Annotated in this window: 105 protein-coding genes and 3 pseudogenes (1 of these 108 only partly in view); 62 read left to right on the forward strand and 46 right to left on the reverse strand. The window is 66.2% G+C overall.

Annotated features, from left to right (window positions below; translation table 11 throughout):
• Nucleotides 1–673, forward strand: partial view of a mycofactocin system transcriptional regulator gene (gene mftR, locus OG874_RS11550; protein WP_330255115.1) — the 3' portion only. Its footprint begins 26 nt before the window's first position; only the last 673 of its 699 coding nucleotides appear in the window; its start codon lies off the left edge, out of view; it ends in the stop codon at nt 671–673.
• On the opposite strand, the gene OG874_RS11555 is transcribed toward mftR, so the two are convergent.
• From OG874_RS11555 to OG874_RS11565, 3 genes are read right to left on the reverse strand one after another with little or no spacing between them, the layout of a single operon-like run.
• Nucleotides 670–1,653, reverse strand: coding sequence for an LLM class flavin-dependent oxidoreductase (locus OG874_RS11555; RefSeq protein WP_330255116.1), 984 nt, complete (start codon nt 1,651–1,653; stop codon nt 670–672). The two genes, mftR and OG874_RS11555, sit on opposite strands and share 4 nt — an antisense overlap.
• A 17-nt stretch (nt 1,654–1,670) precedes the next feature.
• Entirely contained in the window at nt 1,671–3,230 is a 1,560-nt protein-coding gene (locus OG874_RS11560; RefSeq protein ID WP_330255117.1) for an AMP-binding protein, read from the reverse strand.
• 39 nt (nt 3,231–3,269) lie between these two features.
• Nucleotides 3,270–4,118: an alpha/beta hydrolase gene (locus OG874_RS11565; protein WP_330255118.1), complete on the reverse strand. Its 849-nt coding sequence runs from the start codon at nt 4,116–4,118 to the stop codon at nt 3,270–3,272.
• Between the two features lie 624 nt (nt 4,119–4,742).
• Here OG874_RS11565 and OG874_RS11570 point away from each other — a divergent pair.
• The 3 genes from OG874_RS11570 to OG874_RS11580 all read left to right on the forward strand — a co-directional run bounded on the left by OG874_RS11570 (nt 4,743) and on the right by OG874_RS11580 (nt 7,607).
• On the forward strand, nt 4,743–5,600 hold the full coding sequence (locus OG874_RS11570) for an SDR family oxidoreductase (RefSeq protein ID WP_330255119.1): 858 nt from the start codon (nt 4,743–4,745) through the stop codon (nt 5,598–5,600).
• 38 nt (nt 5,601–5,638) lie between these two features.
• Nucleotides 5,639–6,781 (forward strand): thiolase family protein, encoded by a 1,143-nt coding sequence (locus tag OG874_RS11575; protein ID WP_330255120.1) that lies wholly within the window; start codon nt 5,639–5,641, stop codon nt 6,779–6,781.
• 199 nt (nt 6,782–6,980) lie between these two features.
• Entirely contained in the window at nt 6,981–7,607 is a 627-nt protein-coding gene (locus OG874_RS11580) for a TetR/AcrR family transcriptional regulator (RefSeq protein WP_330255121.1), read from the forward strand.
• Here the strand turns inward: OG874_RS11580 and tnpB are convergent.
• A complete protein-coding gene (gene tnpB / locus OG874_RS11585; protein ID WP_330255122.1) occupies nt 7,593–9,008 on the reverse strand; it encodes an IS607 family element RNA-guided endonuclease TnpB in 1,416 nt (471 codons plus the stop codon). The two genes, OG874_RS11580 and tnpB, sit on opposite strands and share 15 nt — an antisense overlap.
• A gap of 371 nt (nt 9,009–9,379) precedes the next feature.
• On the opposite strand from tnpB, the gene OG874_RS11590 reads away from it, so the two are divergent.
• From OG874_RS11590 to OG874_RS11600, 3 genes are read left to right on the forward strand one after another with little or no spacing between them, the layout of a single operon-like run.
• Nucleotides 9,380–10,405: a phosphotransferase family protein gene (locus OG874_RS11590; RefSeq protein WP_330255123.1), complete on the forward strand. Its 1,026-nt coding sequence runs from the start codon at nt 9,380–9,382 to the stop codon at nt 10,403–10,405.
• 1 nt (nt 10,406) lies between these two features.
• Nucleotides 10,407–11,168, forward strand: coding sequence for an SDR family NAD(P)-dependent oxidoreductase (locus OG874_RS11595; protein WP_330255124.1), 762 nt, complete (start codon nt 10,407–10,409; stop codon nt 11,166–11,168).
• Nucleotides 11,169–11,181: 13 nt separating this feature from the next.
• A complete protein-coding gene (locus tag OG874_RS11600; protein ID WP_330255125.1) occupies nt 11,182–12,495 on the forward strand; it encodes an acyl-CoA dehydrogenase family protein in 1,314 nt (437 codons plus the stop codon).
• A gap of 145 nt (nt 12,496–12,640) precedes the next feature.
• On the opposite strand, the gene OG874_RS11605 is transcribed toward OG874_RS11600, so the two are convergent.
• A complete protein-coding gene (locus OG874_RS11605) occupies nt 12,641–13,873 on the reverse strand; it encodes an FAD-dependent oxidoreductase (RefSeq protein WP_330255126.1) in 1,233 nt (410 codons plus the stop codon).
• A gap of 77 nt (nt 13,874–13,950) precedes the next feature.
• On the opposite strand from OG874_RS11605, the gene OG874_RS11610 reads away from it, so the two are divergent.
• The 3 genes from OG874_RS11610 (at nt 13,951) to OG874_RS11620 (ending at nt 16,150) form a co-directional block, all read left to right on the forward strand.
• Nucleotides 13,951–14,598: a TetR/AcrR family transcriptional regulator gene (locus tag OG874_RS11610; RefSeq protein ID WP_330255127.1), complete on the forward strand. Its 648-nt coding sequence runs from the start codon at nt 13,951–13,953 to the stop codon at nt 14,596–14,598.
• Nucleotides 14,595–14,936: a nuclear transport factor 2 family protein gene (locus OG874_RS11615; RefSeq protein ID WP_330255128.1), complete on the forward strand. Its 342-nt coding sequence runs from the start codon at nt 14,595–14,597 to the stop codon at nt 14,934–14,936. Before OG874_RS11610 ends, OG874_RS11615 begins: the two co-directional genes overlap by 4 nt.
• 299 nt (nt 14,937–15,235) lie before the next feature.
• Complete coding sequence (locus tag OG874_RS11620) at nt 15,236–16,150, forward strand: SDR family NAD(P)-dependent oxidoreductase (protein ID WP_330255129.1); 915 nt, start codon at nt 15,236–15,238, stop codon at nt 16,148–16,150.
• 191 nt (nt 16,151–16,341) lie between these two features.
• Here OG874_RS11620 and OG874_RS11625 read toward each other — a convergent pair whose 3' ends face one another.
• The 4 genes from OG874_RS11625 to OG874_RS11640 are packed head-to-tail and all read right to left on the reverse strand — an operon-like array spanning nt 16,342 to nt 20,215.
• Nucleotides 16,342–16,923: a GTP-binding protein gene (locus OG874_RS11625; RefSeq protein WP_330255130.1), complete on the reverse strand. Its 582-nt coding sequence runs from the start codon at nt 16,921–16,923 to the stop codon at nt 16,342–16,344.
• Between the two features lie 7 nt (nt 16,924–16,930).
• Entirely contained in the window at nt 16,931–17,308 is a 378-nt protein-coding gene (locus OG874_RS11630; RefSeq protein WP_330255131.1) for a DUF742 domain-containing protein, read from the reverse strand.
• Nucleotides 17,305–17,730 carry a roadblock/LC7 domain-containing protein gene (locus OG874_RS11635; protein WP_330255132.1) on the reverse strand — a complete coding sequence of 142 codons (426 nt, stop codon included), beginning with the start codon at nt 17,728–17,730 and terminating at the stop codon, nt 17,305–17,307. The genes OG874_RS11630 and OG874_RS11635 overlap by 4 nt, the downstream gene beginning before the upstream one ends.
• Before the next feature lie 10 nt (nt 17,731–17,740).
• Nucleotides 17,741–20,215: a sensor histidine kinase gene (locus OG874_RS11640; RefSeq protein ID WP_330255133.1), complete on the reverse strand. Its 2,475-nt coding sequence runs from the start codon at nt 20,213–20,215 to the stop codon at nt 17,741–17,743.
• A 279-nt stretch (nt 20,216–20,494) separates the two neighbouring features.
• On the opposite strand from OG874_RS11640, the gene OG874_RS11645 reads away from it, so the two are divergent.
• The 4 genes from OG874_RS11645 to OG874_RS11660 are packed head-to-tail and all read left to right on the forward strand — an operon-like array spanning nt 20,495 to nt 25,109.
• Nucleotides 20,495–21,604, forward strand: a complete 1,110-nt coding sequence (locus OG874_RS11645; protein ID WP_330255134.1) for an acyl-CoA dehydrogenase family protein — start codon at nt 20,495–20,497, stop codon at nt 21,602–21,604.
• 56 nt (nt 21,605–21,660) lie between these two features.
• Entirely contained in the window at nt 21,661–22,803 is a 1,143-nt protein-coding gene (locus tag OG874_RS11650; RefSeq protein WP_330255135.1) for an acyl-CoA dehydrogenase family protein, read from the forward strand.
• A gap of 3 nt (nt 22,804–22,806) precedes the next feature.
• On the forward strand, nt 22,807–23,931 hold the full coding sequence (locus tag OG874_RS11655) for an acyl-CoA dehydrogenase family protein (protein WP_330255136.1): 1,125 nt from the start codon (nt 22,807–22,809) through the stop codon (nt 23,929–23,931).
• Between the two features lie 29 nt (nt 23,932–23,960).
• Nucleotides 23,961–25,109 (forward strand): acetyl-CoA hydrolase/transferase C-terminal domain-containing protein, encoded by a 1,149-nt coding sequence (locus OG874_RS11660; RefSeq protein ID WP_330257264.1) that lies wholly within the window; start codon nt 23,961–23,963, stop codon nt 25,107–25,109.
• A gap of 11 nt (nt 25,110–25,120) precedes the next feature.
• On the opposite strand, the gene OG874_RS11665 is transcribed toward OG874_RS11660, so the two are convergent.
• Nucleotides 25,121–26,560: an MFS transporter gene (locus OG874_RS11665; protein ID WP_330255137.1), complete on the reverse strand. Its 1,440-nt coding sequence runs from the start codon at nt 26,558–26,560 to the stop codon at nt 25,121–25,123.
• A 5-nt stretch (nt 26,561–26,565) separates the two neighbouring features.
• Nucleotides 26,566–27,738: an acyl-CoA dehydrogenase family protein gene (locus OG874_RS11670; RefSeq protein WP_330255138.1), complete on the reverse strand. Its 1,173-nt coding sequence runs from the start codon at nt 27,736–27,738 to the stop codon at nt 26,566–26,568.
• 159 nt (nt 27,739–27,897) lie between these two features.
• On the opposite strand from OG874_RS11670, the gene OG874_RS11675 reads away from it, so the two are divergent.
• The 6 genes from OG874_RS11675 to OG874_RS11700 all read left to right on the forward strand — a co-directional run bounded on the left by OG874_RS11675 (nt 27,898) and on the right by OG874_RS11700 (nt 32,245).
• Nucleotides 27,898–28,668 (forward strand): SDR family oxidoreductase, encoded by a 771-nt coding sequence (locus OG874_RS11675; RefSeq protein WP_330255139.1) that lies wholly within the window; start codon nt 27,898–27,900, stop codon nt 28,666–28,668.
• 76 nt (nt 28,669–28,744) lie between these two features.
• Nucleotides 28,745–29,170 (forward strand): Zn-ribbon domain-containing OB-fold protein, encoded by a 426-nt coding sequence (locus OG874_RS11680; protein WP_330255140.1) that lies wholly within the window; start codon nt 28,745–28,747, stop codon nt 29,168–29,170.
• Nucleotides 29,171–29,182: 12 nt separating this feature from the next.
• Complete coding sequence (locus OG874_RS11685; protein WP_330255141.1) at nt 29,183–30,325, forward strand: thiolase family protein; 1,143 nt, start codon at nt 29,183–29,185, stop codon at nt 30,323–30,325.
• A 26-nt stretch (nt 30,326–30,351) separates the two neighbouring features.
• Complete coding sequence (locus OG874_RS11690; protein ID WP_330255142.1) at nt 30,352–30,711, forward strand: hypothetical protein; 360 nt, start codon at nt 30,352–30,354, stop codon at nt 30,709–30,711.
• Entirely contained in the window at nt 30,708–31,844 is a 1,137-nt protein-coding gene (locus OG874_RS11695; protein WP_330255143.1) for a thiolase C-terminal domain-containing protein, read from the forward strand. The genes OG874_RS11690 and OG874_RS11695 overlap by 4 nt, the downstream gene beginning before the upstream one ends.
• A 74-nt stretch (nt 31,845–31,918) precedes the next feature.
• Nucleotides 31,919–32,245 (forward strand): Zn-ribbon domain-containing OB-fold protein, encoded by a 327-nt coding sequence (locus OG874_RS11700; protein ID WP_442943394.1) that lies wholly within the window; start codon nt 31,919–31,921, stop codon nt 32,243–32,245.
• A gap of 175 nt (nt 32,246–32,420) precedes the next feature.
• Here OG874_RS11700 and OG874_RS11705 read toward each other — a convergent pair whose 3' ends face one another.
• Both OG874_RS11705 and OG874_RS11710 read right to left on the reverse strand, forming a co-directional pair.
• The gene (locus tag OG874_RS11705) at nt 32,421–32,714 is read right to left on the reverse strand and encodes a hypothetical protein (protein ID WP_330255145.1); all 294 of its coding nucleotides are present in this window, start codon (nt 32,712–32,714) and stop codon (nt 32,421–32,423) included.
• Nucleotides 32,715–32,898: 184 nt separating this feature from the next.
• A complete protein-coding gene (locus tag OG874_RS11710; RefSeq protein WP_330255146.1) occupies nt 32,899–33,081 on the reverse strand; it encodes a hypothetical protein in 183 nt (60 codons plus the stop codon).
• 337 nt (nt 33,082–33,418) lie between these two features.
• On the opposite strand from OG874_RS11710, the gene OG874_RS11715 reads away from it, so the two are divergent.
• A complete protein-coding gene (locus OG874_RS11715; protein ID WP_330255147.1) occupies nt 33,419–34,306 on the forward strand; it encodes a helix-turn-helix domain-containing protein in 888 nt (295 codons plus the stop codon).
• A gap of 11 nt (nt 34,307–34,317) precedes the next feature.
• Nucleotides 34,318–34,524 carry a DUF397 domain-containing protein gene (locus OG874_RS11720; protein WP_330255148.1) on the forward strand — a complete coding sequence of 69 codons (207 nt, stop codon included), beginning with the start codon at nt 34,318–34,320 and terminating at the stop codon, nt 34,522–34,524.
• 437 nt (nt 34,525–34,961) lie between these two features.
• Here the strand turns inward: OG874_RS11720 and OG874_RS11725 are convergent, their stop codons facing one another.
• Nucleotides 34,962–36,467 carry an HNH endonuclease signature motif containing protein gene (locus OG874_RS11725; protein WP_330255149.1) on the reverse strand — a complete coding sequence of 502 codons (1,506 nt, stop codon included), beginning with the start codon at nt 36,465–36,467 and terminating at the stop codon, nt 34,962–34,964.
• A 199-nt stretch (nt 36,468–36,666) separates the two neighbouring features.
• On the opposite strand from OG874_RS11725, the gene OG874_RS11730 reads away from it, so the two are divergent.
• Nucleotides 36,667–36,885, forward strand: coding sequence for a hypothetical protein (locus tag OG874_RS11730; protein ID WP_330255150.1), 219 nt, complete (start codon nt 36,667–36,669; stop codon nt 36,883–36,885).
• A gap of 84 nt (nt 36,886–36,969) precedes the next feature.
• Here the strand turns inward: OG874_RS11730 and OG874_RS11735 are convergent, their stop codons facing one another.
• Nucleotides 36,970–38,121, reverse strand: a complete 1,152-nt coding sequence (locus OG874_RS11735; RefSeq protein ID WP_330255151.1) for an ABC transporter substrate-binding protein — start codon at nt 38,119–38,121, stop codon at nt 36,970–36,972.
• A gap of 524 nt (nt 38,122–38,645) precedes the next feature.
• On the opposite strand from OG874_RS11735, the gene OG874_RS11740 reads away from it, so the two are divergent.
• From OG874_RS11740 to OG874_RS11785, 10 genes are all read left to right on the forward strand, one after another.
• Nucleotides 38,646–41,402, forward strand: a complete 2,757-nt coding sequence (locus OG874_RS11740; RefSeq protein ID WP_330255152.1) for a branched-chain amino acid ABC transporter permease/ATP-binding protein — start codon at nt 38,646–38,648, stop codon at nt 41,400–41,402.
• Nucleotides 41,402–42,148: an ABC transporter ATP-binding protein gene (locus OG874_RS11745; RefSeq protein WP_330255153.1), complete on the forward strand. Its 747-nt coding sequence runs from the start codon at nt 41,402–41,404 to the stop codon at nt 42,146–42,148. The genes OG874_RS11740 and OG874_RS11745 overlap by 1 nt, the downstream gene beginning before the upstream one ends.
• A 127-nt stretch (nt 42,149–42,275) precedes the next feature.
• Entirely contained in the window at nt 42,276–42,497 is a 222-nt protein-coding gene (locus OG874_RS11750; protein WP_330255154.1) for a hypothetical protein, read from the forward strand.
• Entirely contained in the window at nt 42,476–43,654 is a 1,179-nt protein-coding gene (locus OG874_RS11755) for an amidohydrolase family protein (RefSeq protein WP_330255155.1), read from the forward strand. Before OG874_RS11750 ends, OG874_RS11755 begins: the two co-directional genes overlap by 22 nt.
• Nucleotides 43,655–43,663: 9 nt before the next feature.
• Nucleotides 43,664–43,876, forward strand: coding sequence for a hypothetical protein (locus OG874_RS11760; protein ID WP_330255156.1), 213 nt, complete (start codon nt 43,664–43,666; stop codon nt 43,874–43,876).
• 225 nt (nt 43,877–44,101) lie between these two features.
• Nucleotides 44,102–44,839, forward strand: a complete 738-nt coding sequence (locus OG874_RS11765; protein WP_330257265.1) for a FadR/GntR family transcriptional regulator — start codon at nt 44,102–44,104, stop codon at nt 44,837–44,839.
• Nucleotides 44,840–45,016: 177 nt separating this feature from the next.
• The gene (locus OG874_RS11770; RefSeq protein WP_330255157.1) at nt 45,017–45,514 is read left to right on the forward strand and encodes a MaoC family dehydratase; all 498 of its coding nucleotides are present in this window, start codon (nt 45,017–45,019) and stop codon (nt 45,512–45,514) included.
• Between the two features lie 157 nt (nt 45,515–45,671).
• Nucleotides 45,672–46,889 (forward strand): amidohydrolase family protein, encoded by a 1,218-nt coding sequence (locus tag OG874_RS11775; protein WP_330255158.1) that lies wholly within the window; start codon nt 45,672–45,674, stop codon nt 46,887–46,889.
• A gap of 105 nt (nt 46,890–46,994) precedes the next feature.
• Nucleotides 46,995–47,816, forward strand: coding sequence for an acyl-CoA thioesterase (locus tag OG874_RS11780; RefSeq protein WP_330255159.1), 822 nt, complete (start codon nt 46,995–46,997; stop codon nt 47,814–47,816).
• Nucleotides 47,817–47,844: 28 nt separating this feature from the next.
• Nucleotides 47,845–48,363, forward strand: coding sequence for a DoxX family protein (locus OG874_RS11785; protein WP_330257266.1), 519 nt, complete (start codon nt 47,845–47,847; stop codon nt 48,361–48,363).
• A gap of 100 nt (nt 48,364–48,463) precedes the next feature.
• Here the strand turns inward: OG874_RS11785 and OG874_RS11790 are convergent, their stop codons facing one another.
• Together OG874_RS11790 and OG874_RS11795 are read right to left on the reverse strand one after the other, a co-directional pair.
• The gene (locus OG874_RS11790) at nt 48,464–49,357 is read right to left on the reverse strand and encodes an enoyl-CoA hydratase (protein ID WP_330255160.1); all 894 of its coding nucleotides are present in this window, start codon (nt 49,355–49,357) and stop codon (nt 48,464–48,466) included.
• Entirely contained in the window at nt 49,354–50,904 is a 1,551-nt protein-coding gene (locus tag OG874_RS11795; RefSeq protein WP_330255161.1) for a class I adenylate-forming enzyme family protein, read from the reverse strand. Before OG874_RS11795 ends, OG874_RS11790 begins: the two co-directional genes overlap by 4 nt.
• Before the next feature lie 160 nt (nt 50,905–51,064).
• Here OG874_RS11795 and OG874_RS11800 point away from each other — a divergent pair, with 160 nt between their 5' ends.
• Nucleotides 51,065–51,718: a cysteine hydrolase gene (locus OG874_RS11800; protein WP_330255162.1), complete on the forward strand. Its 654-nt coding sequence runs from the start codon at nt 51,065–51,067 to the stop codon at nt 51,716–51,718.
• On the forward strand, nt 51,715–52,710 hold the full coding sequence (locus OG874_RS11805; protein ID WP_330255163.1) for a VOC family protein: 996 nt from the start codon (nt 51,715–51,717) through the stop codon (nt 52,708–52,710). Before OG874_RS11800 ends, OG874_RS11805 begins: the two co-directional genes overlap by 4 nt.
• A gap of 4 nt (nt 52,711–52,714) precedes the next feature.
• Here OG874_RS11805 and OG874_RS11810 read toward each other — a convergent pair whose 3' ends face one another.
• From OG874_RS11810 to OG874_RS11825, 4 genes are all read right to left on the reverse strand, one after another.
• Nucleotides 52,715–53,647: an acyl-CoA dehydrogenase family protein gene (locus OG874_RS11810; RefSeq protein WP_330255164.1), complete on the reverse strand. Its 933-nt coding sequence runs from the start codon at nt 53,645–53,647 to the stop codon at nt 52,715–52,717.
• Nucleotides 53,644–54,819 carry an acyl-CoA dehydrogenase family protein gene (locus OG874_RS11815; protein ID WP_330255165.1) on the reverse strand — a complete coding sequence of 392 codons (1,176 nt, stop codon included), beginning with the start codon at nt 54,817–54,819 and terminating at the stop codon, nt 53,644–53,646. The genes OG874_RS11810 and OG874_RS11815 overlap by 4 nt, the downstream gene beginning before the upstream one ends.
• Nucleotides 54,816–55,613, reverse strand: coding sequence for an enoyl-CoA hydratase/isomerase family protein (locus OG874_RS11820; RefSeq protein ID WP_330255166.1), 798 nt, complete (start codon nt 55,611–55,613; stop codon nt 54,816–54,818). Before OG874_RS11820 ends, OG874_RS11815 begins: the two co-directional genes overlap by 4 nt.
• 117 nt (nt 55,614–55,730) lie before the next feature.
• Nucleotides 55,731–56,375 (reverse strand): TetR/AcrR family transcriptional regulator, encoded by a 645-nt coding sequence (locus OG874_RS11825; protein ID WP_330255167.1) that lies wholly within the window; start codon nt 56,373–56,375, stop codon nt 55,731–55,733.
• Between the two features lie 467 nt (nt 56,376–56,842).
• Here OG874_RS11825 and OG874_RS11830 point away from each other — a divergent pair, with 467 nt between their 5' ends.
• Nucleotides 56,843–57,607 carry a FadR/GntR family transcriptional regulator gene (locus OG874_RS11830; RefSeq protein ID WP_330255168.1) on the forward strand — a complete coding sequence of 255 codons (765 nt, stop codon included), beginning with the start codon at nt 56,843–56,845 and terminating at the stop codon, nt 57,605–57,607.
• A 124-nt stretch (nt 57,608–57,731) separates the two neighbouring features.
• Here the strand turns inward: OG874_RS11830 and OG874_RS11835 are convergent, their stop codons facing one another.
• The 3 genes from OG874_RS11835 to OG874_RS11845 all read right to left on the reverse strand — a co-directional run bounded on the left by OG874_RS11835 (nt 57,732) and on the right by OG874_RS11845 (nt 61,482).
• Nucleotides 57,732–58,892, reverse strand: a complete 1,161-nt coding sequence (locus OG874_RS11835) for a thiolase C-terminal domain-containing protein (protein WP_330255169.1) — start codon at nt 58,890–58,892, stop codon at nt 57,732–57,734.
• Nucleotides 58,889–60,082: an OB-fold domain-containing protein gene (locus OG874_RS11840; protein WP_330255170.1), complete on the reverse strand. Its 1,194-nt coding sequence runs from the start codon at nt 60,080–60,082 to the stop codon at nt 58,889–58,891. Before OG874_RS11840 ends, OG874_RS11835 begins: the two co-directional genes overlap by 4 nt.
• A 791-nt stretch (nt 60,083–60,873) precedes the next feature.
• Nucleotides 60,874–61,482: a TetR family transcriptional regulator gene (locus OG874_RS11845; RefSeq protein WP_330255171.1), complete on the reverse strand. Its 609-nt coding sequence runs from the start codon at nt 61,480–61,482 to the stop codon at nt 60,874–60,876.
• Between the two features lie 196 nt (nt 61,483–61,678).
• Here OG874_RS11845 and OG874_RS11850 point away from each other — a divergent pair, with 196 nt between their 5' ends.
• Nucleotides 61,679–62,947 carry an amidohydrolase family protein gene (locus OG874_RS11850; protein WP_330255172.1) on the forward strand — a complete coding sequence of 423 codons (1,269 nt, stop codon included), beginning with the start codon at nt 61,679–61,681 and terminating at the stop codon, nt 62,945–62,947.
• A 43-nt stretch (nt 62,948–62,990) separates the two neighbouring features.
• On the opposite strand, the pseudogene OG874_RS44670 reads toward OG874_RS11850, so the two are convergent.
• The 5 genes and pseudogenes from OG874_RS44670 to OG874_RS11870 form a co-directional block, all read right to left on the reverse strand.
• Nucleotides 62,991–63,227: pseudogene (locus OG874_RS44670) on the reverse strand (NAD(P)(+) transhydrogenase (Re/Si-specific) subunit beta); the annotation flags it as partial.
• A 36-nt stretch (nt 63,228–63,263) separates the two neighbouring features.
• Nucleotides 63,264–63,407, reverse strand: a pseudogene (locus OG874_RS44675) (NAD(P)(+) transhydrogenase (Re/Si-specific) subunit beta); the annotation flags it as partial.
• Between the two features lie 7 nt (nt 63,408–63,414).
• Nucleotides 63,415–64,947: a Re/Si-specific NAD(P)(+) transhydrogenase subunit alpha gene (locus tag OG874_RS11860; RefSeq protein WP_330255173.1), complete on the reverse strand. Its 1,533-nt coding sequence runs from the start codon at nt 64,945–64,947 to the stop codon at nt 63,415–63,417.
• 116 nt (nt 64,948–65,063) lie between these two features.
• The gene (locus tag OG874_RS11865) at nt 65,064–65,801 is read right to left on the reverse strand and encodes an SDR family NAD(P)-dependent oxidoreductase (RefSeq protein WP_330255174.1); all 738 of its coding nucleotides are present in this window, start codon (nt 65,799–65,801) and stop codon (nt 65,064–65,066) included.
• A gap of 49 nt (nt 65,802–65,850) precedes the next feature.
• Nucleotides 65,851–66,255, reverse strand: a complete 405-nt coding sequence (locus OG874_RS11870) for a carboxymuconolactone decarboxylase family protein (RefSeq protein ID WP_330255175.1) — start codon at nt 66,253–66,255, stop codon at nt 65,851–65,853.
• Nucleotides 66,256–66,501: 246 nt separating this feature from the next.
• Between OG874_RS11870 and OG874_RS11875 the strand changes: the two genes are divergently transcribed.
• A complete protein-coding gene (locus OG874_RS11875) occupies nt 66,502–68,124 on the forward strand; it encodes a flavin-containing monooxygenase (RefSeq protein ID WP_330255176.1) in 1,623 nt (540 codons plus the stop codon).
• A gap of 97 nt (nt 68,125–68,221) precedes the next feature.
• On the opposite strand, the gene OG874_RS11880 is transcribed toward OG874_RS11875, so the two are convergent.
• On the reverse strand, nt 68,222–68,611 hold the full coding sequence (locus OG874_RS11880; RefSeq protein WP_330255177.1) for a nuclear transport factor 2 family protein: 390 nt from the start codon (nt 68,609–68,611) through the stop codon (nt 68,222–68,224).
• 25 nt (nt 68,612–68,636) lie between these two features.
• A complete protein-coding gene (locus tag OG874_RS11885) occupies nt 68,637–69,035 on the reverse strand; it encodes a nuclear transport factor 2 family protein (protein ID WP_330255178.1) in 399 nt (132 codons plus the stop codon).
• A gap of 189 nt (nt 69,036–69,224) precedes the next feature.
• On the opposite strand from OG874_RS11885, the gene OG874_RS11890 reads away from it, so the two are divergent.
• Nucleotides 69,225–70,262: a cyclase family protein gene (locus OG874_RS11890; RefSeq protein WP_330255179.1), complete on the forward strand. Its 1,038-nt coding sequence runs from the start codon at nt 69,225–69,227 to the stop codon at nt 70,260–70,262.
• Nucleotides 70,263–70,454: 192 nt separating this feature from the next.
• Nucleotides 70,455–71,171, forward strand: coding sequence for a TetR/AcrR family transcriptional regulator (locus tag OG874_RS11895; protein ID WP_330255180.1), 717 nt, complete (start codon nt 70,455–70,457; stop codon nt 71,169–71,171).
• A 74-nt stretch (nt 71,172–71,245) separates the two neighbouring features.
• Here OG874_RS11895 and OG874_RS11900 read toward each other — a convergent pair whose 3' ends face one another.
• Both OG874_RS11900 and OG874_RS11905 read right to left on the reverse strand, forming a co-directional pair.
• Nucleotides 71,246–72,178, reverse strand: a complete 933-nt coding sequence (locus tag OG874_RS11900; protein WP_330255181.1) for an SDR family NAD(P)-dependent oxidoreductase — start codon at nt 72,176–72,178, stop codon at nt 71,246–71,248.
• 114 nt (nt 72,179–72,292) lie between these two features.
• Nucleotides 72,293–73,093 carry an enoyl-CoA hydratase/isomerase family protein gene (locus tag OG874_RS11905; RefSeq protein ID WP_330255182.1) on the reverse strand — a complete coding sequence of 267 codons (801 nt, stop codon included), beginning with the start codon at nt 73,091–73,093 and terminating at the stop codon, nt 72,293–72,295.
• A 70-nt stretch (nt 73,094–73,163) separates the two neighbouring features.
• On the opposite strand from OG874_RS11905, the gene OG874_RS11910 reads away from it, so the two are divergent.
• Nucleotides 73,164–73,946 carry an SDR family NAD(P)-dependent oxidoreductase gene (locus tag OG874_RS11910; RefSeq protein WP_330255183.1) on the forward strand — a complete coding sequence of 261 codons (783 nt, stop codon included), beginning with the start codon at nt 73,164–73,166 and terminating at the stop codon, nt 73,944–73,946.
• Nucleotides 73,947–74,080: 134 nt separating this feature from the next.
• Here the strand turns inward: OG874_RS11910 and OG874_RS11915 are convergent, their stop codons facing one another.
• Together OG874_RS11915 and OG874_RS11920 are read right to left on the reverse strand one after the other, a co-directional pair.
• Complete coding sequence (locus OG874_RS11915) at nt 74,081–74,851, reverse strand: SDR family NAD(P)-dependent oxidoreductase (protein WP_330255184.1); 771 nt, start codon at nt 74,849–74,851, stop codon at nt 74,081–74,083.
• Between the two features lie 14 nt (nt 74,852–74,865).
• Nucleotides 74,866–75,990 carry an acyl-CoA dehydrogenase family protein gene (locus OG874_RS11920; RefSeq protein WP_330255185.1) on the reverse strand — a complete coding sequence of 375 codons (1,125 nt, stop codon included), beginning with the start codon at nt 75,988–75,990 and terminating at the stop codon, nt 74,866–74,868.
• A gap of 221 nt (nt 75,991–76,211) precedes the next feature.
• Between OG874_RS11920 and OG874_RS11925 the strand changes: the two genes are divergently transcribed.
• The 3 genes from OG874_RS11925 to OG874_RS11935 all read left to right on the forward strand — a co-directional run bounded on the left by OG874_RS11925 (nt 76,212) and on the right by OG874_RS11935 (nt 80,393).
• Entirely contained in the window at nt 76,212–77,384 is a 1,173-nt protein-coding gene (locus OG874_RS11925) for a thiolase family protein (protein ID WP_330255186.1), read from the forward strand.
• On the forward strand, nt 77,385–78,497 hold the full coding sequence (locus tag OG874_RS11930) for an ABC transporter substrate-binding protein (RefSeq protein WP_330255187.1): 1,113 nt from the start codon (nt 77,385–77,387) through the stop codon (nt 78,495–78,497).
• A 384-nt stretch (nt 78,498–78,881) separates the two neighbouring features.
• Nucleotides 78,882–80,393 carry an MFS transporter gene (locus OG874_RS11935; protein ID WP_330255188.1) on the forward strand — a complete coding sequence of 504 codons (1,512 nt, stop codon included), beginning with the start codon at nt 78,882–78,884 and terminating at the stop codon, nt 80,391–80,393.
• Between the two features lie 52 nt (nt 80,394–80,445).
• Here the strand turns inward: OG874_RS11935 and OG874_RS11940 are convergent, their stop codons facing one another.
• A complete protein-coding gene (locus OG874_RS11940; protein ID WP_330257268.1) occupies nt 80,446–80,916 on the reverse strand; it encodes a pyridoxamine 5'-phosphate oxidase family protein in 471 nt (156 codons plus the stop codon).
• 110 nt (nt 80,917–81,026) lie between these two features.
• Here OG874_RS11940 and OG874_RS11945 point away from each other — a divergent pair, with 110 nt between their 5' ends.
• Complete coding sequence (locus OG874_RS11945) at nt 81,027–82,694, forward strand: thiolase C-terminal domain-containing protein (RefSeq protein WP_330255189.1); 1,668 nt, start codon at nt 81,027–81,029, stop codon at nt 82,692–82,694.
• A gap of 32 nt (nt 82,695–82,726) precedes the next feature.
• On the opposite strand, the gene OG874_RS11950 is transcribed toward OG874_RS11945, so the two are convergent.
• The 3 genes from OG874_RS11950 to OG874_RS11960 form a co-directional block, all read right to left on the reverse strand.
• The gene (locus OG874_RS11950; protein WP_330255190.1) at nt 82,727–84,205 is read right to left on the reverse strand and encodes an aldehyde dehydrogenase family protein; all 1,479 of its coding nucleotides are present in this window, start codon (nt 84,203–84,205) and stop codon (nt 82,727–82,729) included.
• Between the two features lie 144 nt (nt 84,206–84,349).
• Entirely contained in the window at nt 84,350–85,351 is a 1,002-nt protein-coding gene (locus OG874_RS11955) for an LLM class flavin-dependent oxidoreductase (RefSeq protein ID WP_330255191.1), read from the reverse strand.
• A 49-nt stretch (nt 85,352–85,400) separates the two neighbouring features.
• Nucleotides 85,401–86,174: an enoyl-CoA hydratase/isomerase family protein gene (locus OG874_RS11960; protein WP_330255192.1), complete on the reverse strand. Its 774-nt coding sequence runs from the start codon at nt 86,172–86,174 to the stop codon at nt 85,401–85,403.
• Nucleotides 86,175–86,476: 302 nt separating this feature from the next.
• On the opposite strand from OG874_RS11960, the gene OG874_RS11965 reads away from it, so the two are divergent.
• Genes OG874_RS11965 through OG874_RS11980 form a run of 4 tightly spaced genes read left to right on the forward strand, consistent with a single transcriptional unit; the run spans nt 86,477 to nt 89,729 of the window.
• Nucleotides 86,477–86,788: a hypothetical protein gene (locus OG874_RS11965; protein ID WP_330255193.1), complete on the forward strand. Its 312-nt coding sequence runs from the start codon at nt 86,477–86,479 to the stop codon at nt 86,786–86,788.
• A gap of 17 nt (nt 86,789–86,805) precedes the next feature.
• Nucleotides 86,806–88,314: a class I adenylate-forming enzyme family protein gene (locus OG874_RS11970; RefSeq protein WP_330255194.1), complete on the forward strand. Its 1,509-nt coding sequence runs from the start codon at nt 86,806–86,808 to the stop codon at nt 88,312–88,314.
• A gap of 30 nt (nt 88,315–88,344) precedes the next feature.
• Nucleotides 88,345–88,920 (forward strand): AMP-binding protein, encoded by a 576-nt coding sequence (locus OG874_RS11975; RefSeq protein WP_330255195.1) that lies wholly within the window; start codon nt 88,345–88,347, stop codon nt 88,918–88,920.
• A 50-nt stretch (nt 88,921–88,970) separates the two neighbouring features.
• Nucleotides 88,971–89,729 (forward strand): SDR family NAD(P)-dependent oxidoreductase, encoded by a 759-nt coding sequence (locus OG874_RS11980; RefSeq protein ID WP_330257269.1) that lies wholly within the window; start codon nt 88,971–88,973, stop codon nt 89,727–89,729.
• A 47-nt stretch (nt 89,730–89,776) separates the two neighbouring features.
• Here OG874_RS11980 and OG874_RS11985 read toward each other — a convergent pair whose 3' ends face one another.
• Nucleotides 89,777–90,640, reverse strand: a complete 864-nt coding sequence (locus tag OG874_RS11985) for a mycofactocin-coupled SDR family oxidoreductase (RefSeq protein ID WP_330255196.1) — start codon at nt 90,638–90,640, stop codon at nt 89,777–89,779.
• A 330-nt stretch (nt 90,641–90,970) separates the two neighbouring features.
• Here OG874_RS11985 and OG874_RS11990 point away from each other — a divergent pair, with 330 nt between their 5' ends.
• Together OG874_RS11990 and OG874_RS11995 are read left to right on the forward strand one after the other, a co-directional pair.
• Nucleotides 90,971–91,612, forward strand: a complete 642-nt coding sequence (locus OG874_RS11990) for an AMP-binding protein (protein ID WP_330255197.1) — start codon at nt 90,971–90,973, stop codon at nt 91,610–91,612.
• A 6-nt stretch (nt 91,613–91,618) separates the two neighbouring features.
• Nucleotides 91,619–92,644: a phosphotransferase family protein gene (locus OG874_RS11995; protein WP_330255198.1), complete on the forward strand. Its 1,026-nt coding sequence runs from the start codon at nt 91,619–91,621 to the stop codon at nt 92,642–92,644.
• Here OG874_RS11995 and OG874_RS12000 read toward each other — a convergent pair.
• The 4 genes from OG874_RS12000 to OG874_RS12015 form a co-directional block, all read right to left on the reverse strand.
• Nucleotides 92,641–93,396 (reverse strand): SDR family NAD(P)-dependent oxidoreductase, encoded by a 756-nt coding sequence (locus OG874_RS12000; protein WP_330255199.1) that lies wholly within the window; start codon nt 93,394–93,396, stop codon nt 92,641–92,643. The two genes, OG874_RS11995 and OG874_RS12000, sit on opposite strands and share 4 nt — an antisense overlap.
• 286 nt (nt 93,397–93,682) lie before the next feature.
• Complete coding sequence (locus OG874_RS12005) at nt 93,683–94,405, reverse strand: ABC transporter ATP-binding protein (RefSeq protein WP_330255200.1); 723 nt, start codon at nt 94,403–94,405, stop codon at nt 93,683–93,685.
• The gene (locus OG874_RS12010; RefSeq protein WP_330255201.1) at nt 94,402–95,217 is read right to left on the reverse strand and encodes an ABC transporter ATP-binding protein; all 816 of its coding nucleotides are present in this window, start codon (nt 95,215–95,217) and stop codon (nt 94,402–94,404) included. The genes OG874_RS12005 and OG874_RS12010 overlap by 4 nt, the downstream gene beginning before the upstream one ends.
• The gene (locus OG874_RS12015; RefSeq protein WP_330255202.1) at nt 95,214–97,292 is read right to left on the reverse strand and encodes a branched-chain amino acid ABC transporter permease; all 2,079 of its coding nucleotides are present in this window, start codon (nt 97,290–97,292) and stop codon (nt 95,214–95,216) included. Before OG874_RS12015 ends, OG874_RS12010 begins: the two co-directional genes overlap by 4 nt.
• 293 nt (nt 97,293–97,585) lie before the next feature.
• Between OG874_RS12015 and OG874_RS12020 the strand changes: the two genes are divergently transcribed.
• Both OG874_RS12020 and OG874_RS12025 read left to right on the forward strand, forming a co-directional pair.
• Nucleotides 97,586–98,830 carry an ABC transporter substrate-binding protein gene (locus OG874_RS12020; RefSeq protein WP_330255203.1) on the forward strand — a complete coding sequence of 415 codons (1,245 nt, stop codon included), beginning with the start codon at nt 97,586–97,588 and terminating at the stop codon, nt 98,828–98,830.
• 121 nt (nt 98,831–98,951) lie between these two features.
• On the forward strand, nt 98,952–99,650 hold the full coding sequence (locus tag OG874_RS12025; RefSeq protein WP_330255204.1) for a hypothetical protein: 699 nt from the start codon (nt 98,952–98,954) through the stop codon (nt 99,648–99,650).
• A gap of 263 nt (nt 99,651–99,913) precedes the next feature.
• Here OG874_RS12025 and OG874_RS44680 read toward each other — a convergent pair.
• Nucleotides 99,914–100,618, reverse strand: a pseudogene (locus OG874_RS44680) (phosphotransferase); the annotation flags it as partial.
• Between the two features lie 120 nt (nt 100,619–100,738).
• On the opposite strand from OG874_RS44680, the gene OG874_RS12035 reads away from it, so the two are divergent.
• From OG874_RS12035 to OG874_RS12070, 8 genes are all read left to right on the forward strand, one after another.
• The gene (locus tag OG874_RS12035) at nt 100,739–101,398 is read left to right on the forward strand and encodes a TetR/AcrR family transcriptional regulator (protein ID WP_330255206.1); all 660 of its coding nucleotides are present in this window, start codon (nt 100,739–100,741) and stop codon (nt 101,396–101,398) included.
• A 69-nt stretch (nt 101,399–101,467) separates the two neighbouring features.
• Nucleotides 101,468–102,232, forward strand: coding sequence for a crotonase/enoyl-CoA hydratase family protein (locus OG874_RS12040; protein WP_330255207.1), 765 nt, complete (start codon nt 101,468–101,470; stop codon nt 102,230–102,232).
• 79 nt (nt 102,233–102,311) lie between these two features.
• The gene (locus tag OG874_RS12045; RefSeq protein ID WP_330255208.1) at nt 102,312–103,544 is read left to right on the forward strand and encodes a CaiB/BaiF CoA transferase family protein; all 1,233 of its coding nucleotides are present in this window, start codon (nt 102,312–102,314) and stop codon (nt 103,542–103,544) included.
• 404 nt (nt 103,545–103,948) lie between these two features.
• The gene (locus OG874_RS12050; RefSeq protein ID WP_330255209.1) at nt 103,949–105,148 is read left to right on the forward strand and encodes a cytochrome P450; all 1,200 of its coding nucleotides are present in this window, start codon (nt 103,949–103,951) and stop codon (nt 105,146–105,148) included.
• 4 nt (nt 105,149–105,152) lie between these two features.
• The gene (locus OG874_RS12055) at nt 105,153–105,620 is read left to right on the forward strand and encodes a VOC family protein (protein WP_330255210.1); all 468 of its coding nucleotides are present in this window, start codon (nt 105,153–105,155) and stop codon (nt 105,618–105,620) included.
• Nucleotides 105,621–105,663: 43 nt separating this feature from the next.
• Nucleotides 105,664–106,779, forward strand: a complete 1,116-nt coding sequence (locus OG874_RS12060) for an acyl-CoA dehydrogenase family protein (RefSeq protein WP_330255211.1) — start codon at nt 105,664–105,666, stop codon at nt 106,777–106,779.
• A gap of 349 nt (nt 106,780–107,128) precedes the next feature.
• Nucleotides 107,129–108,625 carry a class I adenylate-forming enzyme family protein gene (locus OG874_RS12065; RefSeq protein WP_330255212.1) on the forward strand — a complete coding sequence of 499 codons (1,497 nt, stop codon included), beginning with the start codon at nt 107,129–107,131 and terminating at the stop codon, nt 108,623–108,625.
• 67 nt (nt 108,626–108,692) lie between these two features.
• Entirely contained in the window at nt 108,693–109,970 is a 1,278-nt protein-coding gene (locus tag OG874_RS12070; protein WP_330255213.1) for an FAS1-like dehydratase domain-containing protein, read from the forward strand.
• 60 nt (nt 109,971–110,030) lie between these two features.
• Here OG874_RS12070 and OG874_RS12075 read toward each other — a convergent pair whose 3' ends face one another.
• Nucleotides 110,031–111,530: a FadR/GntR family transcriptional regulator gene (locus tag OG874_RS12075; protein WP_330255214.1), complete on the reverse strand. Its 1,500-nt coding sequence runs from the start codon at nt 111,528–111,530 to the stop codon at nt 110,031–110,033.
• 311 nt (nt 111,531–111,841) lie between these two features.
• On the opposite strand from OG874_RS12075, the gene OG874_RS12080 reads away from it, so the two are divergent.
• The gene (locus OG874_RS12080; protein ID WP_330255215.1) at nt 111,842–113,041 is read left to right on the forward strand and encodes an acyl-CoA dehydrogenase family protein; all 1,200 of its coding nucleotides are present in this window, start codon (nt 111,842–111,844) and stop codon (nt 113,039–113,041) included.
• Nucleotides 113,042–113,242 lie beyond the last annotated feature (201 nt).

A 113,242-nucleotide genomic window follows, 5' to 3' on the forward strand; every position in this document is an offset into this window, starting at 1 on the left:
TGGACGTCCTCATGGAACGAGCGTTCGCAAGCTCGAGCTCGTCGCCTTGCGCCTCTTCGCCGAACAGGGCTTCCATGAGACGACCGTCGAGCAGATCGCGGCGGCCGCCGGGGTGAGTCGCCGCACCTTCTTTCGCTATTTCGACGCGAAGTCCGCGGTGCTCTGGAACGAATTCGATAGCGAGGTCGAGGCGATCCGGGCCACACTGGCCGCGGCCGAAGCCGATCTGCCGGTGATGCAAGCCATCCGGCTGGCGGTGCTGGCGACCAACGACTACAGCGCCGAAGACGTTCCCGAGCTGCGCATGCGGATGCGCTTGATCGCCACGGTGCCCGAGCTGGCCGCCAGCGCGGCTGTCCGCTACGACGCCTGGGAGCGAACCATCGGCGACTTCGTCGCCGAACGAACGGGGTGGCCGCCCGGCTCCCTGTACCCGCTGGCCGTGGGTCGCGCGACCCTCGCGGTTTCGCGCGCCGCCTATGACCGATGGGCCGCGCGTGCCACCGAGGGGCGTGCCGACGCCGACCTGACTGTCTATCTGGATGTTGCCCTGGCCGCCCTGGCCGTGGGTTTCCCGGACGATATTCTGTTTGCCGACGATGCGCGGCTTGCGAAGGTTCGGCGGACGAGCCGAGTCGGGCGAAGCACACGCCTCAAATCCGATGGCGGCTAAGGGTTCTGATTCTCCGGCCGTGGCTGAGGTTCAGCACTTGCTGCTTCACCTCCCGTGGTGCTCGACGGGTCGGCGATGGTGCGCAGCGGTGCGGCGATTTTGGCGCCGAACAGTTCCAGCGTGCGTGGTGGGGCGTGGTCGTGAAAACGAATGATGAAAAGTTCTACGCCCCTGGACCATTCGACGAGGAGCTGTTCGACGAGTTGGTCGGGCGTGCCGATCAGCGGTGTGCCCCAGGAAGATTCGGGCATTCGGCGCAGTAGCTTTGTCCGCACCTCGGCCGGGTCCTCGCCCGGATGCACGAGGCCGACGGGATATTGTGCGGAGATTCGCGCGGTGCCGCGCAGGGGTGCCAATTCAGGCATCCGCCCGCGGGCCGCCGCGACACAGTTCCACCAATCGGCATGCTCGGCGACCAAGGGCATTGTCAGCATTCGCCCGCCGCCACCGATGTGGATCGGAATCCTGCCTTGCGGTGGCACGGGAAGGCCCCACGCGCCCCGCAGTCGAAAATGCTTGCCCGCGTAGTCGAACCGCCGACCGGTGAACATCAATTCGAGAATCTCGATCGTCTCCGCGAGGCGTTCCGAACGCTCGCGTCGAGTACCCGCCTCGATACCGAACATCGCGAATTCGTCCTCGACCGATCCCCAGCCGAGGCCGAGGTCGAGGCGACCACCGCTGATCTGGTCCAGGGTGGCCGCCATCTTCGCCAGCACCGACGGGTGCCGGAACGGGTTGGCGCCGACGAGGTGGCCGAGCCGGATCGTGGACGTCGCGGCGGCAATCGCGGTCAGCAGTATCCAGCTCTCCGGTACGTCGAGCGGTGGGGCGCCGGGTGCGTAGAGATGGTCCATCACCCAGAAGGAGTCGAAACCGGACTGCTCCGCCGCCTGGGCGGTGGCGATCACCGCCGCCGCGGTGGTGTTGATCTGCGGTACGAAGACGCCGAACTGTGGGACAGCTGGGATTTCAGGCATGGATCGTCGCTCGATGCTTACGAGGTCCGGTTCGCGGTGGATGCCGGTGACCAGTACGGATCGCGGAGCAGCTTCTTGTACAGCTTTCCGTTGTCCTGCCGCGGCAGTTCGCGAGTGAAATCGATCGATCGCGGCCACTTGTAGGGGGCCATGGCAGTCTTACAGTAGGCGAGCAGTCTTTGCGCCAGTTCCGGGCCGGCATCGGCCCAGTGCGCGGGCTGGACAACCGCTTTCACCTGCTCGCCGAGGTCGGGATCCGGCACCCCGAACACGGCCACATCGGTCACTTCCTCGTGCAGGATCAGCACGTCCTCGATCTCGCGCGGGTAGATGTTGACCCCGCCCGCGATGATCGTGAAGTCACGCCGGTCGCTCAGATATAGATAGCCATCGGCGTCCAACTCGCCTACGTCGCCCAGTGTGCGCCAGCCGGGATGTGCCGGATGTGCCACGGCCGCAGTGCGTTCCGGGTCGTTGTGATAACTGAAGTCCGCGCCGGCCGCCTCGAAATATACGGTCCCGATCTCCTCGGCGGGCAGTTCCGCGCCGGCCTCGTCGCAGATGTGGACGACACACCCCTGCGGTCGTCCGACCGAGCCGGGGTGGTCCAGCCATTCCGCGCTCGATAGTGCCGTCGTGCCGAAATTCTCTGTACCGCTGTAATACTCGATGATGATCGGGCCCCACCAGTCGATCATTCGAGACTTGATGTCGGTCGGGCACGGCGCGGCGGCGTGTACGGCTACCCGCATGCTGGACAGGTCGTAATGAGACCTGCTGGCCGCGGGCAGCTTCAGCATGCGCACGAACATGGTGGGCACCCACTGACTTGTCGTCACGGCGAACTGTTCGATCGCGTGCAACGCCGCTTCGGCTTCGAACTTCGCCATCATCACCACCGTACCGCCGGTGCATTGGACCAGGCACGAAACGCGCAGTGGGGCAGCGTGGTAGAGCGGTGCGGGGGAGAGGAACACCGTTGTGTCGTCGAAGCCGAACAGGGCGCGGCTCATCGGCAGCAGCGCGGCATCGCCTTCGGCGGCCGGGTGTTCCGGGAGCGGGTAGCGAATGCCCTTCGGCCGTCCGGTGGTGCCGGAACTGTAGAGCATGAAGGTGCCGCGAACCTCGTCTTCGAGTGGTCCGCCGGAGTACTGCGCGACGGCTTCGTCGAGTGATTCGTAGGAAGCGCTGCTGCCGTCCAACATGAGACGTCGGCCGACGCCGGGTGTGAGCGCGACGATCTCTTCGGCGACCTCGGCCAGCGCGCTGGTGGCGATGACCACTTTCGTGTCACTGTCGTTGACCAGATAGGCGACCTCGGGGGCCGTCAGATGCGAGTTGACGGGCGTGACGTATAGGCCCGTGTTCAACCCCGCCCACACCAGTTCGAAGTAACGGAGATGGTTCTCGGCGAGGATGGCGTAGTGGTCGCCGGGCCGCAAACCGATGTCACGGAGCAACCGGGCCAGGCGATTGGCTCCCGCGACGAGCTCGCGGTAGGTCTGCCGTTGTCCGGTGCCCGCGTTGATCACCGCGGGTTTGTCCGGTGCCGATTCGGCGAAATGAGCTGGGTACACAGAAACCTCCGCAGTGGTTCGACGAGAAGCTGAACGGCATCAGGATCCGGCCATGCTGTGCACCCAACTCGCGGCATATCCGAAGAATTCGCTGCCATTGAGGGCAAGGTTCATCGAATGGCCTGCTCCGGGTAGGACATAGGTCGCCAGTGCCGCCTTGGGGAAGAACGGGCGTTCGGAGCCGTACAGGGCATCCGCGCTGGAGCAGTCGGTCAGTGAACCGCCCCCGCCTTGTCCACAGAAGACCTTGTCCGCGGTGCCGTTCGCGATGAGCACCGGTACGGCGATATCGAAGGTAGTCGGAATAAACACCGGGATTGTCGCGAGTATGCCGATCGTCCCCGCGACGCGCGTCGCCTCATCGGCGGCGACGACCTGCGGATCGGAGTCGCCCGGGGCGTGGAAGGCACGTTCGCGGGCGCCGGGAACGCTGAGATAGCTGATGTCGCCCGTCGGCACCGAATCAGCGGTCGTGGGATCATCCAAGGCCGGTCGCGCCGCGCCGACGATCACCGCGATACCGCCGGGGCCAGGGGCGTGCGAAGCGCCGCTGATCAACAGTCCGTCCACGTCGTGATACGTGCCTGCCTCCAGCATGGCGGTCAATGACCCGAACGAGTGACCCACCAGCGCCACCTTCGACCACGTGCGGCCGAGGCCGCCGTTGCGGACGGCTTGGATGGCCTCGTGCACGGCCTGTGCCGCGGAGGGCGCGGAGACCTGCCAGCCGACCGGCATCGAGCTCTTGCCGACTCCGATGGGATCGATCGCGAGCGTCGCCTGGCCGGCCCGTGCCGCGTGCGCCGTATACGAATAGCGGCCGTCGAATCCAGGGAAGTCCCAGTACGAGCGGTCGTAGGTCGCACCGGGGACCAGGATCTGCAACACCGATTCAGGATTGGCTGGCAGACAATATGTTCCGGCGATGGATGAGGATTTCTCACCGCCCGGTGTCAACGCCACCGGAATCGAGACTTCCGTGCATTGCGGGCCCGCGGGCGGGGCTCCAGTCGCTGGCACGGGAATCCCAGCGAAAGCCATCGCGGTGATGATGGCCGACCAGTACCCCATTCGGCGAGGAAACATCGTTGTCCGTCCTCTCAGTAATCTACTCAGTCGGGGAGGCTAGCAGGGAAGAGATAAATGAGATGCCTAATTGGCCTATTTAAATCCCGCCGCACCCGTGGGTCCTCGCTGTACTGCGATCGGTCGAGTACGCAGCGCCCGTCATCCGGTGCGGTGGCAACGGCACGGCGGGTAGTAGGGGAGTTCACCGGCGGCGCGGCTCGTGGGCGTCCGCGCGAATCATGCGGCTGTTGGGAGGGCTCGCTCAGTTCATCGCGGACAGCGGTGCCGGTGCACCGGCACCGCGCGGCGGGCAAGCGTCGTTCGCGATGGCGCCTGGATAGCCGCGGTGATCGAACGGATCGGCCGGTTTCGGATCGGCGGCAGCTAGATCATACAATAATATAGCTAATTATCCTGTTGTGACCTGAGTGGAAGGAGTCGTCGGTGGCGACTTTGGCGGGTAAGACATTGATCATGTCGGGGGGCAGCCGGGGAATCGGTGAAGCCATCGCGCTGCGGGCCGCGCGCGACGGGGCGAACATCGCCCTGCTGGCCAAGACCACGCAACCGCATCCGAAGTTGCCCGGGACCATCTACACCGCGGCGGCGGCGATCGAGGCCGCCGGCGGCAAGGCCCTGCCGATCGTCTGTGACGTCCGTGACGACGACACTGTCGCCGCGGCCGTGGCCGCGACGGTGGAACAGTTCGGCGGGATCGACATCGTGGTGAACAACGCCAGCGCGATTGATCTGACGCCGACCGACGCGGTCGAGATGAAGCGCTACGACCTGATGCAGGACATCAACGCGCGTGGCTCGTTCCTGCTGTCCAAGTTGGCGATTCCGGCGCTGCGGAAAGCGGCCAACCCGCACATTCTCACCCTGTCCCCGCCGATCCGGCTCGAGCCGAAATGGTTCGAGTCCGGGCATCTGGCCTACAGCATCGCCAAGTACTCGATGAGCCTGGTGACGGTGGGGCTGGCCGCGGAACTGAAGAAGGACGGTATCGCGGCGAATTCGCTGTGGCCGCGCACCGCCGTGGCGACCGCCGCGATCCGCAACATCCTGGGTGGGGATGTGGAGCAGCGCAGCCGCAAGCCGGCGATCATGGCCGACGCGGCCCACACGATCCTGGTCAAGCCGAGCCGCGAGGTCACCGGCAACTTCTTCATCGACGACGAAGTCCTTGTCGCCGAGGGCATTACCGATCTGTCGGACTATCGACTGGCCGCGCGTGAGGAGGACCTCGAGCTGGACTTTTGGATCGATGGCCTGCTGCCCGCGCCGACCGGCACCGTATAGATCCAGATAACTCGATCAATTGACTAAAAGGAGTAGTCGTGCGAGACGCGGTCATTGTGGAGGCGGTACGCAGCCCCATCGGCAAGCGCAACGGTGGACTGTCGGGGATTCATCCGGTGGATCTGTCCGCCTCCGTGCTCAATTCTTTGGTGGAGCGGGCAGGTGTCGATCCGGTGCTGGTCGATGACGTGATCTGGGGCTGTGTCGGCCAGGTCGGCGAGCAGTCGCTGGACATCGCGCGCAACGTCGTGCTCGGCGCGGGCTGGCCGGAGAGCGTGCCCGGCACGGCGGTGGACCGTCAGTGCGGATCCTCGCAGCAGGCAGTGCATTTCGCTGCCGCCGGGGTGATCAGCGGTCAGTACGATCTCGTGGTCGCCGGTGGTGTCGAGTCGATGAGTCGGGTGCCGATGGGCTCGTCGTCGGGGGACGCCTGGCCGTTCGGTGAAGGCTTCCGGGAGCGCTACCAGGGGGTCGTCCCGAACCAGGGTGTCGGCGCCGAGATGATCGCGCAACGGTGGGGTTTGTCGCGCGCTCAATTGGACGAGTTCAGCCTGGCCTCGCACGAGAAGGCCGCGCAGGCGCAGGACGCGGGCCACTTCGAAGGACAGATCGTGCCGATCGAGGTCGACGGGACCACGATCTCCGCCGACGAGGGCATCCGCCGTGGTGGCACGCCGGAATCGATGGCCGCCATCAGGTCCGCGTTCCAGGCCGACGGCGTGATCACGGCGGGCAACAGCTCGCAGATCAGCGACGGCTCCGCGGCACTGCTGATCACCACCAGTGCGAAGGCCGCCGAACTCGGCCTGCGCCCGATCGCGCGGGTGCACACCGCAGTTGTGGCCGGCGACGACCCGGTGATCATGCTGACCGCGCCGATCCCTGCGACAGCGAAAGCGTTGGCCAAGAGCGGGCTGCGGATCGAGGAGATCGGCGCGTTCGAGGTCAATGAGGCCTTCGCGTCGGTGCCGCTGGCGTGGTTGTCCGAGACCGGTGCGGACGCCAAGACCCTCAACGTCAATGGCGGCGCGATCGCGCTCGGTCATCCGCTCGGCGGTAGCGGTGCCCGGCTGATGACGACGCTGGTACATCACATGCGCGACAACGGCATTCGCTATGGACTGCAAACCATGTGTGAGGGCGGCGGTCAGGCCAACGCGACGATTTTGGAACTGTTGTAGACGTCGCTGACTTTAAGAATGCTGAGCCGTTCGACTCCTCGCTACGCCGAGGTGACGTCGAATCGTGCCCGAACAGAGCCCTGCACGATTGCCTTCTTCATCGTGCCGGGCTCTGTCGTGTCTGTCGGGTGGAGCCGACCGAATGGGGTCCGAGACTATGATTCTCCCGACAGAGACTTCGATACTCCCAGGGAGAAGCATGAATTCGCGGACAGATGCGGCCGTCGGGCGGGCGTTGGCCGCGCGTCGTCAAGAGGCCGTCGACGAGGTCGAGGCGATCCTCGCGGCGGCGGTCGAGGTGATGGAGCGGGACGCGCCCGCGCCCCCTCGGGTGAGCGACATCATCGCCGCGGCAGGTTCGTCCAATAAGGCGTTCTATCGCTACTTCTCGGGCAAAGACGACCTGATCCTCGCGGTCATGGAGCGCGGCGTCGGTCTGGTGGCCACCTACCTGGACCATCGGATGTCGCAGGTAGACGAACCGGCCCGCCGGGTGGCGGTCTGGATCGAAGGGATGTTGGCTCAGGTGGCCGATCCCGATCTCATCCGCGCGAGCAGAGCCGTCACGGTGCAGCTGGCCGCGATCACCGACCGTGGGATCGCCGACGCGGAAATCGCCCGTCCGCTGCGCGACAGGCTGTCGGGATCGGTTGCCGCGCTCGGCTGCGCCGATCCCGAGCGGGATACCGATGCCGTCTTCATCGCCGTACTCGGCCTCATGCGGCGATGTCTGGCGCGGAACGTCAAGCCGGACGTCGCCGACATCAATCATTTTGTGTCGTTCTGTCTGCGCGGTCTGGATGTGGCCCGTTCACGAAACGTGTAGTTCTGTTCCGTGACCTGCCGGATTACTCCGGCAGGGTTGGCCCGCACCGTGGGGTGCGGGTCGTCCCGTGGCGGTACCCGTCGCCCGGCGAGGCCGGGTCTTATGCGGATTTCCAGCGGGCGTGTTTACCGTCCCGACGCAACTCGCCGTGGACGCCACCAAACCCGCGAGATTGCGGGCAGCGTTCAAGTCACGATCCAGCACGAGACCGCACTGGTCGCAGTAGTAGGTGCGTTCGGACAGGCGCAATTTGGTTTTCGTCGCACCACAGTCTGAACACGTTTTCGAGCTCGGATACCAGCGGTCGGCCACAACCAGCCGCCCACCGCCCCAGTCGGTCTTGTACTCCAGTTGCCGCCGCAGCTCCCCGAACCCGGCGTCAGCGATTCCCCGGGCGAGGCGTCGGTTCTTCATCATCCCCGCGATGTTCAGGTCCTCAGCCACGACGGTCCCGTATTCGGTGGTGAGGCGGGTGGTGAGCTTGTGGAGGCCGTCGGCGCGGGCATTGGCTACCCGCGCGTGCAGCCGGGTAATACGGGTCTGGCTGTCACGCCACCGCTTCGAGGACTTCACCCCGGTCCGCCGGTCCGGTCCGCGACGGCGTGCGGCTCGCCGCTGAAGTCGCCGCAACTCCCGCTGCGCCCGGTCCAGGTGCTTCGGGTTGGCGATGACCTCACCGGTGGACAGGACAGCGAGGGCTTTCACCCCGACATCGACACCGACCACATCATTGGGCCGACTCGGTGTCGGTTGCGTGCGTTCAACCTCTACCGAGAACGAAACGAACCAACGCCCACCCGCGTAAGAGACCGTGGCGGATCGGATCCGGGCGGTGCCGCGCTCGGTGTGCCGGGCCAGCTTCCGGGTTGATTCGTGGGTGCGGACGGCCCCGATACGTGGCAGGCGTACATGTCGCCTGTCGTGGGTGAGCCCGAACGCGCCGGTCGTGAAGCGGACCGTGAGGCGGGACCGTTTCGTCTTACAGCGCGGAAAGCCGACCTTCGGCCCGGCACGTTTCCCTGTGCGGGAGTCGGCCCAATTCTTCAGCGCGGTAGTGAGATTCGAAATACCGGACGAGTACGTTTCCTTCGAGTTCTCGAACCACCACGGCGCGACAGTGTCTTTCGCGGCGTTCCAGTCTTTGCGGAGGCTGAACGCCGACCAGGACACGGGCGGGGTGAGTTCGTCACCGGTCAGCCCGTAAGAGGCTTCCGCGGATCGCTGGCCGATGTTCGCCCGCACGCGATCCAGCGCCCAGTTGTAGGCGAAACGTTGCGCCCCGCAAGAGGATCGGAATTGATGTTCCTGTGCTGGTGTCGGGTCGAGCGCGAACTTGTACGCCTGGATCACCCGCGCCGCCTCGACAGCGGGAACCTCACCCAACCCCATCGGTTCGCTCATCTGTTCGAGGTTAAACATCCGGAAGCGACACCACAACACCACACAACCGACACGCCCCACACTTCACCGCAAAGGGGTCACACCACCGGCGTGAGATGACACCCACACCACACAACCACACAAAATGCCACAAACCACCCGGCAGTTGAACACCCTGTCGGAAGTGTTGAAATTCGGCGGTGACGCGCGAGGTGGCCCCATCGCCGTGCTGCGGCCCAGCTTGCGGGGGGAGTCGGTAGTCCCCTGGATTCTCTGCGTAGAGAAACTTGACCTCTACCCAGAGAATGCTATTCTCCCAGCATGTTGTTCAGATCTGTCCTATCCCGAGGAGTCCGGGCGCGACTGGCCCACTGTTGTTGGGCGGGTCGGCCATGATCGCCGCGCTCGATATCGCTCGGCTCGGCCGCTGGCTCGACGGCATCGGTGTGCCGGGAGATGGTGCAGCTCCGGTAGTCGAGCGGCTGACCGGTGGGTCGCAGAACGAGTTGTATACGGTCTCGCGTGCGGGCGAGCGTGCCGTGCTGCGAATGCCGCCGCGCGGCGCCGACGCCGCCAGGGTGTCCGGGCTGCACCGCGAGCTGCGGCTGCTCGGCGCCCTGAAGGGAACCGACGTCCCGCACGCGGAACTGATTGCCGGTGACGCCGCGGGCGAGGTACTCGGCATGCCGTTCTACCTCATGCGGGAGATCGACGGGTGGAGCCCGGCGGCGACGTGGCCGACACCGTTCGACCGCGATCCGCAGCGGCGCCGGGAGCTCGCCTTCGCGCTGGTAGACGGTATCGCGCGACTGGCCCGGGTCGATTGGCGAGCTCGCGGTCTGGACGGTTTCGGGCGCCCGGAGCAGTTCCACGACCGGCAGGTGGACCGGTGGCTCGCGTTCCTGAGTCCGTACCGGTTCCGCGAGCTGCCGGGGCTGGACGCGGCCGCCGACTGGTTGCGCCGCCATTGGCCCGCCGGCTACGAGCCCGGGATCATGCACGGTGACTACCAATTCGCCAACGTGATGTACCACCACGGAACCCCGGCGCGGCTGGCCGCGATCATCGACTGGGAGATGACCACCGTCGGCGATCCGCTGCTGGACCTCGCGTGGGCGTTACTCGGCTGGGATGGCGAGCAACCGCGGCAAGACGGGTTCTATATCGATGTCTCGGGAATGCCGGGACGCAGCGAGCTGCTGGCGCACTACGAGCAGGTGAGCGGCCGGTCCACCGCGGACATCGACTACTACCTCGTGCTGGCGAACTGGAAGCTCGCGGTCGTGCTGGAGAAGAGTTACGCGGCGCTGGTGCGCGGTGAGGCGGTGGATCCGAAGGTCGAGATGTTCGGGCCGCTGGTGCTCCAACTGCTGGCCACGGCTGCGGACCTGGCTCGATCACTTCCTGGAGGTTCCTGAAATGGGTTATGCCGATACGCTTTTCGATCTCACCGACCGGGTAGTCCTGGTCACCGGAGGCAGCCGCGGCCTCGGGCGCGAGATGGCCTTCGCCGCGGCGGCCTGCGGGGCGGACGTGGTGATCGCCAGCCGCGACTACGAGTCGTGCGTGGCCGTCGCGGCGGAGATCACGGCGGCCACCGGCCGGGCCGCGCTGCCCTATGGCGTGCACATCGGGCGCTGGGACGAGCTGGACGGACTGGTCGATGCCGCATATGAGCGATTCGGCAAGGTGGACGCGCTGATCAACAACGCGGGCATGTCGCCGTTGTACGACTCGCTGGGCGCGGTCACCGAGAAACTGTTCGACGCCGTGCTCGGTCTGAATCTGAAAGGGCCGTTCCGCCTCTCGGCGCTGATCGGTGAGCGCATGGTGGCCACGGGCCGCGGCTCGATCGTGAACGTCAGCTCGACGGGGTCGATCCGTCCGGACGCCGCGATCATTCCCTATGCCGCGGCCAAGGCGGGCCTCAACGCGTTGACCGAAGGACTCGCGCAGGCCCTCGGCCCGCACGTGCGCGTCAACACCCTGATGGCAGGCCCGTTCTACACCGATGTCAGTAAGCACTGGCACGCCGAGTCGACGACAGCGGCGGTGCGCAGGCATGCGCTGCAGCGGGTCGGCCAACCGGCCGAGGTCATCGGGGCCGCGCTCTACCTGATCTCGGACGCATCCAGTTACACCAGCGCCGCGACCCTGCGGGTCGACGGCGGAATCCCCTGAGGAGCAACACATCATGGCGTGGGATTTCTCCACTGACGAAGAATTCGACAAGAAGCTCGACTGGGTCCGCGCGTTCGTGCGGGACGAGATCGAACCGCTCGACGTGCTGTTTCCCGGGTGCGAATACCTGCCACTGGACGACGAACGGCGCCGGATTGTCGACCCGCTCAAACAGCGCGTTCGCGACGAAGGGCTGTGGGCCGCACACCTGGGTCCCGACCTCGGCGGGCAGGGCTACGGAGCGGTGAAACTGACTCTGCTCAACGAGATTCTCGGTCGCACCGACTGGGGGCCGATCGTCTTCGGCACCCAGGCGCCCGACACCGGCAACGCCGAGATCCTGGCGCGGTTCGGCACCCCGGCCCAGAAAGATCGCTACCTGGCACCGCTGCTATCCGGTGAAATCTTCTCGTGCTTTTCGATGACCGAGCCACAGGGGGGCGCCGATCCCCGGGTGTTCACCACCAAGGGGGTGCGCGAGGGTGACGACTGGGTGATCAACGGCCGCAAGTACTGGTCGTCGAATGCGTCCGTCGCGTCGTTTCTCATCGTTGTGGCCGTCACCGATCCGGACGTGCCGGTGCACAGGGGCGCGTCGACCTTCCTGGTGCCGAGGGAGACTCCAGGTGTCGTCATCGAGGAGAGCCACCACCTGTTCGGCGCCCACCGCCACGAACCGGGCCACTCGCTGGTGCGGTACGAGAATGTCCGGGTACCCGCCGACGCGATGCTCGGCGAACCGGGGCACGGATTCGAGGTCGCGCAGTCACGCCTGGCCGGCGGCAGGCTGCATCACGCGATGCGCTCGATCGGAGTCGCCCAGCGGGCGATCGATATGATGGCCGAGCGCGCGAAAAGCCGATTCACGCAAGGTAGTTCGCTGGCGGACAAACAGTTCGTGCAGGGCTTCATCGCCGATTCCTACATCGAGCTGATGCCCTTCCGGTTGGCGGTACTGCACGCGGCCTGGCTGATCGACACCCAGGGCGAAGCGGCGGCCCGCACCGAGATCGCCGCATTGAAAGTGCTCACACCCAAGGTGATTCAATCCATCGTGTTGCGGGCGATCCAGGTGCACGGCGGTCTCGGAGCCACCGACCAGCTCCCGTTGGTGGACATGCTCATGACGGGGGTGGCGCTCGGCCTGGCCGACGGCCCGACCGAGGCGCACAAGGTGAATCTGGCTCGCAGGCTGCTGGCGGACTACCCGGCGGACGACCCGATGTGGCCGACCGAGTTCCTCGGCCGTCGGCTGGCGGCCGCCCGCGCGAAGTACGGTGACCTGGTCGCGTCTGTCCCTTCGACGCCGGATGGTCCGCCATGGTGATCGACTGGATCGGGGCGTAGTCCCTGCCGTCAGGTCCGCACCGTCGAATCCGCCTGCCAGGCAGGCGGATTCGTCTTTGGTTTCCGGGTGTTCCAGAGGCGGCCGGGGCGTACGTGAAACGATCCGTCGCGGATCGGCCGACTCGCTACGCCAGGGCGAGGGTGGTCAGGATGTCGGGGGAGAAGGCGTCGTTCGGTGGCGTCCACGGTCCCGAATGGATACCTGCGAGTGCGGCGCCCAATTCCGGACGTTCGGCCATCAACGCGAGCATTCGCCGGCGCTTGGCCGCGCGATCGGGCAGCCCGAAGGCGGCCAGTAGGTCGGTGAGTGCGGTGGCGAAACGCAGCCGGGACATGCGGGTGTTGCGTTCCTCGGTGTAGCCGCGCAACGTATCCGGAGTCCAGGTGTGTGCGTCGAGAAGGGCCTCGCCGAGCAGCCGGGCATCACGTAGGGCGATGCTGAGCCCTTGGGCGCCAATCGGATTGCTCCATCCGGCCGCGTCACCGATCAGGGCGATACCGGGGACGACCGGCGTGTCGGTCCAGGCATCGGTCAGCGGGAAGGTTGCGCACGGTCCGGCAGGGGTGGCATTCGCGAGTGCGTCGCCGCAAGGCAGTGCTTGCGTGCGGTAGGCCTCCAGAAACTGGGAAACGCGCTGTGGGCCGTTGATCCGTTCGGTGTCGGTGGTGCGTCGGCCGACGTAGAGCCGGATATACCCGTTGGCACGGGGGATCACGATGTACTGGTTGCGCCCGCTGACCCCGATCGTCGTCTCTTCGCGATCCCAAGCGCCACCGTCGTCGACCAGCATGCCCGACAGCAGCACCCGGGGGCTGGTGACCCAGAACGGAATCTGCGCCGCGGTCCGGGTCGCGGAGTTCTTACCGTCCGCGCCGACCACCAGTCGGCAAGTGAGGCTGTGCTTTTCGTTGTCGACTTCGTAGCTGACCGATGGAGTCGCGCCAGGTTCGATGGCCGAGCGGCCGACGCCGCGGAGAACCAAGGCTCCGGCCTTGGTCGCGGCCGTGGCCAGTGCCTCCCGGAGCTCGGGGTGCCCGACGCCGACGACGCCGGGCGCGCCGGGGACCGCGTCGGTCAGGTCCAGCGCCGCGCGGCGCGCCCGAGTTATCTCGAGCGTCTCGTCGTAGGGCGTCATGCGGGTGATCACCGAGGCGCCGTCCGCGCCGAGTACGACGTCGGCGAGGCCCAATTCGGCGGCCTCCTGGAACCCCCACGGCACCAGTGCCTCACCGCGGACCTGGTCTCGATAGGCGGATTCGCGTTCCAGCACGATCACGTCCAGACCGGCAGTGGCCAGCCGCGTCGCGAGGGCGCATCCACCCACTCCGCCACCGACTATTGCTACATCGCAACGCATTCTGTCCTCCTCGAATCTCATTTACTATGACATAATGGGATCGCGGGTGCAGCGAATCCATTGAAGGGAGGTGACCGATGGCGCGTCAGCGCGGTGGCACACAGCCGACGCCGTTGTCTGCCGAAGACGTGCTCGACGCCGCGTTGTGTCTGGTGGAGCGGTCCGGTTTGGATCGGCTGACCGTGCGCGCGGTCGCCGATGAACTCGGCGTGACGCCACCGGCGGTGCACTATCACCTGCGCGGCGGGGAGGACCTGGCAGACCGCGTGATCGAGGCCGTCGCCGCCAGGATCGAGATCCGTATCGACCCCGACGCGCATTGGGCGGATCAGTATGTCGCTCTGGTGCGGAGCATGGACCGGACGTTCCTGCGGTATCCCGGAACCGGGATGCGGGTGCTCACCGCTTCGCGTGATTCCGCGGCCGCCGCCCGGCTGACGCGCACGGCCCTGTCGATTCTCGGCAGCGCCGGACTGGACGAACCGGTGGCCGTCGAAATGTTCACGGCCACCTACCTACTCTTCACCGGCTGGCTGGCCACTCGCGGGCTCGGCGAGGCGGGTACGACCCACCCGGCGTTGGCCGCCGCGGGCGTGGACGCGTCGGGCATGGCGGACGGCTCGGTGCTCGAGCGGGCCGTGCGGCGGTTGCTCGAAACGCCGTCGGAAGCCGGACCGGTATCGGCCCGACTTCCGAAACATTCGATGATTAGGAGAAATGAATGACTGGTGCAACCGATATCTCGGGTTACTTCGCGGCGTGGAACAAGGGGGACCTCGACGCGGTCCTGGAGTGGTTGAGCGAGGATGTCGTGCTCGAGGACGTGCCGAGCGGTCATATCGCGCGCGGGGCGGCCGAGGCGCGGGCCTTCGTCGAGGGCGCGTTGCGCAAGGCGCCCGGTGCCGAGTACGAGATCGTGACGAGCCAGATCGACGAGGACTCGTTCGCCGTCGAGTGGATCATGCGGCCGGCCGGGTTGCGTGGGGTCTCCGTCGGATCATTGCGTGACGGTCGCATCTGCGCCAACCGCGACTACTGGAACGCTGGCTCTATTCCTGCCTGAGCCAGCGTCGGCCGTCGACCTGGATAACCGATTGTCGAATCTCTGTGCGCCCCACCGGTCCAGGTGGGGCGCACAGTGCTTTCCGGCCCTGCCAGAAGCCGGTGTCGGCACCTCCCGGCGGGCTCGGCTCCGGCGGGCTGCGGGTTGCCTTATTAGCTTACTTATTGCACTCTATTAACTGATCTAGAACGAGGTGCGGCTGGGTCGGCCGTGCCGGACGGCGAGCTGGAACCGGCGGCGCCGGTTGGGTGTCCGCGTGGCGGCATTTCCCGTACCAGCCATCTCATAGGAGTAGGACTTTGCTGAAGGGAAAGGTCGCGCTGGTCACCGGCGCGGGCCACGGTATCGGTCGTGCGCATGCCCTCGAGCTCGCCGGTCACGGTGCGACGGTGGTCGTCAATGACCTGGGTTCCTCGGTGTCGGGAGAAGGCAACGGCCGCGATGCCGATCGCGTCGTCGACATCATCCGGGAACGTGGTGCGACGGCGATCGCCGACTACGGCGACGTCGGTGACGAGGCGCAGGCCGAGGCCATGGTGGCGCGGGCCTTCGACGAGTTCGGGCGGCTCGACATCGTGGTCAACAACGCCGGCATCGTGCGTGACCGGGCGATCTGGAATATGAGCGTCGAGGACTTCGATCTGGTGGTGCGCGTGCACCTGCGGGGTAGCTGGCTGGTCAGCCGCGCCGCGGCCACCAGGTGGCGAGCCGATGCGAAGGCAAGTGGTGCGCCGGTGTACGGACGGATCATCAACACCACCTCCGGCGCGGGCCTACAGGGCAACTTCGGGCAGTCGAACTACAGTCCCGCCAAGGCGGCGATCGCCGCGCTGACACAGACGTTGAGCCTGGAGTTGGCGAGCATCGGGGTCACGGTCAACGCCATCAGCCCGGTCGCGGCGACTCGTTTGGCCAGCGGGGTGGTCGGCCAGGGCGCGGTCGTCGAGTCCGACGAGCGCGCCGATGGTGCTTTCGATCCGCTCGATCCCGCACTGGCCGCGCCGGTGGTTGCCTGGCTGGCGGCTCCGCAGTCCGGGCATATCAGCGGCCAGGTGTTGCGGGTGACCGGCGAGTACCTGGCGCTGATGCAGGGGTGGGAGCCGTTGGTCAAGACATTCAACGGACGTAAGTACTGGGACGCGACGACCCTGGGCGCGGTCACCGCGACCGAGTTCTTCCGCACTCGGGCGCCCGGAGTGCGCGCCGGTAGTTGAACGCGGGCGCGGTCGTCAGGAGTGCGGCAACTGCCAACGGCCCATTTGCCCGATGAGAAGTTCGTCCGATGAAAGCCGCACCGCGTCAACAGGTTCCGTTGACGCGGTGCGGTCGGCCGATCGACATCGGTCGGGGCTGACATGGCGTCTTCCGGCAACGAAACCCGGCGGACCGAGATGCATCGCGGGTGTTAGGTTCGGGTGCCGCGGCCCGCGGATTCCGCTTGTGCGAGAACGTGTTCGGCCAGGGTGAGAAGTACGTCTTTGGTGGAGTCGCGGTCGCGGGCATCGCAGAGAAGTACCGGCACCCGGCTGTCGATTTCGAGGGCGACCCGGATCTCTTCGATGTCGTAGATCGGGGCGTTGTCGAAACAGTTGACCGCGACGATGAACGGGATTGCGCGTCGTTCGAAGTAGTCGACGGCGGCGAAGGAGGCATCGAGGCGCCGGGTGTCGGCGAGGACGACAGCGCCGAGGGCGCCGCGGGCCAGCTCATCCCAGAGGAACCAGAATCGTTCCTGCCCCGGGGTGCCGAACAGATAGAGGACCAGGTCGTCGCTGATGGTGATGCGACCGAAATCCAAGGCGACGGTGGTGGTCGTCTTGGCTTCGACGCCGGCCAGATCGTCGACTCCGTTACTCAATTCGCTCAGCAACTCTTCGGTGCGCAGCGGCGCGACCTCGCTGATCGCGGATATCATGGTGGTCTTGCCGACGCCGAATCCGCCCGCGACGAGCAGCTTGACCGCGGTGATGGCCAGCGGTGAATTCATCGTCGAGTCAAAGGTTCCGGATGCCATGCAGTACCGTCCGAAGTAGGTTGATGTCGTCGAAATCGGAGCGTTGCGCCTGCGACGGTGACCGGAAGCTGAGGTGGCCGTCATCGATCAAATCGCTGATCAAGACCTTTGTCAGTGCGATGGGCAGGTAAATCTGCGCGGCCACCTCCGCGACGGACTGCGGGAATTCGCACAGGCGCGTGATCTGTGCGTATTCGGGTTCGGTCCGCAGGAGTCCGGCATCAGGCTGCAGCGCGACGACAAGGGTGATCATGTCGAGTTCGTACCGGGTGTCGCGGGTGCGTCCACGAGCCACCGCGAACGGCCGGACCAATGGTCCGGCGTCGTCTTCGAACCAGAGTTCGCCGGAGTCGGTCATGGCACCCGCTGATCGGCATGCGCGGCGGATTCGGGGCGTGCGGCGGCGGCCAGGAATGTTCCGACGCGCTGGACGGTTTGGTTCATCTCGTAGGCGACCATGCCCATGTTGGCGGTCTCCGCTGTCAGCAACGCCAGGCAGGCGTTGTCGCCGGCGGCGGTCACGAACAGAAAGCCGCGATCGAGTTCGATCACGCTCTGCCGTACGCCGCCGGCGTCGAAATGGCTTCCGGCGCTGCGGGCCAGGCCCTGTAACGCCGAGGACAGCGCGCAGAAGTGCTCGGCCCGGTCCCGCGATAGATCGCTAGAGCGGCTGAGCAGCATGCCATCGGTGGACAGCACTACGGCGTAGCGCACACCGGGCAGACGCTCGACGAGGTCATCGAGTAGCCAGTCGAGATTATCTGCGTTCGAAGACTTCACTGTGACCTTCTCATTCGTCGGGGTCTGTCGTCGGCCGGGGTTCGGGCTGGGCCAGGCGGCCTTGCCGGGTGCCGATCTCGATGGCGGAGAACAGGTCTCGGGCCTGTTCGGCGGGGCGTGCCGGAGCCTGGCTGCTGGATTCGGGCCGCGGTGGCGCAGGCGGATCGGCTAGGTGGGGAGCCAGATTCTCCTGGCGGCGGCGGTGCGGAAGCGGCGGGCGACCGTCGCTGGGGGTTTGTTGCTGTTTGGGGTGGGCCGTCGGTGTCGTCAGGCTCTGGTGGTTTGTTCGCTCATCGGGTCCGGCGTCGATTGCCGGTGCGTCGTGGTGGGACCACGGTCTCGGCCGCTGCGTCACCGGATCAGGTGTCGGTGGCTGCTCGTTGCCGAACGATGGCGCGGCGCTGTTGTCCGGCGTCGGCCAGGTCGCGGTGAACGATCTCCGGCGCCGTGGCGGCCTGGTATCGGTGGTGTCGGTCGTGTCCGGACCGGGACCGGTCTCGTTCGAGAGCAGGGCCGACGGGATGAGGACGATGGCGCGAATACCGCCGTAGTCGGATTCGGCCAGCCGCACCGCGATATCGTGGCGAGTGGCCAGCCGGGCGACCACGAACATGCCGAGCCGCGAGTCGCTGGTCAACGTGGCCAGAGCGAAATCCGGGGGATTACGGAGGGTTTCGTTGATCTGGTCGAGTTGCGCCCCCGATATGCCCAGGCCTTGGTCGACGATCTCGACGACCGCGCCCCGGCCGACGATGTTGCCGGATACCTCGACGCGGGAATCCGGCGGTGAGAACGAGGTCGCATTGTCCACCAGCTCGGACAACAGGTGGATCAAGTCGGCGACGACGGTGCCGATGACCCGGATATCGGGCACGCGGGCGGTACGGACTCGGGTGTAGTCCTGGGTCTCCGCGACCGCGCTGCGGACCAGCTCGAGTAGCGGCACGGGGTTGCGCCAGCGCCGCCGCGGCTGCGCACCGCCCAGGATGATCAAGTTCTCGGCATTGCGGCGTTCACGGGTGGCCAGGTGGTCGAGTTGGTAGAGCGTATTCAGCAGCTCCGGGTCTTCGAGCTCATATTCGGCTTTGTACAGGATGTCCAGCTGCCGGTGCATCATCAACTGGCTTCGATGCGCGATATTGAGGAAGACCGCGTTGACACCCGCACGGGTCTTGGCCTCGGTCGCCGCCGCCGACACGGCCGCGAGCTGGGCACGGTTGAACGCGTCCGCGACCTGACCGACCTCGTCGTCACCGAACTGCAGACGCGACACCTCGGTATCCAGATCGACCGGTTCACCGCTACTCAACCGATCCATGACCGCGGGCAACTGCTCGTCGGCCAGTGCCAGCGTTTCCGCCCGCAACCGCTTCAATCGCCGGATCACCCGGCTCGACAACCGCAGCGCGATAAGGAATGCCCCGATCGCCACCAGCAGCACCGCCGCACCGGCGAGCATCGAGTTGCGCGCGACCTGTGTACCCGTATCCGTGGCGATCTGCTGGGTGTATCGCTGGTGGGACTGCCATAGGTTCAGCAGATCCTCGCCGACGCGGGTGGTGGCGTCCTGCCATTCGGGCATGGACACCGGTAACTCGGGCAGGTTGTTCACCGATCGCACGCTGTCGGTGGTGGTCTGAGCGGTGCGGCCGTTACCAGCGGTTGTGCGGGTTGTCGTACCGGAATCCTCGGCGGGTGCGGTGGCTCCGTAGGTGAGGATGGAATTCTCGACCGCTACCAGGCGCTGCCATATCGGACCGGCGGTGAGTTGGCGCAGGTCGAGCTGCTCGGGTTCGCTCAGAAGAGGTCCGAGATTGACGAGTTCGGTGTGGTAATAGCCGATCTGGTGGCTGAACTCCCATAACTGCTCGGGTGTGAGTTTGCCGCCGCTCAATAACGCGGCGGCAAATGCGTTGCCGCGCGACATCGCCTCCGCGGCCAGGAACATCCGGCCTGCCACGGTGTCTTCGAGCGCGGTCGCCGGATCCGGTGCCTTGTGGGTGACCGCCGCCATGCCGGATGCCACAACGTCGATCACCCGGTTGTAGAACGCGTAGACGTCCTGGATCGTCTGAGTTCCGGAGTCCACCCCGGTGCGCACTATCGCGAGCTGCGCGGTGAGCTGTCCGAACGCCGCGGCCTGATCTCGGATGACGTCGGAATCCAGACCACTGAACGCGGCCGCGGCTCTGGCTATCGCCTGCATCGAATCGTCGACGGAGCGCCGCTGCTGCGTCAGTGCGCTCGAACTCTCCCGGTCACCGGCAAGTTTCATGAGTGTCATGCGGCGCTCTTGTTGCACCGCGACAGCGAAATCCATGCCCGGTGCGTTCTGGCGTTGGATTTCGGTGGACCAGTTCTTGATGGAGCGCCCATCGATGGCGAGGTATCCCGCGACGCCAATGCCGATCGTTAGTAGGACGATGCTCGGAACGAGGGCAATCGCCAGGATACGTGTACGAATACTGTTGACAGCCTTGAACACTCGACAGAACATAGCAGAGTTCCGGACCAGGGGAAGCTATAATTCAGTTATATAATTATGGTATTGGGTTCGGATCCGTGCCGGGTATTCGGGCGGGTCGGTGATATCCCACCCCGTATCCCACCCCTTAGCGAGCCGTCGGCACCCCGGCTTCGGATGCGGGTCGCCCCGATCGGGGTAACCACACAGGCTGCCACGTCGGAGTTCCGTTCGAGCCCGCCATCTCGTATGCTTCTAAATCATCTAACTGATACACCTATTTGAAGGGGCTGATACGAGGTGCTGACCGAGGAGCAGATGTACCTAGGCAAGACCGTGCGTGAGCTGCTTGCCGAGCGTGCGCCTCGGGGCTCGGTGCCCGAGCCCGATGTGGTCGCGGACTACGACCGGGAACTGTGGACCCTGATGGCCCAGCAGGTCGGTCTGCACGGCCTGGCCGTTCCCGAGGAATTCGGCGGCGCCGGGTACGGGCCGGTCGAATTGGCGGTGGTGTTCGAGGAAATGGGCGCGGTGCTGCTGAGCTCGCCGTTCTTCGCGAGCGTCGGCTTGGTGGCCACCATCCTGCTGGAGGCCGGTGATCGCGCGGTGTGCGCCGACTACCTACCCGGAATCGCTTCCGGTGCGACAGTCGGCGCGTTCGCCTTCCTCGAAAAGGGCGGCCGCTGGGACGAGTCCGAAATACACCTTGCGGCAACGAGAACCGATGGTGGCTGGCAACTCACCGGGCAGAAACGCTACGTGGTGCACGGATGTGCCGCGGACATTCTCGTCGTCGCGGCTCGCACCGAAGCCGGGGTGAGCCTGTTCCTGGTCGAGGCCGATGCCCCGGGAGTGGACCGCGACCCGCTGGATGTCCTCGACCCCACCCGGCCGCAAGCGTCGGTGACCTTTGCCGGGGCACCGGCCCGGCCGATCGGTGCACCGGGTGGCGGCTGGGCGGTGTTGCGGCGGGCCTTCGATGTGGCGGCGATTTATCTGGCCGGTGAGCAAGTCGGCGGCGCGGCACGGTGTCTGGATATGTCGGTCGAATACGCGAAGTCGCGGTCGCAGTTCGGCCGCCCCATCGGCTCGTTCCAGGCGATCAAACACAAGTGCGCGGACATGCTCGTGACTGTCGAACTGGCGCGTTCCGCGTCGATGGCGGCCGCGGCCGCCGCCGCGGTTGGGCAGCCGGACGTTCCGGTGCTGGCCAGTCTGGCCAAAGCGGTGTGTTCGGAGGGCTTTGTGCGCTGCGCGACCGAAACCATTCAGATTCACGGCGGCATCGGGTTCACCTGGGAGCATCCCGCGCACCTGTACTACAAGCGCGCGCGTAGCGGCGAAGTTCTACTCGGCGCGCCGGGGTATCACCGTGAACTACTCGCACTGCGCGGCGAACTGCCGGTATGACATCCGAATAGTCGGATTATTGCAATCTATACACCGAAAGCGACGGAGGTTGGTCGATGCGCCGCAGCATCTTCACCGAGGATCATGATCAGTTCCGGGCGACGGCTCGCGCCTTCTTCGAACGGGAATGCGCCCCGCACACCGAGGAATGGGAACGCGCGGGCAAGGTCAGCCGGGAGGCGTGGCGCAAGGCGGGCGCGGCCGGGCTGCTGGGCTGGGAGGCCCCGGAGGAATACGGCGGCCTCGGCATCCGCGACTACCGGTTCAACACCATCGTCAGCGAGGAGATGTTCGCCAGTGGCTCCGTCGGCATCGGGCTCGGCGTACAGAACGACATTCTTGCCTCCTATCTCGTCGGATTGACCACCGAGGATCAGAAGAAGCGCTGGCTGCCCGGATTCACCAGCGGCGACATCGTCACGTCGATCGCGATGTCCGAGCCGGGAGCCGGTTCGGATGTCGCGGGGATCAAGACCACCGCGCGGCGCGACGGCGACCACTATGTGATCAACGGCTCGAAGACCTTCATCAGCAACGGGCTGCTGTCGGATCTGGTGCTGGTGGCGGCGAAGACGGACCTGAGCGCCGGCCACAAGGGTGTCAGCTTGATCGCGGTGGAGACCACGACGCCGGGATTCCGGCGGGGGCGCAAGCTGGACAAGATCGGGCAATGGTCCGCCGACACCGCCGAGCTGTTCTTCGACGACGTGCGCGTCCCGGTGGAGAACCTGGTGGGGGAGGAGAACCGCGGCTTCTACCATCTGATGCACAATCTGCCCGCCGAGCGGCTCGGCATCGCCACCTACGCGGTGGCGATGGCGCGGCGCGCGTTCGACCTCACCACCGAATACGCCGGTGAACGTAAGGCTTTCGGTCAGCCCGTGGGAAACTTCCAGGTCAACCGGCATTTCCTGGCCGAGATGAAGACCAAACTCGATGTCGCGCAGATCTATCTCGATCAGTGCATCATGGCGGCCAATGCTGGTGAGCTGACGGCGCAGGAGGCGGCGGGTCTGAAGTGGTGGACCACCGAGGTGCAGTGGGAGATCTTGGATCGCTGCCTGCAACTGCACGGGGGCTACGGCTATATGAACGAATATGAGATCGCGCGTCTGTGGCGGGACTCCCGAGTGCAGCGGCTTTACGGCGGGACCACCGAGATCATGAAGGATCTCGTCGGCCGCGGGATGGGGTTCTAGGAGATGGCGTCGTCGGAGGAGTCCGGCACGGAATTCCGGGCCGAGGTGCGTGCGTGGCTGTCCGCCGCGCCGCGACCGGATGGGCTGCGCGACTACGGCGGTACCCCCGAGGCGGCCGATGTACCCGCGGGCAGGCAGTGGCACCGCATGCTCGCGGCCGCGGGATACGCGTGCCTGCATTGGCCCGTCGAGCGCGGTGGCCGTGACGCCTCGGTGCTCGAGCAGGCGATCTTCGCCGAAGAAACCACCCGGGCCGGGGTGCCGCGCCAACTCAACATCGTCGGACCGGATCTGGCCGGACCGGTGATCATGCGATTCGGTACCGAGGCGCAGCAGCAACGCTTCCTGCCCGGTATCCGTAGCGGCGATCACCTGTGGTGTCAGCTCTTTTCGGAGCCGGAGGCCGGGTCCGACCTGGCGTCGCTGCGTACCAAGGCCCGCCAGGATGACGACGGCTGGACGATCGAAGGTCAGAAGGTGTGGACGTCCGCGGCTGCGGTCGCGGACTACGGATTGCTGATCGCGCGCACCGGCGAAGAGCGTTACCAGGGCCTGACCGCATTCGTCGTGGACATGTCCTTGCCCGGGATCACCGTGCGGCCGCTACGCCAACTCGACGGGGAGAGCAAGTTCAACGAGGTGTTCTTCGACGCGGTGCGGTTACCCCGGGACGCGGTACTCGGTGCGGTCGGGCAGGGCTGGCCGGTCGCGACCGCGACGCTGGGGCAGGAGCGGCTGTCGCTCGGTGCCCAAGCCGTCGGAATGTTCGAGGCCTTGCGCTCGGTCGCGGACGCCGCGCGGCAGCGGGATCTGCTCGATCCGCTGTTGCGCGACAGCATCATTCGATTGTGGACGCGGATCTGGCTGTTGCGCGCGACCTGGCTGCGCGCGCTCAGCGGTGACACCGAACTGAGTTCGCCCGCGTTCTCGGTGCTGAAGCTGGTCAGCTCGGAGATCTACCGCGACCTCGGTGACCTGGCCACCGCCGCACTCGGGGTGGACGCACTGGTCGCCGACGAGCAGTTGGTGCGGCGCATGCTGGTCGGCCGGGCCCAGACCATCCTCGGTGGCACCAGCGAGATCCAGCGCAATATTCTGGCCGAGCGGGTTCTGGGGCTGCCCCGGTGACCACGCTCGCCCGGCTCCTCCGGCCCGGTATGACGGTGGCCGTCGGCGATGGCTTCGGCGCCCCGCGCGGCGTCTTCGCCGAGTTGAGCGCGGCGGCCGCGGCGGCAGGCGGGGTGCGCCTGATCCTGGGGTGGATGCCGAAAGCTGATCCCGCGCTGGACTATTCCGCGTTCGCGCAGGTGCGTACGCTAATGCCCGGATGGGGGTTGCGCGCCGGCGTGAGCGCCGGCGTCGTCGAGTACCCACCGGTCAGGTTGTCCGCCGTGCCCGCGCTGTTGCACGGACCGTGGCGGCCGGACCTTTTGGTCGCCAGTGTGGTTCGCACTGATACCGGATTCCGCTTCGGCAGTGAGGTTTCCTGGCAGCGGGCCGCGGTCGACGCCGGGGCGAGGGTCGCCGGGGTGATCGCGCATCGGGCGCCGCGCTGTGATGCGGGCGCACCCCTGCCACCGGATCGGGTGGTTGTCATCGGTGAGAGTGCCGAGCCGCCACTGGCTTTGCCGCCGTATCGGCCGGGGCCCGAGCATGCCGTGATCGCGCGGACCCTCGCGTCGTTGATCCCGGAAGGGGCACGGTTGCAGGTCGGGCCGGGCCCGGTGGCCACGGCGCTGATCGCCGAGCTGATGGTGCCGGTGTGCATCGATTCCGGGATGCTGCCGGAGCCGGTCGTCGACCTCGCCGAACGTGGTCTGCTGCAAGGGAACCCGGTAGGTACCTACCTGGCGGGCGGTCCCCGCCTTTACGCCTGGGCGGATGGGCGGCCGCTGCTGCATCCCGTCGAGTACACCCATGATCTCGGGCGACTGTCCGCGGTGCCGTTCTTCGCCGTGAACACCGCGATCGAGATCGATCCGGAGGGGCAGGTGAACGTCGAGGGCACGGCCTCGACGGTGCTCGGCGGGATCGGCGGCCACGCCGACTACGCGGCCGCGGGAGCCAGATCGATCGGTGGGCTCAGCATCATCGCCGTCGCCACCACACACGGCGGTCGGGCCACCCTGGTGCCTACGCTGGCCCGTCCGGTGAGCACCCCCGCGCACGATGTGGACGTGGTGGTCACCGAATTCGGGGCCGCGGACCTGCGGGGGCTGTCGCGGCCGGAGCGCCGGGCCGCGCTGGCCGAGCTCTGGGGCCGAAATCCCGACCTACCACGGAATTCACCGGCAGTACACGCCTGAATGTTGGTGTGCTACTGCCGCTTCCGGTCTTGTTCCGCACGTCCACCGGGAATGAACGCCCCGATCAGCAGCGCCAGCGCGCATGCCCCGCCCGCGATGAGCAGTGACACGCGAAATCCGGTCAGGGTGGGGACGGCGGCCGCTCCGAGACCAGTTGTCATGTGCGCGAGCACCATACCGACCACGGCCGCCGACGACGCGGTACCGACCGAGCGCATCAACGCGTTGAGGCCGTTGGCGGCCGCGGTTTCGCTCGCGGGCACGGCGTCGATGATCAACGTCGGCATGGCGGCGTAGGCCAGACCGACGCCGGTTCCCGCCAATGCCGAGAAGAGCGCCAGCTGCCAGGGTTCGTAAAGAGCGACCAGGCCGACCAGGTAGGCCGCGCCCAGTACCGAGATGCCGGTCAGCAGAGCCATTTTCGGACCGCTGCGCTCGATCAGCCGGGCGCCCAGCTGCGACGCCGCCATCATGAACAGTCCGGTCGGGGCGATGCACAACCCGGCGGCGAGCATCGATTGCCCCAGCCCGTAACCGGTCTCGACCGGCAGTCGCAGCAGTTGAATGGGCACCAGTTGAGTGGCATACAGCGCGAACCCGACCATAACGGATGTCAGATTGGTCAGCAGCACCTGACGACGTGCGCTCGTGCGGAGGTTGACCAGCGGCTCGGCGACCCGCAGTTCGACAGCACCCCACAGTACGAGCACCACCACGGCGGCGGCGAAGAGCCCGAGCGTGAGTCCGCTGCCCCAGCCCCAGTCGGCGCCCTTGGAGATTGCGAGCAGCAGAAAGACCAGACCGGTCGAGAGCCCGAGCGCGCCGGCTACGTCGAATCGCCCGCCGGACCGGACCGGCGATTCGGGCACCACGAGCACGACCATGACGAACCCGAGCGCGCCGAGTGCCGCCGCGCCGAAAAACAAGGTGTGCCAATCGAAATGCTCGGCAACCACGGCGGCGGCCGGAATCCCGAACGCGCCCCCGACCCCCAGCGATGAGCTCATCAACCCCACGCTCGAACCGAGCCGCTGCGGCGGAAGTTCGTCCCGCATGATGCTGATGCCCAGCGCGATCGTGCCGATCGAACAGCCTTGTAGCCCCCGCCCGATGAGCATCGGTACCAGCGACGACGCGAAGCCGCACAGCAGGGATCCGGCGATCAGCATGGCCACCGAGGCCAGCAGTACCCGCCGCTTGCCGTACATGTCGCCGAGCCGGCCGAGCACCGGGGTCGACGCGGCCGCGGCCAGCAAGGTCACGGTGATCACCCATGTCGCGGCGGATCTGGAGGTGTGCAGCAGCGACGGCAGCTGCGGCAGCAGCGGAACCATCAGCGTCTGCATCACCGCGACCGTCATGCCGACCCCGGCGAGCACCGGGGTCACACCGCGTGCACGACGGATCGATTCGATATCGACGGTATCGCGGTCGGGTGCGGCGAGAGCCATACCGGCTACGTCCGGTTGCCGAGCAAGTAGTCCGCGATGAGCAGGCGGTGGATCTCATTGGCCCCTTCGACCAACTGGAATACCTTGGCGTCGCGATAGATTCGCGAAACCCGATACTCCGGCGAGGTGCCGTACGCACCGTGCACCTGCACCGCCTCGGTGGCCACGCGCTGCAACACATCGCTGGCGTACTGCTTGGCCATGGACAGCTGTGGCCGGGCCCGATCGCCGGTGTCCATCAGTCGGGCGGCCGCGTGCGTCAGCAGCCGCGCGGTGACCACTCCGGTGGCCATATCGGCGAACTTCGCCTTGATGAGCTGGAATTCGGCGATCGCCTGACCGAATACCACCCGGTCCTTGGCGTAGGCGAGACTGTCTTCCAGAGCGGAGTGTGCTTGACCGACCGCGCGCGAGGCGACGGCGAGCCGCCCGCTCTCCACCGCCGCCATCGCGACCGCGAAGCCCTTGCCCTCTTCGCCGAGGAGATGGTCGGCCGGTACCCGTACGGCGTCGAGGAATACATCGCCGGTCGAGATGGAGCGGAATCCGAGTTTGTCCTTGTAGGGGCGCAGTGTCAGGCCCGGCGTGCCCACCGGGACGATGAAGGCGCTGATTCCCTTGCGCCCCAACGATTTATCCCGAGTCGCGAAGGTGATGATGAAGTCGGCGTTGTCCAGATTGGAGATCCACGCCTTCGCGCCGGAGATGACGAACTCGTCGCCGTCGGCGCGGTAGGTCGTGCTGATCCCCGCGACATCGCTGCCGGACCGCGGTTCGGTGACGCCGCCCGCCGCGAACATTTCCCCCTGCGCGAGGGGCCGCAGCCAGCGCTCTTTCTGTTCCGGCGTGCCATGGTGGCGTAATCCCGCGCCGACCAGGCTCGACGGCATGCTCATATAGACCGCCGCGATATGGTCCACCCGCGCCATTTCCTCGATGACCACCGAGTAGGTCAGGTGATCGAGGCCCATGCCGCCGTGCTCCTCGGGGACCATGCCGCCGAGCAGGCCGAGTTTGCCCATCTCGGTGAGGATTTCGCGGGGGAACCGCTCCTCGGCGTTCGCGCCCGCCACCAGCGGAGCCACTCGCTCGGCAGCGAATTCGCGCACCATCAGCTGCAGATCGCGTTGCTGTTCGGTCAGCGGCGTGCAGTCGGACAGTGCGGAAATATCAGGCATGGGGGTCCCTCCAGAGCAATTGGGCGCTCGAGAAAAATTAGCATATTTAGCTAACTGTTTCTACTATAAGATGACGTCGCCCGCAGTCAGTGGCGCGGCGGGCGGGAACGCTTGCGGGTGCCGTGGGTGCGTCCGGCAATCGACTAGAAGGAGTGGAATATGAGCTTGGCCGACAGTGTGGTTCTGGTGACCGGTGGCGCCGGCGGTCTCGGTGAGGCCGTGGTTCGCGAGGTCGCGGGCGCCGGTGCCTCGGTGATCATCGCGGATCTCGCGGACGACAAGGCCGAGAAGCTCGCCGCCGACCTCGGTGCCAAGGCGAAGTACGTGCGCACCGACGTCACCGACGAGGACAGCGTGCGCAATGCCGTGGCGGAGGCCGAGAAGCTCGGCACCTTCCGGTACGCGGTGGTCGCGCACGGCGGTTTCGGTGTCGCGGAGAAAGTGGTCGGCAAAGATGGGAATCCCGCGAGCCTGAAGGGTTTCACCAAGACCATCGATCTGTACCTGACCGGCACCTACAACGTGCTGCGCATCGCGGCGGCGGCGATCGCGAAGACCGAACCCGACGCGGACGGCCAGCGCGGCGCCGTGGTGGCCACGGCGAGTATCGCCGCGTTCGAAGGCCAGATCGGGCAGATCGCCTACGCGGCGGCGAAGGCCGGTGTGGTGGGTATGACCATCGTGGCCGCGCGTGACCTGGGCTCGCTCGGCGTCCGCGCGGTGACGATAGCTCCGGGCACGATGCGTACGCCGATCATGGAGTCGGTGGGGGATGAGGCCCTGGCCAAATTCGCCGCGAACATCCCGAACCCGCGCCGGCTGGGTAAGCCCGAGGAGTTCGGCGCGCTCGCCCGGCACATCCTGGAGAACCCGTACCTCAACGGTGAGACCATCCGCCTGGACGGCGCGCAGCGGTTCACTCCTCGGTAAGCTCTCAAATAGATAGATAGTTAATCTATATCAGGGATATGCTGATCCGATGTCCCTTACCTAGACGGGAGCTTCGATGTCGAAGCAGATTCCTCTTGCGCCAGGGCTTTTCACCTGGCCCTCCGATGAACCGGCGCTGCTCGGCGGCCGGTGTGGGTCATGCGGGTATGTGGCCTTTCCCTTCCGCGAACACTGTCTGGCATGCGGTCTCCCCGAGATGGCCGAGGTCGAGCTGCCCAGGCGGGGCCGGTTGTGGACGTTCACCACCCAGCAGTTCCGGCCACCGGCTCCGCCGTACGCGGGGGCGGACACGGTCGAGTCGTTCGTGCCCTACGGGGTCGGCTACATCGAGCTGCCGCAGGCGTGCAAGGTCGAGAGTCGGCTGACCGTGTCCGATCCGGCGCAGCTGTCCATCGGTCAGGAAATGGAATTGGCCATTGTGCCATTCGGTGTCACCTCGGATGGCCAGCCCACTGTCACGTTCGCCTTTCGCCCGGTTTAAGGAGTATTCGCTATGGACGTCGCGATCGTGGGTGTCGGATTGCACCCGTTCGGCCGATATGAAGGAAAGTCCGCGCTGCAGATGGGCGCCGACGCGGTCCGGGAGGCGCTCGCCGACGCCGGCGCGGACTGGCGCGACGTGCAGTGCGCGTTCGCGGGCAGTATGGAAATCACCAATCCGGAGGCCATCGTCGGGCTGCTCGGCCTCACCGGAATTCCGGCGCACGCGGTACTCAACGGGTGTGCGACCGGGAACACGTCGCTGACCATGGCCGCTCAGTCCATTGCGAGCGGCGAGCATGATCTCGCCATCGCGATCGGGCTGGACAAGCATCCGCGCGGGGCCTTTGCCGCCGATCCGTCCGTGAGCGGGTTGCCGGGCTGGTACGGCGAGGCAGGCATGTTCCTGACCACGCACTTCTTCGGTATGAAGATCACCAGGTACATGCACGACCACGGGGTGAGCGCCGCGACGCTGGCGAAGGTGGCGGCCAAGAACTTCCGCAACGGCGCCGCCAATCCGCGGGCGTGGCGGCGCAAGCCGATCTCGGAGGCAGAGATCCTCGGCTCGACCGTGGTGAATCATCCACTGACCCAGTTCATGTACTGCTCGCCGGATGAAGGCGCGGCGGCGGTGTTGCTGTGCCGGGCCGACCAGGCGCACAAGTACACCGACAAGCCGGTGTATCTGCGGGCGAGCGCGTTGCGCAGTCGACGCTTGGGTGCCTTCGAATTGCTCAGTCCGTCACTGCCATTGGAGTCGGTGCCGAGTCCGACCGTGGATGCGTCGCGGGCCGCCTATGAGCAGGCCGGGATCGGTCCGGAGGACGTGCACGTCGCGCAATTGCAGGACACCGACGCCGGCTCCGAGGTGATCCATATGGCGGAGAACGGGTTCTGCAAGGACGGCGAGCAAGAGGTCTGGCTGGCCGAGGGACGGACCGAGATCGGCGGCCTGCTCCCGGTCAATACCGACGGCGGCTTGATCGCCAACGGCGAGCCGGTCGGTGCCTCCGGCCTGCGTCAGATCTACGAAATCGTGACGCAACTGCGTGGTCGCGCAGGCGCCCGCCAGGTTCTGGGCAATCCCAAGGTCGGCTACGCCCACCTGTACGGTGCGCCGGGTACGGCGGCGGTCGCGATCCTCAGCACGTGAATCGCTAGCTGGCAGAGAGGTGTGCTGTGAGTGAAACCGGACTTCTACTGGTACAAACGAATTCGGTTACCGGCCGCGAGGACGAGTTCAACCGGTGGTACACCGAGACGCACCTCCCGGAAGTCCTCGCCGTCCCGGGCGTCGTGCGCGCACAGCGCTACGCGGTGGTTCCGGTGCGCGTTCTTGAATTCGAAGGCATGTCGGTCCCACCGCCCGCGCACCGGCATCTCGCGATCTACGAGCTCGATGCGCGGGCCGACGATGTCATGGCCGAATTTCTTCGCCGCCTCGGTTCCGGCGAGATGACACTCAGCGACACGATGGACCCGGCGACGATCGAAATGTCGATCTGGACGCCCAACGGGGCCGCACAGGTGATCGGATGACCTGCGCAATTGTCGGCATCGGTCGCACCGAGTACACGCGGAAGTCGGGGCGCACCACTCGGGCGATGGCCGTCTCCGCATGTCGAGCCGCGTTGGACGACGCGGGATTGACATCCGATGATGTCGACGGAATGTGCACTTATCAGGTCAACGACTCCGCTCATCCGCTGGAAGTGAGCCTGGCTCTTGGCAAGAGCGAGCTTTCGTGGGCCAATAGCATGTACGGGGGCGGCAACCTCGTCGCGGATCAGATCGCCACGGCGGCGGCCGCTATCGAAGCCGGATTGTGCCGTGCGGTGCTCGTCTATCGCTCGCTGAACGGGCGATCGGGCTATCGATTCGGCACGGTCGAGGGCCCGATGAAAGTACCGGGTGACAATCAGTTCGACGCTGCGTCGGGCTTTCTCGTACCGCCCCAATGGTTCGCGATGTGGGCGCGCAGGCATCAGCAGGTCTACGGCTCCACGTGCGAAGACCTCGGGCGCATCGCGGTATCGCAGCGCAGTCATGCGGCAGCGAATCCGCATGCTCTGCGCCGCGAGCCACTGACGCTCGACGACTATCTGGCCAGCAGGTGGATCGCTGAACCGTTCCGGGTGCTCGACTGCACCTCCGAGGTGGATGGCGCGGTGGCGATTCTGATCGCGGGCGACGATGTCATCCGCGGTACCGCGCAGCCGCCGGTATGGCTGGTGGGGTCGTCGAATTCGCAAAGCGGTGCATCATTCGTCGGGTGGGATGATCCGACCGAAATGTATTCCCGCACAGCAGGTCCGCGGCTGTGGGACAAGACCGGACTTTCCGCGTCCGAGATGGACCTGGCGTGCATGTACGACTGCTTCACCTACACCGTGATGGCCACCATGGAGGACTACGGGTTCTGCGGCAAGGGCGAAGTCGGCTCCTTCTATGCGGAGGGACGCGCCACCTACGGCGGCGACGTTGTGGTCAACCCACACGGCGGTCTGCTCTCGGAGGGCTACATCCATGGCCTGAATCACCACTTCGAGGCCGCCCTGCAGCTGCGCGGTGCGGCGGGCGAGCGGCAGGTCGACGGTGCCGGGCTCGCCTTGGTCACCGCGGGCGGCGGACCGTTCGGCGGCGCGAACATCTACAGCAAGGAGCGGCCGTGACTACCGTTGCACCGGTGCCCGTTCCCGATGCGGACACGGCTGGATTCTGGGCGGGGGCGCGGGAGGGCAGGCTCATGCTGTGCCGGGCCGACGACACCGGCGAGTGGATTCATCCGCCGCAGGAACTCAGCTCCTCCGGTGGCCCAACGCATTTCGAAGAGGTCAGCGGGCGGGGAAAAGTATTCAGTTTCATCGTTGTCCGGCAGGCGACCGTACCCGGGCATGAAGTGCCCTATGTGGTCGGCATCATCGAATTGGACGAGCAGTCAGGATTACGTCTCACCGGCATTATCAACGCGGATCCGGAGATCGTCGAGATCGGGGCAGCCGTGCGGGCGAAGTTTTCCGATATCGGGAGTAGCGGCTTCCGCGCGCCCGAGTTCGACTTGATCTCGGACTGAGGACTACGGAAAACGACCCCGCACCACGAAACGACTGAGTATCGGTCAAAGGATTACGCTCGAGCGTCTGCCTGTTCAGCACAATAGCCGCCAACCGTAAAGGCCGGGTTTGGGGACATCCGTGCTCATGGCGAGATACGACCGCTCCTGCTGCTGTGCCGCGCGGGGAAGTTCTTCAGTTGTGGGGTAGATCCATCAGGACATCGAAAACTGCCTTGTCCCAGTCGGTTCCCTCCGCGTCGCCCAGGATCACGTCCAGCAGTGGGGCCTTCGCCAGCATCCCGGCACCGTAGTGACCGGTCTCGCGAGCGCTGAGGATCACGGCGTAGAGCACCCGTGCCAGGACCATGCTTCGGGGTGCGCCGATCTTGTCACCGTTGGCCAGCAGCTCGACCAAGCGCGCGTCCACGGCATCGATCACTTCTCGTAGTGCGCTGACCTCGATAGCCCGAATCCCGTTGTCGGCCACGATCAGACCCCCGGCCTCGGCTGTAGCTTCTGGAGCCCAGCGTGAACCAAGCGCGTCTTGGCTTGGAGCTTGACCGGGCAGTGCGTGCTGCGACAGTCCTTGTGGGACTCGATGATCACGCGCGCCATGGCGGTGGTCATCAACGGCAGGATGGTGTGTGACTTCGGCGGGTTCGTGTCCATAGTCAGTACCCGAAGTGAACGACGTTGGCGGGCACCATCTTTCCGTCCTCGACCAGGCGCGCTTTGGCCTGAGCTTTGACCGGGCAGACGAAGAGTAGACAGTTGATGTGCTGCTGCATGACGAGATGGGCGCATCCCACCGTCATGACGGGCAAGCGGTCGTGGTTGGTCGGTGGAAGGGTCATCATCTCTCCCTTGGGAGCGAAAGTTGGTAGGCACCTGGTGAGCGGGTCCGCCACGGATGGACCACCGAGGAGCGCCGATCGGGTGGCGACTCTTCGGTGTCCCGCTGGTACCTTCAGTAAGGGGGTTGACGGGACTCAGCAGGGTTTCCGTTCACCAGGTGCTCGTTTCAGCAAACCATCAGGTGTCGGGGTTTTACAGTAGTAGTGGGTCATCCAAAACGATTCGTCCGTTTTCCCAGTAAGCCGCCCAGACCGGTGGCATGCTGTGGCCAGGCGACTCCGGCCGAACATCCATGATCAAGGCGCCATGCCATCCAAAAATTCGGGAGCAAGGCTAATGACGAGCAAGAACCCGACCACAATTCCCCGCCGACAGCTTGGACGGCAGCTTCGCGAGCTTCGACAGGCGGCAGGTCTGTCCATCGCCGATGCGGCGCGTCTGATCGAACGAGGTGCGGGAACGCTACAGCGGCTGGAGAAGGGCGAGAGCCCCCGGATTCGCCAACTCGACATCGAGGCGCTGTGCAAGGTCTACGGCGTGCGAGCGGTGGATATGAAGGTACTCAAGGCGTTGGCTGCGCAGGGCGACGAACGCACACGCCCGGTTGACGATTCGTGTTGGTGGCAGCGGTACGACGACCTGATCCCCCCGGACTTCGGTACCTATTTGAGCCTGGAGTCGGCAGCGGAACGAGTGATCACCCATCAGGACAACATGGTCCCGGGTATCGTGCAGACCGCCGACTACGCGAGGGCGCTGGAAGGTGCTGCCTTTCCGGGCATCTCGCCGATGGAGCTCGAGCAACGCGTTCAGATCCGTATCCAACGACAGAGCGCCATCACGCGCCGAGTCTCCCCGGTGGAGGTCGATCTGTTGATCGATGAGTCGGTGATTCACCGGGTGGTCGGAAGTCGTAAGGTCATGTCCGCCCAGCGTCGGCACCTGGCGGACACACCACCGAACGTGCACGTGCGGATCATCCCCTTCGGGGCCGGGTTTCCGCTGGGCAGCGCGCCTGGGCCTTACGTCATCCTTCAGTTCCCCAGCGACCCGGCTACCCGACAGTCGACCGAGCCGACCACGGTGTACGTCGAGTCGTACGGCTCCCGGCTGTACTACGACCATCCTGACGCGGTTTCCCGGTACGTGACTGCACACGCGAGGATCAGCGAGGTAGCGTTGACCGAGACGGATACCAAACACCTGCTCAGGCAGATGGCTTAGGAGTACGAGGCATGAACGTGGACCTGACCCGGGCGCGCTGGTTCAAGGCGAGCTACAGCCAAGGCGGCGAAACGTGTGTGGAGATCGCACACCTGGACGGGGGCGTGGTCGGCGTACGCGACTCCAAGGATCCGACCGGCCCCGCGCTGGTCTTCACCCCCGGTGAGTGGGACGCCTTCGTATCCGGTGCCAAGGATGGCGAGTTCGACCGACCCTAGGCGCACGAAAAGAGCCCCCTCTCAGCCGGTTTCATGTGAACCAGAGAGAGGGGGCTTTCGTATGCCTCACAGTGAGAAGTGAAACCTTATGCGCTGCAATGGATTGCGGAATAGGGACAGCAGCGAACGCTGGTGATGATCTCCACTGGCATAAGTGAATCCCGGCGTGTCCTATTGCCGCGTCTTGTCGGCGGATACCTGAGCCCAGTTCGTCTCGGCGAGCCCCGGGAACCGTTACCGAGGTAGGAGGGTGTGCGATGAAATGGGCAGCATCTCTCGCACTGATCAGCGGACGACTAGCCGCCCAGTGCATTACCGGACCCGGCCTCACTTAGCGGTCCCGCAGTGGCGGCACCCGGTTGTGCCGCTTCGTCTTCCGCGCCGGTTGTGCCGCCTCGTCTTCCGTCCCGGTTGTGTCGCTTCGCCCTCCACCTCGGTCAGGCCGCTTCGTCTTCCGCCCCGGTCCTGTCGTCTACTGATCGTGGGGTCGACCGTTGTTGTTGGTGTTGACGGGGGTGTAGCTCGTCGTGGTGATAGATGCGTGCCAGTGTCTGCGCGAGGAGTTCGGCGGGGTGGTGGCGGTGGTTGATCCGGGGTGTTTGGGTGGGGTCGATGTGTGGTGGTGCGATCCAGGCGGTGCGCCCCGGGTGTTGCGAGTTCTTGCTGAGGGCAAGGGTTTTCCAGCCGCCGCGGCCGTTGTGGATGAGCGCGTGGCAGCGGTCGCAGGCTAGTGTTTCGTTCTCGATGTCGGTGTTCCCGCCGTTGCTCCAGTCTTTGACGTGGTGGGTGGCGCATAGACTCGCGGGCGCGTCGCAGCCCGGTCTGGTGCAGCCGCGCAGGGACGCGATCAACGCCATGCGCTGTGCTGGTGACGCTAATCGTTTGGTGCGGGCGAAATGTAGTGGTAGTCCTTGCGAGTCGAAGACCGCTAGGAACGGGAATCCGTGTTCGGCCAGTTTCAGGGCTTCGCTGATGGGGACTGTGCCGCCGGTGGCGGTGGTCGCTACCCCGGCCATCTTCTCCAGTTCACTGATGCTCATCGTCAGGATCGCCGAGACCGGTACTCCGCGATGCGACCCTAGATCGTGTGCGGAGATTCCGTGCCGCAGCAGCGCTTGGAGTCCGTCGTGGGTGCGTTGGGCGGCGGTGCGGGTATCACGTGTGGCGGCGGCGACCATCGACTCGCGGTCAATGTAATCGCAGTCTCCGGTGGGGCTTTCGGGATCGTCGGGGTTGTTCATCCCGGGGCGCGCGTATTTCGCCAGCACCGCGTCGAGCAGGGCACGCAGGGTGGGTGTGATCTCACCGCTGATGGGTGACATCCCATCCGGGCGTTGCGGACCTACGGTGATACCGCGCATACGGGCACGATCCTTATCGTCGGCGAGGGTGCCGTCGGGATCGAGATGGCCGAGGATCCTGGCCCCGACGTCACCGATATCGTCGGGGGATCCGGTGCGGGCCAGATCCACCAGGATCCGCTCCGCCGCGTCACGATGTTCGGGTTCGGTGTGGTGGGGAACGCGTTTCATCACCGCGGCTACGCGGGCGGCGTTATCGGCGGAGATGTCGCCCGCGGTGTGCGCGGTGGCGGTGTGTGGAAGTTTGGGTGGGCATGCCTGCCCTGCGGTATGCCAGGTTCCGAGGGTGTCGGCGGTGGCGATACGGCGGGCTGCCTCCTGGTGTGACAGGCCGAGGCATTGCATCAGGAATCGTTTCGGGGTCCCCGCGCCGAGGTCGGCGGGCAGGCACCGCTGGGTTGTCTCCACCACGGTGTTGGTCGCGACCGCTGCCAGCATCCGTGAGCACCGTTCCAGTGTCCGCATCGCAGCGATCAGCGCGTCATCGCTCAACGGGGTCAGTGGCGTGTCGAGGAGTTCGGTGACAGCGGTGAGCAACGAGTCGGTGACTCGCGTACCGGCGCCTGGATCGTTCGAACTCATGTTCTAATCCTATCGAGCCCGCTGCCCGATGTCACTAGAAAAACCTATCTGAACTGCACGTCTTCACACTCGCTCAGCCGCCAGCAAAGCTGGCTGGGCCTTTGTGTGATGACGCTGTCAATGCCGAGCGAATGTTGAACATCTGGCGCCGAGTCAGAATCTGATCAGTATTCACTCGGCAGCGACAAGACACGGGGCCGTGAGTTGGCCCATCTACGAGCCCGACCAGAACGGAAACGCTGGGCGGATCCTGGTGAGCTCGACCAGCAAGCAGACCGCGTTCGTGGAATCGGTGATCCGGCAGGCCGCCGCTGTCCGCGCGCGGGAAGGGAACGGCTGCACCCCTCAGAAGCTCGAACCCGGCAACGACGTTTTGCGCGCTATCAGTTCAAACAGTCGGGTGTATGAATGGGGGTGAAATGCCCGATTTTGTCTTGTGTGCCGAAATGCCGAACGGCCGCCACTCGTGAGGAGTGGCGGCCGATGTGCTCGGCGTGAAAGGTTACCTGCCGGGCATCGAGTACAGGTTGGCGTCGGCGGGAATGCGCCGGTAATCGGTCAGGGCGCCGTCTGTCGCCGCAGTGGCCATGATCCCATCCGCGCTGCAGATGTTGGGGGACAGCCCGATCTGCTTTCCGTTGCACTGGAACATAATTCCGCCCGACAGCGGATATTGGGTCGGTGCCGCGGATTGCAATGCGGTTTGAATGGCCGCGGGAGTGAGCTCGGCAGGCTTCGCAGTGTTCAGCGCGTTGATCGCGCCCAGCATCGGCGCGTACCCGAATGCCGCGGTGGCACCGAACTTCGCGCCGTCACCGTACTTGTCGAGTACCGCGGCGAACAACTTGCCGTCCGCGGTGTCGGTGGCGAGGTCGGTCGTCGCGACGACGCTGAGACCCTTGTATCCGCCGGGGATCGCTTTCCCGGTTCCCGGCGAGATGCAGCGGTCGATGATGGTGATCTTGGCATTCGGATCGATGGTCTTGATCGCCTTCAGTGCGCTGGTGCAGAAGGTGTCGTTGCCGAGCACGTGGTACCGGCCCGCAGCGTCCGCGGCGGTGATCTGTGGAGTCGGGTCGGCCGTGCCCGGCGGGACCGCGACGACGTTGAGCGCGACTCCCGCGTTGCCGTACAGCAATGCGCCGATCTGCCTGGCGGGACCTTCGGCGGCGGGGACACCGATGACGACCATGGCCGTTTTTGTCGCACCATCGGTCTTTGCCGCGGCGGCAGGTGCGCCGAAGTACGAGAGTCCGTTGAACATCATGAATACGCCGGGCGTCGCCAGCGCGGCCTGCGTGGAGGCGGTGTGCATGATGATCGGAATCTTGGCTGGGGCAAGGACTTCGATGGTTTGGTCGACCTCACCGGAGACGCCCTCGAATACCGCGGCGACGTTGGCGGCGACCATCTGGTTGGCGCAGTCCTTGGCTGTTGCCGGCTGGGCGAGTGTCTCGCACACTTTGATCTTGATAGGACGCCCGCCGAGTCCGCCGAGGTAGTCGTTGGCGTATGCGGCGGCGGCCTTGGCTGCTTTGATCTCGTCGGTGTTGTCGATCGCGGCAGCTTTTCCCTCGCTGATGAATCCGATGTCGATCGGGGCACCTGTGGCCTTGTTCGGTGTGCCGAGAGTGGACTCGGATGTGCTCGACATCGACGACGATTTGTCGTCGTTGGAACTACAACCGGCAACTGCGACGGCTAGAACTCCCGAAAGCAGGACCGACGTCGCGGTCAACCGCCGGCCGCGTCTGTGAACGTGCATCTTCTGTCTCCTATATCCGACCCCGAAAGAAGGGGGAATGTGTTTCGTGTCCCGTTCGGTGCCTGACAACGAGCGGTGAAACGTCGATCGACGGCGCTGGACCGAGTTCCGATACAGCGTGTCAGATCTACGCGTGCTGATGGTGCTCGTCTACGGGCCGAAGTGACTGGGATCTGACGGTTCGTTACCCAATAGTTATAACTAAATAGGTTAGATGATTCCGCGATTGGCGCGCCGACCTGCCGACCTGCCGAAACCTGCTGCACAGGGCGGTACCAGGCTGTTGTCCGCGATTGTCGTTCGTTCGGCTAATCAACACAAAGATTCAGCGATTTAACCTCTAGCGCCCATGATGTGCTTCATCTAACGTGAGTGTCACTCGCCACACTCTTGATAGACCTGCGAAGGATCGTATGACGCAGCATTTGGTTTTTCTGTTGCTCGGCTTGGGCAACGGTGCCGTATTCGGCGCACTGGCGGTGGCAGTGGTGCTGACCTACCGAAGCTCGGGGGTGCTGAACTTCGCCACCGGTGCGATCGCCCTGTACACCGCCTACGTATATGGGTTCCTCAGGCAAGGCGAACTGTTGTTGCTCGTGCCGGGGCTGCCGAAGACGATCGACATCGGCGACCCACTAGGTCTGTGGCCGGCAATGGTCATCGCATTGGCGATGGCGGCGCTGCTCGGATTGATCTTGTACGTACTGATCTTCCGTCCGCTACGCACCGCGCCACTCGTTGCCCGCGCGGTTGCGGCCTTGGGGGTGTCACTGGTCATCGGCGGGCTGGTCGCCACCATTCTCGGTACCGATCCAGTCACCGTCGATCCGATCTTCCCCACTGACGTATGGCGTAGCGGCGATCTGCGGGTGTCGGCGGACCGGCTGTACTTCGCCGCGACCATCGTGGCGATCGCGATTGTGCTCTCCTTGATCTTTCGTTTCACCAAGTTCGGCCTGGCGACGCGCGCGGCGGCGGAATCGGAGCGAGGTGCTTACGTCAGTGGGGTGTCGCCGGATCGGATCGCCGCATACAACTGGATGCTCAGTTCGGCGGTGGCCGGGTTGTCGGGAATCTTGATCGCGCCGATCGTCCCGCTGGTGCCGGTCGCGTACACGCTGTTCATCGTTCCGGCACTAGCGGCCGCGATAGTCGCCAGATTCGAGTTCGTGGTCGTCGCGGTGCTCGCCGGGCTCGCGATCGGGGCATTGCAGTCCGAGGCGCAATATCTCTCGTCGATGCACAGTTGGTTGCCGTCGGCCGGTCTGCCGGAACTTATTCCGTTGGTGCTCATACTCCTTGTCCTGGTCGTGCGGGCGCGCGCACTGCCCGCCAGGGGTGCGGTCATCCTGAAAAGTCTCGGCAGGGCGCCGCGACCGCGGCACCTGGTCGCGACGACGGTGCTGGCGGTCGTCGCCGTCGTCGCGCTGGTCGTACTCCAGGATCGATATCGCATGGGCCTGATCACCAGCCTGATCATGGCCGTTATTGCCTTGTCGATCGTGGTGGTGACGGGATACGCCGGACAGGTTTCGCTGGCGCAGTTGACGATTGCCGGTGTTGCCGGGTTTGCGCTCGGCCCCATCGGCAATTCGTTGCACGTCCCATTTCCCTTGGCACCACTGCTCGCCGCGATAGCCGCGGCCGCGCTCGGGGTGGTGGTCGGGTTGCCCGCCCTTCGGATCCGAGGTCTGACGGTGGCGGTCGCCACCTTCGCGATGGCGTTCGCGTTGGAAGCGTTCTGGTTCCGAAATCTGGATCTGGTCGGCTCGGCCGGGACAGCGATTCCTACGCCGTCGCTGTTCGGCTGGGATCTGGGAATCGGCGCGGGTCATGACTATCCGCGGGTGCGATTCGGCCTGATGTGCCTGTTCGTCCTCGTCGTGGTCGGTGTGAGCGTGGCACTGCTGCGCCGCAGTCGACTCGGGTCGCAGATGCTCGCCGTGCGGGCGAATGAACGATCGGCAGCGGCGGCGGGTGTCAATGTGACGAGGGTGAAGATTCTCGCGTTCGCGATCGCGGCATTCATCGCGGGCCTCGGCGGCGCCTTACTTGCCTATCAGCAGCAGACCATCACCTTTGATTCGTTCTCCGCACTCGGTGGCCTGGTGCTTTTCGGGACCGTCTATCTGGCTGGGGTGACGTCGGTGTCCGGCGGTCTGCTCGCGGGCATCATCGCGGCGAACGGCCTGCTCTACATCGCTGTCGACGAAATATTCACCGTCAGCGGCTGGTACAGCGTCATAGCCAGTGTCGCGTTGATCTTCACCGTGATTCTCAACCCCGAGGGCATTGTGGGCCCGGTGCACGCGGTACTGGTGAAGCGCACGACTCCCGCCGGTACTGCCACCGTCATGGGGTCGTCGGCGGCAACGCGCAGTGTGCGGCGGCGCGAAGATCGGGAGTTCGATCCGGCGGCCGATCCGGTATTCGAATTGCGTAATGTGTCAGTGCATTACGGCGGAGTTGTCGCTGTCGACGATGTCTCGATCGCGGTACCACGAGGTGCGATCGTCGGCTTGATCGGTCCCAATGGTGCCGGTAAGACTACGCTGATCGACGCGATCAGCGGGTTCACACCGCACGAGGGTGCGGTATCGCTGGATGGCCACTCGATCGACGATATGGTCGCGCACAAACGAATTCGTGCGGGGCTCGGACGCACATTCCAGGCGATCGAGTTGTACGACGACCTCAGTGTCGGCGAGAACGTCAAGGTCGGGCTGACAGCCGCCGGTCGTCACCGGTCCGCGCGCCGCGCGCCGGACACCGGCAACGCGCGACTGGATACGGTGTTCGAGCTGCTCGGTCTCGCCGAGGTCCGCGAGCGTCCAGCGGGTGAGTTGTCGCATGGTCAACGCCAACTGGTGTCGATTGCGCGTGCACTCGCCGGGGCACCGGAAGTGCTGTTACTCGACGAGCCCGCGGGTGGACTCGACACCACCGAAAGCCAGTGGCTTGCTGAACGGTTACGCGATATTCGCGACAGTGGCATCACGATCGTGATGATCGACCACGATATGAATCTCGTTCTCGGACTGTGCGACTGGATCCACGTGCTGAATTTCGGGCAGGTGATCGCGTCGGGCCCGCCGGCGGCCATTCGTGCCGATCAGACGGTGGCGCAGGCGTACCTCGGCAGCATGCGTGCGGAAGGAGCGATGCTCTGATGGCCGACCAATCGGTATTAGCGGGTGCGGCACCCGATTTCGAATGTCGTGGCGTGGTCGCCGGACACGGCTCGGTTCCGGTCGTACGCGATCTGGACCTGTCACTGGCCGCCGGAACCGTACTTGCCGTGCTCGGTCCCAACGGGGCGGGTAAGACCACGCTGATGACGACGATCGCCGGGCTCCTGCCCCGACTCGGCGGCGACGTACTGGTCGCGGGGAGACCCCTGCCGAACGCACGGCCTGCTGCGGCGAACAAGGCGGGTGTCGTCCTTGTGCCCGATGACCGGGCACTGTTCACCACGTTGACCGTTCGGGAGAACCTGTACCTCGCGCGCAAGGCGGGCGGCCCCGATATCGATGCGACGATGGCGATGTTTCCCGCGTTGCGTAAGCGGCTCCAGGTGGCCGCTGGCGCGTTGTCCGGTGGCGAACAGCAAATGCTCGCGGTTGCCAGAGCGCTGGTGCAGAAGCCGAAGGTGCTGCTCATCGATGAGATGAGCATGGGCCTGGCACCGGTGATCGTCGAAGACCTGCTGCCGATTGTCCGGCGAATCGCGGACGAGACCGGAGCCGTCGTGATCCTCGTCGAACAACATGTCCAACTGGCCCTCGAAGTAGCTGACGAGGCCATCGTCGTGGTCCACGGTGACATCGGACTGCGTGGCAGCGCTGCCGAACTCGCCGCAGATCCCGGCCGACTCGAAGCCGCCTACCTCGGCGAGGTGCAACCCGTCCCTCGGTGACGAACGGCGGTCGGTCCGCGAGTCGGTCAGGTACGCAGGAGTCCCCGATGGCCGGTCTCGCGGTCCTCAGTGCTTGACGTGATCTCGGTCATATAGTCAAATAGATTAGATTATTCAGGAGGTTGGCATGAGCGTAGCGATGTCGTTCGCCTCGACCCCGCCGGAACGAATGATCGTCGGTCCACACACCACCGACCTGCTCGCCGACCTGGCTGATGATGCGCCCGGATCGGGCACGAAAATTGCACTGGCACAGTCAATTTCATTGGAGTTGACGGTTTCGCGCGAACTCTCGAGAACAAGTGAACACACGAAGGAGGAGCAGCGATGCCCCTGCAGCCATGGATGAAGCTCATCTCCGTCGATGACCACCTGATCGAGCACCCGCTCGTCTGGCAGGATCGGCTGCCCGCCAAATACCGGGACCTCGGGCCCCGAATCATCGAGATCCCGCGCGGGGATCTGCCGGCGATTCAGTCCTGGGAGTACGAGGGTCGGCCCTATCCGTATATCGGGCTCAACGCGGTCGCGGGCAAGAAGCCCGAGGAGTACGGGCTCGAGCCGGTCCGCTACGACGACATGATCCCCGGCTGTTACGACCCCAAGGCGCGGTTGGCGGACATGGACATCGATGGTGTGGAAGCTATGTTGTGTTTCCCATCGTTTCCCCGGTTCTGCGGCACCGTGTTTCTCGAAGCCGAGGACAAGGACCTCGCACTACTGTGCGTGCGGGCTTACAACGACTTCGTACTCGACGAGTGGTGTGCCGCAGCGCCGGGGCGCCTGATCCCCGTGGTAATTCTGCCGTTGTGGGACGCCGAGGAGTCGGTGCGGGAGATCCACCGGACGGCGGCGAAAGGCGCCAAGGCGATTTCGTTCCCCGACCTGCCGCACGCCCTCGGACTGCCGTCCGTCCACACCGATTTCTGGGATCCGGTGTTCTCCGCGGCCGAAGAGACCGGCATGCCGTTGTGCCAGCATTTCGGTAGCGGTGGCGCCACCTCCATCCCGCAGATCGCCTCGGACGCGCCATTCGCGGTGATGATCAACCTGATGGGCACCAACAGCATGCACGCCACGGTGGACTGGATGTTCTCCCCCGCGTTGCACAAGCACCCCAACCTGAAGATCGGTCTGTCCGAGGGCGGCATCGGCTGGATGCCCTACATCGTCGAGCGCGCCGACTACGTCTGGCGCAAACACCGCTACTACCAGAACATCAACCAGGATGTGCGGCCCTCGGAGTTGTTCAAGAAGCACTTTCACGGCTGTTTCATCGAGGACGATTTCGGAATCGCCAACCGGCACATCATCGGTGTCGACCGGATCACCTGGGAGTGCGACTACCCGCACTCGGACTCGTTCTGGCCGGCCAGCCGCAAGCGGGCCGAGGAGACGTTCGCCGAGGTGCCCGACGACGAGGTGCATCAGATCGTCGAGTTGAACGCCCGCCGGTTCTACAACCTGCCCGCGGTGGTTCCGGCGCCCGCTGGCGCGGCGAGCTGAGGTCCGGATATGAGTGCGGACAGGCAGATCGATGCCGACGATTGGTCCGACACCGATCTGCTGACCAAGGATGAGGCGGGCGAACGGCTCGACGACGAGATCGCGGTAGTCACCGCGCGGCTGGCGGAGCTGAGTGCGGTCGCTGACAGCGTGGCCGAAGCGGAGTTGCTTACGAAGCGGCTCGCTGCCATGGAAGTCGCTCGGGCCGCGCTGCGTCGGTGAGTCAGTGCGCTGCGGCGCCCGATCGGGAACGGTCGGGCGCCGCAGCGTATTCGGGGTGTGGCCAGTGTCGAGCATCACGGTTGCGTGAATCGGGTGGACGAGATCGGCGGTCTTGTCAAGATTGTGAAATGATTTAGCTTATTCACCTAAATCTTGGGAGGAAGAGTGGCAGTTCGGACGACGGCCGGGTCGGCGCGCGAGACAAATCGCTCCCAGGTCAACGGCGTGGGCCAGCGCGTTCGCGTGCCCAAGACGGCCGAACTCGTTGCCGCCGATCTGCGGCGCCGGATCATTCGTGGTGAATTGTCCGAAGGTGACGCGCTCCCTTCGGAATCAGAGCTGACAACTCAGTTCGGCGTGTCCCGGCCGACGCTGCGTGAGGCGTACCGAGTGCTGGAGTCGGAGAGTCTCATCGTCATCCGCCGCGGCGTCAACGGTGGGGCCCGGGTGCAGCCGCCGCGCCGTGAGGTCGCTGCCCGCTACGCGGGCTTCATCCTGGAGTATCAGGGCGCCTCCATCAGGGACGTATACGAGGCTCGCGCCGCACTCGAGGTGCCCAGCGTCGGGCAGCTGGCCCGGAAACGGACCGACGAAGATCTGGCCGCGCTCACCGAGGCGCTCGACCGGTACGAAGGTGAGTGCGACCCGCACGGGTCCATCCGGTTGCACGGTGAATTCCATCAGTTGGTGGTCGCTCTGGCCGGCAACGAGACGCTCGCCTTGTTGTCGGAGATGTTGCATCACATCATTGAGATCGCCAACGTGTCGCTGCAACCCGAGGTGGGTCCCTCGGCCGAACGCGCCCGGCGTAAGACCAGAAAGACCCATCGCAAACTGGTCGAGCTGATCCGTGATCGTGATTCAGGTGGTGCAGAACAGTTGTGGCGTCGTCATCTCGAAGAGGCTGAAGGGTACGTTCTCGGCGACGACGCGGCAGCCACTGTGCTCGATCTGCTCGGCTGAGGTTTCCAGCGCCGGCGCGTCCGTCGCATCGGGATGGTGTGCGGTGTTGCACGCGATGGCGCGGCGGTCTCGTCGGATTGCTGGTCGGCGGTGCGCCACTGATATAGTTAGCTAATTCTGCTATATCGAGGACGAGCTGACGGCGGCGTTCGCCGGGTTCGGAAAGTGGGCACACTTATGACAGACCTGACCAGTCCGGCCCCGGCGGGTGTGGATCCGGTGATCTACCGTGGCGTTGCGGACCTCGAGGCTGCAGTCGGCAAGGAGCTCGGACCCACTGGGTGGTTCACCGTGGGGCAGGAGCGAATTGATGGTTTCGCTGACGCGACCGAGGATCATCAGTGGATCCACGTCGATCCGGTGCGAGCCGTGGACGGCCCGTTCGGCGCCACTGTCGCACACGGATTTTTGACGCTGTCGTTGGTGCCGTACTTCGTCAACTGCCTGCGCCGGATCGAGGATGTCCGGATGGGGGTGAACTACGGTTTGGACAAGGTTCGGTTCCCGGCCCCCGTGCGGGCTGGTAGTCGGATCCGAGCCCGCACCACGATGATTCGACTCGACCGCGTCGAAGGTGGTGCTGTTCAGCTCGTTACTCGCACGACCATCGAGGTCGATGGTGACGTGAAGCCGGCCTGTGTGGCTGATCTGGTGAGCCGCTACTACTTCGACTGACCCGGCCGCATGTGTGCAGTTTGACGATTGTGCCATGGGGATTTTCTGGTGTTGCACAGGGCAAGGAGTGTGAAGCAGCGTTAAAACTTGACGGTTTTGTCAAGTTTCGCTTACCGTGGTAGTCGAGCCAATTGCCGCCTTCGATAGGGGATAGGTCATGACCCATTTCACCGACGCGCCGATCTTCGACGCGGATACCCACATGTATGAGACGCCGGACGCGTTGACCCGGTATTTGCCGGAGAAGTACCACAAGGCAGTGCAATTCGTAAAGATCGGCAACGCGACCAAGATCGCGATCCTCGGGAAGATCACCGACTACATCCCGAATCCGACGTTCGAACGGGTGGCCGCGCCGGGAGCATGGGAGAAGTTCTTCTCCGGACAGAATTCGGAAGGCAAGTCCCTGCGCGAGATGGCCGGAAAGGGGATCGACGCCGAGCCGTCGTTCCGCGAGCCCGGCCCGCGTATCGCGGAGCTGGATCGGCAGGGCGTCACGGAAGCGCTGGTCTATCCCACGCTGGCCAATCTGGTGGAGCACTCCGCGGCCGAAGATCCCGAACTCGTTGTCGCGATGATCCATGCGCTGAATCGGTGGATGCTGGAGACCTGGGGCTATACCCACGAGGACCGGTTGTTCATGACTCCGGTGATCAACTGCGGGCTGGTCGACGATGCGCGCCGCGAGCTGGCGTACCTCGTCGAGAACGGGGCAAAAGCGGTGCTGATCAAGCCGGCCCCGGTGAACGGGCTGCGCGGCTGGCGCTCGCCGGCGCTGCCGGAGTTCGATCCGTTCTGGCGTGATGTCGAGAACGCGGGGATCCCGGTGGTCGTGCACGCAAGCCAGCCGCCACTGGACAGCTATATCAATCAGTGGGAACCGACCGATGCCAACAGTCATCTGGAGATGAGCGCGTTCCGCTGGATCACGTTGGGGCACCGTGAGATTGCCGACATGCTGACCAGCCTGATCTGCCATGGCACGTTGACCCGGTTCCCGCGGTTGCGCATCGCGAGTGTGGAGAACGGCAGCGCCTGGATCAAGCCGCTGTTCGACGATTTCAAGGCCACCTACGCCAAGATGCCGCAGGCGTTCGAGGAGCATCCGATCGAGGTGTTCCGGCGCAACATCTGGGTCAGCCCGTTCTGGGAGGGTTCGGTGGCCGATGTGGTGCAGACAGTCGGCTGGGACCGGGTGCTGTTCGGTTCGGACTTCCCGCACCCCGAGGGGCTCATCGAACCGCGCGGCTACTTCCGGTACGCCGAGGGTATGGACGAGCGGCGCACGCGAGACTTCATGGGCGACAACGCTCGTCGCTTCATGGGCCTACCGGTGCGCAACCCGGCGGGCGACTCTGTGCCGGTTCTCGTGTAGTCGAATGCGCTGTGCCACGCCGTAGTTCGATACTCGGCGTGGCACCTGTTCGAGCAAAGTATTGTCGACGACCCGGCGCGAGTGCGTGCCGAGACAGGTGTGGTGATGTCGCTGGAATTGGCGCCGATCACGTCCCCGACGCTGCTCGATCTGCTCGAGGTGGAGCAGCTCGATCGAGACATCTATCGGTCGATCGTGGTCTTCGACGAACCCTTCGCGCTCTACGGAGGTCAAGTCGCCGCGCAAGCATTGCTCGCCGCGGGCCGCACGGTCCCCGAGGGTCGGCTGCCGCACTCACTGCACTGCTACTACCTGCGCGGTGGAGCCGCCGCCAAACCCGTGCTGTTTCGGATCGATCGGGACCGGGACGGCCGGTCCTACTCGGCCCGCCGAGTCACGGCGCTGCAGGACGGCGAGGTCATTTTCACCATGTCCGCATCGTTTGCCGTCTTCCGCGACAGCGCGGACCACGAACTCGAGCCGATGCCCGACGTGCCTGGTCCAGATGACCTGCCCGAATGGGAGTTCGAGCGGCTGTGGTCGACGCAGGCCAGGTTGCCGCCGCAGCGGACACCGACTACGCCGTGGCCGAGCCGCTTCTGGGCCCGCAGCGCCATCGAGCTACCCGACTCCCCACTCGTCCACGCATGTGTGCTGACCTACCTGTCCGACACATCGACCGGTCTCGTCGATGTTCCGGACGGCGCGTATTCGGCGGGGGCCAGCCTCGACCATGCCGTCTGGTTCCATCGACCAGCGCGCCTCGACGATTGGGTACTGATGGATCTTGTGCCGAGAACGGTCGCTGCGGGCCGGGGCTTCTATACCGGCACTGTCCGCCGGCCAGACGGCGTCACCGTCGCCACACTGACGCAAGAGTCGTTGTTCCGGGAGCCGCGCGCCGGTGCGACTCTGCCGAAAATCTGAGCGGGAGTTAGGGATAGATATGAGCGGGATGGCAAGCGCGTCGGTAGATGCCGGTTTGCTGGTGATCCGGGTGGCAGGCGGGTTGACCATGGCCGCACACGGCTACCAGAAATTCTTCTCCGGCGGTCGGATCGCAGGGACGGCTCGATGGTTCGACAGCATGGGGATGCGGCCCGGGCGGTGGCACGCGCTGATGGCCGCGTCCACGGAGGTGGGCGTGGGCATTCTGCTTGCCCTGGGTCTGCTGACCCCCTTCGCGGGCGCCGGATTCGTCGCACTGATGCTCGTGGCCGGCTATACAGTGCACCGGACGAACGGGTTCTTCAGTGTGAATTCGGGCTGGGAGTACAACTTCATTCTCGCGGTCATCGGCGCCGGGGTGGCGATGACCGGCCCGGGTCGCTATTCCCTGGACCACCTTGCCGGATGGGATACCGCGTTGTCCGGTGTGCGCGGGGCCGCCGTCGCGATTGTCGGTGGTCTGCTGGCCGGGGTCGGTCAACTGGTGCTCTTCTACCGCCCACCGGCGTCAGTCGGCGATATCTAGATCCAGATCAGCTCCACTTCGGCGCGAGTGACTCGCATAAATCCGAGGTGGGCGCATCCTGATTCCGGGCACGTGCCGAGCGCACCTGCCCGGCTACGAGCTAGGGTGTGCGCTTGGCTGCGGGCAGGATCGCGGGTGCCGCTCGCCAGTCCTCCAGTCCGTAATCGACTGTGCCGACGTAGATCTCGCCGCGCGAAACCTCGCTCCAGTGCGCGTGGTTGAGCTGATGGATGGTGAAGCAGGCGTCCAGTGCGGTGGTGAAGCCCATGGCATCTTGGGCTTGGTTGACCGAATCTTTGATGAGCATGGCCGCCATGGAAGGGACTTTCGCGATCCGGGCGGCGAATTCGACGGTGCGTTCGGAGATGGTGTCGGCGTCGAAGACCTTGCTGACCATCCCGAGTGCATACGCTTCGTCAGCGTCGATCGAATCGCCGGTGAGTAGTAGCTCTTTGGCCTTACGCGGGCCGAATTCCCAAGGGTGAGCGAAGTATTCGACGCCACACATGCCCAGTCTGGTGCCGACGACGTCGGCGAACGCGGTACCTTCGGCGGCCACGATCAGATCGCAGCACCAGGCGAGCATCAGCCCGGCCGACAGAACCTTGCCATGCACCTGGGCGATGGTGATCTTGCGCAGCCGACGCCAGCGCTTGGTGTTCTCGAAGTAGTAGTGCCATTCCTGCCGGACTCGGCCCTCGGCACCGCCGAGGGTGCTGCCGTTGCACTGGTAGCTCGGGTGCTGATCCGATCCGGGCTCGCGCTCGGCGATGCTTTCGGCGGTGCCGAGATCGTGTCCAGCGGAGAAGGCGGCGCCCGCGCCGCGCAGGATCACCACGCGCACAGTGTCATCGGCTTCGGCGCGTTCGAACGCCTCGCCCAGTTCGACGAGCATTCCGCGGTTCTGTGCGTTGCGGGCGTGCGGCCGGTCGAGTGTGATGCGTGCGACGCGGCCCTGCTCGAGGGTTTCGTATCCGATGTACCGGAAACTCATGCTGTTACCTCTCCTGACGCGTACTGGACCCGCAGCGCCTTCTTGTCGATCTTTCCGGTGGGCAGAATCGGCAGATCATCGACGATGATCACTGATTTCGGCGCCTTGTATCGGGCCAGCCCGGTCGCGACGTGCTCGCGTAGCTGGGCGGCGTCGATCTCTGCGCCGTCGGCGGGCACGACGACCGCGCACACCGCTTCGCCCCAGCGTGGGTCCGGGATTCCGATCACGGCGCACCGCGCCACCGCGGAATGGCTGGCCAATGCGTTTTCGACCTCCAGCGAGTAGACATTCTCGCCGCCGCTGATGATCATGTCCTTTTTCCGGTCGACCAGGTGCAGCAGTCCCTCGTCGTCGAGTAGGCCGACGTCGCCGGTATGGCACCAGCCGTCGCGCAGGGTCGCGGCGGTGGCGGCGGAATCGTTCCAGTAGCCGCGGAACACGGTGGGGGAGAGCACGACGATCTCGCCGGGAGTCCCGGGTGGGCAGTCGCCGTCGTCGTCGACGATGCGCACCGAGGTGTCCGGGAACGGATGCCCGACGGAGGAGAGTCGGCGATCGCGGGTGCGGCCCTCTCCATGATGGAATTCGCGGGGCAGCCCGGAGGTGATCACCTCGGTCTGGCCGTAGAGGTTCAGGAATCCCGCATCCGGCATCGCGGCCAGGGCTGCGAACAGTGTCGTGGAGGTGATAGGCGCGGCCGAGTAGACCACCGTGCGAACGGTGGCCAGTGCGTCGGAGCCGCCGGCCGCGTCGAGCACGGTTTGTAGCATCGTCGGCGCGAGGTGCAGGGTCGTGATCCCATCGGTGGCGGCTGCCTCGAGCACGGCGGCTGGATCGAACTGCCGGTGCAGGACTGCGGTCCCGCCGCGCGCGTGCAGGCCGAGTCCGATCGCCATCGCGCCGATATGGAACATCGGCATTGTCAACAGAACTCGGTCCGCGCTGCCGGTTCGCACCTCGCCGTTCATGATCGCTGCGCACGAGTAGAGTTCGCGCTGGCCGATCATGCAACCCTTCGGGCGGCCGGTGGTTCCGCTGGTGTAGATCAGGCAGGCGAGGTCGTCGGGTTGTGCGGAGTACGGCAGGAACATGCCCGCGCCGGAGGCGACGAAATCCGAGTAGGCCACGACGTCGTCGCGTTCGGCCGGTCCGAAGCAAATGATCAATTCCAGCCCCAGTTCGGCGCGCACCGCGTCCACCACGGGCAGATACTCGGGGTCGACGAAAAGCGCGCGGGGCGTCGCGTCGGCGAGGATGCGGAGGATCTCGGGCGCGGCCAGCCGGAAGTTGACGGTGGCGACGACCAGACCGCTCAACTGACCGGCGGCCAGAACCTCACCGAATTCGATGCTGTTGCGGCCGAGTACTGCGATTCGATCCTGATGCCGCAGTCCCGCGCGGGCGAGTGCGGCCGCGACTGCGCAGGCGCGATCGTGTAGCTCGCGGTGAGTGATGCTATGGCCGTCGGCGATGTAGGCGGGCACAGCGCCGAAGCGCAGGGCATTGTGGCGGATGGTGTCGGCGAGACAGTGCTGTGTCGGCACGAGCTGCTCCGATGGGGCTCGACATAGTGGCGGTACATGTCTCCTTATCGAGACTTGACGATAATGACAAATTTGTCTCGTGATGACAAGTTCCTGTACTGATTGATCCGCGTTTCAACATCTGCTACCGGAAATCTTGCCGCGCGGATATCATTTGACGATGATGTCAAGTACGAACCAGAAGGGCAGGTCTGGCGGGCTTGCCGCCGGTACGGTCGATCCATCCGAGGTCGCGGTCGTGTGCGTCGAATGTCAGAACGGAGTGCTCGGCTCTGATTCGGTGCTACCCGCGCTCGCCGCCGACGCGCGGGGCATGGTCGCCAACGTCGGAAGGCTGCTGACTGCCGCCCGTGGTGCGGGCGTTCGGGTGGTGCACGCGACATTCGAGGGCTTCCTCGGTGGTGGCGAGCCCGGGCCTGCGCCGCTGTGGCGGGCGCTGCGGGCGTCGGAACAGTGGCGTCCCGGACACCCCGCCACCCAGGTGATCGCGGAACTGTTCGATCCGGGCGACCTGGTGGTCACCCGGCACCACGGCCTCTCGCCGACTTGGGGCACGGAACTGCTTCCGGTGTTGCGCAGCATGGGGATTCGGACCGTCGTGCTGGCGGGAGTATCGCTCAATGTGGCGCTCCCACTGACCGCTGCCGATGCGGCCCAGGATGGCTTCCGGGTGATCGTTGCGCGTGACGCGGTGACGGGCACGCCGGCCGACTACGCCGAGCAAGTGCTACGCAACACCATGGCTTTGCTCGCCGATATCGCGACCGTCGACGACGTGATCGCCGCCTGGGCCGAGTCGGTGGTGCAAGCATGACCGAGCAGCACATCGCTGAACGCAGCCAGAATGTGGTTCCGGTCCACACTGCCGGCGAATCAGTGCGTTCGGCTGCGATGCCAGCCGACCATGCACACGCCGTATTGCATTGCAATATCAACACTCTCGCGGTAGAGCGGGCCACGGCCTTCCACATGCTGTTGTTCGGCCTGGAGCCGCGGATGCGGTCGGTCGGTACCGACGACGATTCCGCGGTCATGGGGTTGGGCAGCAGCACCGCGAGCACCACCACGTTCCTCTTCGATCAGCGTGGGCCGCGCGCGGCACCAGCGGTGGAGCTCGTGGGGTGGTCGAGGCCACGGACCGAACCGGCCCGGCCCGGGATGGCCACCTGCGGTTTCACGGCGCTGGGCTATCGCGTCGCATCGCTCGCGGTGTTCCGGGCCCGGCTGGATGCGACCGGATACGCCGCCACCGAGGTGGCGGAAGGGGTGTCGGTGCGAGGTGCGACCCGCCGCGCCGTGCGTTTGACCGATGTCGACGGGGTCGTGGTGGAGGTTGTCGAAATCGCTTCGGCTGCAGGTGATCCCAGCCGTGCAGCGCTGGTGTCGCACGAGCGTATGCGGTGCGGAGATCTCGAGGCCACCATCGCCTGGTATCGCGGCATCGGCTGGGAGGTCCGGGCCCGCGGCGAGGGCGCGGAAGGGCCGACGGCATCGCTGGTGCTGCCGGAGGATCCGACCTTCTCGCTCGAGTTCGAGCAGTTCCCGGCGGTGGCCGGTGCCCCGCGGCCCGCAAATGTCCAAGGGCTGTACCGAATCGCGCTTGCCGTCGACGATGTCCGCGCCGCGCATGCCGCGCTGGTCGCCGGCAAGGCGCTCGGCATCGTGCCGGAGCCCGTGACATTCGCGATGCCCGATATCCCGACGGGGGGCTTCACCGTGCTCTTTCTGACCGACCCGGACGGGGCCGTGGTCGAGCTGGTGGAGCGGCCGCGGTCGACGGTGCTTCGACCGCGGGAACCACGCTGACCGTTCAGATTTCGACGACCCGGATGAGGTCGGCGCCCGCCAGCAGGGCGGCGCCGACCTCATCGGCTTGCGCGGTGTGTCCGCCCAGCAGCAGATCTAGGGCCGCCGCCCGGGTTACCCGGCGATGCAGTTCGTGCTCCTGCGACAGCCCCATCGCACCGAACAACTGGACTGTGTGGCGCATGAGCTCGGCCTGCGCCTGACCTGCGCGCAACTTTGCCAGCCGTGCGGTCCACACCCCGCCGTCGGCCCATGCGGCAGCCAACGCGGCCCGGGCCGCTTCGACGGCGACGTAGGACTCGGCGAGCCGATGCCGCACCGCCTGGAAGGTGGCGAGTTGGCGGCCGTACTGGATTCTGGATGTCGTGTGTGCGACAGCGGAATCCAGTGCAGTCGTACAGATTCCGATGATCTCGGCGCAGAGCGCGCGCCGGGCGGCAGCAACCGCCCGTTGCCCCGCGTCGCCAACCAGTAGCGGCCGGGCCGTGGGGATCTCATCGATACACAGCCAGCCCGAGCCGGGGTCGAAACCGCGGATCGGTCGCGCCGAGACGGACTCCGCGGCGATGATGCCGACATTCCCCGCCCCGTCGAGGGTCACCAGCTCGGTGATATCGTCCAGCGGTCCGAGCAGCAAGGCATGCTGCGGATGGCAATAGAGTACGGCTCGGTTTCCGGTGCCCGCAGGCAGGGCCGGGGTCAGCTCGCGGAGTACGATATCGTCGAGAAGGCGCGAAATCGCCAGTGCCCGTCCGTGTTCGGTGAACAGCAGGGTCGTGGCCGCGGCCGGATCGCTGGCACTGACCTCATCCCAGCCCAGTTCGTCGAGGGCGGCGGCCACCCCCTGCGCGTCCGGGTGGGCGGTGAAGACCTCGCGTAGCGATGTTGCGAGCAGCTCGATCGTCGCGGCGTCGAATCCTGTTACCGCGCTGGTCATACCGTGGCCTCCTTGGGCAGGCCGAGCACGTGATCGGCGATGATCGTGCGCTGGACCTCGGCGGACCCGCCGAGGATGGTCGCGGAGCGGCTGTACCACCACTCGCTGCGCCACTGCGCGACTGTGGCGGTGTCATCGAAGACGAATTCCGGGCCGAGCAGATCGCGACTCAGGTCGTACAGCGCGATTTCGGCGCCTCCGAGCAGTACCTTGTCCACGCTGGCCTCGGGGCCGACAGTGGCGCCGGCGGCGAGCCGTCGTACGGTCTGCGCGCTGCGTGCCCGCAAGGTGATGAGCTGGGAATAGCACTGGCCGAGTCGCTGCGCCGCCGCGCCGGGGAGCGTGCCTCCCGCCGCGAGCCGAGTACTCAGCTGATCGCGTAGTTCGCGCAGGCGGCGCAGTGCGTCGGCCGCGGACATCCACGCGTACATCGCCCGCTCGTACTGCAGCAGGTACATCGCGATCGCCCAGCCTTGGCCTTCCGCGCCGATCAGCCGCGACGCGGGAACGATCGCGTCATCGAAGAACACTTCGGCCAATTCGTTGTCGCCGCTGGCGAGTGCGATCGGGCGCCGCGAGACGCCAGGGGTATCGACATCGACCATGATCATCGACAGGCCGCGATGCCGTGATTCGGGGGTGCCGGTGCGCACCAGGCAGACCAGGCGGGTGGCGGTGGCGCCGTGGCTGGTCCACAGCTTCTGCCCGCTGAGCACATAATTGTCGCCATCGCGGCGGGCCCGGCAGCGCAGCGATGCCAGGTCGCTGCCGGCCTCAGGCTCGGAAAATCCTTGGCCCCACCATTCTTCGCCGCGCAGATACGCGGGCAGATACCGTGCGGCCAGCTCGGGTGCGAAGCGGGATACCGGGGGGCCGAGCGTCTCGAGCAGCAGGTGCGGTGTCGGGATCGGCAGGCCCGCGGCGGCCAGTTCGTCGTAGAGCACCGCACGGTGCCGTTCGTCGCCACCGGCCCCACCCGCCGCCACCGGCCAGCCGTAGCGGTTCCAGCCCTGCCGGTAGAGCTCGCCCATGAGGGCGGCGTGGTCGGCGATGCGCTCCTCGGTTGTCGCGTAATGTCTTGTGCGCCAAGCATGCAGCGATGACTCGCGCATCAGGTTCGCACGTAGTGCCGTTCGGTAGGAGTCCAGGTCGGCCGCGAACGTGTCGGTCATGGCCGGGCGGCGGCGCGCGCCGCGGATCGGTCCAGAAAGTTGCGCACCAGTGCCTGATGCTCAGGAGTGTCGAAGCTGGCGAACTCCTCGGCAAGCGCATACTCCAGCACGCCGGCGACGGCGCGCTTGAGGTGCAGGTTGAGCGCGCGTTTGGTGGTCTGCACCGCCTGGGGCGGCTGTGCGGCCAGCTTGTCCGCCGTCCGCATCGCCTCGTCGAGCAATTCGTCGTCGGGCACAACGCGATTGGCAAGCCCGAGCGCGACTGCCTTGTCCGCGGGAATTCGCTCGCTGGTGAGCAGGTACTCCTTGGCCTGCAACATCCCCATCAGCACCGGCCAGGTCGGCGCACCGCCGTCGGCGGCGGTGAGGCCGACTCCGACGTGCGGATCTGCCATGTACGCACTCTGCGCGATCAGCACGATGTCGCTGCACGCCGCGAGGTTGCAGCCGAGGCCGACCGCCGCGCCGTTGACCGCGGCGATCACCGGAAGCGGGAAGTCGAGCATTTCGTCGAGCAGTCGGCGCGCGGCGTCGATCTCCTTGCGCCGCGTCTGGCGGTCGTCCCAGAGTTCGACGAAATGCTGAAAGTCGCCACCGGCGCTGAACGCCCGCCCGGCCCCGGTGAGCACGACGGCCCGCGCCTCGGTGTCCTGGGCGAGGAAGCGCCAGACGGCGACGAGCGCGTCGTGCAGTGCCTCGTTCGTGGCGTTGAGTGCCTCAGGACGATTCAGCGTGACGATCCTGACCGCGCCCCGCGATTCGATGAGCAACTCGGGCGCGAAGGGGTTCTCCATGACTCTCCTACCGGTCCATCCCACATGTGGTTCTTCATCAGAACTCGACTTGACGGATATGTCAAGTTTGCTGCCGTTGTCTGTGTGACGCGGCTGGGTGGTTCGGTCGGAGGGTGGCTATGGCGCCGTGAGCACGGCCATGATGTAGTCGGCGACGGCGTTGACGACGTCTTCGGAAGCCACCGGCAGCGGCTGGGTGTGCGTGACGAACCAGGATCGGTCCAGCATGGCCTGCGTGGTCAGTCCGAGCGCCTCCGGCGCGGCGGTCGGGTGCTGCTGTCGGTTGCGCAGACTCATGCCGAGCAACCACACCACCCGCATCTGCATGCGGGTGGTGGCGACCCGGACGTCCTCGTCCGACGGCCCGGAATGCGCCGACAGGATGAAGGCGCCGTGCTGGTCCATGAAGGCGAAATACTCACGCACCCAGGCCTCGACGGCGGCTCGGTCGCATGGCTGAGGAATGCTGTCCCAGCGGGCGACGATATCGAGTAGTCCGTGATAGGTGGCCTCGCCGAGGGTATTGAAGATTTCCCGTTTGTCGCGGAAGTAGGTGTAGAACCCGGCGCGCGAGATCCCGCACTCGTCGGTGATGTTGTTGATTCGTGTTCCCGTGTAGCCGCGCTCGAGGAACAGTCGCTTGGAGGCCTCCAGGATGGCGTTGCGGGTGCGGACCGCGCGCTTACCCAGCTTGCCGTCGCCGACGGCGTTGTCGGCATCACTGTCGTTGCTATCGAGCGCGGGCGCTGCGGAATCGTCCATGGTGTGCCCAGTGTAGGAGATCGTGGATGGATATCGCCCGTCCGCGGCGGGATGACGAGCGGTGACTTGGACAACTCTGTCAAGTTTGTGCCGAGGGTCGTGCGGGATCGACGATGCGCCGCCGCGCCTCGATCAGGACGTACGGAGGTCCGGCGAACGCGTTTCAGTCAGCTCGGTCGCGAGCGCGCCGCCGATGATGGTGGCGCACACAAATCGTGCGTCAGGCCGGCGCGGTGCCGCCGTCAACGGCCGATTCATCAGTAGGTCTGGCGATGTGATGTTCACGGTGCGAGCGCGTCGATCAGGCTCCATCGCAGCGCTGTCGCGGGCCCGCGCACTCAGCGGCTGATGGGTGCCATAAGTTCAATAGTTCACCTGTTCGTTATCTTGCCGAGCTGGCGCGACTAGGTGGGCGGGGATGAGTGATAATAGTAGTATCAGCTGACCAAAACCGAAAAGGGGAATTCATGTCCGCGATGCCGCTGTCGACGTCGGTCGTTCGCGTGCCGAAGGCCGGTGAGATGGTGGCCGCTCAGTTGCGTCGCCAGATCGTCACCGGTGAGGTACAGGAGGGCGATGCTCTTCCCTCGGAGACCGAGCTCATGCGACAGTTCGGCGTCTCGCGGCCGACACTGCGGGAAGCCTTCCGAATCCTGGAGTCCGAGCAGGTCATTCAGGTTCGGCGGGGTGCGCGTGGCGGTGCCCGGGTGATGATGCCCGATATCGCCGCCGCCGCACGCTACGCAGGCACCTTGCTGCAGTACCGCAAAACGACACTCGCGGATGTGCATGAGGCGAGGGCGTATTTGGAGGCCGCCGCAGTGGCTGTGCTGGCGCGCAAACGTACTGCGGCCGACCTGCGTGCTCTTGACGAAATGCTCGCCGAAGGTGAGAAACTGGTTGCCGATCCCACTGTGTTCGGCAAGGGATACGACCTGGAATTCCACCGCCTGCTGCTGCAGCTGGCAGGAAACCAGACGATGATCGTGCTGCTGGACATCGTGTCGACCATCATCGAAAGTCATGTCGAGAAGTTCATGCATGAGCATCGGGGAGACACCTCGGCCGAGTCCAAAGCGGCAGCGGCGCAGCGCGCGCATGTCAAGCTGGTCCAACTGATCAGAGACAAGGACGTCGACAAAGCAGTGACGTTCTGGCGTAAGCACCTGGCTCAGGTGAAGAACTTCCTGATCGAGGATCCTGAGGAATCGGTCCTCGACGTTTTGCCGTAGCGAACGATACCGGGATCCGGGCCGTTGGCCGGCAGCCGAAGGGCGCGGTGTGCACCCGTCCGGGCGGCCGCGACGACCGGACGGAGTATGAATCGCCCTTGTCCGGTCGTGGCGGCCATCCAGCTCAGTCCCGGTCTCGACTGAGAATGGTCACGGCCGAGACCGCGGTCGGTCCACCGATGTTGTGCGTGAGACCTATTCGAGCTCCGTCCACCTGGTTGGCGGCGGTCGCGCGCATCTGCTCGAAGATCTCGACGCACTGCGCGACGCCGGTGGCGCCCGGCGGGTGGCCCTTGGCCTTCAGTCCGCCGCTGGGGTTGACCGGCAACGGCCCGCCGATCGTCGTCGAGTCCGACTCGACAAGTTTGTGTGCCTCGAACCGCTCGGCGAAGCCCAGGTCCTCGTAGCTGATCAGTTCGATGCCGGTGAAGCAGTCGTGCACCTCGGCGACATCGATATCACTGGGGCTCAGCCCGGCCATGGCGAAGGCGGATTTCGCGGCACGCACGGTGGCCGGAAAGGTGGTCATGTCCCGCTTGTGCTGATGCATCACCCGGTCGACACCGAGCCCGACGCCCCGGATCCATACCGGCCGATCGGTAAAGCGGTCGACCACCTCTTCCGCGGCAAGCAGGAGCGCGGCGGCCCCGTCACTCTGCGGTGTGCAGTCGTAGAGTCCGAACGGCTCGACCACCATAGGCGCGTTGAGTACCTGGTCGATGGTGATCTCGTGGCGGAGTTGAGCTTTCGGGTTCGGTAGCGCGTGGCGGTGGTTCTTCACCGCCACCATGGCCATGTGCTCACGGGTGGCGGGCGATTCGTGCAGATATCGAGTGACGTGCAGGGCGAAGTTCGCCGGGGCGATCAGGCCGAGCGGGTAGTCCCAGGCCATATCGCGGGTCATGCCCGCCCACTCCCAGAAGGTGTCCTTGCTGGCCGATTCGCGCACCTTGTCGGCGCCGACGACCAGTGCGACGTCGAACGCGCCCGACGCGATCCCATAGAGCGCGTTGCGGACCGCGTCATTGCCGGTGGCGCAGGCGTTTTCGACCCGGGTGACCGGGATGTCGAGCAGACCGCAGCTATCGGCCAGGATTCCGGAGGGAAATCCGTCGGACGTGGACAGCTCACCGAACCACGCCGCCTGGATATCGGCCTTGGCGACCCCCTTGTCCACGCTCGCGGCGCATTCGGCGAACGCCATCGGCACCAAATCCTTGATACCCAGCCCGAAGTGCTCGCCGAACGATGTCATGCCCGCGCCGACGATCGCGACCTTTCTCATGCGACTTCCTCCTGTGTGGTCTCAGCGGTTTCCGGACGAAAGGCGTATCCGTAGTCGGGTATCCCGGAGCGGATCGCCACGCGGCGCAGCACGAGATGGCCCCGATCGCCGATCGCGACTGAACCCGGTTCCGCTCCGGTGATTTTGACCAGCGCCCGGACATCGACGTCGTCCAATTCGACGATGACCAGTGAATACGGGCTGTCCAGGCCGGGCACCGGCACGTGCACGGTGGCGACGGTATAAATCGTTCCGGTGCGTGGCAGAGGGACGAGTTCGGCGCCGGCGATCAGGCGACCGTTGTCGTCGACCCGGAGCCGGGGCGGGAAGTCCAGCTCGCCGGTGCTCGGATCGCGGGATGCCTGCCATCGCAGCTTGGCGGAGAACGCCCGGTCGTAGGCGGCCAGCGAGATCGGGATCTCGGGTCCCGCGGCCCGAACGGCCTTCGGTACCGGGCGAAGGGCCGGCTCGTTCCGGTGCACCGGCGCCGATCCGGAGTCCACCGCCAAACCGGTGACACTAGCCTGCTCCACGCCGAGAAGTGGTCCGCGCGTAGCAGTCTCGGACATCCAGGCCAAAGCGAACAAGGCGGCGCTTGCTCCGGTTGTCGGCAGCTGTGGCGCGGTGCCGTCGCACAGCGCCGCGGCCAGCTTGTGGTCGACTCCGGCCACCACCCGTGGTTTGTCGGTGGTGGCGGTGCGCAGCGATTCCAGCACTCCGCGCTCGCGCAGCAGCCGGGGGTCGCCGTAATCGTGCACGGCGCCGGAGCCGTCACGAGTGCGTGCGGGCAGGCTCCGGGCCAGTCGCGCGATCGGGCGGATGGCCAGTCCGGTCTCACCGACCAGCGCCGCCGCGGCACCCGCGGGCGCCAGGTCGACGGCGATGACGAGGGTGTGGGCACGGGCGCCGGCGATCGCGTCCAGGGAGGTGGGCGCGCCGCCGAGGCGCTCGATGACTTCGATGTCCGGGTCCAGGCCGAGACCGGCCAGTAGCACCGCCGCGCTACCACCCTCGAGCAGTGGAATATCCCTGGTAATCAGCACGACTCGCGCGACTGCCGCGCCCTCCGGCCGGGCCGAGCGTCCTGCCTCGACGGCCAGTGTCACCGCGTCCTCGTCGGCCGCTGCTACTCGTCCGCGCGTGGATCCGCACGGCGGCAGGTAGGTGCCCAGTGAACTGATGAAACTCATCGCACAACCTCAGTTCCGCGGGACGCTTCGCCGCGCCCCGATCCAGAGTCGCTTATTTAGATAACTATTTATACTACATTGAACCGGGCGTCATATGCGGGTTCGGCAGTGGATCGCGGCGGAGGTCGGCGACCCGCGATTTCCTGGGCTTGCTCGGCGAGAGGGTGTGGTGTGGCACATATCACGGCAGCTGGCTCAGGAACAAAGAATATGATTAAGTACAATGAGTTATCTAATTCTGGTGGACTTGAGCTAGAGTCGATGTTGATCGGAAGTGCGCCGCATGTGGGCGAACCGTGGAACAGCACGTGAATCGAGCCGGGATCGGCGAGGCCCGGTGCGGCCGCCGAAGCAGGCCCCGGGATGGCACTCGGTTGAGCACTGCCGCGTACGTCTAGTGGGCGCCGGGCTGCTGTTGGAGTTCCGTGCGACCATGGATCAGGGGCGAAATTTCGCGGAGGCGGTTCGGTGCTGGCCGTCGGGTCTGCGCGTCTTGGTCGACTACGAGGTACGCCCCGACCTTCCCGCGCTGCCGTGCGGCAGACTCTGGGACTGAGGGGGCCGGTGGCAGCGGCGTCCGCCGCGCGCGACATCGCTGTCAGGGGAATCCGCCGCGGTGAGCTACCCGAGACGACGTCGGTGACACTGTTGTTGGATTGCCTGGACCGAACGAGTCTGCAAATGCCCCAGGACGGTGTCTTTCGAGGAGGTGCCTCGGCTGCCGAGCGGAAGATCCTGCACCGGGAACTGATGACGCGCCACGCGGGGTGGCGGCGCAGTGACCCGGCGGATCAGGTGGTGACGGCGGTGGTCTGCACCGACGAGAGCGTGTCGAACCCTTCGTCGAGCAGCGCCTCCAGGTCGAGCTTGCCATCGGAGGCCGCCCAGCGTTCGACGGCGATGTTCAGGCAGTCCAGCGCGGCGGCGGCCTTGACCTCGAGTGCCAGCGGGATCGGTCCCGTCAGGCCGGCCCGCGCGGCGAGCGCGGCGGTGAGGGTCGGCCGCCAGCTGTGCGTCTTCTCCAGCTGCCGCCCGAACAGCGCAGGGGTATCGAAGATGAGTTGGGAGATGGCGAGCGCGCCGGCCGGGTCATCCAGGTAGTACTCGACGACCCCTTCCATCGCCCGCCGCAGCGCCGTCCACTCGTCCTCGGCGGGTGGACGGGCGCGCAGCGCGGCCGCGAACCGTACGGCGTGGACGTCGAAGGCGCTCAGTACCGCCTCCTCTTTGCTGCCGAAGTAGCGCAGCAGGGTGCTGCGGGATACGCCGGCCGCGGCGGCCATGTCATCGACGGTGATGTTGTGGAATCCCCGCTGCCGGGTCAGTTCGAAGGCGGCCTGGGAGATGTCGGCTCGCACCGCGGCGCGGGCGATCGTTCTGGTGCGCGCGGTACCGCTCATGAGGTGCGACCATAGCATTTGAAATTCGGTTGCACAAGTGACACTCAGTCGCTAGTCTGACACTCAGTCTCAGGTGTGAGTGCCGTCACGCGATGTTGCCAGCCCAGGGCCCGCAACGGAGCGAGGTGCGATTCGGCCGAGGACTTCCCGTTACCGACGGGGAAATCATGGAAACAATCACGGAGCAAGAGGCAAAATGTCGGATTTCTTTGTCGTATCGGGTGATACGCACATCATCGAGCCGGTCGATCTGTTCAAGACCAGACTGCCCAAGAACCTTCGGGACCGAGCACTCTGGGAAGAGGAGTTCACCCTGGACGAGCCGATCGTGGCGGGTGGGCATACCGAGTTCAAGAAGCTGCACACGATCGGCTTCGACGGCTGGACCATCTCCAAATACCGGCAGCTCGGCGGGCGCACCCCGGACGGCGATCCGGAGAACATCATCCGGGATATGGATCTCGATGGCGTGGATGCCTCGGTGATGTTCCCGAACCTGTCGCTGTTCGTGCTGTTCACCGATGACCATGAGCTGTCGATGGCGCACGCGCGGGCCTGGAACGACTACCTCGTCGAGCGTTATCTCCCGTACCAGGACCGGATGCGCCCGACGGCGGCGATACCGCTCACCGATATCCCCGACGCGGTCGCCGAGATCGAGCGGATCGCCCGGCTCGGGTTGGGTGCGATCCTGTTGCCGGAGATCCCGCCTCTGCCGTACTGGTCGCGGGAGTACGACCCGGTGTGGGCCGCCGCCCAAGCGCACGGGCTGCCGGTGTTCTTCCATGTCGCCACCGGTGGGGTGATGGTCAAGGAGCAGGTGTCGGAAACGGCGACCACCGTCAAGGGCCTGATGACCGCCATGAATATGGGCAAGGGTCAGCTGACCGACGATATGGTGGCGGGCCGGACCATGGGCGGCGGAAACACCGCCTCGGCCAGCCCGCAGGCCATCATCGCCTCGCTCATCGGCGGCGGTGTCTGTGAGCGGTTCCCCGATCTGCACTTCAACCTGACCGAATTCGGTGCCGGCTGGCTGGTCTCGTTCGTGGGCATGATGGACAAGTCCTGGCGGACCGGCACCGGTCAGGACCCTGACTGGTGGCTCGGTTTCTGGGACGACTCGCGCCCGGCGCATGATCAGCCGTCCATGGGCCGTCTGTTCAACATCAATGCGAAGTGGCCGTACCCGCTCAAGCCGAGTGAGTACCTGCAGCGTCAGATTCACGTGCAGTTCGCCGACGATCCGGTAGCGGTGCAGGCGCGCCACATCACCGGAATATCGACGATCATGTGGGGCAATGACTACCCGCACGCCGAGGGCACCTTCCGCAGCAGCGCCGAGTGCATCGCCGAGAACTTCGCCGGTGTTCCCGACGACGAGCGGGCGGTCATCCTCGGCGCCACCCTGGCCGATGTCGTCGGATTCGACCGCAGCGTGAAGAAGGCCCCGGTACAAGTCTGAAACCAGCTGGGCCCTGGGGTGATCGCGCTCCAGGGCCCGGATATCAGTGCACCGGCGCACGGTCCAGTGCACGGATGATGTCCTCGACCCGCTGCTTGGCATCGCCGAAGAGCATCTGGGTGTTGTCGCGGAAGAACAGCGGATTCTGCACACCGGCGTATCCGGCGGCCATGGATCGCTTGAACACGATGACATTCTCGGCCTCCCACACCCGCAGTACGGGCATGCCCGCGATGGGGCTGCCCGGGTCCTCGGCGGCCGGATTGACCGTATCGATGGCGAGCGTGTCGGCGACGTCCACGACGAGCACGAAGGTGGCCACCAAGGCGACGGCCATCCCGATGATGCCGTAAGTCAGTCCGCGCCTTGCGGTTTCGTGTTCGGATAGCCCCGCGAGGCTGAAGATGAACAGCAGAGCGGCGATGAGATAGGCCGCGGTGGCGACACTCGAAATGGTCATGGGCGGATCAGTCCTTCGAGAACATGCCGAGCATGCGTCGGGTCACGGCGAATCCGCCGAAGACATTGATGCTGGCCAGCAGCACGGCGGCGAATGCGAGCACCCGCGTCACCGGGTCGTCGACGGCGAGTTGCAGTAGCGCGCCGACGACGATGATGCCGCTGATCGCGTTGGTCACCGACATGAGCGGCGTATGCAATGCGTGATGCACCTTGCCGATCACGTAGTAGCCGATCACGATCGCGAGGACGAGCACGGTGAAGTGCCGGGGGAGCGGATCGGGAGCCAGGGCGTTGACACCGAACAGCGCCGTGCTGCCGAGCGCGCCGAGCGCGGACTTCGCACGCTGAGTCAGCTTGGGGCGCAACGGTTCCGTGGGTTCCTCGACCGGCGCGGCGACCACGGGCGCCGCCGAGACCCGCACCAGCGGCGGTGGCCACAGCTTTTGGCCGTGGTGGGCGACCGTGATGGCGCGTTGCACCGCATCGTCGAGGTCCAGGACCAGCTCGCCGTCCTGGCCCGCAGTCAGCAGCTTCAGCAGGTTGACGAGATTGGTGCCGTAGAGCTGCGAGGCCTGCGCGGGCAGCCGGCCGACGAGATCGGTGTAGCCGATGATCGTGACGCCGTTGTCGGTGACGATCTTTCGGCCGGGCACCGTGCCCTCGACATTGCCGCCCTGGGCCGCCGCCATATCGACGATGACGCTGCCGGGCCGCATCGATGCGATATCGGCCGCGGTGATCAGTCGTGGTGCCGCGCGGCCCGGAATGAGGGCGGTGGTGATGATGATGTCGACATCTCGGGCCTGTTCGGCGTAGAGCTCGGCGGCGCGGCGGTCGTAGGCCTCGCTGGTGGCCTTGGCATAGCCGTCCGAGGACTCCATCTGCTCCTCGACCTCCACCGCGAGGTACTCGCCGCCGATCGAGGAGACCTGGTCGGCGACCTCGGGGCGGGGATCGGTGGCCCGCACGATCGCACCGAGCCGGCTCGCCGCACCGATCGCGGCCAGCCCCGCGACGCCGGCGCCGGCGACCAGGACCGTGGCGGGCGGCACCTTGCCCGCCGCGGTGACCTGACCGGTGAGGAACCGGCCGAATTCATGCGTGGCCTCGACGACGGCGCGGTAGCCGGCGATATTCGCCATCGAGCTCAGCACATCCATCGACTGGGCCCGCGAGATGCGCGGTACCGCGTCCGTCGCGAGTGCGGTGACCGGCCGCGCGACGAGTTTGTCGAGCAGTTCCGGATCGAGTGCGGGGTTCAGCAGGCCGACGATCGTCGCCTGGAAATGCAGCCGGGCGATTTCGGCGTCGGTCGGTGCGTTCACTTTGAGGACGATGTCGCAGGCCCACGCCTCCTCGGTGGAAACCACCGAGGCACCCGCGGCCGCGAAGGCCTCGTCGGTGAAACTGGCGTGGCGGCCCGCACCGGATTCGGTGGCGACCTCGTACCCCAGTTTCAACAACTGACCCACGGTCGCCGGTGTTGCCGCGACCCGTGTCTCACCGCCGGTCGACTCGGCGACGATTCCGATTCTCATCGTGTATTTCCTTCACACTCGTCCCGTGCCACCGGCCTCGGCGCGGGTCGCGACCCTCCCTCATCTGGCCGCGACCGGGCTTGCCGCACATCACTATTGGGTGGATCAGCACACCCTCAGAACAGGTAGCGTCCGCCGTTGACGCTCAAGGTCTGACCGGTCACGTAACCGGCCTCTTCGGAGGCGAGATAGGCGACGGCGTAGCCGATGTCCTCGGGCGTGCCCGCTCGCTTCATCGGCATAAAAGCCGCGGCGGCATCGACATCGATGGATTGGCGCGACAACGGAGTGTCGATGAAGCCCGGCGGGACGTGGTTGACGGTGATCCCGTTCTCGATGAACTCGACCGCCAGCGCCTTGGTGAGGCCGATGACACCGCCCTTGGACGACGCGTAGTGGGCCATCGCCGGAGCCCCGGTCTGCGCGGAGGACGAGGAGATGTTGATGATCCGGCCCCAGCCCGCCGCGACCATATCGGGCACCAATTCCTTGGTGACCAGGAACGGTCCCTTGAGATTGATCCGGATCACCCGGTCCCAGGATTCCTCGCTCAGGCTCGTGAAGGGCTCGGATTCGTTGATCCCGGCGTTATTGACCAGAATGGTGACGGGTCCGAGTTCCGCGCGGGTCCGCGCGGCCGCCGCGGCCACGGCGTCGGCATCGGCCGCGTCACCGGCTACCGCGATCGCCGTGCCACCCGCCGCGCGGATTTCGGCGACGGTCTTCTCGGCGCCCTCCGGGTTCAGATCCCACACCGCGACCGCGGCGCCCTGGGCCGCGAGCACGGTCGCGATGGCCTGGCCGATGCCGCGGCCGCCGCCGGTGACGACGGCGATCTTTCCATCCAGTGACATGTTGGTTCCTTTGTCTTCGTCGAGTCGGGTACCGGGCGCGGCGGTTGGGCTATTCGCCCAGCGCCTCACGGGCAACGGTGCGGGCCGCGGTCGCGGCGGGGAAGCCGGCGTAAGCGCTGGCGTGGTAGATGATCTCGGCGATCTCTTCCTTGGTCACGCCGTTGGTCAGCGCGATCCGGACGTGGTAACCCAGCTCGGTCTCGGCGCCGAGCGCGATCAGCAGGCCCAGCGTGACCAGGCTGCGGTCGCGTCGACCGAGTCCCTCGCGGGTCCAGATCGAACCCCAGACGTTGACCAGGCCGATCTCGACGAGGTCTTCGCCGAGACGCCCGTCGCGCAGGTCGATATCCCCGTCCTCGAAAACACCGGGCATGACCGAGCGCATCACCTCGAGCCCCGCGGTGCGTGCGTCGGACGGGGTGGCGGAGCTTCCATTGGCTGCGGTGGTTGTCATGCGTGGCTCCATTTCGGCTGTGCGGCTGGTCACGCGATAGATTAGACCAATCGGTCAGTACAATCAATGGTGGAGCGACTACGCTGGGCTCTCGAACCGTATGGTGCGGAGGTATCTCCGTCCGCAACGACACAGTTGATTCAGGCCGGATCTCGCTCTAGTCTCGTGACCAATGTCATAGACCGACCGGTCGAAACAACTATGGCGTCGAGCGGCCCGGCCGACCCATTCGAGAATGGAGAACATATGAGTGGATCAGCGAAGGTGTCCGACGCGGTGCTCGACGTCCTGGTGATCGGTGCGGGCGTGACCGGCATCTATCAGCTGTACCGAGCCCGCGAGGAGGGCTTCTCGGCGAAGTTGCTCGAGGCGGGCACCGGTGTGGGTGGCACGTGGTACTGGAACCGCTATCCCGAGGCGCGCTTCGACTCCGAGAGCTACACCTACGGCTATCTGTTCTCGAAGGAGCTGTGGGAGGAGTGGGAGTGGACCGAGCGGTTCGCGGGGCAGCCCGAGATCGAGCGGTACTTCAACCATGTGGTCGACAAATTCGACCTGCGGCGGGATATCGAATTCAACACCAAGGTGGCCGCGGGCGAGTTCGATGAGCCCTCCGGCACCTGGACGGTGCGCACCGTCGACGGCGCCGAGTATCGGGCCCGCTTTCTCGTGGCGGCGACCGGCGTGCTGTCGGTACCGTTCATCCCGGATGTGCCGGGGCAGTTCGACTTCCGTGGCGAGCAGCACCACACCGGCCGCTGGCCCAAGACGCCCATCGATTTCACCGGCAAGCGCGTCGCGCTCATCGGAACCGGCTCCAGCGGTGTGCAGATCGTGCCGGCAATCGCGGACCAGGTGGATTCGTTGACGGTGTACCAACGGACTCCCGACTGGTGCACGCCGCTCAACAACGCACCGATCACGCCCGAGGAACAGGCCACGCTCAAGGCCGACTTCGAGAAGATCCGCGAGACGCTGAACACCTCGCCGAGTGGGTTCCTGCACGACTTCCCGACCCGCAATTCCACCGACGATACGAAGGAACAGCGGCGGGAGTTCTTCGAAAAGCTCTGGAACAGCCCAGGTTTCACGAAGCTGACGCAGAACTACATCGACTTCACCACCAACCCCGAGGTGAACAAGGAGTTCTGCGAGTTCCTCGCGGAGAAGGTCCGCGCCATCGTCGCCGATCCGGCGACCGCCGACAATCTGATCCCCAAGGACCACATCTACGCCGGGCGGCGCCCACCCTTCGTGACCGGTTACTACCAGGCCTACAACAAGCCGAACGTCTCGCTCGTCGCCCTCAAACAGACGCCGATCACGCGGATCACCGAGACCGGGATCGAGACGGCCGAGGGGCTGCGCGAGTTCGACATCATCATCTGGGCGACCGGATACGACTTCGGCACCGGCGCGCTGAATCGGCTGGGCGTGCGCGGCCGCGCGGGACTTCCACTCGAGGAGTACTGGGCGGACGGTCCGAGCACCTACCTCGGCATCGCGACGGCCGGATTCCCGAACTTCTTCTTTCCGGGCGGGCCGCACGGCGCGCTGGGCAACAATCCGCGGTACGCGGGTGACCAGGTGGACGGCGTCATCGGCGCACTCCAGCACGCGCGCGATAACGGCTACCACATCATCGAGGTGGATCCGGACGCCGAACAGGAGTGGACCGATACGGTCAACGGCAGTGGTTCGCTGTTCTTGGAGAGCAGCTACTTCTTCGGGGCGAACATTCCGGGCAAGGCGGTCAAGCAGTTGCTGAATCCGACCGGGCGGCCCAATCTCCAGCGGCTGATCGCCGAAAATGCCGCGAACAAGTACTCGGCGTTCATCCTGTCCAAGGTCGAGGAAGCGGCCGCGTAGGACATGGAAAAGGGCCTCGCCGACACGGTATGTCGGCGAGGCCCTTTGTGTCGGTTCCGGATTCGTGACCGGTGCCGAGGTGCGAAGTGCCGGACTGCTAGACCACGTAGGTCAGATTCCGGTGCTGGAACCGCCATGCGCCGTCGTGCAGGCGCAGGGTGTCCTGGTATCGACCGACGAGCCCCACCGCCCAGCCCGCTTCGCCACGCTGGAGGAAGACGAGGTCGCTGGAGGCCGTGGCCTGGTTCTCGGTCCAGGAGGTGATGACGGTGTTGGCGACGAGGTGCTTCTGCGGCTGTGTCGGCACCATGCCGGCGTAGACCCCCTGCAGTGCGTTATGGCCTTCGAAGGTGCCGACGCCCATGATCTCGGTGGCGCCGTCTGGACAGAACGTCGCGACGATGTCCGAGGTCCGCCCCTCGTCGAGTGCCCGGGTGTATGTGGCGATGGCGGCGTGCACGCCGAGCGCGACCTGTGCTTCGGTCATTGTCTTCTCCAGGATTCGGTGTCGGTTAGACGATGTAGGTCGTGGTCCGGTGGTGGATCAGCCAGGTGCCGTCGTACCGACGCAGGGTGTCCTCGTAACGTCCGACGACCTGCACCGCCCAACCCGACTCGCCGCGCTGGAAGAAGGCCACATCGCTGACCGCCGTGGCCTCGTCCTCGGTCCAGGAGGTGATGACGGTGTTTGCGACGAGGTGTTTCTGTGGCTGCGTCGGTGCCCATCCCTTGAAGGCCTCGCGCAGCGCGTCGTGGCCGGTGATCGGGTCGAAGCCGGGAATTTCGAGAACCGCGTCGGGCGCGTACAGCGCGACCGTCTCATCGGTCTGTCCAGCATCCTGTGCCTGCGTGTGGGCGCTGATCACGTCGCGCACGCTCGCCGCGACCGACGCCTGTGTTGATTCGCTCATCTCTCTCCAAGCTCGACGGAAACTGCCTGCTCACGCCGGTAGTTCCAATATTGTTTCGACCGTTCAGTCTAATCAAAAGATGCAGGCGGAGGAAGCGATTGCGAGTATCAAATTTTCGTTGACCGATCGGTACAATCCAAATAGCATGGTGACCTCAGTCGATGAGGACTCGGAAGAAGGAGTGCAACCGTGACGAAACGGTGGAAGCAGCGCCCGGAAGGCTCGACCTGGGGTGATTGGGGCGAGGACGACGAACTGGGGCGCATCAACCTGCTCACCCCGGAGAAGGTCCGACAAGGTGTGCGCGAGGTCGAACACGGAATCACCTTCAGCCTGAGCCTGCCGCTCGACTACCCGGGCGGATCCGCGATGAACCAGCGGCGCTACCCGCCGATCCTGCGGCCGACCGAGGACCTGGCGCACAAGCAGGACACCTTCTACAACGTCGTCGCGCGTGACTCGATCTCGCCGACCTTCATCGACCTGTGGAGCGATGACGTCGTCACGCTGTGGCTGCAGTACTCGACGCAGTGGGATTCCCTGGCCCACCAGGGCGCGTTGTTCGACGCCGACGGCGACGGAGTCGCGGAGCCGGTGTACTACAACGGATTCCGCCCCGGCACCGACATCATCGGACCGCAAGAAGATGCCAAGGGCGATGGCAGCGGGAGCGTCTCGTTCGCCAAGCACCTCGGCTGTGAGCACATGGCCGCCCACGGTATCCAGGGGCGCGGTGTCCTCATCGACGTCTCGCATCTCGGAAAAGACTGGCAGCCGGTCGATTTGAAGATGCTGAAGGACATCATGGCGAAGGACAACGTCGTGGTGGAGCCGGGCGATATGCTCGTGCTGCACACCGGCTTCGCCACCCAGGTCCTGGCCTGGGAGAAGAACCCCGGCCCCGAGATCCAGGCCATGTTCCCCTACCTGGACGCGACCGACGAGTCGTTGCTGGAGTGGATCGCCGATTCGCAGATCTCGGCGCTCATCTCGGACAACTATGCGGTGGAGGGCTGGGCGCCCGACAGCGAGACCCCGCACACCCTGCTCCCGATCCACCACCTGTGCCTGTTCAAGCTCGGGGTGCCGCTCGGCGAGCTCTGGTACACCGAGGAACTCGCCACCTGGCTGCGCGAACACAACCGCAGCCGGTTCCTGCTCACCGCACCCCCGCTGCGCCTGCCCGGGACCATGGGTAGCCCATTGACTCCGGTCGCGACCGTCTGATTCGGTACGTGCGCCCGATTGCCGGTGTTCGGTTCGGTGCGGGTGCGGCCTCGGTGCCGCATCCGCACCGAAGCGGTTTGCGCGGCTGTCCGCCGCGGCGGGGGCGCACCGCCGGATTGTGTACCGTGAGGGGTTCGTGTCACCGGCCGTCGGGTATTTCCTTGGTGGCGTACAGGTTTAAGGATCGGTGAGATGCCTACAGTGCGAACGGAGCACGGCAAGACCCCACGCCAGGAGCGTGCGAAGACCGCACGTTATTACCGCAAACGCGAACAGGTCGTGGATGTCGCGGTAGAGCTGTTCTCGAAGAACGGCTACGCGAGCACCGGCGTGGCCGATATCGGCGAGGCCGCCGGGCTGGCCCGTGGCGCGCTCTACTACTACATCGGTTCGAAGGACGCCCTGCTGGCCGAGATCCACGACCGCGTACTGGATCCGCTGCTCGTGGAGGCATCGGCGATCGTGCGGCTGGACATCAGTTTTCAAGCGCGCCTGTGGTTGCTGTCGGAATCATTGCTGCGCCAGATCGTGCACCGACAAGACCACGTGTGGGTCTTCCTGCACGAATATCACCAGCTGCAGGGCGAATACCGCATCCGGTTCCGGACCAAGCGACAGCGTTTCGAATCGCAGATCCGCAGCGTGCTCGCCGATGGGCACAGCCAGGGCAAGCTGCGGGTGCAAGATCTGGAACTCGCGATGCTCGCGTATCTGAACCTGCACAACTACACCTATCAGTGGGTATCGCGCCGTGCGGACCTGAAGGTCGAGGAACTCGCCCGCTTCTACTGCGAGATCTTCTTGAACGGGATCCTCACCGAGCCGCTGGACCTGGCGGCGGCGGAGGCGGAACTGGAGTACGGCCGATCGGTTCTCGGTGTGCTACTGGCAAAGGGGCTGGATCACTGAATCCCCGGTGCCGCTGGTCGTGACCCTCCACCAGGGTCACGGCCAGCGGCATTTCGGGGCCGGCTGGTTCTGGGCTACGACGTCGCGAGATGTGCGAACTGGTGCTTCAGGAACGCGCCGGACCAGCTCATCAGATCGGCGGGCACGTAGTAACCCGTCTCGTCATTGATCGCATCCCAATTCTCGGCGACATCCTCGATGGTGGCCGGACCCTCGTGCACGTAACCCTCGGTCGAGGCGAGGAACAACCGCGCGAAGCGACCGGCTCCGGCCGTGTAGATCTCACCGCTGACCGGGCAGCTCTCGTGGGCCAGGAACGCGACCATCGGCGCGACGAGTCCGGAGGGCATGAACGGCTGACCGGGCACGGGCTCGGCGTCATCGCTGAGTTCGGCGGTCCCGGCCATGCGGGTCTGCGCCGCAGGCGCGATGAGATTGAGCTTGATCCCATGCGGTTCGCCGGAAAGCTTCGCGCTGCGCGCCAATCCGATCAGACCGGCCTTCGCGGTCGCGTAGGACAGGTTGTTGTCGAGACCCAATACGCCGCTCGAGGTCGTCAGCACGACCCGGCCGTAGCCCTGTTCGACGAAATGCGGCCATGCGGCCCGGGTCGTGTTGAACGAACCGATGAGGTGCACCGCGAGGTGGCGCTCGAGGTTGTCCAGATCGACCTCCGGAAAACCCGCGTACCTGACGATTCCCGCGTTGTTGACGACGATATCGATGCGGCCGAACCGATCGATCGCGGTGTCGATGATCGCCTTGGCGCCGGCTTCGGTGGAGACATCGTTGGTGTCGGCCGCCGCGGCACCGCCGGCGGCGACGATCTCGTCGACGACCGATTGCGCCGGTCCGACGTCGGAACCCTCGCCCTCCATTGATCCACCGAGGTCGTTGACGACGACACTCGCGCCGCGTTTCGCCAGGAGCAGGGCGTGGGCCCGCCCGATGCCGCGACCCGCGCCGGTGACGACCGCCACCCGTCCTTCGAAACTCAACTCACTCATAGGTGACTCCTGTCGTACTCCATTGTCGATCCGGAACCCGGTGACCCAGTTCACACCACATTAGATCAACCGGTCGGTACACACAACTAGGTGTGACGCAGACGGATCGTTTGGTCATCGGCCCTGAAACGTTGCCTTGCGCGGGCCGTCCTCGACGAAGCTGCGCAGGCCGTGCCGCGCGTCCGCGCTGGCGAAGCATTCGGTGATGAGGTCGGCTTCCAGGGCCAGTCCGTGGTCGATCGGCAGGCCCGCGCCCGCGTCGATCGCTTGTTTGGCGTACCGCAGCGCCCATGGTCCGCGCGCGTATGTCAGGCCCTTCGCGACTGCGGTGTCGAACACCTCAGCGTCGTCGACCAGTTGATCGACGAGGCCGATCCGCAGTGCTTCTTCCGCGCGCACGAGGCGTCCGGACAGGATGAGATCCTTCGCCCCGGCGATGCCGATCGTTCGTGAAAGACGTTGCGTCCCACCGGATCCGGGCATGATTCCGAGGGTGATCTCGGGCAGGCCCAAGGTGGCGCCGCGCCCGGCGATGCGGAAGTCGGCCGCGAGCGCCAGCTCACAGCCGCCGCCGAGCGCGTAGCCGTTGACGGCCGCGATGGTGATCTGCGGGGCGGTCGCCACGGCGTGAAACGCCTGCTGGAGCACCCGGTTGCGGCGGTCGAATTCCGGGACGCTCAGGTCGAGCATCTCCTTGACGTCGGCGCCGGCCGCGAAATGTTCGGCGCCGCCGGTGATGACGACCGCCCGATAGGTCGTATTGCCGTGCAGAGCCGCCGCCGCGTTCTCCAGGAGGTCCCACATGGATTGGTCGAGCGCGTTCACCGGGGGACGTTCGATGCGCAGGATGGCCAGCTGCTCATCGCCGGGGTAGGGCTCGAGTCGCACTTTGGCGGGTTCTGGGCTGCTGATCATTGTTCGGTGCCTCCGGAGATGTGCTAAGTTCGGCAATAGTGTACCGACCGGTCAAATAAATCGTAGCTCGGTGACAGTGCGGATGGACGGTGAGATGCAAATGGGTATGGGGCACGCCGATGTATCGGGGCGACGAGTTGTCATAACCGGTGCCGGGCGCGGTTTGGGGCGGGTCCTCGCGACGGCCTTCGACGCCGCGGGCGCACGGCTCGGTCTGGTGGCGCGCTCGGAGAACGCACTCGAGCAGGTGGCCGCCACGCTGCACGGCGATCCCGTCGTCTGCGCCGGGGATGTGCGGGCGGACGAGTTCAACGAGACCGTGGCCGAACGCATGCTCGACCGCTTCGGCGGTGTCGATGTGTGGATCTGCAATGCCGGAGTGTCGCCCGAGGTCGCGACGGTCGCGCAGATGAAGCCCGAGGTCTGGCGCGACATCATCGATGTGAACCTGACCGGGACATTTCTCGGGGCGCGCGCGGCCGCGGCGGTGATGGAGCAGGGCGGTCGCATCATCGTGACGGGTTCGGTGATCGGTGACCGGCCCCGGCGTGGACTTGCCGCGTACGCGGCCTCCAAGAGCGGCGCGCATGCCCTTGTGGCCGCGTTGGCGCAGGAACTCGGACCGCGCGCGATCACGGTCAACGCGGTGGCGCTCGGCTGGTTCGACACCGGGATGGGCAGACACTGGCACCGCGACGAGGAACGCGAGAACGACATCGTCGGGCATACGGCACTCGAACGGTGGGGCACCCCCGCCGATCTGCCCGGGGTCTATCTGTTCCTGGCCTCGGCATCCTCGGCCTATGTGACCGGAACGACGATCACGGTCGACGGTGGGTATTCGTTGATGTGACGGCGGCTGCGATCCAGAGCCGATCGGTCGTGATCGTCGGTCGGTCGCGACCAGTCTCCAGCTCAGCGAGAGGCGCTGAGCAGGCGGTGGGTGGTGCGTGCAGGGCCCGCGTTCGGCGGGCCCTTCGGCGTGGATTACTTCGGGGCGAATCGCTGGCCCGCGTCCAAGCGCAGGCATTGGCCGTTCAGCATGGGGTTGTCGATGATCGCGAGGGCGAGCTTGGCGTACTCCTCTGGACGGCCGAGCCGCTTGGGGAACGCCGCGTCCTTCACCAGTACGGCCCGGGTCTCGTCGGGAATCTTGCTGGTGGCGCCGGTATCGAACAGGCTCGGTGCGATGGCCAGCACGCGGATGCCGAGCGAGCCCAGGTCGCGGGCCATCGTGAGGCACATTCCGGCGATGGCGGCCTTGGCGGCCGTATAAGCGACCTGGCCGATCTGGCCTTCGAAGGCGGCGACCGAGGACGTGTTGATGATGACGCCGCGTTCGCCGGTGTCCTCGGGATCTTCGGGTTCGTTGCGGCTCATATGCGCGGCGGCGAGTCGGCTGATATTGAAGGTGGCCACGGCGTTGAGGTCGAGCACCTGGCGGAAGGTCTCCAGGTCGTGCGGGCCGTTCTTGCCCAGCGTGCGCTGCACTTTGCCGCCGCCCGCGGTGGTGACCGAGATATGCAGTCCGCCAAGGGATTGCACGGCGGCGGCGAGCGCGTGCTCGGTCGCCGCGAAGTCGGTGATGTCGACCGGGTGGAAGCTCGCGCCGATTGCCGCGGCGATTTCGGCGCCGGTCGAGCCGGGCCGGTCGAGTACCGCGACGTCCGCGCCGCGGGCTGCCAGTAATTCGGCACTGGCCCGGCCCATCCCGGACGCGCCGCCGAACACCACGGCCTTCTTGCCCTTGATCTCCATCGAATTCCTTTCGCCTAAACGGATGCCGGCGACTGCTGCAACAGCGTGCAGAGCCGATCGCGGTGAATGGTGGTGTCCCCGTAGAGCACACCGTCGGCCTCGGCCCTGCGCAGGTAGAGGTGCAGGTCGTGCTCCCAGGTGAAGCCGATGCCGCCGTGCAGCTGCAGTGCGCGGCCCGCGACGGCGCCGACTGCGGCCGAGGTGTAGGACGACGCGACACAGGCCGCACGAGCTGCGTCGTCGGCGCCCGCGTCCTCGGCCATGGCCGCGTAGTAGGTGGCGGCGCGGGTGCCGTGCACCAGCAGTGCCATCTCGGCGCAGGCGTGCTTGACGGCCTGGAAGGTGCCGATCGGCTGCCCGAACTGCACCCGGACCTTGACGTAGTCGACGGTCATCTCGAGCATGCGCGCCAGCACCCCGAGCGCCTCGGCGCAGCGCAGCACCGACGCATAGTCGAGCAGTCGCTGGACCTCGGTGGGCCCGCCGTCGAGGCGGCGGTCGGCCGGCACGCGCACGCCGTCGAGCCGAACCGCATAGAACGCGCGGGTCGGATCCAGGACCTGTTGGCGCCGGACGGTGACACCGGATGCGTCCCGGTCGACGAGGAACGAGCGCGGGATGCCTTCGTGTTGTGCGGTGACCAGCAGCCAGCGGGCGCCGCCCGCGTCCTGTACCGCGGTCTTGACCCCATCGAGGACGATCATGTCTCCTTCGGCGCAGAAGGTGGTGCGCACGCCGTCGATGGTCCACGGCGCCTGCGGTTCGGCGAAAGCCCAAGTGGCCCAGCCCGAACCGGAGGCCAGTGCGGGCAGCACCTCGGCCTGCAGTCGCGGCGACCCCGTAGTGGTGATCGCCTGGCCGACGATCGCGTTGGGCAGGAATGGTCCGCGCCCGAGTGCGCGTCCGGTCTCTTCGGCGAGCAGTGCGAGCTCGACCAGGCCCTGGTCGGCCCCGTCGTATTGCTCGGGCAGCCCGATACCGAGCCAGCCGAGTTCGGCCGCCAGCCGCCACAGCGCGGGGTCGACATCCTCATCGCGGTCCAACCGGCTTCGTACCACGCCGATCGGGGCCCGGTCGGCGAGCAGATCGCGCCACGCTTCGCGCAGCATCGTCTGCTCGTCACTGAGTTCGAAGTTCACCGGTCACCACCTATATCAACAGCACGTACCACAGAGAAGGTATCCTTTTTTGCTCAGCGAGTGAAGATGTCCGCACATTCGTCCTGTGCGCGGTGCATCGTTCAAAGATGGTCTATGACCTCGTGCGTTTCGGTATTCGGCGCCGTCGGTCGACCGCCTGTTGGCTGGTGGTCGAGCCGTGACTCTACCGAGTAGCGCCATAATAGAGTACAACGAATTATATGACTGACGCCGTTATCCTCGCTGCCTGCCGCACCGCGATCGGTACCGCCCGCAAGGGCACCCTGCGCGATACCAGCGCCTTCGACCTGGCCACCCTCGTCGTCCGCGAGGCCGCGCAGCGCTCCGGACTGCCGGTCGAGGCCATCGATGACGTCATCCTCGGTGAGTCCCTGGCCGGTGGCGGCGATATCGCCCGTTACGCCGCACTCGAGGCCGGCCTGACTCATGTGCCGGGCCTGGCGCACAACCGGCACTGTGCCTCCGGATTGGCGAGCATCGGGACCGCCGCGGCGAGCGTGCGCTGTGGCATGGATCGCGCGGTGATCGCCGGTGGGACGCAGTCCTCGTCCACGGCTCCGGTATCGCGGCGGCGGATTCCGGGCACCGACGACTGGCAGGACCCGTGGATGTCGCCCTCGCACGTTTCGACGCCCGAGGCGCCCAATAACGATATGGGGATTCTGGTCGGGTGGAATACGGCGCGGTTGGCCGGCATCTCCCGGGCGGAGATGGACGCGTGGGCCGTGCGCTCGCACGAGCGGGCCATCCGGGCGATCGACGATGGCCACTTCGTCGATGAGATCGTCCCGGTCAAGGTCACCGATCGCGACGGGGCCGCATCGGTCTTCGAGGTCGACGAACATCCGCGGCGCGGCACCAGCATCGAGAAACTGGCCGCGTTGAAGGTGCTGCACCCGGAGATCGAGGGCTTCTCCATTACGGCCGGAAACGCCAGCGGCGTGAACGACGGTGCTGCCGCGGTCCTCGTCGCCAGCTCCGAATTCGCCGCCGAACACGGGCGCACGCCGATCGCGACGGTCCGGTCCTGGGCGAGCGTCGGCGTCGATCCGGTGCGCACCGGACTCGCGCCGATCGCCGCGATCCGCAAGGCGCTGGATCGGGCCGGGCTCGGCATCGACGACGTCGATCTGTTCGAGGTGAACGAGGCCTTCGCGTCGGTGGCCGTGGCCGCCGTGCGGGAGTTGGGTCTCGACCCGGAGCGGGTGAATCCGTTCGGCAGCGGTTGCAGTCTCGGGCATCCGATCGCGACGACCGGTGCCCGCATGATCGTGACCCTGGCGCACGAGCTGCGTCGTCGCGGTGGCGGAACCGCGGTCGCGGCGATGTGCGCGGGTGGCGGCATGGGCTCGGCCATGGTCATCACGGCCTGAGTGACCGTGCTCGAGGATCTCGCGGTCGAGGGGCTCGACTGCCGTTGGTCGGACGGTGTCCTATGGCTGAGGTTGGCTCGTCCGGCGGCGCGCAACGCGATGACCATCGCGATGCGGCGGGGGTTGATCGGCGCGTTGACCGCGACCCAACGTCTGGTGCAGCAGGAACACGTATACGCGGTGCTGCCGATCAGCACCTTCTTCTACGGTGCGGGCCAGTACGCGGGCACCCAAGCCAAGGGGACGCCGTTCCTCGGCGGTGCGTTCGACGGTGGTGAGCAGTGGTTCAACCCGAAGTACGAGAACCTGTTCGCGGCGATGTCGGGTACCGACTACAACAAGGCCGCTACGACATTCGGTGACTACTGGAAGAAGCTCGGCGGCACCAAGGTCGCGGTAGTGGCTCCTAACACTCCGAGCGCGTCGAAGTCGGCCGAAGGTGCGGTCCTGTCGGCGGAGCGTGCCGGTCTCACACGGGGGTACGTCAATGAGCGTGTCCCGCTCGGTCCCATGGACGTCGGTCCGGCCGTCCTGGGTATCAAGGAGTCCGGCGCTGATGTGCTGTACACCCTGGCGCTTCCGGATACCGCGTTCGCACTGGTGGCCGGGCTGCGTCAGGCCGGGGTCGAGATGAAATCGGTGCTGCTCGCGGTCGGTTACGGGGCGGATCTGCTGAAGTCGCCGCCCGCTGTCGCTGCGGCGCAGGGGATCGGGTTCCTTACCTCCTACGCACCAGTGGAATTGAACACCGAGGCGACGCAGGCGTGGTCGGCGGCGCTGAAGCAGTATGCGGGGTCGCAGTCGGGGCTTCCTTCGTTCTCCATGGCAGTGGGCTGGATCAGTGCTGACCTGCTCATTCACGGGTTGGAGAAGGCTGGGTGCACTGCAAGTCGAGAACAGTTGATGACCGCACTGCGCGCCGACAAGAGTTTTACCGCCGGCGGCCTGTTTCCGAAGCCGGCCGACTTCGAGAAGCGCGGGGACTACTCGGTCGGCGGCCCGGGTAACTGCTCGTTCGTCTCCATCCTGCGTGGCGATAAATTCGTACCGGATCCGGCGGGCGCGCCTGCTTGTGGTGAGCAGATCCCCGATCTGAAGGTGGTCCCGAAGTAGGACGGCTATCGCGTTGTGTGGGCCGAGGCGCTGCGTCATGCGCCTCGGCCCACAGTGGTTTGTGGGCCGTTATTGCCGATCGCTATATCTTCCGATACTTCTCACCAGTGGTCATAGTCGGGTGGTGAGAACTCTGCTAATCGCCTGAATTGCCACTTCAACAACATTCCTGGCGCTGCAATAAACGCACTTCGAGTGCTGGACTTCCCGCTGAGCGGAAAGACCGATATACGACAGGTCATATGCGGGCTGTGATGTCCATTACGCACTCGCCCCCAGCTGTGGGCGGCGGCGATGCGATCACCGAATAACTGCACGGCTCGACTACACGGCGCAATCCAGAAGCGAGAGTCCCGAGCAGGAACCCGAAAGGACCCCCGAATAATGGACGCTGTTACCCGGCCGGGCGAATCGCCTGGCGCCGCACAGAATTGGACACCGAAGCTGGTCTTCTCGATGGCCTCGATGCTGCTGCTGCTCGAGGTACTCACGGTCAGCTACATCATGATCTCGATGTCGATCCCGGCCATCTCCGCGCACTTCCAGACGACGCAGGGCGCATGGCTGCTCACCGCGATGCTGCTGGTCGGCGCCGTGACGGGCCCGCTCGTCGGCAAGCTCGCCGATATGTACGGCAAGCGCAAACTGTTACTGCTGTGCGTAGTCGTGGCAACAGTGGGATCGTTGCTCTCCGCCGTCGCGTCCAGCTACGCGGTGCTGGTTGCCGGGCGGGCGCTGTCGGGCGTGCTGATTCCGTGCGTGTTCCTGACCTATTCGCTGATCCGGGATATCTTCCCGCCCAAGACGATTGCGCTCGCGGTCAGCATCGTTACCAGCGGTCTGGGCCTCGTTGCGATTCCCGCCCCATTTCTCACCGGCTGGTTTCTCGACAACCACGGCTGGCGCAGCATCTTCTGGTTCTTCGTGATCGCGATGGTGGTGTTCGGCGCCATGATCTTCGTCAGTACCGAGGAATCCGCCGTGCGCCTGCGGTCGAAGATCGATCTGCTGGGGGCGGTGCTGCTCGGTGCGGGTATCGCCGGCGTTCTCGTCGCGCTCAGCTTCGGCCCGACCTGGGGATGGACGAATGGATCGACGCTGGCCTACCTCTTCGGTGGTACCGCGTTGCTGGTCGGCTGGCTGGCCTCGGCCGGGATGGTCGCCGCCCCGCTGGTCGATCTGGCCGTCCTGCGCAGGCGGCCGGTGTGGCTGACCGCTATCAGTTCCGGTATGGCCTACGGCTGTAGCGCACTGTTCACCATCCTGCTGCCGATGATGGCCATGACGCCGGCCGTCATGGGACTCGGCTACGGATTCGGTGTCAGCGCAAAGGGATTCGCGGTCTTCCAGGCACCGATCGGCGGCATGGTCGTGGTCGGCGGCGTGGTAGTCGGAATCCTGGTCGGCCGCAATGTCCGGCCGCGCCTACTGATGATCGTCGGCCTGCTGATGTTTTCGGCCGCGTTCGTATGCACCGCGCTGAGCCACACCAACAAGCCATTGCTGCTGGTCTTCGCGGGTCTGGCCGGTACGGGCATGGGTCTGGCCTACGCGGCGGTGCCGAATCTGCTGATCGAGGCGGTTCCCCCGCAACTGCAGGCCAGCACCGCGAGCATCGTCAGCGTGGCACAGAGCGTTATCGCGTCGGTTCTGCCGGTGATCGCATTCGCCGTGTTGAACAACTCGTACATCGCTGCGTTCCCGCCGGAAATGACGCAGGGTCATACCTTCTACACCGATAAGGGATTCCAGATCGCCTTCCTGATCGGTGCGGTCGCGTCGGGCATCGGCGCGTTGCTCGCTGTGCTGCTTCCCCGCAGGATCGCGCAGTTGGAGGTGCCCGCGACACAGATCGCCGACGACGACCAAGAGGTGGCGGTGGTCTTCGCGCACTGATGCACAGGTGAAAGGGCGGCCACGCGGAATCCGCGTGGCCACCCTTTCCCGCTCAGCGGGAGAGTCCGGCGAGCTTTCGGAAGTCCCAGCTGGTCACCTTTTCTGGGGTGAGCCGTAGCCATGCGTGTCGGCCGTCCGGTGTGAAATTGTCGTGGCCCATGTACTTGCGGGCGAAGAGTTGCTCGGCAGCGGCCAGCTCGGGGTTGGGTGTGGTGGTACGTGGGACATCGCCGATCGGCGCGACCGTGCCGGTGAGTTCCACGCCGCGGAGTTCGTTGAACTCGACGCCGGCGTCCACCGCTACCGCAATCCGGGGGTTGCGGACGATATCTGTCCAGCGCTGGCTGCGAACGATCGAGTTGAGCCACAGGTCGGTGCCGTCCCAGACGAACCATAAGGGGGCGACGTGTGGTCGGCCGTCTGCGCTGACGGTCGCGACTCGGCACGTTCGCTCGGTGGCCAGGAAATCATCCACCTCCGCTGCCGTCATCGCGATAACCCGACCGCGACGTTGTTGTCGCACCTGTGCCATGAGTCGTCCTAACTGTCGTGTTCTCGGATCGATGGTGTTGTGCACTTGGTCGTGGCCAGAAAATAGAGTATACGATATAGATCGTACTGAAAGGATAGTCGATGCCACCTGAGGACCCGTCGAAGCCAGTGCGACCGCTGCCCCAGCCGACACTCGCCAGCGCGAAGTTCTGGTCCTCGGGCAGTGACGGGGTGTTGCGCATCCTCGGATGTGCCGATTGCGGGGCCTACACACATCCACCGCTGCCTCGCTGCCGTGTGTGCCGCAGCGGCAACGTGGCGATGGCCGCGGTCTCCGGGCGCGGGGTGGTTGCGGGCTTCACCGTGAACCATCAGCAGTGGTTGCCGGCATTCCCGCCGCCTTATGTCATCGCGATCGTCGCGCTCGAAGAGGACGCCGGTGTCCGGCTGACCACCAACATCGTCAACTGCGATATCGAGGACGTGCGCATCGGAATGCCGGTGCGCGTGGTATTCGAGAAGGCGGAGGATGTCTATCTCCCGCTGTTCGAACCCGACCCCGATCGCCAGGGTGAGACGCTCGAACTGCCGGCGCCGAGGGATGTCACGGCCGTCCTGCGTCCGATGGCGTCGGCGCTGAAGTTCGAAGAACGGGTGGCCCTGACCGGGGTCGGACAGTCGCGCGTCGGGCGCAGGCTCATGGTCGATCCGCTCGCGCTCACCGTCGAGGCATGTACGCAGGCCGTCGAGGATGCCGGACTGACGCTGGACGAGATCGACGGGCTCTCCACTTATCCCGGCCGGGTCGGGTCGCCTGGCATGTCCGAGGGCGGGATCGCGCCCTTGGTCGAGGCGTTGCAGCTCCGGCCGACGTGGATCAACGGCGCCGGCGACACCCCGGGGCAGGCCGGCGCGATCATCACCGCGATGCTGGCAGTCGCCTCCGGACTGTGCCGCCATGTGCTCTGCTTTCGTACTGTCTGGGAGTCGTCGTACGCGGCCATGGTCCGATCGGGGCAGTTCGACGCATCGACCGGCCGCGCGACCGGGATGATGGAGGAACGGGCGCCGTTCGGCGCGGTATCCGCGGCGAACTGGATCGCGATGCAAGCATCCCATTACTTCCATCGGTACGGCGGTGACCGGTCGACGCTGGGCTGGATCGCGGTCAACACGCGAGCCAACGCTGCCCGCAATCCCGAGGCGGTGTATCGGGAGCCGTTCACGATCGACGACTATTTCGCGGCCCGGATGGTGTCTACTCCGTTCGGTCTCTTCGACTGCGACGTACCGGTCGACGGCGCCGTCGCGGTGATCGTCTCGGCCGTCGAAACCGTTCCGGACCGTCCACGACCGGCAGTGCTGGTCGACGCGGTCGGTACACAGATTCTCGAGCGCCTGAGCTGGGACCAGGACACATTGACGCACGAGCCGCAGACCATTGGGCCGTCCCGACACCTGTGGACCCGCACCGCACTGCGACCGGACGACGTCGATCTCGCCCTGCTGTACGACGGGTTCACCTTCAACGCGGTGTCCTGGCTGGAAGGACTCGGGTTCTGTGAGCCGGGTGGCGCGAGTGAGTTCATCGATCAAGGACGTGGGATCGCGCTCGATGGACGTCTCCCGCTGAACCCGCACGGCGGACAGCTATCTGCCGGTCGCTTGCACGGCTTCGGCTACGTCCGCGAGGCGATCCTGCAACTTCGGGGGGATGCGCAGGGCCGCCAGGTGAAGGATGCCGGTGTCGCGGTCGTCACTACCGGGGGCGGGGCCCCCGGCAGTGCCTTGCTGCTGCGACGTGGGTGAGGATCAGGTAGCGCGACGCGGCGCCGACCGGCTCAGCGGGCGGCCCAATTGATGCTCTTGATCTGCAAGTATTCGTCCAGCCCGAATTCGCCCCATTCGCGGCCGATTCCGCTCTGTTTATATCCGCCGAAGGCTGTTCGCGGGTTCACGCCGGTGCTGCCGCCGTTGATGGTGACGCCGCCGGCGCGGATCTGGGTCGCGATCTCATAGGCGGTCGCGGTATCGGCGCTCCAGACGGCGCCGGCCAAGCCGTAGGGGCTGTCGTTGGCGATCCGGATCGCGTCTTGGTCGGTGCGGAACGGGATCACCACGCCGACCGGGCCGAAGAACTCCGTCTGCGCGATCGTCATCGAGTTGTCGACACCGGTGAACAGGGTCGGCTCCAAGAAGTAGCCCTTGTCGAGCCCGGCGGGACGTCCGCCGCCGGTGACGATCCGTGCCCCTTCCTCCGCGCCGGTGCGGATCAGCTTCTCCACCTTGTCGCGCTGTGCCTGGCTGATCAACGGGCCCATGGTGGTGGATTCGTCCGCGGGATCGCCGACCCGGACCCCGGCCAGGCCGGCGCGGATCCGCTCGACGAGTTCGTCGTGGACCGACTCGTGCACGATCGTGCGGGTCAGCAGTGAACAACCTTGGCCCGCATGGGTTGTGATGCCGACGAGCGCGGACCGGACGGCTCCGTCGAGGTCGCCGTCGGCGCGGACGATACTCGCGGATTTGCCGCCGAGTTCGAGGATGACCTTCTTCATCGACGCCGCGGCCTGGGTGTAGACCATCCGGCCGACGGTGTCCGACCCGGTGAAGCTGACCAGGTCCACCATGGGGTTGGTGGTCAGTTCCTGACCGGCCTCGATATCGCCGGTGACGATGTTCAGCACGCCCGGCGGCAGTCCGGCCGCCTCGGCGAAGTCGCCGATCAGCAGCGCTTCCAGCGGGGTGGTGGGTGCGGGTTTCAGTACGACGGTGCAGCCCGCGGCGAGGGCGGGGATCAGCTTCATCATGCTGAGGAAGAACGGGAAGTTGTAGGCCGAGATCAGCGCGCACACGCCGAAGGGCTCCCGGCGGTATTGCCCCTGGAAGACGCCGACGCCCGGCATGATGGTCGGATCCATCGGGCGCTCCCAGGCGAAGGCAGGCATCACCCGCTCGGCCATATCGCGCAGGTGCGCCACCGGAAGTCGGGTCTGCAGGGTCTCCGCCAGCCCGCGCACCGATCCGGCCTCGGCCATGTTGACAGCGGCGAGCTCAGGCAGGCGGCGCTCCATTTCCGCGGCCATCCGCAGCAGCACCGCGGCCCGTTCGGCGGGTTTCGTCCGGGGCCACGGGCCATCGTCGAAAGCCTTGCGCGCGGCGGTGATCGCACGCCGCACGTCGGCAAGCGCGGCCTGCGGGACCTCTGCGATCGTCTCCTCCGTCGCTGGATTGCGCACGGTGACGCGCGCGTCCGATTCGGCATCGCGCCAGCGTCCGTCGATATAGAGCTGGGAAGAGAACGAGTACGCCGTTGTCATCTGCTGTCTCCTGATTGCCCCGCGGTACGTCGTTGCCTCGGCCCGGCTTGCGGGGGGAGCGTCGACCGCTGCTTTCAAAGTGTACTGAATTTCTAGGGTCGGGACGGGCGGCTTTTCCGGTGAGCGGTGTGTCCCTGGCCTGGATCAGGCCGACACGATGTCGATCAGCGCGAGGCTGGCTTCGGCGTAGGCGGCGCGGCGTTTGCGACTCACCAGATAGGACGGTGGTGCGAAGTAGCCGACATCGCGGGCGATCGAGTCGGTGCGGCGTTTGAGGGCGTCGCGGGCCTCGGCGGTGGTGCCGCAGACAGCGATCTCGGTGAGCATCTCATCGGTGACGGCCGCGGCCATCGCATCGGTGTCCCCGGCGCGGAACGCCGTGCGCAGCCGCTCGACCGGATCTTCCCAGCCGTGATGCGCGACGAACGGGTCGTAGGTCTTGACCGTGAGGTAGAAGGCGATCATGCGCCGGGCGTCGGCGATGGCGCGTTCGGGTGCGGCATCGTCGACGGCGGTGATGATCCAGCCGTGTTCGAGGGGGCGCTCGGTGTGGCCGGCGGCGGTCGCACCGCGCTCGACGGCGGGGCGCACGACATCGTTCCACCAGGAGCGCGTGAACAGCCCGTGCCCGATGACACCGTCGCCGACGCGGCCCGCGGTGGCGGCCATGCGGGTGTTGAAGCCGGCCAGCAGGATCGGGATCTCGAGTCGGCCGAATACGGGGGCGCGGACGTCGGCGTCGATCGAGTAGAACTCGCCGGAATAGCTGATCTTGTCGCCGTTTTCGGCGTGCAGCCAGGCGCGGATGACCTCGACGGTCTCGGCCACCCGGTCCACCGGACGATCGGCCGGTACGCCGAACCAGTCGCGATTTATCCGAAAGGCGGCGGTGCCGAGCCCGAGAAACAGTCGGCCGGGGGCCTGTGCGTGCAACTGACGCATCGCGGTGGCGTGCGCGTACGGCGTGCGGGCGAATGCGTAGGCGATGGCGGGGCCGACCAGGGCCCGCTCGGTGCCGGTCACCATCTCGGCCAGGTTGAGGTAGGCATCGTGGTCGACGAAGTCTCCGGTGCAGAACGCGCCGACACCGGCCTGTTCGGCCACGCGCGCGACGTCACGACCGGGCCACGGGATACCGAACCTCATGAGCGTTCTCCTTAAAAACGTATACTCTTTTCCGCAGAGTACGTGAGCGTCATCGCAGCGTCCACTTCCGCCTCGGCACGTTGGCGCGGTCGACTTCGGCCTTCCCGATCGGGTTGCCGATCTGGGTATAGGACAGTCCGGTGCGCAGCGCCTGGGTGCGGTGCGAATCGAGCGATTCCCAGATCGCCCGGACCGTGCCCTGGATCGCGGCCGGTGGTTTGGCGGCGATGATGTGTGCGAGTTCGTCGGCGCGTTCCCAGAGTTGTTCGCGCGGCAGCACCTCGCTGACCAGGCCGATCTGCAAGGCGCGCGCGGGAGACACGCGCTCGTCGAGGCCGAGCAGGGCGATGCGCAATGTCTCACCGAGCGGGATGCGCCGGGCGAGTCCGATGGGCTCGAGCGCTGCGGTGAGTCCATAGCTGACATGCGGATCGAAGAATGCCGCGTCATCCGAGCAGATGATGATGTCGGCCTCGTTGAGCCAGTAGAACGCACCGCCCGCGGCCATGCCCTGGACCGCGCACACGAGCGGTTTCCATACTTGATTGAGCTTCGGCGACAGGCGGTCGCCGGGGTCGGTCTGCGACCAGACATTGGGGTGGCGGTCGAAGCCCTCCTTGACATCCATACCGGTGCAGAACGCGCGGTCGCCCGCGGCGCGCAGCACCACGACGTGCACGTCGTCGTCGTATTTGACTGCGCGCCAGATCTGGTCGAAATCCTCGAGCATCTGCTGGTTGAAGCTGTTCATGGCTTCCGGTCGGTTCAGGGTGATCGTCGCGACGTGGTCGGTCACGTCGTACAGGACGGTTTTCGGCTCCATCCGGCAACTCCGTTCGTGGGGTAGACGCGGGCCTTTCCGGGGCGGCGTCGGAGTAGAGTACAACGAATTACCGCGCCGAAATCGCCTGCTCTCGGTGAGCGGGCCGTGTTCTCGGATGCGTGCCGGAGAAACCTGTGGTGGAGATGGAGTACGGACCGGCGGCGATTCGCGATTCATTGCCGCGCCTAGCTTAATCGTATACTCTTCTCGGGTACCCGCTGCTGAGCGGCGGCCGTGTTCGAATGGCTCCCACGGCGGTTCGGGGCGAGAATGGCACGACGAGATCTGCGGAGGTAGTTGCGATGAAGCCGAGCGTAGGGCAGATGCTCGCCAGTACGGTCGACGCGACGACGGTAATCGTCGTTCGCTGGCCGGATGACGATCTGGAAATCACTTGCGGCGGGGCGGCGATGGTCGATGCGAAGGGGCCGGAGGCCGGGACCACCGGTACCGCCGATCCCGAGCAGATGGACGGTTCGCAGCTCGGTAAGCGTTATGCCGACGATGAGCGCGGTGTGGAGCTGCTCTGCACCAAGGCGGGGCAGGGCACGCTGGCGCTGAATGGTGTCCCGCTGCCGCTCAAGGGTGCTAAGCCGCTGCCGGCTTCGGACTGAGCGCGGGCGATCGATTCATGAATATCGCGATGCTGCTGGATATGGCCGCCGATGGATTCGGTGACCGGGTCGTGGTCGGACGCACCCAGGACGGGCTGACCCCCGAGCGCTTGCGTGCCCTGTCCGGCGGCGGGGCTCGTGCGGTGTGCGCGGCCGGCGCCGACGCGATCATTTACTTGGCGGTGAACGGCCCGGCCTTCCAGGTGGCGCTGTTCGCCGCGGCTCGGGCCGGTGTGCCGCTGGTACCGGTGAACTACCGGTTGGGCAGTGCGCAACTGGACGCACTGTTGGCGAATCATCCACGCGCGCTGGGGATTGCGGACCCGGAGCAGGCCGAGGCGTTGCGCCGGGCCGGTCTGCCGGTGCAGAGTCCGGCCGAATGGCTCGCCGCCGCGGCCGACAGCGGCGATGCGGGCGACGACGATCCGGTAGCGGCCGATGCCCCGGCGGTGCTGATCTATACGAGCGGGACGACCTCGGCGCCGAAGGGTGTCGTGCTGCGGCATCACAACCTGGTGTCGTATGTGCTCGGCACGGTGGAGTTCGCGGGTGCCGATGTCGAGGATGCGGCGTTGATGAGTGTGCCGCCGTACCACATCGCCGCCGTGTCGAATGTGCTGACGAATCTGTATGCGGGGCGGCGTGTACTCACCCTCGAGCAGTTCACGCCCGAGGGCTGGCTCGATCTCGTGCGGGAGCAGCGCATCACGAACGCGATGGTGGTGCCGACGATGCTCGCGCGGATCATGGATGCCGAGGGGCTCGACCGGTCGGTGCCCACGCTGCGCGCGTTGGCGTACGGCGGTGCGAAGATGCCGGGCCGCGTCATCGAGGCCGCGCTGCGCGAATGGCCGCATGTCGATTTCGTCAACGCCTACGGGCTGACGGAGACCTCGTCCACGATCTCGGTGCTCGGTCCGGAGGACCACCGGGCGGCGATCGCCAGCGACGATCCCGCGGTGCTGGCCCGGCTCGGTTCGGCCGGTCGGCCGGTGCCCGGAATCGAGCTGGAGGTCCGTGACGAGTCCGACGCGGTCGTGGCGGCGGGGGAGCCGGGGCAGATCTGGGTGCGCGGCGAACAGGTCTCGGGCGAATACGCGGGACACGGTTCGTCGGTCGATGAACGGGGCTTTTTCTATACCCGCGACTTCGGCCGCCTCGACGCCGACGGCTACCTCTACATCGAGGGCCGGGTCGATGACACCATCATCCGCGGCGCGGAGAATATCGCGCCCGCCGAGATCGAGGATGTACTGCTGCGACATCCGGATGTGCTCGACGCCGTCGTCGTCGGCATCCCGGACGAGGAATGGGGCCAGCGCATCGAGGCCGTCGTCGTACCACGCGGCGGTGTTGCGATCGACGCGGAGCAACTGCGCGCGGTCGTGCGGCAGACGTTGCGCGGTGCGAAAACCCCCGACCGCATCACCTACTGGCCCGAACTGCCCCGCACCGCGACCGGCAAGCTTGTACGCCGCGATATCGTCACAACGCTGACCGCGGACCGCCAGCCGACCGCGGGCTGACGTGCACGACCGGCTGAAATGACAGCGGGCATGACCGGCGAGACCCGAACCCTGCTGGCGGAGATCGAGCGCGGCGCGCTGGTCGACGAGTACGGCCTCACCTCCGGTGTCGGTGCGCCGGTGCACCTGGCCGGATTGCTCGATGAGTGCGAACGCGGCGCCGCGACGCTCGCGAGCTTGCGCGAGTTCATCGTCGGCGCCGCTGGCGTGCCGCCCGCGCTGGTGGACCGGGCCGATCGGGCCGGAATCGCCGCCTATCGGTCGTATGGTTCCAGCGAGCATCCGACGGTCAGCTCCGGGACGCCGTCGGATCCGCTGGTCAAACGGGCCACCACCGACGGGCGCGTAATCAGCGGCAACGAGGTGCGCGTCGTCGACGACGACGGCATGGACGTGCCGAGCGGCGCGGCGGGCGAGATCGTCACCCGGGGCGGCGAGCTGTTCCTCGGCTACACCGATCCGACGCTCGACGCCGAGTCATTCCTACCGGGCCGCTGGTTCCGAACCGGCGATATCGGCCGCGTAGATGCCGATGGCTACCTGACGCTGCCGCGTACGGCCGCGGGCAAGGTGCAGAAGTTCGTGCTGCGCGAGCAGTTGCGTTGATGGCGGTGAACAGGAGTGTGGACGTGGTGGATGTAGTGGGACAAGTAGCGGTGGGCCGGCCGCTCACCGGTCGGCGCGCGGTGGTGTCCGGGGCGGCCAGTGGCATCGGCGCGGCGGCAGTGGCGTCCTTCCTCGAAGCCGGGGCGGATGTGGTCGGTCTGTTCCATACCGCACCGCCCCCGAAGGATCTCGTGGGACGGTGCGAGTGGGTGGCGTGCGATGCGCGCGATCGCGCTTCGGTCGAGAAGGCGTTCACACAGGCGACGTCGATTCTGGGTGGACTCGATGTCCTGCTGCACGCGGCGGGCTCGTGGCGGCCGAGTACGCCGGAGTCGCTGTCCGATGACGAGCTCGATCAGGTCCTCGACACCAATCTGCGCTCGACGATCCTGACCAACCAAGCGGCGTTCGAGCGTATGCGCGAGGGTGGCGGACACATCATCAATCTCGGTTCGGGCGAGGGCGTTCGCGGAAATCCGATGGCGCCGCACTATGCGGTGGCGAAGGCCGGTGTCCATGCGTGGACTCGGTCCGCGGCCACCGCGTGGGGGAAATTCGGGGTCACCGTCAACGCCCTGGCGCCGGCGGTCAGCACGGCGAATGCCGAACGGCTGTGGGATCACCTGGGTGCGAAGGGCGCCGCGGTATTCAAGGAACGCTTGCGGGCGACCATGCCGCTGCGGGGTGAGCTCGGTGATCCGGATACCGATCTCGCCCCCATCATGGTGTTCCTGGCAGGTACCGGGGCACGGTTCATCACAGGTCAGCTGATCGCGGTCAACGGCGGCCTGCAGATGCTCAGCGCCTGACGCCGCGGTATCCCTCGCCCGGCTCACCGGGCGAGGGATCGCGGAGATCAGCGGTTGGTGCGGCCGAGGTCCACCGGGAGTTCGATTCCGGTGACATGGCGGGCCTCGTCGGAGGCGAGCCAGGCGATGGCGGCGGCGATATCGTCGACCGTGCTCTTCTGGTCGGGCAGGCTCGGGATGTACAGCAGCTGTTGCTGCGGGGCCGACTCCATCAGCTCGAACAATTCGGGGACACGCAGATCGGTGTCCACACCGTGCGGGATCACCGTATTGACCCGGATGCGGTACTCGGCGAGTTCGTTCGCGAGCGTCTTGGCCAACCCGAGGACGCCGTGTTTGGCGGCGACGTAGGCCGCGAGGAAGGGCAGACCGCGCACGCTCGAGACGGATCCGGTGAACACGATGCTGCCGCCGCGCCCCTGCTCGAGCAGGATCGGCACGGTCGCCTTCGCCGTATGGAACGCGCCGGTGAGGTTGATGTCGATGGTCTCGCGCCAGTGGTCCGCGTCGATCTCCCAGGCGCGGGCGGCGGCGGTCATACCGGCATTCGCCACCACGACATCCAGGCCGCCGAGTTCGGCGACACCCTCGCGGACAGCGGCGGCGAGTGCGTCGAAGTCACGGGTGTCGACCTCGCGGGCCACGATCCGGCGGTCGTATTTCTCGACAAGGGCGACGGTTTCGGCAAGATCCGCCGGCGTCGCTCCCGGATACTTCGTTGTCTCCAGGGTGCGGCAGATGTCGAGCGCGATGACATCGGCTCCTTCGGCCGCAAACCGCACGGCCTCGGCCCGGCCCTGACCGCGCGCCGCGCCCGTGACCAAGGCGACCTTGCCGACGAACCGCCGACTGGTCGGTGCGGTGGGCGGTGGCGGTGCGGGGATCTCGTCGCCACGCTTGGGTGTCGTCATTGACGGTTCCTTCCAAGTCTGCCCCGGGTATGCAGTCATCCGAGTTAGATCGATAGTCCAAATTTAGTGTAACCAATATCTGATGCGGGCGGTGGTGCTGAGGGCATGCTCACTGCCCGGACTGCGCTGGATCTGATCTCCAAACCGTCTTGGTGCGCTAGTGAAGAGCCATTTGCGGAGTCTGTGGTCGGTTGCGGAATCTCGAGCAAAACCCCGGCGCAGGTGCGGAATTAAGGATACTATTCCGAGCGGGTGCTGGCTGAATGCGCGACGATATCGAACTGGAACGGAACTGAATTGGGACACCGACCCGAACGACGGGAGCGGGGCATGCGGCTCACCGAACTGGCGGCGGAGCTGGCGGACAAGCCCGCGATCGTGATGGGTGGTTCGGGCGCCGTGCTCACCTACCGCGAGCTCGAAGACCAGTCGAATCGGATCGCGCAAGCGTTCCGGGAACGCGGGCTGCGCCCGGGTGACCACATTGCGTTGCTGTTCGACAACACCATCGACGTGTTTCCGATCGTGTGGGCAGCTCAGCGCTCCGGGTTGTTGTACACGCCGGTGAACTGGCATCTGTCCGATGCCGAAGCGATTTACATCGTGCAGAACTGCGAGGCTCGCCTGTTGCTGTTCGCGCCCGCTTTGGCGGACCTGGCCGCGGCGGTCGGTCGTGCGCTACCCGAACTCGAGCGGATCGTCACCGGCGATGTGCCGGGGTGCAGAGTCTCGCGCGGGTCGTGGCGGGCCGGTCCATCGAGCCGATCGAGGACGAGGTCGAGGGCTACTACATGTTCTATTCCTCCGGGACGACCGGCCGACCCAAGGGGATCCTCCCGGAGGTCTCCGGGCTCCCGTTCGGTACCGGGCTGCCGATCGATCATCGGATGGCCGCCGCTTTCGGTTTCGGCCGGGAAACGGTCTACCGGCCGCACAGCGGAGTCGTCCCGAAGCGACCGACTTCAGGAGTGAGTGAACGTGAGCATTGTCGCGAGCAGCCCGGATCTGCTGCGGGATCTGACCGCGCGCACCGCGGCGGCGGTGCGCGGCTGGGTTCCGGGGGCCACGGTGGACGGCGTCGAGCCGCTCACCGGCGGCACGTCGAGTCTGACCTTCGTGGCCGCGCTATCCGGCGCCCCTGCCGAGTATGAGCGCGTCGTCCTGAAGGTGGCCCCACCCGGCCTGGCGCCGGTGCGTAACCGGGATGTACTGCGCCAGGCGCGGATCATGCGGGTGCTGGCGGGGCAGCACGGCGTGCGGGTACCCGCGGTCCTGTTCTCCGACGTGGGCGCACCGCCGGAGACCTCGCCGTTCGTGGCCATGGAGTTGGTGCCGGGGGAGTGTGTGGAACCGGTGCTCACGCCGCGCGGCACCGTACCCGCCGGACAGGTGCGGGCGCGCGCCCTCGAAGCGGCCCGCATGCTCGCCGACCTGCACCGGGTCGATCCATTGCGCACCGCGCTGGCGGCCGAGCCCGTCATGTCGCTCGGCGCCGAGATCGACCGTTGGACAAGGGCTTTCACCACGGTTTCGGAGGATCTGCGTACCGGCTACGCGGCGGTCGCGGACCGGTTGCACGCCACCATGCCCGCCGCGACGGCGCCGGTGTTCACTCACGGTGACTACCGGCTGGGCAACACGTTGTGCGAGGGCGAGCGGGTCACCTCGATCATCGACTGGGAGATCTGGTCGCTCGGCGACCCTCGGATCGATGTGACCTGGTTGGGTTTCTTCACCGACGAGGCGCGGCACCCGGCATCCCTGTCGGACGAGCCGACGGGGATGCCAGGCAAGGCGGAGCTGGTCGACGCTTATCAGGAGGCGCGGGGTGCAGCCCTGCGGGATCTGCCGTGGTTCGAGGCGCTCACCAAATACAAGGAGTCCGCCGCGACCGCATTGCTGATCAAGCGCGGGCGCAAGGCCGGCACACTGACCGAGATGCACCGGCGCATGCTGCCCGCGCTGCCGATGCTCTTGGCCGAGGCGATGGCACTGCTCGGCTAGACCGAGAGCGTGAAACCGCCTGTCACACGCAAGGTTTCGCCGGTTACGAAGGACGCTTTCGACGAGACCAGATACAGCAGCGCCTCGACGATGTCCTGTTCCTCGCCCTCACGTCGCAGGATCTGTTGTCCCATAACGCGTTCGACCTCACTGGGGGCCAGCTCGGCCCGAATGGTGTCGGTGAAGATCAGGCCCGGCGCGATCGCGTTGACCCGGATGCCATCGGCGGCGAGTTCGTGTGCGAACTCCATTGTCAGACCGCGGACGGCGAGTTTGGACACGCCGTAGGCCGCTCGATTCGGATATGCCGCCGAGGAGGAGATATTGACGATCGAGGCGCCCGCTCGTCCGCTCATGGCGGCCTTCGCCGCGAGCGTGCAGATGATCACGCCCATGACGTTGACGTCGAACAGCCGCCGCGTCTTGGCCAGGCCGAGTTCGGCGAACGGCTTGTTGTAGGCGGCGTGCAGTCCCGCATTGTTGACCAGGATGTCGAGACCACCATGGCGTTCGGCGACTTCACCGATCACCTCGCCGACCCTGGTCTCGTCGGCCACATCGCAGGCCACCCCGATCGCACTCGCACCATTCGCGGTGAGCTCGGCGGCGGCGGAGGCGGCTACATCGCCGTCGATATCGGCTAGCACCACATGCGCGCCACGACCCGCCAGCGCGGTGCCGAACGCCTTGCCGAAGCCGCGGCCGCCTCCGGTAATGAACGCGACCTTGCCCTGAAATTCGTTATCCGTCATCCCAACTCTCCATATCGTCGGCCGCGCGGGCGCGGCGTGTTCGCGGCCCCCTGGTGTCTCGCGTCGGACCCTTTCGAGCGACCTGCAAGCAGTCGCAAGCGGTGCCGTCGAGACTCGCGACCTCGTCGCATGCGCTTCGACGACTCGGCTGAGTTCGATGGCCGCGCCTACGGCGCGGACGCGAGACGGGCCGCGAACGGGTCGCTCGTAAGACTCGCTCCGTCGGGGTCGAGTAGGTGGTCTTGGGTCGGTTGGCGCAAGTGCCGAGCCGCTGTGGTTTGCCGGTTCAGGCCGCGGTGGCGTCGCCTAGGTAGCGGCGCAGCAATTCGTCTCCGGCCTGCTCCGTCGCGCCCGCCCAGGCGACCCGCCCGCGTTGCATGACCAGGCAGTGGTCGGCGAAGGCGAGTGCCCGGCTGGCGAACTGCTCGATCATGATCACCGCGACACCCGCGGACCGCGCTCGCTGCAGGCTCTCGAAGACGATGTCGACCATCTTGGGTGCCAGGCCCAGTGACATCTCATCGGCGATCACCAACCGCGGCTCGACCATCAGGGCCCTGGCCAGCGACAGCATCTGCTGTTCGCCGCCGGACAGCGTGCCGGCGGCCTGGCGCTGCCGTTCCCGCAGCACCGGAAAGATCTCCAGCGCCCGGTCGATGGCCGCGGCGCGCTGTCGCCGGTCGACCGCGGTGGCCATGCGCAGGTTTTCCAGAACTGTCAGCGTCGGGAATACGCCGCGACCCTCGGGTAGGTGCACGAGACCGGCCCGGCGGATCGCCTCGGGCGTCAGCCCGCCGATATCGCGACCGTCGAGTTCGATGGTTCCGGCGGCCGGTGCCACGAGTCCGGACAGCGCTCTGGCGAGTGTGCTCTTGCCGGATCCGTTGGGGCCCAACACAGCGAGCGCGCTGTTCGGCAGCAGGTCGAAGGTGACCGATTGCAGTGCCTGCGCGGTGCCGTAGCGGACGCCGAGGTCGCGCACGGACAGCAGTGCGGAGGTGGTGGTCATGCCGAGGTCCTTTCCTCGTCGGCTTCCGTGCCGAGGTAGGCGGCGCGCACGGCGGGATCCGCGCGAACCTCGGCCGGGGTGCCCTCGCTGATCTTGACGCCGAAGTCGATCACGTTGACGACATCGCTCAACCCGAGGACGAGTTCGACATCGTGCTCGACCAGTAGCAGCGATATGCCGTGGTCGGCCACGACACGGGTGAGTGTGGCCGCGAGCTCCTCGGTTTCCTGCGCGTCGAGCCCCGATGACGGTTCATCGAGCAGTAGCACGTTCGGATCGACGGACAGCGCCCTGGCGATCTCGACGAGGCGGCTGGTACCCAATGGCAACCCGGCGACCGGCTGATGGGCGTGCCCGGTCAGCTGCAGTGCGGCGAGGATCTCGTCGGCTCGCGCGTCCTCGTCGACCGGAGGCTTGCGAAAGCCGCCGGCGGTGGCGAGGTCGGTCAGGATCCGGCTGCGCGCATGCCGGACCCGGTAGCCGAGCACCACGTGTTCCCGGACGGTCAGACCGGGGAACAGCTCGGGATGCTGGAAGGTGCGGGCGAGGCCGCGCCTGGCTCGCGCCTGCGGACTGGCCTTGGTGACGTTGTGACCGTCCATCAAGACCGCACCCGAACTGGGTTTGAGCAGACCGGACAGTACGGCGAACAACGTGGACTTGCCCGCGCCGTTGGGGCCGACGAGGCCGACTATGGCGGCCGGGGGAACCCGCAGATCGACATTGTCGAGGGCGACGAGACCACCGAAGCGGACCGTCACCCCGCGCGCCTCGATCCGCGGCGGCGTGGTTTCGGAGGTGGTGGCAATCATGCTGGGTCTCCAGTGGTCAGCGCGTGCGGCTCGGCATTCACGGTGTCCGGGTGGCGATCGGCGTCGGCGTGCTGCTCGTTCAGGGGTTTCGGCTCGGACACGGCCGGTTCGGCCACCTGCGCGGCGGTCTGCCTGCGCTCGCGCCAGCTGTTGAAATCGCGCAGTTGTCGCCCGTGCATGGCGATGATGCCCTCGGGGTTGCGGGCGAGCATGATCGCACCGAAGCCGAACATGATGACGGGGATCTCGGCCCAGCTCGTCGGGAGATATGTCTGGAAGACGCCGGGCAGGACAGTGAAGGCGACACCGGCGACCAGCGCGCCGGTGATCGACCGCGCGCCCACCGTCACCAGGACGGCCAACCAGACCAGGCCGGCGAACGGGTTGAACGAATCCGGCAGCGCCGATTGGTAATTCAGCGCGATGAATCCGCCGCCGATCGCCGCCACAAAGGTGGCGACCGCGGAGACCAGCACCTTCACCTGCAGGATGCTCAGCCCCAAGGTGCGTGAACCCGCCTCGCTCCAGCGAACCGCCGTCACCGCCAGTCCGGTGGTCGAGCGCCGCAGATTGAGGACGATCACGCCGAGCACGATGAATACCGCCAGCGCGAGATAGGCGAAGGTCTTGTTCTCCGCGGCCCACTCGGGCCGAGGCATGTAGATCCCTTGGCCGGAGTTGTAGAACCGGTCCCGCATGAAGACGAGGTTCTGGGCGAGCAGGCCGAAGGTCAGCGTCACCAGCGCGACGTAGAGGTTGCCGAGCCGGATCGTCAGCAAACCGAGGATCACGCCGATCGGTACCATGCACAGCGCGCTCACCAGCACGGCCAGCAGCGGCGACCAGCCGGAATTCGTCGCGAGTTCGGCGGCGAGTACGGCGCCCAGACCCGCGAAGGTGATCTGGCACAGCCAGATCATTCCGCCTTCACCGGTGACGAGCGTGTAGGACAGCAGCGCGATCGCCAGCGCGATGCCCGCCGCGGTCAGCCCGGTCCAGAACTGATCGAAGATCATGGGGAAGACCGCGATGACGCCGATCGTCACCAGCGGACCGATGACCGCGGCCGTCGGCCGGATCCGACCGGCCTGCCCCGTGCCCGAGCCGGCCGGCGCGCCCGCACTCTCCGTGCGGATCGCCCGATCCAGCGCACCGCCCATCGCGGTATCGCCCGCTTGTCCGCGCAGCGCGTAGTAGAGCAGGAAGACCAGCATGAACATGAACGGAATACTCGGCACGATCTGCGCCGAGAACGGGCTCTCCGGATCGAGATAGCGCTGGATCACATTGGTGACCACACCCATCAGGAGTGCGACCCCGACGGCCATCGGCAAGCTGCGCAGGCGCGCCGCCACCACCGCCGCGAACGCCGCCGACATCAGGAAGGTCATGCCGTCCACCGACAGGCCCGCGGTGGGGGCGACCAGGACGCCGGCGAGCCCGGCCAGCAGTGCGCTGAAGGCCCACACCCCGAGCGATACCCGCGTCGGGCTGACCCCCGACATCGCGGTGAGCGCCTCGGAGTCCACCAGCGCGCGGATTTTCAGGCCGATATCGGTGTACCGCAGCAACACCGTGCCGAGGGCGAGGACCAACGCCAAGCCCAGGTAGGTGATCACCTGGTTCATATCGACGACCGCACCGAACAGGTAGAACACCTTCAGCGGCTGCGGCGCCAGACCCGGCGCGGTGATGTTCACCAGATGCCCGAACACCAGGTTGACCAGCGGCGGCAACGCGACCGAAAGACCGATCGTGGCAACGATTTTGACCACTGGTGAACGCAGCCGCAGATAGCGGAACAGCAGCACGTACAGCGCGACGCCGAGTGCGGGGCCGAACAGCCCGATCGCGACGACGGCCGCGAGCGGCAACGGCCAGCCCTGCTCCACGTGCAGGAAGAAGTAGAAGCGTGCGACGGCGAAGGCCATGGCACCGAAGGCGAAGTTGAACACGCCCGAGGACACATAGGTGACGACCAGGGATGCCGCGGCGATTGCGTAGATCGCGCCGAGGGCTAGGCCGGCGAGGACGTAGGAGAGCAACTGTGGGCTCCTAAAAAGCTCGGCGCTCATGTTGGAAGATGGTGTAAGAGTGCGCTAATAAGCGATTGTCGTCAACCCCTGCTCAACCGGCCACATCCGCTTTCGTACCCTGCAGCAACATTCGGGCCTCCTATCAAATCTGCGGACAGTTACCTGGTCATACGGCTTATCTCTAACTAGGTGACAGCTCACGGATGGGGTCGGATGAGTTCTGAGCTTTCTTCGCGATAACGGAGACAAAGGGTACTAAATATGGTCAACTGGCCGAAGTCGAGTGATCCGGCAGCGCTGTCGGAGACCGACGCAGGTTCCAAGGAGTTCAGATGCGGAAAGTAAGTGCCATGGCCGCCGGGCTGTGCGCCGCTTTGCTAGTTCTTCCGGCGTGTAGCAGCAGCGGCGGCGCCGACACGACCGGACCCGTGAAAGTTGGTGTCGTGACCGCGCTGAGCGGTGCGGCCAGCTCGAACTATGCCCAGTCGGAGAACGGGGTGAAGGCCAGGTTCGCCGCCTACCAGGCGGCGAACGGCAAATGTGCGGCCCGGGGCTTCGAGGTGGTCGTCGGTGACGATCAGTCCACGCCGCAGGGCGCGTTGACCGCAGCCCAACGGCTGGTGCAGCAGGAGCACGCGTACGCGGTGCTGCCGATCAGCACCTACTTCTACGGCGCCGGTCAGTACGCGGGCACCCAGGCGAAGGCGACGCCGTTCATCGGTGGCGCGTTCGACGGTGGCGAGCAGTGGTTCAACCCGAAGTACGACAATCTCTTCGCGGCGATGTCGGGTACCGACTACAACAAGGCCGCCACGACGCTGGGCGACTACTGGAAGAAGCTCGGCGGCACCAAGGTCGCGGTGGTCGCGTACAACACCCCGAGCGCGTCGAAGGCCGGGGAGGGGGCGGCGCTGGCGGCCGAGCGTGCGGGGCTGTCTCGCGGCTACGTCAACGAGCGCGTCCAGGTCGGATCCACCGATGTCGGCGCGATGGTGCTCGGTATCAAGGAGTCCGGCGCCGATGTGCTGTACGTCCCGGTGATCCCGGAAACGGCGTTCGCGCTCGTCTCCGGCCTGCGCCAGGCCGGTGTCGAGATGAAGTCGGTACTACTGGCCACCGGCTACGGCGCGGATCTGCTGAAGTCGCCGCCCGCTGTCGCGGCGGCCCAAGGGGTCGGCTTCTTGACGTCCTATGCGCCGGTGGAGATGAACACGGAGGCGACGCAGGCGTGGTCGGCGGCGCTGAAGCAGTTCGCGGGTTCGGAGTCCGGGCTGCCGTCGTTCTCTATGGCGGTGGGCTGGATCAGCGCTGACCTGCTGATTCACGGGTTGGAGCAGGCGGGGTGCAATGCGAGTCAGGAGCAGTTGATGACCGCACTGCGCGCCGACAAGAGCTGGACTGCGGGCGGATTGTTCAGCAAGCCGGCCGATTTCGAGAATCGCGGGTCCTACTCGGTCGGTGGCCCGGGTAACTGCAGCTACGTCTCCATCCTGCGGGGTAACCAGTTCGTGCCGGATCCGGCCGGATCGCCGGCGTGCGGTGCGCAGATTCCGGGCGTGACGGTGGTCCCGAAGTAGGCGGTTGACCCGTCACCTCAGCTAGCGCGACCTCGCCGATGCGTGGTCCGAGGTACTCGGCCGCGCTCTAGGTCTCCCTCAACAACGCTGTCCGAGGGATATGAGAAGAAAGAAGTGCACGATGAGCAAGATTGCAGCTGCCTGTACGTTGGCGGTCACCGCGGTCGCGGTCACCGCACAGGCTGGGCTGGCGACATCGCAGCCGAATGACCGCGGCGTCGGCTACACCACGAATGTCACCGAGAAGTCCACGATCATCACCACCGATGCCGGCGATCTGGCCGTCGAGGATGGGGTGTTCAAGATCAAAGCGGCCGATGGGACCGTACTCGGTGGCACCGAATTGCGGTTCCGTGTCGATGATTTCGAATTCCCGATCGCCGCGGATATCGCCGGCCGCACCGCGACCCTGACCCCGCAGTTCGATATGGCACACGCGACCTACAAGCCGGTCGCACTGCCATTCGAGGATCAGGCCCCATGGAAAACCCAATACGACCGCGAACAGGCCGCTTTCGCCCGCATGATCAGCACCGTCACCATGGGTGCCACCATCGGCGGCATCGTGGGCGGCCTCGGTGGCGGCGCCATCGGCTGCGTTCTCGGCGGCATCGCCGGGGCCACCGTGGCCTCGGCCACCATCATCGGCCTGTTCGGTGCCTTCATCCCCGCGGCCGCCATCGGCTGCCTCGGTGGCATCGCCGCCATCGGCGCGGTCGGCACCCTGGCCGGCCAGCTGTTCATCGCCGCCCCGATGGCGATCATGGCGGTGGCGCAGTACTTCACCACCATCAACCAGCCGATGCCGACCCCGAAGTGAAACACTGAGTAACACAGGCCTTTCCGGCCCCGCGCCCCGCCCGGTCCCCGTCCCCGGGCGGGGCTTCGGCTATCAGGGGCAAACGGATCGGCCCACGCCAGATGATCTATTCCAAGGGATTCGTATTCGGCGAGCAATTCATCGGGTTCGAGCGTGGGGGCATCGGGCGCGACCGCCGACGGATGCGTGGAATCGGACATGAGCCGTAGCCACGCGAGATCCAGCCGTGGATCGCCGACCGACCAGATCTCCCAGTCGATCACCGCGTGGACCTGCCCGCCGACGCATTGCATATTGCCCAGCCGCCAGTCGCCGTGCAGCACCGCGGGACGGCGCGGCGCGGGTATCGCGTCGGTGAGCCGAGTCCGGCATTTCAGTTCGGTAAGCGCCGCCATCGGCTCGAGATCGTAAGTGGCCAAGGCCTTTTGCCACCTCTCGACCTCGGCCGACAATGTAGTGGCGGGTTCGTCGAGGCCCAGTGCGGCGGGGTCGACGGTGCGCAGGGCCGCCAGCATGCGCGCCGCCGCCGCGGCGCGCTCGCGCACCTGGGGCGCGGGCGGGCGCTGCTCGGGCGCGGCGTGGCGCGGCTCGTAGCTCTCGCCGTCCGCGAAGGACATGACGAACAGTGGCGGGACCTCCGGTGGAGCGCCACCGTCGGATCCCAGCACCGCGGGCACCGATACGCCCGGCGCATCCGCGAGCGCGGTGAGCAGCCGGGCCTGGCGCAGGACATCTCGATTGCGCACGGGCGCGAGGCCGGGCGGGGCGACCTTCACCACGACGCGGACACCCGCGTCCGTCGTGGCGGAGTAGGTCAGGCTGGAGGCGCCGCCGGTCAGCTGCGTCAGATCATGTAGCGGTCGGCCGACCGCCCGCGCCGCGCGCCGCGCGATGTCATCGGGATCGGCTATCCCGATCTGCGGCCGATCCACTTGATTTCGCTCAGCCATCTGTGACCCTTCGGCCATGCACTACTCCGTCCGTCGCGACTACCGAGCCGACCGGATGGGGTACTCGGCAGAACGCCATACCAATGCGCAAGAATTCGATTCTGGTGAATCGGTAGCTAGAACAGTATACTTTTTGCCATGCAGAGTCCATACGCCGAGGATGACCTCCTCGGCGCGGAATCCCTGGCCGCCCGGGCCGTGCGCCGCCGGACCGGCGCCCGATTCGCCACCGCCGAGGACGAAGTCCGTCGGCTGCTCGACGCGGGCCTCGTGCTCATGCGGGCGGATGCGGCGGGCAACCCGAAGATCGCCGAAATCGTCCGGCTGGCCAAGGTTTCCAACGACGCCTTCTATCGGGCGTTTCGGAGCAAGGACGATCTGGTGGCCGCGATCGCCGACGACGGAGCCCGGCGGCTGCTCGGTCACCTGCGCCATCAGTGCGGTAAGCAGACCGACCCGATCGAGCAGGTCAGGGCCTGCGTTCAGGCGGTTTTCAAGCAGGCGGCCGATCCCGAGGTAGCGGCGACCACGCGCGCGGTGCTGCGGAATACCTCGCGCGGTGCCGGGTCCGCCTCGAGCGGTATCGAGCTGCGCCAGCGGATCGCCGAACTGTTGACCACACCGCTGACGGCGTGCGGAAGCCGGGATCCGGCCCGCGATGCCCTCGCCGCGTCGTGTGCGATGTTCGCCGTCATGGAGCAGTTCCTGTGGGCGGAGCGGGTGCCGACCGCCGCGGATGTGGAGCATCTCATCGGCTGGATCCTGCCGGCGGCACCTGACATTCTGCGTTCCGAATAAGTATGCGCAATTGAAGATAGTGTTCATCGAGAAGTGGTCGGCGCGGGCCGACCGTGTGAAGGAGTAGACGTGTCGGATGAGGTGCTCGTCGAGCGTCGTGGCGCGGTCCAGGTCATCACGATCAATCGCCCGGCGGTGAAGAACGCGCTCGATGCCGGGGTGGCCGCGGCGGTGGCCGCGGCGGTCGACGAACTCGACGCGTCGGATGAGCTGTGGGTCGGTGTGCTCACGGGTGCGGGTGGGACGTTCTCCGCGGGCATGGATCTGAAGGCCTATCTGCGAGGTGAGAGTCCAGCGATCGAGGGGCGCGGGCTGTGCGGGATCACGATTACCCCGCCGCGCAAGCCGTTGATCGGCGCGGTCGAGGGTTGGGCGCTGGCGGGCGGATTCGAATTGCTGCTGGCCTGCGACCTGGTCGTCGCGGCTCGCACGGCGCGCTTCGGGGTGCCGGAGGTCAAGCGGTCCCTGGTGGCCGGCGCGGGTGCGGCGTTGCTGCTGCCACGGCGGGTGCCGTTCGCGATCGCGCTGGAGCTGCTGCTGACGGGGGAGCCCTTCGGCGCCGAGCGAGCGGCCGAGGTCGGACTGGTCAACCGGCTCACCGATGAGGGCGGCGCGCTCGACGGTGCGCTCGAACTGGCCGCGACGATCGCGGCGAACGGCCCACTCGCCGTCGCGGCGACCAAGCAGATCGCCCGGTCCAGCGCCGACTGGACGCTGGCGGAGGGCTGGGCACGGCAGGTCGAGATCACCGCGCCGGTATTCGCTTCGGCCGACGCCAAGGAGGGCGCCACCGCCTTCGCCGAAAAGCGGCCGCCGGTCTGGACGGGGCGATAGCCGGCGGGTGATTCACCGGCGTTTGTCCGCGGTGACCGAAAACTCTTTGACCAAATCAATTCGATGAGGAGCTGATCCAATGCACAAACCGATGGCGGGTGTGCGCGTACTCGAGGTCGCGCAGTTCACTTTCGTCCCGGCCGCGGGCGCGGTGCTCGCGGACTGGGGCGCCGAGGTGATCAAGATCGAGCATGCGGAGCGGGGCGACGCCCAGCGCGGGCTGTCGCGAGTGCTCGGCTACGCCGCAAACAGTGCCGGCTCATCGTTCTTTCCGATCATGGAGGGGCCGAACCGGGGCAAGCGCAGCGTCGGCCTCGCGCTCGAGAAGCCCGCCGCCCGACGGGTACTGGAGGAACTGATCCGCAGGAGCGATGTGTTCCTGACGAACTTCCTTCCCGACGCGCGGGCGAAACTGCGGATCAACGTCGAGGACGTGCGGGCGATCAACCCGGACATCATCTACGTCCGGGGCAGCGGCTTCGGCGCGCGTGGGGCAGAAGCGAGCAAGGGCGGGTACGACAGCACGGCCTTCTGGGCGCGTGGCGGGAGCGCCGCCGGTGTCACCCCGCCCGGCGCGGACCGGATGACGCGGATGCCCGCTGGCGCCTACGGGGACTCGATGGGCGGCATGACCATCGCCGGCGGCATCGCCGCCGCCCTCTACTCCCGCAAGATGACCGGGGAACCATCCGTCGTGGACGTCTCGCTGCTCGGTGTCGGCGCGTGGGCGACGCAGTTCACGGCCAACCTCGCGTTGCTCGCCGGTGGGCCGCTTCCGGTGAACACCCCGCCCCGGCACGGTTCGGCCACGAATCCGCTCATCGGTGCCTACCGCACCTCGGATGGACGCTGGCTCGAGTTGTCGATGCTGCAGCCCGGTCGATACTGGCCGGAATTCTGCCGACTGGCCGGTCGCGAGGAGTTGATCGACGACGAGCGGTTCGACAGCACCGAGAAGCTGATGGCGAACGCCGCGCCGGCCGCTGAACTCGTCGCCGAGATCATCGCGACGCGCCCGTTCGACGAATGGGTCGAGATCCTCGGTCGCGGTGAGGGCCAGTGGGCCGCCGTGCAGAACGCGTGGGAAGTCGGCCAGGATCCGTCGCTGCGAGCCAACGGTCTCATCGCCGCGGTCGTCGACGCCGACGGTATCGACCGGGAACTGATCGCCAATCCCGTCCAGTTCGACGAGACTCCGGTGACACTGACCCGGGCCCCGCAGTTCGCCGAACATACCGACGAGGTCCTGCGGGAACTCGGCATTACCGACGAGGAACTCATCGCGCTCAAGATCGACGGCGCGGTCACGTAGCGAGCGCACCGGACGGCCATTTCCACTGAGCGGCCGAACCGCTAAAGGGTATACACAATTGGTCGCAGTCCCGGTATATTCGGACCAGCACAACGAGTCGGACGCATCGAGTCACGAAATGCGTATGACGTTCTACGAGGCTGCGACGTGACATGAGGTGCGGTCGCACTGCCGCCCGCCGGCCTACGGGGACCGGGTGCACCGCGATCGCCCGCCAGCCGCAGCCTTCGACGAGAGGATCTCGATGAGTGAGCGAAGCGAGCGAGCAATAGACAGAGCCACGCCGGTGGTCATGTCGGAACCGAGCGCCAGCGAGGTGGAGGCATGAGTGAGCGAAGCGAGCGAGCAATAGACAGAGCCACGCCGGTGGTCATGTCGGAACCGAGCGCCAGCGAGGTGGAGGCATGAGCACGATGCTCGAGCCCGAGGGGACATATGAAGGTGTGCCCGCGTATCACTTCGACAACCGGCTCGGTGGCCCGGTCCTGAGCCATCAGCAGCGTTGGGACGAGATCGCCGGCACCCACTCCGGGTTCCGCAGCACCATCGCGAGCGGCTACTGGGTCATCACCGAGGGCCGGGCGGTGCAGGAAGCGCTGCAGGACTGGCGGCGATTCTCGAACAAGTCGGTGACCGCGCTCAATCCGGATCCGAAGTTCCTGTGGATCCCGGAGATGCTGGATCCGCCGCTACACACCACGTGGCGGCGGCTGCTCGGCACCGAGTTCTCGCCGAAGTCGGTCGCGGCCCGCGAGCCGGAGGTCCGCCGGGTCGCGGGCGAGTTGATCGACCAGTTGCTGGACCGCAGCGGCGTCGACGTGCTCGACGAATTCGCCCGCCAGTTTCCGACCCTGATCTTCATGCGCCTGATGGGTCTGCCCGAACAGGATCTGGGCATATTCCTCGACTGGGTGCACGACTTGCTGCATCTGACCTACGACGAGGACCCCGACGGAGTCAGGCAGATGCGGGCCATGACCGCCGTGTCGGAGTACTTCCAGGAGCAGATCGCGCTGCGCCGGGACGCGCCGCGCGATGACCTGCTGTCGCGCACGATGAGCTGGGAGATCGACGGCCGGCCGATCAGCGATTACGACATGCACGCGTTCTGCATCCTGATGTTCCAGGCCGGCTTCGACACGGTGCCGATCTCGATCGGCTGGGCGCTGTACCACTTCGCGACCCATCCGGAGCAGCGCAGGGCGGTCATCGAGGACCCGTCGCTCATCGCGATGGGCGTGGAGGAGATCCTGCGTGTCTACTCCTTTGTCGTCCCGGCTCGCAAGGCGACCGCGGACACTGAGATCGGCGGCTGCCCGGTCAAGGCCGGCGAGATGGTGATGCTGCCGCTCGCGGTGGCCAACCGTGATCCGGAGCGGTTCGAGAACCCGCTGGAAGTGGACCTGCATCGGGAGCAGAGCAATCACATCGCCTTCGGTTCGGGCCCGCACCGTTGCCTCGGCTCGCACCTGGCCCGCCTCGAGCTGAATGTGGCGGTCGAGGAGTGGCACAAGCGGATTCCGGAGTACCGGCTGGTGGCCGGGCAGGATCTGGAACAGCACGGCAACATGTACGGCATCCAGTCCCTGCGGCTGGAGTGGTGACGGCATGACTCATCCCTTGAAAGCATCGGATCTGTACCACACCGGCGTTGTGGTGCCGGACCTGGAGGCGTCGAAGATCCGGATGAGCGAGGTCGCGGGCTACCGCTGGACCGAGACCCTGACCGGCGAACTGCCGATCCGCATGGCCGACGGTGAGCGCGTCCTACGGATGCAATATGCCTATTCGCTCGACGGTCCGACCATCGAACTCGTGCAGGAGATTCCCGGGACACCGTGGACGGCGGCGCCGAATGTCGCGACCCATCACCTCGGTTACTTCTGCGACGACGTCCAGGCGACCTCGAAGCTGCTCGAGAAGTCGGGATTCGCGCTGGAAGCCTGCGCGGTAGTCGACGGAGAACTGTCGATCTTCGCCTATCACCTGGATCCCTCCGGAGTGCGGATCGAGATCGTCGACCGCACCCGGATACCGGATTTCGCCGAGTACCTCCGCGAGCGCACCCCGCAGTGATCATGGTGCGACACAAGAAGATTCGCGATCGCGGAGGTATCGGGTGACGCTGACATCCACCCAGGAACACGACGAGCTGCGCGCGACGGTGCGCCGTTTCCTGACCGAGAAATCGCCGAGTGCGGCGGTGCGCCACTGGATGGAGTCCGATCAGGGGCATGATCCGGCGGTGTGGCGGCAGCTGGCCGAGCAGCTCGGCCTGCACGGACTGGCGCTGCCGGAAGAATACGGTGGCGCCGGCGGCGGAGCGGTCGAGCTGGGAATCGTGCTGGAGGAGATGGGGCGGGTGCTGCTGCCGTCGCCGTATTTCGCGACGGTGGCCCTGGCCGGTCAGGCCATCGCCGCCTGCGGTGACGAGACGGCGAAGGCGCGCTGGCTGCCCGCCATCGCGGATGGTTCGCTGACCGCCACCCTGGCGGTGGCGGAGTCGAGCGGATCCTGGCAACTGTCGGACATCACGACGGCGGCGACGCGCGATGGCGATGGCTGGACGTTATCGGGCACCAAAATGTTCGTTGTCGACGGACATACGGCCGATCTGCTGCTCATCGTCGCGAGAACCGATGCGGGGCCGGGGCTGTTCGCGGTGGACGGCGACGCGTCCGGGGTGACCCGCGTCCAGTTGGAGACGCTCGATCCGACGCGTCGACTGGCCAGGATCGACCTGACGGGCGCGCCCGCGCAGCGGGTCGGGCCGGATGGGGACGCTTCGGCGTACCTGCGCACCGTGCTCGACCTGGTGGTGGTGGCGCTGGCCGCCGAGCAGGTCGGCGGCGCGCAGGCATGTCTGGACACCGCGGTGGAATACGCGAAGATCCGCGTGCAGTTCGACCGGCCGATCGGGTCGTTCCAGGCGATCAAACACAAATGCGCGGACATGCTGCTCCAGATCGAATCCGCGCGGTCGGCGGTTTATCACGCCGCGTCCGTGGCCGCCGAGGGCGCGGACTCCTTGCCGGTAGCGGCGGCACTGGCCGCGGCGTACTGCGCGAATGCCTTCACCAACGCGGCGAAGGAGAATATCCAGATTCACGGTGGCATCGGCTACACCTGGGAGCACGACGCGCATCTGTATCTGAAGCGCGCCAAGTCCTCCGAGCAGCTGTTCGGCGGGCCCGCAACGCACCGCGCCCGCTTGGCCGGGCTGGTCGGTATCTGACACCGGTCGGACTCCGACCAAAGGGCCGGCGCGCAGACTGGGCGCACCGGCCCTTTCGTCTACTTAGATAAGTGTCCTAAAATTGGGTATAACCAAATGGCTGTTGCCGCCCGTTGGCATTGCGCACCCGGCTAGACAATCAGTTTTCCCAGGATCAGGCGATTTCAACGCGATGGAAGCCGTCGGTGTGACCGATCTCGCCTCCTGATCATTGATGACACGGCTGGTTCAGAATCTAATTCAGTGTACTTTATAAGGAATGCAGTGATCGTGCGGGCTTCGGCACGCATCGGGTCACCGAAGAACCTCCGCGCCGAGCAGGTGCTCGGCCTTCCGAAGGGCTGATCACGTGGGAATTCGAGACCGCCTGTCCCGGCTGTTGGCCGAGGCGCCCGCCGATGCCGAGGCGATCGAGCACGATGAGCTCTGGTGGACCTGGGGACAAGTTCAGGAGACCGCGCGGGCTGTCATCGACGCGCTCGCCGGCGCGGACGCGGGCGTCGACGCCCGCGTCGGTGTCGTGCTGGAGAACCGGCCCGAGCACGTCGCGGTGGTCGCCGCGGTGATCGCCTCCGGGCGCTGCGTGGTGATGCTCAGCCCGCTGCAGCCCGCCGTGCGACTCGCGGCCGATATCACCGGCTGCGGGCTACCCGTTGTTCTCGCCGGTGCCGGGGTGCTCGCGCGGGACGGCGTGCTCGCGGCCGTCACCGCGCACGGTCTCGCCCTCGAGCTCGCCACCGACGGCGCGGTGCGCTCCACCGGTGGGACGGTACCGGCCGCGGCGGCGACCAATCCCGGCGTCGCCGTCGAGATGCTGACCTCCGGCACCACCGGCCCGCCCAAGCGGGTGCACCTGCGGGTCGAGCAGCTGGACCAGGCGCTGTTCTCCAGCGGCCAGACGCCGAAGAACGATCGGCTGCTATCACGATCGGCGTCGCTGGTATCCGCGCCGCTGGTGCATATCGGCGGCCTGTGGCGGGCACTGTCCTGCTTGGCCACCGGGCGGCGGATGATCCTGATGCCCAAATTCGTCCTCGAACCCTGGGTGCGCGCGGTAGAGCGGCACCAGCTGCGGGCCGCGAGCCTGGTACCCGCGGCGTTGCGCACTGTGCTCGATGCCGACGTGCCGAAGCAGCGGCTGGCGAGTTTGCAGGTGGTCACCTCCGGCACCGCGCCCTGCCCGCCGGAACTCGCCGACGCGTTCTTCCGCAAATACGGCATTCCGGTGCTGATGACCTATGGCGCAACCGAATTCGCCGGCGCCGTCGTCGGGTGGACGCTGCCGATGCACGAGAAGTGGTGGGACCGTAAGGCGGGTAGCTCCGGGCGCGCATTCGTTGGCGTCGAGTTGCGGGTGACCGGCGAGGACAGCACGGAGCTGCCGATCGGGGAAACGGGTCTGCTCGAGGTGCGCACCGCCCAGGCCGCGCAGGGCAGTGCGATATGGGTCCGCACCAGCGACCTGGCCAGGATCGATGCCGACGGCTTCGTCTGGATCCAGGGACGTGCCGACGATGCGATCATCCGCGGCGGCTTCAAGGTGCAGCCGGAGACGGTCAAGCGCGCGCTGGAGATGCATGCGGCCGTCCGGGAGGCGGCCGTGGTCGGACTGCCGGATCCGCGGCTCGGCGCGGTGCCGGTGGCCGCGATCGAAGTCCAACCAGGCCATACCCCGCCCGCCGTCGCCGAACTCATCACCCTCTGCCGTGCGCAGCTCATGCCGTACGAGGTGCCCGCGCACATCGTCGTGCTCGACGAGCTGCCGCGGACCCCGTCGAGCAAGGTGAGCCGGGTCGAATTGCTCGACCTCGTGCGTGCCCGGCTCGCCGAACGCACCCCGGCATGAGTGGTCAAGCCGGCGGTGGCAGGGGCGAATCCAACGGATACCGCACAGCGATCGAGGAGGATCTGCGATGACGAGCACTGATACGACCAGCACCGAGAGTGCGGGGGACCGGCCGGCCGAACGGTTCGGCGTCCTGACCGATGAGGCTATCGAGCGGTCGCGCCGTCGGCTCGGCATTCCCAATCCGCAGCGCAACCCGCCGCACAACTACGAGGTGACCTGGGATGCGGTGCGGCACTTCGCCTATGGCTACGGTGACGACAACCCGCTGTACTGCGATCCTGTGTACGCGGCCCGGACCCGCTGGGGCTCGTTGCTCGCGCCGCCGACCTTCCTATACACCATGGGGGAGGACGCCGCGCCGAAGCCGGACCCCGAGACCAAGACGCTGCTGAAGGGCGATCCCTTCGCGGGCCTGGGTTCCTATCAGGCGGTGATGGAATACGAGTGGTGGCAGCCGTTGCGGCTCGGTGACCGTTGCCGGGTTTTGCAGACCCAGGTCGGTGTGCAGCCCAAGCGCAGCAGCTTCGGTGGGCGCACGGCGCACGTCACCCAGGACTACCTCTACACCAATGGGCGCGGCGAGATGCATGCCGTCCGGCGGGGTACGTGGATCAACGCCGAACGGCACACCTCGCAGAAGCGGGCCAAGGAGAAGCTCGAGCAGCAGCCCTATTCGCCTGAGCAACTCGCCGAGATCGACGCGTCGTACGCGGCCGAGACCAGGCGTGCCGCCGAGCCGAGGTATTGGGAGGATGTCGAGCTCGGCGAGGAGCTACAGCCGCGGGTGAAGGGTCCGCTGACCACCACGGACGTGGTCGTGTGGCATCTGGGCTGGGGCATGCAGCTCACCCCGCCCGGAGCGTTCAAGATCGCGGCGAATATCCGGCGCAAGGCGCCGGGGCTCTACCCGCCCAACGGTCTGAACATCCCGGATACCGTGCAGCGCCTGCACTGGGAGCCCGCGCGGGCACAGGAACTCGGCCTGCCGAACTCCTATGACTACGGCGGCATGCGCGAGACCTGGCTGTGCCATCTGCTCACCGACTGGATCGGCGACGACGGCTGGCTGTGGAAGCTGCGCTGCGAGCACCGCAAGTTCAACTACATCGGCGATACCACCTGGGTACGCGGCACGGTCGTCGACAAGCGGAAGGTGGACGGGCGCAACGAAATACACCTCGAGGTGCGCTGCGAGAACCAGCGCGGCGAGGTCACCACCCCGGGCACCGCTGTCGTACTCCTGCCGACCAGGGACCGCGCCGTCGAACTGCCGACGCCACCCGCCCCCGACCTGGACCGCATGGTGGCGCACGAGCTGGCCCGGTTCAGCGTCGCCGACTGATTCCGCCCGGCGACCGGGGCGTTGCTCGCAACCTGTGCGGGCGATGTCCCGGTCTGCGAATCAGTGCCACCAAGGAGCGAGCGCGTCCAGGTGACGCCGCATCCGGTGCCGGGCGATGCCGGCATCACCCTGCAGGATGGCGTCGAGGATGCGCTGGTGCACGTGCTCGACCTCCTCGGCCGCCTTGTCGCCGGGCAGTGTCTCGTCGTTGGCGGCCGCGTGCCGCCGGAACAGTTCGGTGAGGATGGCCAGAAACAGCGACAGCACCGGATTGCCGGCCAGCTCGGCCAGCTCGGAATGGAACAGATCGGCCTTGCGCGGATCGTCGGCGGGGCCGTCGGTGGGCCACCGGACGGCCGTGGCGAGTCGTTCGGCCACCTCGCCGTCGCCCTCGACGCGGCGGGCGGCGACCTGGGCGACGATGCCGAGCTCGATGGCATTGCGGACGATCCGCATATCTTCGGCCGTGACGCCCTGATACTCGAGGAACAGCGCCATCGTGTCGACGCTGGCCTGTGGTTCGGGTTCGGCGACGATCAGCCCGCCGCCCGGACCGCGGCGCATCCAGGCGATCGAGTGGTATTCCAGCAGCCGCACGGCCTCGCGCAAGACGGCCCGGCTGATCTGGTAGCGCGCGAGCAGGTCGGCCTCCGAACCGAGCACCATGCCGACCTGCCAGCCGCGCGCGGCGATGTCATCGTGGATTCGGGCGGCCACCACCTCGGCGAGTTTGGCTCGTGGGCCCTCGACCAGTTCGGGTTCGATCACATTGCCGGCGATTCGCGGCCCGCGCCGAACCTGATGCTTCTCGATCCACGCGGCCACCGACTCCAGGTGGGCGGTCAATTCGGTCTGGGCCCGTGCGCCGTCGCCGTCGATCACGGCGTCGACGATGGCCCGATGCGCCTCTCGGGACGCGTTCTTCGCGGTCAGCACCTCGACCTTGGAGAGCCGGCGTGAGGTGTTCGCATAGCGCGCGGTGAGGCGGGTGAGCACGTCGATGAACAGGTGCAGTACCGGATTTCCGGACAGCTTGCCGAGCACCGGATGCAGCGGGTCCTGGGACTGGACCTCGGGGTCGTCCTGGTTGGCGAGTTCGTAGTCGAGGTGGGCGCGCAGGGTATCGATGCCCTCCTCGCTGATCCGATCCGCGGCGAGGCCCGCGGCGATCGGCTCGAGTAGCAGGCGGGCCTGCAGCAGATCCGTGACGCTCGTGCCGACGTACTCGAGATAGATCACGATCGCCCGGGTGGCCGGACCGGCGTCGGGGGCGCAGACGAACAGGCCACCGTTGGGGCCGCGCCGCATCCTGGCGACCTGGTGATGTTCGACCAGTCGGACCGCCTCGCGCAGCACCGCACGGCTCACCCCGAAGCCCTCGCGCAGATCCACCTCGGATCCGAGTGACTCACCGACCGGCCAGCCACGGCGCATCACGGCCGCCTCGATGCGGTGCGCGATCTGCGCGGCCAGCTTGCCGACCGGGGCGTCGGTATCGACCGCGGCGAAGTCGGATGCTCGCTCGCTGTCGTCGGGCGCGATGTCGACGGCGGTCGCCATGTGCCAACTCCTCAGGACGGGTGTTTTGGGATCCTCAGTCTAGTCGGCCGTCCAGGTAAGGACGGGCACAACATGCCTGAAGACGGCGTTCGGTTCACTGTTTGCCGGGCCGTCACCGGACCGGGTTTTGCTGGCTAACGCCATCTGGACGGGCCATGGCGTCCCGCAGCCCGTCAAACCCGGCTGCCGAAAGTAAGTATACTCTTTTATGGGTCGACTTGGCGGTTGTGTGGAATCACTGCTCGCAACCCAATCGGCGGCAAGGTTAGAGTAACCCCATCACGGGGGAGTGTGGCGAGGAGTAGTTGGCGATGCGGCTGGAGTCCACACCGGAGCTCGAGGAATTTCGCAAGCGGGTGCGAGCGTTCGTCGCCGAGCACGCGCCCGGCATCAAGTCGCACGCCGGTGTGCGCGCACCCGAGCCCGAACTGATGCCCGCGATCCGGGAGTGGACCGCCAAGTTGTACGACGCGGGCTTCCTCGGCATCAACTGGCCGGCCGAGTACGGCGGCCGTCCCGACGCGCATCCCCTCGAATCGTTCATCGTCGCCGAGGAGATCACCCGCGCGCGTACCTGGCAACCCATCGGCGCGGCCGCGCTCGCCTCGGCCGCGCTGATCGAGTTCGGCACCGACGCGCAACGGGCGCGTCTGCTGCCCCGCATCCGCAGCTGCGCGGACGTGTGGTGCCAGTTGTTCAGCGAGCCCGGCGCGGGCAGCGATCTGGCCGCACTGCAGACGCGGGCGCGGTGTGAGGGCGACGGCGCGGATGCGGTATTCGTCGTGGACGGCCAGAAGGTCTGGACCACCAACGGCCAGCACGCCGATATGGGCTACCTGCTCGCGCGCACCGACCGCGACGCCCCGAAACACAAGGGCATCACCGCATTCGCGGTGGATATGCGCAGCCCCGGCGTCGATGTGCGGCCGCTGCGTGAGATCACCGGAACCACCGACTTCAACGAGGTCTTCCTCGACGGCGTCCGAATTCCGGTCGCGAATGTGATCGGAGAGGTGAACGACGGCTGGCGGGTGGCGATGAGCAGCCTCGGGCACGAGCGCTCCGGGGTGGCCGCGCGCGGCGTGGAGTTGTTCGCCGCCCTCGACGACCTGCTGCGGCTCGCCACGAGCACGTCGGTCGGCGGCCGGCCTGCGCTCGAGGATTCCGCGACCCGCCAGGAGATCGGTGAACTCGCCACCCGGGCGCATGTGAACGCCGCGATGATCAAGCTCGCCCAGTCGCGGATGCTGCACCATACCGAGCAGCCCGCCGACGCCGCGCTCGGCAAGATCTTCTTCAGCGAGCTGAACCACGACCTGGTCGCCTTCGGCATGCGATTGCAGGGCACGGATGGCCTGCTCGTGGAGGGCGATCCGGATGCGGTGGCCGACGGCTGGTGGCAGGACGCGCACCTGTACTCGCGTGCCTACACGATCGCCGGTGGCGCCAACGAGATCCTGCGGACGCAGGTCGCCGAGCGCGGCCTCGGCCTGCCGCGGGACTCCCGCTAGCCGCGGCCACGTGCCGAAAGGCCACGCGGCGGCCGGTGACATTCCACCTGATCATTGCGCTCTCATCGAATGATTTATGACGTTCTCATTGAGTGGAATCACGAGATCAGCGCCGCGCGTGTCCGACGTAACGGTGTCGGGATGGAAAAGAGGATCGACAATCTCGAGGATTTGTCGGCCTTCAAGCTATCCGACGATGAC

This window comes from Nocardia sp. NBC_00565 (assembly GCF_036345915.1).
GTDB lineage: Bacteria > Actinomycetota > Actinomycetes > Mycobacteriales > Mycobacteriaceae > Nocardia.

Bases quoted from the DNA above. Each gene is read 5' to 3' on its own strand.
- OG874_RS11555 (WP_330255116.1), bottom strand. From the start codon at position 1,653: ATGCCTGAAATCCCAGCTGTCCCACAGTTCGGCGTCTTCGTACCGCAG.
- OG874_RS11580 (WP_330255121.1), top strand. From the start codon at position 6,981: ATGAATTCGCGGACAGATGCGGCCGTCGGGCGGGCGTTGGCCGCGCGT.
- tnpB (WP_330255122.1), bottom strand. From the start codon at position 9,008: ATGAGCGAACCGATGGGGTTGGGTGAGGTTCCCGCTGTCGAGGCGGCG.
- OG874_RS11590 (WP_330255123.1), top strand. From the start codon at position 9,380: ATGATCGCCGCGCTCGATATCGCTCGGCTCGGCCGCTGGCTCGACGGC.
- OG874_RS11595 (WP_330255124.1), top strand. From the start codon at position 10,407: ATGGGTTATGCCGATACGCTTTTCGATCTCACCGACCGGGTAGTCCTG.
- OG874_RS11600 (WP_330255125.1), top strand. From the start codon at position 11,182: ATGGCGTGGGATTTCTCCACTGACGAAGAATTCGACAAGAAGCTCGAC.
- OG874_RS11605 (WP_330255126.1), bottom strand. From the start codon at position 13,873: ATGCGTTGCGATGTAGCAATAGTCGGTGGCGGAGTGGGTGGATGCGCC.
- OG874_RS11610 (WP_330255127.1), top strand. From the start codon at position 13,951: ATGGCGCGTCAGCGCGGTGGCACACAGCCGACGCCGTTGTCTGCCGAA.
- OG874_RS11615 (WP_330255128.1), top strand. From the start codon at position 14,595: ATGACTGGTGCAACCGATATCTCGGGTTACTTCGCGGCGTGGAACAAG.
- OG874_RS11625 (WP_330255130.1), bottom strand. From the start codon at position 16,923: ATGAATTCACCGCTGGCCATCACCGCGGTCAAGCTGCTCGTCGCGGGC.
- OG874_RS11630 (WP_330255131.1), bottom strand. From the start codon at position 17,308: ATGACCGACTCCGGCGAACTCTGGTTCGAAGACGACGCCGGACCATTG.
- OG874_RS11650 (WP_330255135.1), top strand. From the start codon at position 21,661: ATGCGCCGCAGCATCTTCACCGAGGATCATGATCAGTTCCGGGCGACG.
- OG874_RS11655 (WP_330255136.1), top strand. From the start codon at position 22,807: ATGGCGTCGTCGGAGGAGTCCGGCACGGAATTCCGGGCCGAGGTGCGT.
- OG874_RS11660 (WP_330257264.1), top strand. From the start codon at position 23,961: ATGACGGTGGCCGTCGGCGATGGCTTCGGCGCCCCGCGCGGCGTCTTC.
- OG874_RS11665 (WP_330255137.1), bottom strand. From the start codon at position 26,560: ATGGCTCTCGCCGCACCCGACCGCGATACCGTCGATATCGAATCGATC.
- OG874_RS11670 (WP_330255138.1), bottom strand. From the start codon at position 27,738: ATGCCTGATATTTCCGCACTGTCCGACTGCACGCCGCTGACCGAACAG.
- OG874_RS11675 (WP_330255139.1), top strand. From the start codon at position 27,898: ATGAGCTTGGCCGACAGTGTGGTTCTGGTGACCGGTGGCGCCGGCGGT.
- OG874_RS11680 (WP_330255140.1), top strand. From the start codon at position 28,745: ATGTCGAAGCAGATTCCTCTTGCGCCAGGGCTTTTCACCTGGCCCTCC.
- OG874_RS11685 (WP_330255141.1), top strand. From the start codon at position 29,183: ATGGACGTCGCGATCGTGGGTGTCGGATTGCACCCGTTCGGCCGATAT.
- OG874_RS11695 (WP_330255143.1), top strand. From the start codon at position 30,708: ATGACCTGCGCAATTGTCGGCATCGGTCGCACCGAGTACACGCGGAAG.
- OG874_RS11700 (WP_442943394.1), top strand. From the start codon at position 31,919: ATGCTGTGCCGGGCCGACGACACCGGCGAGTGGATTCATCCGCCGCAG.
- OG874_RS11710 (WP_330255146.1), bottom strand. From the start codon at position 33,081: ATGACCCTTCCACCGACCAACCACGACCGCTTGCCCGTCATGACGGTG.
- OG874_RS11715 (WP_330255147.1), top strand. From the start codon at position 33,419: ATGACGAGCAAGAACCCGACCACAATTCCCCGCCGACAGCTTGGACGG.
- OG874_RS11720 (WP_330255148.1), top strand. From the start codon at position 34,318: ATGAACGTGGACCTGACCCGGGCGCGCTGGTTCAAGGCGAGCTACAGC.
- OG874_RS11725 (WP_330255149.1), bottom strand. From the start codon at position 36,467: ATGAGTTCGAACGATCCAGGCGCCGGTACGCGAGTCACCGACTCGTTG.
- OG874_RS11735 (WP_330255151.1), bottom strand. From the start codon at position 38,121: ATGTCGAGCACATCCGAGTCCACTCTCGGCACACCGAACAAGGCCACA.
- OG874_RS11740 (WP_330255152.1), top strand. From the start codon at position 38,646: ATGACGCAGCATTTGGTTTTTCTGTTGCTCGGCTTGGGCAACGGTGCC.
- OG874_RS11745 (WP_330255153.1), top strand. From the start codon at position 41,402: ATGGCCGACCAATCGGTATTAGCGGGTGCGGCACCCGATTTCGAATGT.
- OG874_RS11750 (WP_330255154.1), top strand. From the start codon at position 42,276: ATGAGCGTAGCGATGTCGTTCGCCTCGACCCCGCCGGAACGAATGATC.
- OG874_RS11755 (WP_330255155.1), top strand. From the start codon at position 42,476: ATGCCCCTGCAGCCATGGATGAAGCTCATCTCCGTCGATGACCACCTG.
- OG874_RS11760 (WP_330255156.1), top strand. From the start codon at position 43,664: ATGAGTGCGGACAGGCAGATCGATGCCGACGATTGGTCCGACACCGAT.
- OG874_RS11770 (WP_330255157.1), top strand. From the start codon at position 45,017: ATGACAGACCTGACCAGTCCGGCCCCGGCGGGTGTGGATCCGGTGATC.
- OG874_RS11775 (WP_330255158.1), top strand. From the start codon at position 45,672: ATGACCCATTTCACCGACGCGCCGATCTTCGACGCGGATACCCACATG.
- OG874_RS11780 (WP_330255159.1), top strand. From the start codon at position 46,995: ATGTCGCTGGAATTGGCGCCGATCACGTCCCCGACGCTGCTCGATCTG.
- OG874_RS11785 (WP_330257266.1), top strand. From the start codon at position 47,845: ATGGCAAGCGCGTCGGTAGATGCCGGTTTGCTGGTGATCCGGGTGGCA.
- OG874_RS11790 (WP_330255160.1), bottom strand. From the start codon at position 49,357: ATGAGTTTCCGGTACATCGGATACGAAACCCTCGAGCAGGGCCGCGTC.
- OG874_RS11800 (WP_330255162.1), top strand. From the start codon at position 51,065: ATGATGTCAAGTACGAACCAGAAGGGCAGGTCTGGCGGGCTTGCCGCC.
- OG874_RS11805 (WP_330255163.1), top strand. From the start codon at position 51,715: ATGACCGAGCAGCACATCGCTGAACGCAGCCAGAATGTGGTTCCGGTC.
- OG874_RS11810 (WP_330255164.1), bottom strand. From the start codon at position 53,647: ATGACCAGCGCGGTAACAGGATTCGACGCCGCGACGATCGAGCTGCTC.
- OG874_RS11815 (WP_330255165.1), bottom strand. From the start codon at position 54,819: ATGACCGACACGTTCGCGGCCGACCTGGACTCCTACCGAACGGCACTA.
- OG874_RS11820 (WP_330255166.1), bottom strand. From the start codon at position 55,613: ATGGAGAACCCCTTCGCGCCCGAGTTGCTCATCGAATCGCGGGGCGCG.
- OG874_RS11825 (WP_330255167.1), bottom strand. From the start codon at position 56,375: ATGGACGATTCCGCAGCGCCCGCGCTCGATAGCAACGACAGTGATGCC.
- OG874_RS11830 (WP_330255168.1), top strand. From the start codon at position 56,843: ATGTCCGCGATGCCGCTGTCGACGTCGGTCGTTCGCGTGCCGAAGGCC.
- OG874_RS11835 (WP_330255169.1), bottom strand. From the start codon at position 58,892: ATGAGAAAGGTCGCGATCGTCGGCGCGGGCATGACATCGTTCGGCGAG.
- OG874_RS11840 (WP_330255170.1), bottom strand. From the start codon at position 60,082: ATGAGTTTCATCAGTTCACTGGGCACCTACCTGCCGCCGTGCGGATCC.
- OG874_RS11845 (WP_330255171.1), bottom strand. From the start codon at position 61,482: ATGAGCGGTACCGCGCGCACCAGAACGATCGCCCGCGCCGCGGTGCGA.
- OG874_RS11850 (WP_330255172.1), top strand. From the start codon at position 61,679: ATGTCGGATTTCTTTGTCGTATCGGGTGATACGCACATCATCGAGCCG.
- OG874_RS11860 (WP_330255173.1), bottom strand. From the start codon at position 64,947: ATGAGAATCGGAATCGTCGCCGAGTCGACCGGCGGTGAGACACGGGTC.
- OG874_RS11865 (WP_330255174.1), bottom strand. From the start codon at position 65,801: ATGTCACTGGATGGAAAGATCGCCGTCGTCACCGGCGGCGGCCGCGGC.
- OG874_RS11870 (WP_330255175.1), bottom strand. From the start codon at position 66,255: ATGACAACCACCGCAGCCAATGGAAGCTCCGCCACCCCGTCCGACGCA.
- OG874_RS11875 (WP_330255176.1), top strand. From the start codon at position 66,502: ATGAGTGGATCAGCGAAGGTGTCCGACGCGGTGCTCGACGTCCTGGTG.
- OG874_RS11880 (WP_330255177.1), bottom strand. From the start codon at position 68,611: ATGACCGAAGCACAGGTCGCGCTCGGCGTGCACGCCGCCATCGCCACA.
- OG874_RS11885 (WP_330255178.1), bottom strand. From the start codon at position 69,035: ATGAGCGAATCAACACAGGCGTCGGTCGCGGCGAGCGTGCGCGACGTG.
- OG874_RS11895 (WP_330255180.1), top strand. From the start codon at position 70,455: ATGCCTACAGTGCGAACGGAGCACGGCAAGACCCCACGCCAGGAGCGT.
- OG874_RS11900 (WP_330255181.1), bottom strand. From the start codon at position 72,178: ATGAGTGAGTTGAGTTTCGAAGGACGGGTGGCGGTCGTCACCGGCGCG.
- OG874_RS11905 (WP_330255182.1), bottom strand. From the start codon at position 73,093: ATGATCAGCAGCCCAGAACCCGCCAAAGTGCGACTCGAGCCCTACCCC.
- OG874_RS11915 (WP_330255184.1), bottom strand. From the start codon at position 74,851: ATGGAGATCAAGGGCAAGAAGGCCGTGGTGTTCGGCGGCGCGTCCGGG.
- OG874_RS11925 (WP_330255186.1), top strand. From the start codon at position 76,212: ATGACTGACGCCGTTATCCTCGCTGCCTGCCGCACCGCGATCGGTACC.
- OG874_RS11935 (WP_330255188.1), top strand. From the start codon at position 78,882: ATGGACGCTGTTACCCGGCCGGGCGAATCGCCTGGCGCCGCACAGAAT.
- OG874_RS11945 (WP_330255189.1), top strand. From the start codon at position 81,027: ATGCCACCTGAGGACCCGTCGAAGCCAGTGCGACCGCTGCCCCAGCCG.
- OG874_RS11950 (WP_330255190.1), bottom strand. From the start codon at position 84,205: ATGACAACGGCGTACTCGTTCTCTTCCCAGCTCTATATCGACGGACGC.
- OG874_RS11955 (WP_330255191.1), bottom strand. From the start codon at position 85,351: ATGAGGTTCGGTATCCCGTGGCCCGGTCGTGACGTCGCGCGCGTGGCC.
- OG874_RS11960 (WP_330255192.1), bottom strand. From the start codon at position 86,174: ATGGAGCCGAAAACCGTCCTGTACGACGTGACCGACCACGTCGCGACG.
- OG874_RS11965 (WP_330255193.1), top strand. From the start codon at position 86,477: ATGAAGCCGAGCGTAGGGCAGATGCTCGCCAGTACGGTCGACGCGACG.
- OG874_RS11970 (WP_330255194.1), top strand. From the start codon at position 86,806: ATGAATATCGCGATGCTGCTGGATATGGCCGCCGATGGATTCGGTGAC.
- OG874_RS11975 (WP_330255195.1), top strand. From the start codon at position 88,345: ATGACCGGCGAGACCCGAACCCTGCTGGCGGAGATCGAGCGCGGCGCG.
- OG874_RS11985 (WP_330255196.1), bottom strand. From the start codon at position 90,640: ATGACGACACCCAAGCGTGGCGACGAGATCCCCGCACCGCCACCGCCC.
- OG874_RS11990 (WP_330255197.1), top strand. From the start codon at position 90,971: ATGCGGCTCACCGAACTGGCGGCGGAGCTGGCGGACAAGCCCGCGATC.
- OG874_RS12000 (WP_330255199.1), bottom strand. From the start codon at position 93,396: ATGACGGATAACGAATTTCAGGGCAAGGTCGCGTTCATTACCGGAGGC.
- OG874_RS12005 (WP_330255200.1), bottom strand. From the start codon at position 94,405: ATGACCACCACCTCCGCACTGCTGTCCGTGCGCGACCTCGGCGTCCGC.
- OG874_RS12010 (WP_330255201.1), bottom strand. From the start codon at position 95,217: ATGATTGCCACCACCTCCGAAACCACGCCGCCGCGGATCGAGGCGCGC.
- OG874_RS12015 (WP_330255202.1), bottom strand. From the start codon at position 97,292: ATGAGCGCCGAGCTTTTTAGGAGCCCACAGTTGCTCTCCTACGTCCTC.
- OG874_RS12020 (WP_330255203.1), top strand. From the start codon at position 97,586: ATGCGGAAAGTAAGTGCCATGGCCGCCGGGCTGTGCGCCGCTTTGCTA.
- OG874_RS12025 (WP_330255204.1), top strand. From the start codon at position 98,952: ATGAGCAAGATTGCAGCTGCCTGTACGTTGGCGGTCACCGCGGTCGCG.
- OG874_RS12035 (WP_330255206.1), top strand. From the start codon at position 100,739: ATGCAGAGTCCATACGCCGAGGATGACCTCCTCGGCGCGGAATCCCTG.
- OG874_RS12045 (WP_330255208.1), top strand. From the start codon at position 102,312: ATGCACAAACCGATGGCGGGTGTGCGCGTACTCGAGGTCGCGCAGTTC.
- OG874_RS12050 (WP_330255209.1), top strand. From the start codon at position 103,949: ATGAGCACGATGCTCGAGCCCGAGGGGACATATGAAGGTGTGCCCGCG.
- OG874_RS12055 (WP_330255210.1), top strand. From the start codon at position 105,153: ATGACTCATCCCTTGAAAGCATCGGATCTGTACCACACCGGCGTTGTG.
- OG874_RS12070 (WP_330255213.1), top strand. From the start codon at position 108,693: ATGACGAGCACTGATACGACCAGCACCGAGAGTGCGGGGGACCGGCCG.
- OG874_RS12075 (WP_330255214.1), bottom strand. From the start codon at position 111,530: ATGGCGACCGCCGTCGACATCGCGCCCGACGACAGCGAGCGAGCATCC.
- OG874_RS12080 (WP_330255215.1), top strand. From the start codon at position 111,842: ATGCGGCTGGAGTCCACACCGGAGCTCGAGGAATTTCGCAAGCGGGTG.